The sequence below is a fragment of the Kitasatospora sp. Ki12 genome (assembly GCF_054601375.1).
This window is the reverse complement of record NZ_BAAIHT010000002.1, coordinates 682,944-795,195: the sequence shown is the minus strand read 5'-3', so window position 1 is coordinate 795,195 and position 112,252 is coordinate 682,944. Positions and strand designations below refer to the sequence as shown.

Sequence of the window (112,252 nt, the reverse complement as noted above, 5' to 3'; positions counted from 1 at the left end):
GGGTCGAGGCGGCTGCCCGGGCCGCCGGCCACGCGGCGGTGCTGGACGCCTGGGGCGAGGACCTGCTGTTGATGCGGCCCGACCCGGACTCCCCGGGCGACCAGTCCTCCTGAGCCGGGCCGACCGGCGGATCGGGTGCAGCGGTTCAGGACGTCCTCCGAGAGTTGTGTCAGTGGTGGTTGCTACGGTCCGGACATGAGCAATCGAGTGCCCTTCACGGGTGAGGAGAAGGAAAGCCTTCTCGCGGCGCTGGACCGGCACCGCGACGCGGTGCTGTGGAAGCTGGAGGGCCTGGACGACGAGCAGCTGCGCCGTCCGATGACGCCGTCGGGGACGAACCCGCTGGGGCTGCTGAAGCACCTCGGCGGCGCCGAACTCGGCTGGTTCCGGCAGACGTTCGGGCGCGACACCGGGCCGCTGCCGTTCGACGTCGACGCCGACGACAGCTCCGACATGCGGGTGGAGCCGCACGAGTCGACGGCCGACATCCTGGCGTTCTACGCCCGGGCGCGGGCCGATGCGGACGAGGTGATCGGAGAGCTCGCGCTGGACGACCTCGGCACCTCCTGGTCCGGCAACTCGGTCTCGCTGCGCTGGGTGCTGATCCACATGACGACGGAGACGGCGCGGCACGCCGGGCACCTCGACATCCTGCGGGAGTTGATCGACGGCAGCACCGGGGACCACGACCGGAGCTGAGCCGGGAGGCGTCGGGGCCTGACAGGCCAGCTCCCTGACAGGCCGGCTCCCTGTCAGGGCAGGTTCCGGACAGCCTGCGCCAGGGCCGCCGCCGTGCGCCGGACGTCCGCCTCCGTGGTGCGCCAGTTGCTGAACGCCGCGCGCAGGGCGGGCAGGCCCGCGTAGTGGGTCGGGGTGACGAAGGCCTCCTCGGCCAGTCCGGCGGCGAGCGCGGCGAGGCGCTCGGCGGTGGGGTCCGCCGCCAGGGTGAAGCAGACGACGTTCAGCCGGACCGGGGCGAGCAGCCGGAGGCCGTCGATCCGCTCGACCGCCTCGCCGAGCGCCCGGGCGCCCGCGATGTTGCGCTCCACGATCTCCCGGTGGCCGGAGCGGCCGTACGCGCGCAGCGTGAACCAGGCGGCGAGGGCGCGCAGCCGGTGCGAGTTCTCCGGGGTGAGGTGCACCAGGTCGGGGTGCTCGCCGAGCGGGCCGAGGTAGGCGGCGGAGTTCCGGAACACCCGGGCCTGCAGGTCGGGGCGGCGGGTGAACTGCACGGCGCTGTCGTAGGGCACGTTGAGCCACTTGTGCAGGTCGGCGCAGACCGAGTCGGCGAGGTCCAGGCCGGCCACCAGCTCCGCGTGCTCCGGCGACAGCGCGGCGAAGGCGCCGAAGGCGGCGTCCACGTGCAGCCAGAACCCGTACCGCTCGCGCAGCTCCGCGATCGCCCGCAGGTCGTCGAAGTCGACGGTGTTGACCGTGCCCGCGTTGGCCACCACGACGCACGGCCCGCCGGACTCGGCCAGCGCCCGCTCCAGCGCGGCCACGTCCACCGCCTCCCGGTCGGGCAGCAGGGGTACCGGCCGCAGCGCCGTCCGGCCCAGGCCCAGCACCGACAGGGCCTTGGCGACGGACGAGTGCGCGCCGCCCGACAGCACCCGGACCAGGCCGAGCGCCCCCACCCCGTCCTCGGCGACGTCCACGCCGAGCCGCTCGCCCAGCCACTCGCGGGCGATGGCCAGCCCGACCGTGTTCGACATGGTCGCGCCGCTGACGAAGGTGCCGTGGTGCGCCTCGGACAGCCCGAACAGCTCGCGCAGCCAGCCGACCGTCTCCCGCTCCAGGTGCTGACCGGCCGGATCCAGCGAGGAGTTGGAGTTCTGGTCGACGGCGGCGGTCAGCCAGTCGCCCGCCAGGGCCGCCGGGGTCGCCCCACCGGTCACGAATCCGAAGTACCGCGGCCCGGCACTCGCCGACAGCCGCGGCTCCCAGCGCTCGGCGAACTCCGCCAGCGCCGCCGGCAACCCGCCACCCGCCGGCAACCCGCCATCCGCCGCGGCGAGCCGCGCCGGGCGGCCGGGCCCGGCACCGGACGCCGCCGCCTGCGGGAGTACCGGCCGCCCGTCCAGGCCGCCGAGGAAGGCGAGGGCCCGCTGCCGGGTTTCCTCCAGGAGTTCGGGCAACCGTCCGAGATCGGCCGCGAGTTCGGGGTGCATGAGGGTCTCCGGGGATTCTCCGTCGATCTGCTGTGCGCCCGAGGCTAGTGCGCGGTATCCGGGCCGTCCCGGGCCAATCCGCTACGGGTGGCCTGGCCCGGGCGGGGGCGAGCCCGTCGTGCCCCTGCTGCGGGCGGTCCGCCGGGGCGGCCAGCGGCTCTGCTCGGTCCTGCTCCGTCCTGCTCCGTCCTACTCGGTCCTACTCGGTCCTACTCGGTCCGCAGCGCGGTGGCGGTCCGCGACCGGGCCGCCCAGCCGGCCGGCAGCAGTGCGCCGAGCAGGGCGATCACGATCCCGCCGGCCAGCAGGGGGATGAGCAGCCCGGTGGTGTAGACGTGGGACACGCTCGGCGGCACGTGCCGGCCGATCGCGTTCCCCATCGGGGTCAGCGTCGCCTTCTCCACCGCGACCCCGAGCGGGACGCCGATCAGCCCGGCGATCAGGCCGGTGAGTGTCACCGAGGTCAGGACCATCGCGACGGTCTGCTTGGGCGTCATCCCGAGGGCCTTGAGGATCCCCAGATCGTGGACCCGCTCCCGGGTGTCCTGCACCACCGTGCTCAGCACCCCGAGCGCGGCGACCGCGATCATCATCAGCGTGAGCGTGGCCACCAGGGCGCCCATGGTGATCACGATGATGTTCTTGCCCCCGCCCGAGCTCGGCTGGACCGAGGCGTTCAGCGGGGACAGCGCGGCGGCGGCCGAGGCGGACCAGTCCGATCCGTTGACGTCGTCGGCCAGCTCGACGTTGAACAGGTCGATGTGCGGGGTCAGACCGGCGGCGGTGAAGGTGGCCGCATCCGTCATGACGGTGTAGTCGCCCTGGTTGGTGTCGAAGTTGACGCCGACGACCTTCAGCGACAGCTGCTTGTTCTGCTGCACCACGGTGACGTCGTCACCGACGTGGATCCCCACCGTCGTGGCCAGCTTGTCGCCGACCACGGCCTCGCCGGGCGCCGAGTACCAGCGGCCGGACAGCAGCTCCAGGTGCGTCCAGGAGAAGTCGCCGGTGACCGTGAACACCTTCGGAGGTTCGCCGCCGGGCGGGGCGCCGACCATGGTCGCGCCGCTGTCGCCCCAGCCGAACGCGGTCTTCGTGCCCGGGATCCCGGCGAGCGCGGCGGCCACCTTTGCCGCGTCCAGGTGCGGGTTGCGCGGGTCGTTGGGGCCGTAGAGATCCCAGGGCACGCCCACGTCGGCCGTGGGTATCACGAACTTCGACGCGACGTTGAAGCCTGAGGTGCTGGTGTCCAGGTACCTGTTGAACCCGGACTCCAGCCCCACCGCGAACGTGGCACTCACCACGCCGAACAGCACCGCCGCACCGACCAGTACGGCCCGGGCCGGCCGGGCGAACGGCTGGGCCAGCCCCAGCGACACGGCCCGGGGCAGCGGCAGCCGCGAGGCAAGGCGCTGCGCCGCCCGACCGCCCCCGGCCTCGGGGGCGCGGCCGACCGCCAGGGCCCGCACCGTCGGCATCCGGCCGGCCCGCAGCGCTGGGATCAAAGCCGTGACGCCGACGATCAGCAGGGTGCCCAGCGGCACCACGGCGCTGACCCACAACGGGATCGTGGCACCGGCCGCGCCGAGCTGCTTGGTGGCCCCGTCCAGGATCGGCACTGCCAGGAGGTTGCCGAAAACCGTGCCGAGCAGCAGGCCGAGTGTCGCCGGGATCATGGCCTGCGCGGTGTAGGCGCGGGCCACCTGCGAAGGGGTGAAGCCCAACGACTTCAGGATCCCGATGCGCCGGATTCCCGAGGCCACGGCCCCGCTGACCACGATCGAGATGATCAGCACCGACATGAACAGCCCGAGGATCCCGAAGGCGATCAGGAAGGGCACGTAGGCCTTGGCGTTGCCGGTCGCCTGCTGCTCCGCGGTCAGGTACGACTGTCCGGCCTCGACCGAGCCGGCCGGCGCGGCGGCGGCCACCGCCTGCTTGTCGGTGGCGATGTCGGCGTCGGTCCCGGCCTTGGCGAACCGGTAGAGCATCTGGACGTCGGACGTGGCACCGGCGGCGGTGAGCCGCGCGAAACCGTCGGCGGTGGCGAAGGCGGTCGCGCTGTCGGTCACCGAGCCGCCGAAGCCGACGACCAGATACGACGGCTTGCCCGGCAGGGAGGAGAACACCACCGAACCGCCGAAGCAGTCGGCGGCGAAGTGGTGCCAGGGCAGGGCGATCTCGCCCGGGCCGGTCGGCCAGCGCCCCTGGGTCAGCGCGAGCTGGTCCATCCCGGAGGTGCTGCCCAGGTCGGGCCGGGTGGTGACGGTGATCGGACCGTTGTCGTGACCGGCCCAGTCCTTCGTGGAGCAGTCCGTGCCGATCGTCGTGTCCAGGGCGGCGGCGACCGGGTAGGGCCCGGCCGCCTCGGTGACACCGGCGGCGTGCGCGGTGGCGGCGGCCTGCGCGGCCGTGGTCTTCGAGCCGTCGAACTGGACCGCCAGGTGCGCCCCGTTCCGCGCACCGAAGGCGTGGTCGAACGGGGCCTGCACGACGGCCAGCAGGCCGAGGGAGAGCACTGAGGACGTCACCGCGGCGAACGTCGTCAGCGCCATGACGAGGGACTGGATCCGACGACGGCCCACGCCGGAGCGTACGACCTTGCCCAGGGCGCTCACCGGACCGCTCCCGCCGAGCTGTTGACGGTGGCGCCGCCGACCGTGTTGGCCACGTCCCGGGCCACGGCACCGTCCACCAACTCGATCGTGCGGCGCGCGGTGCTCGCGGCCAACCGCACGTCGTGGGTGACCAGCAGGATGGTCTGGCCGTCGCTGTTCAGGTCCAGCAGCAGCTCGCGCACGTCCTCGGCCGAGCTGGAGTCCAGGGCGCCGGTCGGCTCGTCGGCCAGCAGCAGCGCCGGCTCGTTCATCAGGGCCCTGGCCACCGCCACCCGCTGCCGTTCCCCGCCGGACAGCCGCTGCGGATAGGCCTTGACATGCCGGTCGATGCCCAGCGACTCGAGCAGCTCGACGGCCCGCCGCTTCGCTTCGCGCTTGCCCATCCCGGCCAGCTGCGCCGGAACCATGACGTTGTCCAACACGGTCAGGTCGTCCAGCAGGTTGAAGAACTGGAAGACCATGCCGATGGAGGCCCGGCGGTACCTCGCCGAATCGGCCTCGCCGAGCTGGTCGACGCGGGTGCCGTCGACGGTCACGGTGCCACTGGAAGGCTTGTCCAGACCCGCGATCAGGTTCAGCAGCGTGGACTTGCCACTGCCGGAATGGCCGAGGATCGCCACGCACTCACCAGCCGCCACGGACAAGGTGACGCCGGCCAGTGCGGGCGGGCCGTCGGCGTACTTCTTCGTCGTGTCGCGAAGATCGATCATCGGTGCGTTCGTCATGACCACGAACCTAGGAACGGACCACGATCCACCGCGTCGGCCGACGGATGTCACCTCTTCCCAGGCCGTCGGCCAGGGGGCGTATCCGGCGCATCCGGCGTACATCCCCGGGGCGACGCGCGGAGCCGACGCCGCTGAATACGATCTCCGCATGGAACAGCTTCTCCAGCGTCTGTCGACATCGAAACGCGTGACCTGGCTGACGTCACAGGCCGTGGTACTGGCCACCGCCTGCTTGTACGCGCTGATGCTCCCCTTGACGATGCCGACCCCTGAGAACGGCCTGTTCCGGTTCCCCGACCTCGAGCCCGCCCAGATGGTCGGTCTGTACATCGTCCTCGCCCTGCCGGTTCTGCTGGTGCGCCGCCTGCCGGCGGCGGTCTTCGCGGCGGTCCTGGGCGAAACGGTCCTCGGCGACGCTTTCGGCGCGCGGCCCTCGATCGTGTTCGTCCTGCTCGTCGGCTTGGGCGGGTACCTCGCCGTCCGGCGGCCCAAGGCTGCCGCCGTCGGCTCCGTCGCGGGCGTCGCGGCCGCGCTCGTCAACGACCTCCACACCCGCGAGCAGTCCGTCGGCGACGCGGTCCAGTGGGCCGGGGGTTTCGCGTTGTGGTTCGCGGTCGCGTGGGTCTTCGGCGGGGTGTACCGCAAACGCCGCGAATACCTGGAAGCCCTGCACGAGCAGAGGGCGGCCCGCGTTGTCATGGCCGAGCGGCTGCGGATCGCCCGCGAACTGCACGACAGCGTCGCGCACAGCATCGGGATCATCACGGTGCTGTCGGGAGCGGCGGCGCGGGTCGTGGAGAGCAAGCCCGAGCAGGCGCGGCAGGCGCTGACCGGCATCGAGACCACCAGCCGGGAGACGCTGCTGGAGCTGCAGCGCATGCTCGGGGCGCTCCGCCGCGCCGAGCCGGACGACGCCATGCCGCAGGCCGCTCCGCTGGCGCCGGCCGGCAGCCTGGCCGACGTCCCGCAGCTCGCCGAACGCACGGCCGGCGCCGGGGTGCGGGTCCAGGTGACCTGGCGGGGCGAGCGGCGGCCGCTGCCGCCGGAGATCGAGCTGTCGGCGTTCCGGATCGTCCAGGAGTCGGTGACGAACGTGGTGCGGCATTCCGGTGCGCGGACGTGCCGGGTCGCGGTCGGCTACGAGCCGGAAGGGGTGACGATCGAGGTGGTCGACGACGGGGACGACGGTCTCGGCGGGCCGGGCCGTCCGAGGCTCTCGGCGGCGGTCGGCGGGAGCGGCTTCGGCCTGCTCGGCATGCGCGAGCGGGTGACCTTGCTGTCCGGCCAGTTCAGCGCCGGCCGGCGTCCGGAGGGCGGGTTCCGGGTGGCTGCGAGGCTTCCGGCATGAGCGAGCGAAGCGAGCTCACCGTCAACAGGTGCGCGTGCGCGAAGCGCTCGCCGAGCGTCAGCGAGGTGGGCGCATGAGCGTGCGGGTACTGCTGGTCGACGACCAGCCGCTGATGCTGGTCGGGCTCGGGATCCTGATCGGCGACACCGACGACCTGGAGGTGGTCGGCGAGGCCGGCGACGGCCGCGAGGCGGTGCGCCTGGTGCGTGAACTGCGTCCGGACGTCGTGGTGATGGACATCCGGATGCCGGGCATGGACGGGATCGAGGCGACCCGGCAGGCGACCGCCGAGCCGGACCCGCCCAAGGTCCTGGTGCTGACGACCTTCGACCACGACGAGTACGTCTACGGCGCACTGCGCGCCGGGGCCAGCGGATTCCTGCTCAAGAGCATGGCCCTGGACGCGATCCTGGAAGCGATCCGCGTGGTGGCCGCGGGCGACGCGCTGATCGCACCGAGCGTGACCCGACGGCTGATCGCGGACTTCGCCGGAACTCCCGGCCCCGCGGCCCCCGAACCGGACGCCGGGCCCGCCGTCGACTTGAGTCCGATCGCGGGGATCACCGACCGGGAGCGCGAGGTGCTGGCACTGGTCGGACAGGGACTGTCGAACGCTGAGATAGCCGAGCGGCTGGTGATCAGCGCGGCGACCGCGAAGACCCATGTCGCGCGTCTGTTCGCCAAGCTCGAAGCTCGGGACCGCGTCCACCTGGCGATCATCGCCTTCGAAACCGGACTCGTGCCGCGTAGACGGTAGAGGCCGATGGGAGGGGCGGACGGTAGGGGCAGGATCAGATGAACGATCGCGACCACGGGTCCGCCGCGTTCCGGACGCGCCGTCACACCCCCGGTCGCAGCAGGACCGGGCATCGGGGCGTACCTGTCGCTCGCGCCGCCGCCGCCAGTGCCGCCGGAGGACCGGGCCGGGACACTACCGCGCCGACTGGTCGTCAGGCTTCCGGCGGCCGGGGAGTTCGGCGCGGCGGACGGCGTCGGAGGTGAGGGCGGCGATCGCGCTCAGGCCGGCGAGGGCGCCGCAGGCGAGGAAGACGGGGGCGGCTCCCCAGGCACCGATGGCGGCGCCGACCAGGGGGTAGCTCAGCGGGGCGAGGCCCAGCATGGTCAGCATCACGACGGAGGTGACCCGGCCGAGGTAGGCGGGGTCGGTCGCGGTCTGGATGAGGGCGCTGCCCAGGCCGCCGGAGACGCCCGCGCACAGGCCGACGGCGGCGGCCAGGACGGCGACGGTCCACAGGCTCGGGACCAGGGCCATCGCCGCCGCGCCGGTGCTGGCCCCGAACAGGGTGCCCGCCATGGTCAGGCCCGCCCGGGGCAGGCGGCCGACGACGGTGAGCAGCACGGCGCCGGCGGTGGCCCCGGCGCCGAAGCAGGCGACGATCCAGCCGTAGCCGGACGGGCCCCAGCCGCGTTCGGCGTTGAGGAGCACCATGCCGACGTTGAGGGTGCCGGTGAGGCCGAGTTCGCAGACGGCGCCGACGGCGACCAGCGGGCCGATCAGGCGGTGGCGGCGCAGGTAGCGCAGGCCGTCGAGGAGGTCGGCGCGGGCGCTACCCGGTTGGGGCGTCCCCTCGGCGGCGGGTGTGTCGAGGGGCCGGACCCGGACGGTGAGCAGAAGCGGCAGGGAGAGCGCGAAGAGCAGGCCGGCGACGCCGAACGCGGCCGCCGGGCCGCCCAGGCCCATGGCCAGGCCGCCGAGCGGCGGGCCCGCGATCTGGCCGACGCGCATCGACAGCGAGCGCATACCGGTGACCCGGGTCAGCTGGTCGGGCCCGGTGATCCGGGGCGGGAGGGCGCCGACGGCGGGGACGAACAGCGCGTCCACCGCGCCGAAGACGAGCGCCACCGTGACCAGCAGCCAGAGCGCGGGCGTGCTCAGGGCGATGCCCGCGGCCACCGAGAGGATGAGCAGACAGCGCAGGGCGTCGCTGCCGAGGATCACCCGCCGGGGGTCCAGCCGGTCGGCCAGTACGCCGCCGCCGAGCATCAGCACCGCGCGGGGGAGCGCCCCGGCGGCCATCACCAGGCCGACCTCGGTGGGGCCGGCGGCCCGCTGGGCGGACCAGCCGAGGGCGACGAAGTAGACGCTGTCGCCGATGAGCGAGGCGGTGTAGGCGGCGAGCCAGCGCAGCACGTTGGCGTCGCGGTGGGCGGGCGGTGCGGCGGGTGGTGTGGCGGTCTGGACGGCGCTCTGGACGGTGGGGGTCGCTTCCGCGACGGCCATGAGGGGCTCCGGTCGTCTCTGTGGGGGTGGAGTGGGGGCTTGGGCGCTGGCGGGGCGTCAGGGGCGGAACGGGAACCCGTACAGGTGGACGGAGACGTGCTCGCGGTCCGCCGTGTCGCCGGCCGCCCGGGCGGCCTTGCCGCGCTCTCGCCAGCGCCGGGACAGCTCCTGCAGCTCCTCACCCAGCGCGGCGAGTTCGGCCGGGTTGAGGTCGAGCAGCCATTCGGAGCTGAAGGCCGCGTCGGTCCACTCCTTTCCCCAGGCGGCGCCCTGTCCCAGGTACGCGCGGTACTGGGCGGTGCGGGAGTCGATGAGACCGTGCGTCACCGCGCCCACGACGGCGGCACCCTCCGGCGTCCCGGTGAGGTCGGACTCCCGGAAGCCCCAGCCCTCCTCGGAGGCGACCTGCCACCACCGCTCCCGGCCGTCGGTGCTCCGGCCGCTCGCCTCGGCGACGAAGCCGTGCTCGGCGAGCTTGCGCAGGTGGTAGCTGACCAGCGAGGGCGCCTGGTCGACCTGCTCGGCGAGCTGCGAGGCGGTGGCGGTGCCCGCCGCGTAGAGGAGGCGGTAGAGCTGCATCCGCAGCGGGTTGGTGAACGCCTTCAGGCGGGACAGGTCGGTGATCCGGTCGGTCTCGGGCTGCTGCGGTTGCTGCGGCTGCTGGGGCATGCCACCACGGTAGATCCGAAGGGAAAGTTGCGCAATAAAAATTTTGCATCGGGGGGTGCCGGGCACCGAACTGTGTGAACTACGTGGAACTACTTGGAACTACCGGAGACGGGTCGCAGTCCGGACGAGGTCGGCGACGGCTCTGGACCGGCTGTGCGGCGGCCAGGCGATCACGGTGGTGACCTTCGGCGCGTCCAGCACGGGCACGGCGGCGAGGTCACCGTGCAGTTGGGCTCGGCACGACTCCGGTGAGACCGCGCAAGCACGGCCGAGCGCGACGAGCTGCAACAACTGCGCGTGGTCGCGGACCTGCGGGCCGGGGCCGGGCTGGTAGGTGCCGTCGCGGCAGGGCCAGCGTGGCAGGGGCAGGCCGGGCAGCCCGGTGATGTCGGCCATGTGCACATGGGTCCGGACGGTGAGCGGATGCCCGGCCGGCAGGACCACGACCTGGCCCTCCGTGCCGAGTTCCTCGGTGTGGAACCCGGCCGTCGAGTCGAACGGCCGGTGCAGCAGCGCCACGTCGGCCCGGCCCTCGCGCAGAAGGCGTTCCTGCTCGGCCGGGCCGCACAGGATGACGTCGACGGGGACCGCGCCGGGTTCGGCGGCGTACGCGTCCAGCAGTTCCGCCAGCAGTTCGCGGGACGCGCTGGCCTTCGTGACCAGGACCAGGCCGGGACGGCCGGCCGAGGCAAGGGCGGCGCGGCGGGTCCGGCGTTCGGCCGCCTCGACCGCGTCGAGGGCCGCCCGGCCCTCGGCCAGCAGCACCGAGCCGGCTTCGGTCAGCGTGACGGTGCGGCTGGTCCGGTCCAGCAGCGCTGCCCCGAGCCGGCGCTCGAGCTGCTGGATCGCCCGTGACAGCGGCGGCTGAGCGATCCCGAGCCGCTCCGCGGCGCGCCCGAAGTGCAACTCCTCGGCGACGGCCACGAAGTAGCGCAGTTCCCTGGTCTCCATCCGGCCACCGTACTCCGGATCGATACCCGGACGGTATCGCTGCCCACCCAATCGGTCTTGGACCCCCGCCGGGGTCCGAGAGCAGCATGGTCCCCATGAGCGAACGAACGATTGCGCTGGTCACCGGCGCGAACAAGGGAATCGGCTACGAGATCGCCGCGGGCCTGGGCGCCCTCGGCTGGAGCGTCGGCGTCGGCGCCCGCGACGACCGGCGCCGCGAGACCGCGGTGGAGAAACTGCGCGCGGCCGGCGTCGACGCGTTCGGCGTACCGCTGGACGTGACCGACGACGCGAGCGCGACAGCCGCCGCACGGCTGATCGAGGAACGGGCCGGGCGCCTCGACGTGCTCGTCAACAACGCCGCCATCACCGGCGGCATGCCGCAGGAGCCCACCCGCGTCGACCCCGCCACCATCCGCACGGTCGTGGAGACCAACGTCATCGGCGTCATCCGCGTCACCAACGCGATGCTGCCGCTGCTGCGCCGCTCCGCCTCACCGCGGATCGTGAACATGTCCAGCTCTGTCGGCTCCCTCACCCGGCAGTCAGAGGCCGCCGGTGAGCTGACAGTAGGTCCGGTAGCCGCGGCGTACTCGCCGTCGAAGACGTTCCTGAACGCCGTCACCCTCCAGTACGTCCGGGAGCTGAGCGGCACGAACATCCTGATCAACGTCGCCTGCCCCGGCTATGTCGCGACCGACCTCAACGGCTTCCGGGGCGTGCGCACCCCCGAACAGGGCGCGGCGATCGCCGTCAAACTCGCGACCCTGCCCGACGACGGCCCGACGGGCCAGTTCTTCGAGGACGCCGGCGTCGTGCCCTGGTGACGTGCACGGCGGTCAACACCCGCGCGGCCACCGGGGGTGAGGCCGCTTCGCCCACGCGTCTCGAACAGGTTCGTCGACGCCCCCGGTCTGACACCGTGCCCGGTGTCAGACCGGGGGCGGCGTCGTCAGCCTCGCCCGCCGGGAGCGGCGGCGAGGCGGCCGAGCATCGCCATCACGACGATCCGCGCGTCCTTGTCGTTCGTCACCGTGCAATGGGCGTCGACGCCTCGCTCGTCCGGTGCCTCGTCCGGCTCGGCGAGGCCCAGCCGGATCAGGTCGACGGCGTACTCGTGGTACCGGGAGTGGTCCGCCGCGGCGCTCACGGCTTCGACGTGGTCGATGCGGTCGGGGTCCGCGGCGCGCAGCAGCGCCGGGGTCGGCGGCGGGCCCAGCTCCTGCCCGATCCACTCCGAGACGGCGTCCCGGGGGCAGCCCGGCTCGAGCTCCGAACTGGCCGCCGCCGTGAGTGCCAGGTGGATGAGGAGGGTCCCGAACCAGGTCGCGGCCTCGGCCGGCGGTGTGTCCGTTCCCGCCGGCGGCATCACGGCCCGGTACAGCGCGGCCGCGTCATCGGCGTGCGCGGCGGCGGAGACCGCCTTCACCGCGCGGCCGAGGGCGGCCTGGTCGATGGTCATGTCGACGGTTCTCCCTGCAATCGGCGACCGCCAACGTACCGCTCCGGCGCGGTGAACCGCTGGTGAAGCGCGGATTCGCCCCGATCCGCGCGCGGGTGGTTGACGGCGGTTCCCGAACGCGGGTGCGGCACACCCGCCGACGGGGGCACCGCCTGGGTGCCCCCGCGCAGCTTCCTCCCGCGCCACCTCGTGTCCTCACAGCCCGGGCGGAGCGCGGTGCGGGCGCCGTAACGGCGCTGAATCGATCTTCTCGGCCGGTCGCAACACGCCGTTCCTACGGTGGCTCCCGTCGGGGAGCGGCCCCGGCTGCCGGTGGAACGCGATGCGCGGAGCCGCCCCGGCACCCGTACGGCTGAGGGGGCACTGTGGCGGGGACGGACGCGGGCCGGGTGCGGACGGTCTGTTCGTACTGCGGCGTCGGCTGCGGGGTCGTGCTGGACCTGAAGCAGGACGCGGACGGCCGCCGGACCGTGGCCAAGGTGTCGGGCGACAAGGACCACCCCGCCAACGGCGGTCGGCTGTGCACCAAGGGCGCGACCCACGCCGACCTGCTCGCCGCCCCCGGGCGGCTGGAGACCGCGCTCGTGCGCGGCGCCCGGGGCGAGCCGGCGGTGCCCGTCGACGTGGACGCGGCGGTGGCGGCCGTCGCCGGTCGGCTGCGGGCGGTCCTGGACGAGTACGGTCCGGACGCGCTGTCCCTGTACGTGTCGGGGCAGATGTCGCTGGAGGCGCAGTACCTGGCGAACAAGCTGGCCAAGGGCTTCATCGGGACCAACCAGATCGAGTCCAACTCCCGGCTGTGCATGGCCAGTGCGGGCAGCGGCTACAAGCTGTCGCTCGGCGCGGACGCCCCGCCCGGCTCGTACCAGGACTTCGACCGCGCTAACGCCTTCCTCGTCATCGGCGCCAACATGGCCGACTGCCACCCCATCCTGTTCCTGCGCATGATGGACCGGGTCAAGTCCGCCGGGGCCAGGCTCATCGTCGTCGACCCCCGGCGCAACGCCACCGCCGACAAGGCCGACCTGTTCCTGCAGATCCGGCCCGGCACCGACCTCGCCCTGCTCAACGGGCTGCTGCACCTGCTCGTCGAGAACGGCCACACCGACGAGGAGTTCATCGCCGGCTTCACCGACGGCTGGGAGGAGATGCCCGGCTTCCTCGCCGACTACCCGCCGGCGAAGGTCGCGGAGATCACCGGCCTCGCCGAGGCCGACATCCGGCAGGCCGCGCGGTGGATCGGCGAGGCCGGCGACTGGATGAGCTGCTGGACGATGGGCCTCAACCAGTCCACCCACGGCACCTGGAACACCAACGCCCTGGTCAACCTCCACCTGGCCACCGGCGCCATCTGCCGCCCCGGCGCCGGGCCGCTCTCGCTCACCGGCCAGCCCAACGCCATGGGCGGCCGGGAGATGGGCTACATGGGCCCCGGTCTGCCCGGCCAGCGCTCCGTCCTCGTCGACGCCGACCGCGCCTTCGTCGAAGACCTCTGGGGCATCGAGGCCGGTACGCTGCGCACCGAGGTCGGGCGCGGCACGGTGGAGATGTTCGAGCGGATGGCCGCCGGTGACATCAAGGCGTGCTGGATCATCTGCACCAACCCGGTCGCCTCGGTCGCCAACCGCAAGACCGTCATCGCCGGTCTGGAGGCCGCCGAACTCGTCGTCACCCAGGACGTCTTCGCCGAGACCGAGACCAACGCGTACGCGGACGTGGTCCTCCCGGGCACCCTGTGGGCCGAGTCCGACGGTGTGATGATCAACTCCGAGCGGAACCTCACCCTCGTCCCCGGCGTGGTCACCCCGCCCGGCCAGGCCACCCCGGACTGGCAGCTCATCGCCCGCGTCGCCTGCGCGATGGGGTTCGCGAACGCCTTCACCTACGCGAACTCCGAGGAGGTCTTCGAGGAGATCAAGCGGGCCTGGAACCCCCAAACCGGCTGGGACATCCGCGGCGTCACCTACGAGCGGCTGCGCGGGACACCGGTGCAGTGGCCCGCCGCGCCCGGCGGGCCCGACCGCAACCCCGTCCGCTACCTCAACGACGGCGTCAGCCAGGCCCTCCTGGAACGCGAGGACGGCACCCGGCCGCAGCTGGTCTTCCCGACCGGAAACGGGCGCGCCCGGTTCTTCCCCCGCCCGCACCTGCCGGCCGCCGAACTCCCCGACGACGACTACCCGTTCGTCCTCAACACCGGCCGCCTCCAGCACCAGTGGCACACCCTCACCAAGACCGGGAAGGTCGCCAAGCTCAACAAGCTCAACCCCGGGCCGTTCGTGGAGCTCCACCCCGAGGACGCCCAGCGGCTGGGCATCGCGGAGCGGGACCACGTCGAGATCACCTCCCGACGCGGCCGAGCCGTGCTGCCCGCCGTGGTCACCGACCGGGTTCGCCCCGGCAACTGCTTCGCGCCCTTCCACTGGAACGACCTGTTCGGCGAGTACCTCAGCATCAACGCCGTCACCAACGACGCCGTCGACCCGGTCTCCTTCCAGCCCGAATTCAAGGTCTGCGCCGTCACCCTCGCCAAGGCGGCGGTTCCGGTGCCGGTGGCGCCGGTGCCCGTGGCCCGACCCGAGAGCGAGCCTGCTGCGGACACGGCGGATGGCGCACCCTCCCCTGAGCAGGACGCCGTACCCGCGCTGGCGGCGATGCTCGGCCTTTCCGACCTCGTGCCGCCTCCGCTCGCCGAGCACGAGCGCCGCTACCTCGCCGGCTACCTCTCCGGTGTCATGCTGGCCCCGCCCGGCCAAGGGATTCCGGTTCTGCCGCCCGGCGCCCCGTTCGACCACGAGACGGCCCGGTGGGTCGACGGCGCTCTCGCCGGCCTGTTCTCCCGCGTCGCCGCACCGGGCGGCCCGCAGGTGCCCTTCGGCGGACCTGCCCCGGACGCCGCCCCGGTCGCCGCCCCGGTCACCAGCCCCTCGACCCGGCGCCTGCTCCTGCTGTGGGCATCCCAGACCGGTAACGCCGAGGAGTTCGCCGCCGCCGTCGGCACCCGGATCGCCGAGTCCGGCCGCGTTCCGGACCTGCGCCCCATGGCGGAGGCGACGCCCGCCGATCTCACCGCCGACACCGACCTGCTCGTCGTCACCAGCACGTTCGGCGACGGCGCTGCCCCCGACAACGGCGCCGACTTCTGGCAGGGCCTCAACACGCCCGACACGCGGCGGCTGGACGGCCTGCGCTACGCCGTCCTCGCGTTCGGGGACTCCGCCTACGGTGACTTCTGCGGCCACGGCCGTCGCCTCGACGAACGCCTCGCCGAACTCGGCGCCATCCGCCTGCACCCGCGCACCGACTGCGAACCCGACTACGAGGACGCCGCCGGAGCCTGGCTCGACGCCGTCCTCTCCGCCCTGTCTGCTCTCTCCGCTCTCGACGAGGAGTCGCGCCCCACGGCAGCCACCGCACTCCCGGCGGCCGGAAGCACGTCGCCCGCCCCGCCGTCCGCCCCGCCGTCCGCCCCGTCGCCCGCCCCGCCGTCCGCCCGACCGACCAGGAACGACCCCTACCCGGCTCCCCTCTCCGGGAACGAGCTGCTCAGCCTCCCGGGCGCCGACAAGGAGGTCCGCCGCTTCACCTTCGACATCGGCGACCAGGTCGAGTACCAGGCCGGCGACGCCCTCGGCGTCCGTCCCACCAACCGCCCCGACCTCGTCGCCGAATGGCTCGCCATCACCGGCCTCGATCCCGGCGCCGAAGTCGTCCTCGCCGGCACCAGCACCGCCACCTTTGCCGACGTCCTCCTCCACCACCTCGACATCACCCGCATCACCCCCGAGCTGCTCCGTACGGTCGCCGACCGCACCGGCGACCGCGAACTGAAGCGGCTGCTCCGCCCGGACAACAAGGACGGCCTGGCGAAGTGGAGTTGGGGGCGTCAGGCCGTCGATCTGCTCGCCGAGTTCCCGGTCCGCCTCGGTGCCCAGGAGTGGGCCGACCTCCTCAAGCCCCTCAAGCCCCGGATGTACTCGATCTCCTCCAGCCCCCTCGCCACCCCGGGCAGGGTCAGCCTCACCGTTTCCGTGCTCCGTTACGAGGGCCCGCGCGGCCACGCCCGCAAGGGGGTCGCCTCCACCTTCCTCGCCGATGCCGAACCCGGCACCGAGGTGCCGCTGTTCGTGCAGGGCTCCGCCCACTTCCGGCCGCCCGGCAACCCCGACACCCCGGCCGTCATGGTCGGCCCCGGTACGGGTGTCGCCCCCTTCCTGGGCTTCCTCGACCAGCGGCGCGCCCTCGGCCACCGGGCCGGCAACTGGCTGTTCTTCGGCGAACAGCGCCGCGCCACCGACTTCTACTACCGGGACGAACTGGCCGAACTGCACCGCGACGGGACGCTGTCCCGCGTCGACCTCGCGTTCTCCCGGGACCAGCGCAACAAGGTCTACGTCCAGGACCGGATGCGCGAACACGGCGCCCAGCTCTGGTCCTGGCTCCAGGACGGCGCCCACTTCTACGTCTGCGGCGACGCCTCCCGCATGGCCAAGGACGTCGACCGGGCCCTGCGCGACATCGCCGTCGCCCACGGCGGACTCGACGAGGACGGCGCGGCCGCGTACGTCAAGCAGCTCGCCGCCGACAGGCGCTACGCCCGCGACGTCTACTGAGGCCGTGCGTGCGGCTCAGCCCCGCCGAGGCCGTGACCGGGCGACCGTCACGGCCAGGGCGGCCAGCCCCGCCGCCACTCCGGCAGCGACCACGGCCGGCCAGCCGCCCTGCGCCCAGGCGAGCGAGCCGACCGTCGAGCCGACGGCGATGCCGGCGAAACGCAGGGTGAAGTAGCAGGTGTTCAGCCGGTTGTGCGCCCCCGGCGAGAGGGTGAACAGGGCGCTCTGGCAGGCCACTTGGTTGCCCCAGATGGCCACGTCCAGCACCACCACGCCCGCGGTCAGCCAGCCGAGCGAACCGCCGCCCGGCAGCAGGAGCGCCCACCCCGCGAGCACCGCCACCACCAGCGCGGCCGGCCCGCGCCGCGCGCCGAGCCGGTCCGCGAGCCGTCCCGCCGCCGGGGACAGCAGCGCGCTCGCCGCGGCGACCAGCCCGAACAGGCCGATCACCGTTGAGCCGAAGCGGTAGTGCTGGTCAAGCAGGAGGGTCAGCGCCGTCCAGAAGGCCCCGAAGGAGACCCCGACCAGGGCGCCGGACACGGTCACCCGCCGGACCAGCGGCTCGGCCGTGAACAACCGGGGCAGTGAGGCCAGCGCCGCGCCGTACCGGACCGCCCCGACCGGTGGGAGGGCGGGCAGCGTCCGCCGGAGCACCAGCGTCAGCAGCAGGGTGAGCCCGGCGGAGCACCAGAAGACCGCTCGCCACCCCGCGACCGAGGCCAGCGCACCCGCGTACGTGCGCGCCCCCAGCACCCCGACCAGCAGCCCGGCCTGGACGACGCCGACGGTCCGTCCCACCGGCCGTCCCGCGGCCTGTCCCGTGGCCCGTCCGCCGGCCAGTGCCACCGCGAGCGGCGCGACCAGCTGCGGCACGGGGGAGACCAGGCCGAGGACGAACCCGGCGGCCGCCAGCCAGCCCGGGCCGGGGGCCAGCGCGCAGGCGGCCAGCGCCAGTGCGGCGGCCCCGCTCAGCGCGCAGATCAGCCGACGGCGGTCGACGCAGTCGCCGGCCGGGACCAGCAGCGCGATCCCGACGGCGTAGCCGAACTGGGTGGCGGTCGGGACGGCGCCCAGGAGGGCGGGGCTGCTGTGCAGGGACCGGGCGGCGGCGGCGAGGAGCGGCTGGCTCAGGTAGACGTTCGCGGCTGTGACAGCCGAGGCGGCGGCGAGCAGCACGATCGGCACCCCACGGGTGGGGGCGGCAGGCGAGGGGCGGGAGGGAGCGGCGGTGTCGATCACGTGAGTCCACGCTAGGCAGGTCGGGCCTGGCATGCTGTCGCGCGAACGCCGAGAACTGTCGAGAGTGTGCCAATGCACGGCAAGAGCGAGAACCGCGAGGACTACCAGCACGTGCCCAGGCCGCTGGCCGCGATGGCACGCGACCTCCCCGACGGCCACCACATCCCGCCGCACCGGCACCGCCGGGCGCAGCTGATCTACGGGACCAGCGGGGTCATCACGGTCGTCACCGACCGGGGCAGCTGGGTGGTCCCCGCGACCCGGGGCGTCTGGGTCCCGCCCGAGACCGAACACGCGATGACCTGCGCCGGCCGGGTCCGGATGCGCACCGTCTACGTCGAACCGCGGGCCGCACCCGAGCCGCCCGGCGAACCCACCGTCGTCTCGGTCTCCCCGCTGCTGCGCGAGCTGATCGAGGCCGCCACCAGGATCCCGCTGGAGTACGACCCGCACGGGCGGGACGGGCGGCTGATGGACCTGCTGCTGTACGAACTGGAGCCGCAGCCGGTCCCCGCCCTGCACCTGCCCGTGCCCGCCGACCCCGAACTGGAAAGACTGTGCGCCGCGATCCGGGCCGACCCGGGCGCGGACTGGACGACCGCCACCGCGGCCGCCCACACCCACCTCAGCCCCCGCACCCTGCAACGCCGCTTCCCCCACGCCACCGGCATGACCCTGGCCCACTGGGTGCAGCAGGCCCGCCTGCTGCACGCGGTGATCCTGCTCGCCCGCGCCACCCCGGTCAGCACCGTCGCCGCCGACCTCGGCTACGCCACCCCGAGCGCCTTCAGCGCGATGTTCCGCCGTTCCCTCGGCGTCACACCGACCGGCTACTTCGACTGAGGGCCCCGGGACCCTGGGGCAGGACAACGGATCATCCCGCATTCAGGTTCATCCGAATTCTCGTCGGGCCGGGGTGACGTGAAAAGGCGCCAGGTTTCTCGGTCATGCATATGGATTCCGTCAGGAGCGGCGAGACGGAGGATTTCGAGGTCTACGATCCATCTTTGTCGAGAAGAAAGACGGTTCTGACATGAAACCCTGTCCCGCCTGAAACGAGCCCTGGCCTGCGGGGTCGCCGCAATCGCCATAGCCTCGGGCCTGACCGTGCAGGCCGAGGCCGCGCCTGCGGCCGCCCCCGTCGACAAGACCTGCGGAACCCCGTCCGTACCGGGCGGCGGCAACTGCATGACCTCGCTGATCAGCTCAGCCTTCGAAACGATCAGGCTCATGCGCGGCGCCGCGAACTCCAACAAGCTGGACAACGCGGAGTTCACCCAGAACACCGCGTCGAAACTGAGCCGGCAGTCTGCTCGACGCGATCATGACCGAACGCAGACGCCTGAAGGATCGGTTGGCAGAAACCGAGGTCCCGTACGGGAAGGCCTATGCGGCGGCGGAGGCGGCAGGTTGGACCACGGAGGAACTCGCGAGGCTGGGGGCGGAGATGCCTGCCCGCCGCCCCAAGGGGAGGCCCAGGAAGCAGCCTGGGAGCACCCGAAATCCGACCCCGGGGCCATTGCCCGCCGGTGCGGGGAGCTCGAACACGGGGACGTACGCGCTGGCCGACTGATGGCGGGGATCATCACGGAATGGACGGCCATTCAGGGAATTTCGTGAGGCGGCTGACGGCAGCGAGTTAGTGTTCGTCGTTACATTGACCGCGGAGTGATCGGCCCGGCGGCGGTTGCGAGAGCGTTCGAAGGCCCGATTGCGGTGTTCCGCGAGGGCACCCGGGCCGTCATCCCGAGTCGCACCCGGCAACCGGATTCTGTCCGGGCAGGACGATGGCTGCGAGCGGCTGCGCTTCCTGTGCTCGGTGGAGGAGCTCGGCCAGGCGGCGTGGCCCGTGAGCGGTGAGCGCAGCGACCGCGCTCGTCCGGGGCGCCCCTGCCCACCAGCCGTCGGCCGGAAGCCGGACGGGACGCAGCTCGACACCGGCACGGTCGAAGACGGCGGGCTGGACGTACCTCAACCCGCCTGTGCCGCAGAGGTAAGTGCTGGCTCCGACCGCCAGGCATAAGTCGGTCAGGCGCTGCGACCGGTCGGAGCCGGCGTGCAGATCGCTGCTGGCTACCACTTGGCCCCTCCAACCGACCATCGACAGCAGTAGCAGCGTGGACTCCTGGGCCACCGCCGCGATCCGGTCGGTGCGTCCGAAGACGTCGAGGAAGGCGTCCAGCCCGTCCCTGAACGCCGGCCAGTGAGGAGCGGTCTGGTAGTGCTCCCGGAGGAGAACCGCGCTTCGGCGGCGGCTGCGCATCGGGTCGACGATCCGGGCATCCCGGATCAGCGTCGCCCGACCGGCCGGGAGGTGGGTGGGGATGCTCAACCACCTGGTCGGGCCGGGTGCACCGTTCGCCGGCGCGAGGCGGGCACGGTGCTGGTAGTCGCGCCGGGCGAACTGGACGTCGTCGAGGACGACCCACACATCCGCGGCGAACAACTTGGCAAGGGTGGAGAGGCGAGGGAATACGTTCGGCTGGTGGACGGCGCACACCGGCCCGACGGACGGTGCCGTGTCAGCCGAGCAACTTGCTGTCGAAGCCGTCGGCCAGAAGCCGCTGGTACGCGTCACGGACTGCCTCCGGAACATCCTGGGCGACGGCGAACCCGAGCCCCGGATACTCGATCACCCGCTGGAGATCGCCCACGAGGCTGTCGATCACGAGCTTCTCGTCGCCGATGGTCTTCACGTAGTCGTTCAGGTTCATCTGGGTGGAGGTGCACACCACCTCGACCTCCGGCCACGCCTGGCGGCACGTCGCGTACGCCCGGCGCTCCATGTAGGGCATGCTCACCAGCAGCACCGACCGCACCTCGACGCCGGCGGTCTTCAGGACCTCCCGCGAGAATCGGATGTTCTGCCCGGTATTGCGGGCCTGGGGCTCCAGGTGGATCGCGTGCTCGGGCACCCCGAGGGAGACGGCGTGCTCGGTGAAGTGCACGGCCTCACCGCAGGGGAAGTGGTCGGGCCGGGACGGGTTGAGCCCGCCGGTGAAGACGATCTTCTGAACCAGGCCGTCCAGGTACAGTGCGGCCGTCTCGGCCGCCACGCCGAGATCGTGGCAGCCCAGACCGATCGCCACATCGCACGGCCGCCGCTCGTGGCCCATCTGGTGGTAGCCCCAGATCAGCGCGGCGTCCGCCCACTGCCGGTCGGTGATCTCGCGATGCTGCGCGTCCGCCACGTTCTTCTCCCACTCACTAAAGGCACGGCGCCCGCTGGAATCCGGACCGGATTCCTTGGATGCTCCTCCGTTGGTGGGTCATACCGTACTTGTCCGCAATGTGCTCGGCCCGGTTCAGCAGGGCGAGCCCCTCCTCGACGGTCGCACGGTCGCTCAGCAGAATGTGACCGTGCGCGGTGGTCAGCCGGACGTCCTGCATCGGCGCTGAACCGGTGGTGTTCGTCCGCGCCACCGCGATCAGCCGGACGGCCTCCCCGAGATTCCCGGCGCCGCGGTGCGCGAGCGCGAGCTTCTGATTCGCCGTGGCCCAGTCCTCCACCTCGCCGAGGTTCTCGAACACCCGGATCGCGGATCGGGTGATGCTGATGGCCTGCTCATGTTCGCCCTGCTTGTCGAGGGAGGTGCCGACCCACAGGGCCGCCCGCGTTCGATCCCGCGCGCTGAGGCGGACGTCGCCGGCCAGCTCGGAGTACCGGGCTGCCGCAGCGGAGAGCTGTCCGGACATCTCCGTCACCACTGCCAGCGACAGATCCAGTTGGGCCGTCCGCCGGGGTATGTCGAGCCGGGTGTACAGCTGCCGCGCCTGGGCGTACGACGCAGACGCCGACAGCGGGCCGACCAGTGCCCCCTGATCACGGCGAAGGTCACCCACCAGGGTCGTCGAGCGGGCCAGCAGGTAGAGGCCGCGGTCGTCGAGATCGGCCGTCGGCCAGCGTGAGCGCCAGCGTTCCAGCAGACCTCCCGCCAACGAGAAGTCCTGACGGGCTGCGGCCAGAACCGCCCTCTCGATGTCTTCCGCCCACGACTCGTACTCCCACGCCCGCGGCCCGGCCTGGACCTCCGCGAGGACCGGTGCTCCGGTCTGCTGCATGACGAGGGCTTCGAAGCGAAACCGGGCGCCGGGGTCCGACTGGCGCAGCACCGTGTCGAAGATCGCCTGGGTGTCCGGTCTGGGACGGGTGCTCGCCCCCAGCCTCTCCCAGTTCGACACCGCGCGTACCGACATGCCCAGGATCGCAGCCCAGTCCCGGACGGACTTGCGGCACGCCAGTCGCAGAGCCCTCGCTTCGAGCCCGGTCCACACGATCACTGCCGTCATCGCCACCTCCCGCTCCGGGCAGCCATCGAAGCACTGCGGGCAGTGGCGGTGCGCCGAAACTGCCACGGAACTGCCACGGCACGCGATTCCGTCGCGATCGGGACTCCGGCAGTCTCGAAGCAGACAGCCTGGCCGATCGGAAGGATTCGTGCCGAATGCTCACCGAGCAGCTACCCGTTCCGCTGCCCGTCGTGGTGGGACTCCTCCGCACGGCGGTTGCCACGGCACTGCCGCGCCGACAGGCACTGACCGGTGTCCTCGATTCCTTCTGTGAACAGCGGGAGCTCCACCTCGCTGACGTGATCACCGACGACGGCGCGGAACCCGACGTCCTCCTCGCCGGCATCGAGGAGCGGCGCGACCTGTACGCCGTCGTCCTGCCGACGATCGTCCATCTCGGCAACCAGGTCGACGCCGACCGGCGGCGCCGGCACCTTGAGGCCGCGGGCATACGCCTCCTGGTTGCTCGAGGCCGACCGGTCAGTACCTGCGGACAGGGTCGGCCGGCGTGACCTGTTCAGAGGATGTTCCATCCGAACTGGTCCTGGCCGGACCTCAGGCCTTGGATGCGGCGACGGACCTCCGCGAGCGTCGGGCTTCCGTACGGCGCCCGCTTCGCGTTCGTGGTGATCATCCGTAGCTCCCGGAGTCCGCACAACACGGGGTAGCCCTGCCATGAGGTGACATCGAATCCGTACGCGTCGGCGAACTCCCGGTAGTGGGAACGGCCGTAGCCGAAGCGGCGGCAGTGGATCTCGACGGTGACGAGGTCGAGTTCCGGCGGCCCGAAGCACGCGGTGTCCCAGTCGCACAGCACCGCGGCATCACGGTGGTGGAGGGCGTTCCGGTGCTGGGGATCGCCCTGGAGAAGCCCCGGGGGCAGGACGTAGCGCACCTGGGGGAGAGCACCCTCCAGCTCGGCCAAACGCTGTTCCAGGTAGGTGAGATCGTCCGGCGGCAACGCGGTGATCGCCGTGAGCGACTGCCTGACCGCCCCGGCCGTGTCGACGGGGCGGACGTCGAAGGGAGGAGGTGGAAGTTCGTGAAGCGTGCGGAGGGGAAGCGCGAGGTGGGCCGCCGGGACGGGGTGATCAGGCTGCGGCAGGTAGTGCCAGAACGTCACGGCGTGACCGTCGGCCACGACCGGTTGCCGCACCGGCAGAAGTTCGACGGTCGGGAAGTTCTTGTCGGCGAGCCACTGCACCAGCTGGACCGTACGGCGGACGGTGTTCAGGGATGTTCCCGCTCGGGCGACCTTGGCGACCACCCCGGCGGCCGGCAGCAGGTAGACGGCGTTGGTGTGACCGCGCAACATGACGGCGTCCGACGGGTCGAGTCCGACCTGGTCGCAGACGGCGGTGAGGACTTTGACAACCTCGGATTCGGCGAACCCGCCGATCCGGACAACCGGAGCACTCATATCTGCCAGGCTGACGGGCGACGGGTGCATCTGTCACGTCGCGCCGGTCGGAAGGGCCAGGAGTTCCCCGAGTTCTCGGGCGGCGCGGGGGCGCACGTTCTCCGGCGTTATCTTGATGATGTCCGCGGCCCGGGCACCGAGGATCTGGGTGCGGTGGTCCTCGGGCACCGTCAGGTAGGTGTCGCGGGCCAGCTGGCAGGCTTCGGAGACGCTGCGCTGTCGGACGAGGCACATGGCCTGCTCCAGGCGCAGCAACGCCGGGTCGATGCCGGTGCGGTCGGTGTAGAGACGAAGCGCTGCGTCCTGGGCCTGCCCGGCTCTCACCGTGTCGCCGAGCGCGGTGTAGGTGCCCGACAGGTACAGCTGGAGCCGCCGGTAGGGGAACGCCCAGGCGTCGTCCTCGGTGACCGTCTGTCGACTGCGTTCGAACAGCGCGAGGGCCTGCTCCAGTGCTGCACGGGCGCCCGCTTCGTCGCCTTGGTGCGCCTTGACCCGGGCGTCCGCGGCGGCGGCGAACGCGCCCGTCGTGGTCGGGCGCCCGCGGTTGAGGAGAACGGCCTCGTGGGTGAGTGCCGCTGCCTCGCTCAGCGGCCCGTAGTAGAACGGCAGCATCGCCGCTTGAATCCGCACGCGTGTCCGCAGCTCGCGGTTGCCGCTGTCGTCGGCGGCCGACTTCGCCGTCCCGTACCAGTCCCAGGCCAGCTCCTTGCGTCCGAGCTTCATCAGGGCGTCAGCGATCAGCGTGGACAGCACGGCGATCATCTCGGACAGACGCACCTGCACGAGAGCCGGCTGCCGCTCCTCGGAGTACTGCCGGACCTCCTCCAGGTTCGCCAGCAGTCGTGCGAGCATCACCGTCGGGGCACCGCCCACGTAGTCCCGCCGCAGAGCGAGGAGCTTTCCGTCCAGCGACTCCAGCTCACCGGCGGTGAGCGTCGTACTGGCCAGCGTGCGCTCGACAGCGCGGCGGTGGGAGCTCAGCACGGCGTCGACCGGGTCGGCGAGGCCCAGCCCGACGGGGAGCGATGCGGGGCGGGGCGCCGGGACACGAGGCGTAGCGATCACCGGGAGCGCGGCCAGGGACCGGCAGGCGTCCGTGCGGTAGCCGCCGGAGAGACCGAGCCCCTGCGCGTCGGTCTCGTACAGGCGGCACAACAGGTCGATGGTCTGGGCCCGAGGCATCCGGAGGTTCCGTTCCCACGCGCCCAGCTGCTCAGAGTCCAGGCTCGGACGAGCGAGTCCCAACGTCGCACATCGCGCGATCAGTTCGTCGACCGCGCGGCCACGCGTCCACCCCCGCGCCAGACGATGGGCACGGAGCCGGCTGACGCCGCAGCAATCGACGATCACGGCGACCATCGTGTCGATCGTCCAGCCGTTTGCCTCGGCACTGGCCCTGGTGCGCGCTGCGCAGGACGGCCTGTGAGTCATGGCCCACCTCCCTGTCACCAGCCAGCAGCTTAGCCGTCGAACTCGCTGACTAAGAATCAGAAACAGTAACTGATTACCGGTTTGCCGCAGCACCGGAGTTCAAACCGGTGAGTTCGACCAGGAACAGTAACTTCTGTCGTTTGCCTCTCTGCCATCACGCGGCGAATCTCTGTGGAAGCGCGGTGGCCACCGTTTATCCCCCCGCCAACGGCCCGGGAATACCTGCCGACGTTCAGCCCGGAGGAACAGCCATGCACCACATCCTGACGATCAAGGAACAGCTCACGACGGCGTCCCTCGGCGCCATCCGCAACCGGCTGGTCGACGAGGTCGCGAAGGCCGGCATCGGCCTCGACAAGCTCCGGGCGTACGCGCTTCGCGTGTGCTCCTCGGAGTTCATCGACAACGCGATCAAGCACGCCTGCGGTGCGTGCAACGGCGACGGCGCCGAGCTGCTGATCGAGGGTGACGTCGACCGGGAGCGCGGCCGGCTGCGGATCACCGTAACGGACCCCGGAACCGTCGTACCGGTGATGAGCAGCACCATCGACGACCCGGATGCGACCGGCGGGCGAGGGCTCGTGGTCGCGGCCGGTTACGCGGACGACATCGGATGGCACCAGCGCCTCAACACCCTGGGACAGCCCACCGGTTGGTCGGTGTGGTTCGAGCTCGACGTCGATCTGGAGGTGTTCGGCCAGGCCACCGCCGTTGCGGCGGAAGTGCAGCCGAGCGCCGCCGCACAGCTCTCGGAGCGCCGACTGAAGGTCATCTCCGGGCTCGCCCGACGGGGCCTGGCCAGGCTGCACTGGCCGACCCGGCGTCAGCGGGATTCCACCGCTGCGTAGTCGGCGGCCCCACCAGCGGCCGGGCCCTACCACGAAGCCGGTGGCAGTCACCTTCCCACCTGACGGACAACCGTCCAGCCCAGCAACGATCTGAGGAGAACTGCGGTGACGTTCAACAGCGATGCCTTCGACACTCTGCAGGCATGGGCTGTGCAGAAGCTGTCAGGCGTGCCGTTCGCGGACGGGGTGCCGCTGCTGGCGCTGGATGACGCGCTCGCCCGCATCGCCCGTGAGCTGCCTCGGCTGGGAGGCCCACAGTTGGCCAGTCCCTCGGTGGATCTGCTGGCGGTCGCCGTCACCAACACCGCCACGCGGATCCGTCGCAGCGGCCTGGACGACTCCCGAGCTCTCCTGCTGGGCATCCTGGCCGACGAACTGCGCGACGCGGACGAAGCCTTGGACCGAGGCGATCACCGCGGCGCCGTCGACCGTGTCCGCCGGGTGTGCGCCATGGCCGTGTGCCTCGACGAGCTCACTGGCCACGCGGCGCGAGGACACGAGCCGATGCCCACGGGCCGGCGCGGTCTGCCGGAAGCCAATCCGCGCGAGGGCCTACGGGCGCTGCCGTCGATCGCGGTGAGCTCGTCGCCCACGGCGACGCCTTCGGACGCCGCGGGTGACGTTCCGTGGAACGGGCCGAGTCTCGGCGATGTCGTTCTGGGTGAGCACCTGCGCCACCTGCGGGAGTGCCGAGGTTTCACCCGAACCGATGTCGCGGACCGGCTGCCGGGTGAGGCCCACGCGGATGCCCACGACCTCGCCGAGCTGGAGGCCGGCACCAGCCAGGTGCTGTACGAGGCCGCTCGGCAAGGCCAGCTCACCGCCTACCTGGAGGCCTATGGCGCGGGTGCCGTCGCGGCTGCCGACGTCCGGCGCGTATTGGCCGCCGCGCAGGCGGCCCGGCCCGGCTACTTCCCGGACCAAGGGCCCGGCTGGCCGCACCACTACCGAATCCTGGAAGCTCGGGCCGACACCGTGGTGCTCGTCGGTGCCGTCACCATTCCGGCGGCGCTGCGCACCGCGCAGTACGAGATGGCCATGTCGTTGGAGGCGCCCACGATACGCGTGCCGGGCGGCGTGCCCGAGCCTCCGATGAGCACCGTGCCCGGTGATGGCTGCCAGGCCTGTTCGATCTACCGGTCGGACCTGCTTGCCAAGCCGGGGGTGGCCGGTACCTGGCAGCGGGCGCTGAACGGTGCGCGCGCCGAGGCGTTCGACGCGCGCCTCCGTCGCCTCGGCACGCCGGAGGCGACGCTGCTCCTCAGCGCGGACCTCCTGACGTGCCACGGCACGTCGCCCCGCGTCCACGCCGCGCAGATGGTCCACCTCGCCACCCTGGCCCGCACGACCGCACTGCGGGTATGCGTGCTTCCGCCGGACCGCGGAGTCGTCCTGGGCTGGGACGCGGCGGAACTCCGCGTCGGTGAGCGGACCTTGACCGTGGCCTGGTCGGTGTTCGACGTCACCTACCAGGAAGGCTCTCGCCTGCGGATGAGCCTGGCGCTGGACGCGGCGCTGCCGCCGGAGCCGAGCATCACGCTTCTGGAACGGGCGACGGCCGGAGACTTGCCCAGGCGGAGGCGGTGGTGAGGGGCCCATCGGCCTCCGGCCTCGCAAAGGCCGGGCTGGCCCTGCCGCCCATGCGGCTTGGCGGCGCCGGACCGATGACGGCACCGTCGATCCCGGCCGGTCTCGTCTTCGGGCACCCGTGCCGGGACTGCGGCCACCGTCCGCGGCTCGTCGGCGGCCACGCCGTCGTCCTGGACCTGGTCTCCAGGGGGTGGGACTCCGTGGAGGTCGACCGGGCGTACGGCTGGCGGTGGGGTGCAGCGGCCCTGTACACGCGGGTGGCCGCGCGTTGCCTCCACACGGGCAGCACTGTCCACGCCATCGACGTCGCTGTGCGTGCCGGGCTCCTCCGCCTGCCCGGCCGCCCGGCCGACGACCGCCTGCTGGTCACCGACGTCATGCGGACCACCGGCCAGCTGATCGCCGACGGCCACACCAGGCAAGAGATCGCCGTGATCAGGGGCGTCGGCATCAAGGCGGTGTCCACGTCCGCCGGGCGCCTGCGCGAGAGCCTCCACGTGGGCACCGACGCCGAGGTGGTCCTCGCTCTGCACGCCCTCGGACTGCTCAACACCCGGCACCCGTGCCCGTGCCGCCCTCAAACCGACACCGCCGCCGAGAGCGCTCCGCGTTGTGGGTACGCGTCGCCGGCCTGACGGCGTTCCCAAGACTTCGCCCGGCCACGCCAGCTGGGCGGACCGGTGCCGATCGCAGGCGTCCCCCGCCCGGCGGCCGGCACCAACCCCGATCCCCGATTCCGGGGGCCGGTCCGAACCGAGAATGAGGGAGTGACACCATGTCCGTCCTGACCGACCGACTGCCCACCCTGAACATGGGCATCGACGCCGAGCCGCCCGGCCCGCTCGCCACCCGCCCGTTCGGGCTCGACGCCGTCACCAACCCCGTGACGGTCGTGCCGCTGCCCGTCGTCACCGTCGACCCGCACACGCAGCTGTCCTTGATCGACGGCCGCGTGGCCCTGGACATGCCGACCATGGAGGGGTCGGGTTGCCAGACCGAGAGCGACGGCCAGACCGTGATCAGCGTCGACTACGACCAGAACGACGACTGATGACCAACGGCATCGGGAGCACGCGGGGCGTCTCGCCCCGCGTGCTCGTCATCACCCACGACCTCGACCCCACCGCCGACTACGTCCTGCGCGAGCTCAACGCGCGGGCCGTCCCGTTCTGGCGCACCGATCTCGCGGCCTTCCCGCAGCGCATGACCATGCGGGCCGAGCTGCGGCCCGATGGCGCGTGGGGCGGCTCCCTGGCCGGGCCCCTGCGCGGGATCGACCTGTCCGAGGTCACCTCCGTGTGGTGGCGCAAGCCCACCGCGTTTCGGTTCCCCGACAGCATGTCCGGCCCGGAACAGCGGTTCGCCGCCGGGCAGGCCAAGCGAGGGTTCGCCGGCGTTCTCGGCTCCCTTCCACAGGTGCTGTGGGTCAACCGGCCCGAGCGCAACGCCGACTGCACGAAGCCCGCGCAGCTCACCGCCGCGGTCGAAGCCCGCCTGCGGGTGCCGGCCACCCTGGTGACCAACGACCCCGAGGCCGTGCGGGACTTCGCTGAGCGGTGCCGGGGGCGGATCATCACGAAGGTGCTCGGTGGGATCGTCCACACCGAGAACGGGAAGCGTGGGCAGATCTACACCACCAGGGTGCCCTCCGACCGGTGGGATGACCCGCGTGTGGCCCTCACCGCACACCTGTACCAGCAGGAGATCACCGACAAGGCGTACGAAGTCCGCGTGACCTGCGTGGCCGGGAAGCTGTTCCCCGTCCGGATCGACGCCCCCGACGCCCCCGGACGGCTCGACTGGCGTACCGACTCCAAGCACCTCGACTACTCTCCGATCGGGCTCCCTGAGGCCATCCGGACGGGGATCCTGGACATGCTGTGGCGCCTCGGACTCGTCTACGCCGCCATCGACCTGATCGTCGACCGGGCCGGAACACACTGGCTGGTCGACGTGAACCCCGGCGGGCAGTGGGCGTGGATCGACTGCACCCGCGACGCCGTCACCACCGCACTGGCCGACCTTCTCCAGAAGGGCACCCTGTGACCACCACCGACCTCACCACTGCCGCCGAGCCGACCGCCGACACGCTGCGTGCCGCCCTGGTGGACGCGCTCACCGCCGATGGCTCCCTGACCGAGCCCGGGTGGGAGGCCGCCTTCCGTGACGTTCCCCGCCACCTGTTCGTTCCGTACTTCTACCGGCAGGGCCCCGACGGCCGGCAGCAGTGCATCGTCGGCGACGACCCCGATCACGCCGCCGAGTGGCTGCGGACCGTTTATACGAACCGGCCCTTGGTCACCCACCTGATCGGGGGGAACGCGGCTTCGTCCTCCACGCAGCCATCGCTGATGGCCGCGATGCTGCAGGCCCTCGGCGACGACTTCGACGGCCCGGTGAAGGAGATCGGCACCGGCACCGGTTACAACGCCGCCCTGCTCGCCCACCACTTCGGCTCCGACCGGGTCGTGACCGTCGACGTCGACCAAGACGTGACGGCCGAGGCCCGACGCCGACTCGATGCGACGCCGTACCGGCCGACCGTGGTCACCGCCGACGGCGCCGCCCCCACCGGCACGGACGGCCCGTTCGGGGCGATCATCGCCACCTGCGGGCTCGACCGCATCCCCGCCGCGTGGCTGCCCGAGCTCGCCCCTGGCGGCGTGATCGTCGCCCCGCTCGGCGCCGGAGTGATTTGTGCCGAGAAGACCGGCTCCGACGAGGCCACCGGTCGCTTCCTGCCGACCGGCGCCTACTTCATGCCACTCCGCACTGTCGGGGACAGCGGCATCATCCGCCGCCCGTCCCTGTCCACCGCCGGCGCTCGCCCGTCCGCCCTCGGCGCCGACGTCGTCGTGGACGAGACGTTCCGCTTCCTGGTCAGCGTCGCGCTCGGTCGGCTCGGTTGGGACTACGACTTGGTCGACGCCGGTCGGCCGGTCGGTGCCTGCGTGTGGGACGGCGCCGGGTCGATCGCTGAACTGCGCACCGACGGCACGGTCATCGAGGCCGGGCCGCGCTCCTTGTGGGCCGAGCTCGAGGCCGCCCACCGGGTGTACGAGGCCAACGGGTGCCCGGGCCGCGACCGGTACGGCGTCACCGTCACGGCCGAGCGCCAGGTGGTGTGGCTCGACCAGGCCGACGGTCTGAGTTGGACGCTGAAGGCAGGCTGAGCGGGAACGGCGAGGGCCTCACCGCGCTGGTGGGGCCCTCGCCGATCGTCGGGTCGCGCGCCCGGCAGCAGATGGCCGAAGTCGCCGGGTCTCGCGGCAATCCGATTCCTGATCCGGATGTGCTTCCGGTCCGGCGTCCGTGGCGTCACCGGATGCCGGACCAGGACCACAGGGACGCCACCGTGCCGGCGCCCGTCGGCGGCCCAAACCGGGGTACGGCGAGACCCGGTCAGTGCATGGCCGGCCAGGGGACGGTGGTCTGGGCCGGGGCGGCGTAGTCGGTGCCGGGGACGTGCCAGCCGTAGAGGCGGCCGACCTGGGTGTGGAACCAGTCGGTGTCGGCGAGGTCGGGCAGGGTGTCGGTGGTGGCGGCGGCCCAGCGGGCGTGGATGTCGGCCTGGACCTTGGCGTCCAGCTCCCAGCCGTCCAGGCGGATCCGCTGCTCCTCGTCGAGCTGGAGCGGTGCCGCGCCGGTGAGTTGCTGCCAGAGGGTGGTGGCCTGCTGGGCGGTGCTGCGGAAGTCGTCGCCGAGGGCGGCGCGGAGCAGGCTGGTGTAGAGGGCGATGGACGGGATGGCGGTCGAGGCCTGGGTGACGGCCGCGCCGGCGACCACGGTGTGGGCTTGGCCGCCGAGCGGGGCGAGGCGGTGCTGGAGGTGGCGCGCGGTCTCCTCCAGGTGCTGCTTGGCCGCGCCGATGGTGCCGGCCCGGTAGATCGGCGCGGTGAGGTCGGAGCCCACGTAGGAGAGTGCCACGGTGTGGAAGCCGCTGCGGATGAGGCCGCGGTCCGCCAGGGCGTCGATCCAGAGCTTCCAGTCGTCGCCGCCCATGACCCGTACGGTCGCCTCGCGCTCCGCGTCGTCGGCGGGGTCGAGTTCGAGGGCGCCGACGACCGGGGTGTCCCCGTCGAACTGCAGGGTCTTGGCCCGGTAGGCGGACCCGAGCGGCTTGATCGCCGAGTGGTGGACCTCGCCGGTGGCGGGGTCGGTGCGGCGGGGCGCGGCGACGCTGTAGACGAGGTAGTCGACCCGGCCGTACCGGGTGGCGAGGTGGTCCAGCGCCTGCTCCTTGGCCGCGGTGGCGAAGGCGTCCGCGTTGAGGAAGGTGAAGTCGGCGTCGGGCCCGGCGAGTTCGGCGGTGCGGGCGGTCCGGTACCAGCCGGCGGAGGCGGTCCGGCGCTCGGTCTCGGGGGCCTCGAAGGCGATGCCGACCCCGCGCATGCCGTGGGTGCGCAGCGCGGCGACGGTGGCGGCGAGGCCGTACCCGGCGCTGGAGCCGATGATCAGGGCGACCGGTCCCTCCGCGCCGGCGGGGCCGCTGGGCGCGGGGGTCTGCTGCCACAGGTCGTCGACGACGGCGGCGCAGCCCCCGGGGTGGGAGTTGACGTAGAGGAAGCCGCGGTTGCCGGGCTTGATCTGGCGGAGGGTCATCGCTGTCCGTCCTTCGTGCTGATGGAGTGCCGCGCGCCCACTCCGGGCCCGGCCGCTGCTCCATCTTGGTCCGGCCGGTCCGTGCGGTGATCTGGCGACATGTGCCAGCGTCCGCGCACCGATCTTGTCGGTTCCGCCCTCGTGCTGACGGTGTTTCCGCAGCTCGGCGGTCTAGGCGTCGGTGGAGGGGTGGCCCGGTGTGCGGCGTCGTCGGTACCGGCAGCCGCAGGTCTTCTGCGAAGAGTGAACCCTCGCCACATCCGGCCGCACGACAAACGGAACAGCGGTTCTGTATGGTGAAGCCCACAAGCAGAACAGCGATTCTTTTTGCAGGAGGTGCGATGCCTCGACTCACCGACGCGCGCAAGGAACTCCGACGTGCCCAGATCACCGAGGCCGCCGTCCGCTGCTTCAGCCGCAACGGCCTGGAGCGGACCTCGATCGCCGACATCACGGCCGAGTCCGGCCTGTCGACCGGCTCGATCTACGCCCACTACCGCAACAAGGCCGACCTGGTCCAGGCCTCCGCCCACGCGGTGCTCGCCAAGCGCGCGGAGGCCCTCGGCGAGTACGCCGGGAGCGACACCCCGCCCGACCCCGACGAACTGCTCGACCGGCTGATCGCCGGCATCGACCCGGTCGAAGCCCGGGTCGGCGTGCAGACCTGGGGCGAGGCGACCAACAACCCGGTCATCCACGGCATCGTCGTCGACACGATCGACCGGATGCGCGCGATGGTGCACGACAGTGTCACCGCTTGGCTGGTCAAGGTCGAACACCTCGAACCGGCCGAGGCCCAGGAGCGCGCCACCCCGATCGCCCACCGGGTGCAGAGCCTCTACCTGGCCCAACTGCTGTACACCGCCCTGCAGTCACCGACCGAGGAGACCGCACCATGACCACCCCGACCGCTCCGACCGCTCCGTTCGCCGGCCGCACCGTCTCCCGGGTCGGCTACGGCGCCCTGCAGCTCGAACGCCTGCACCACAGTCGCGACGAGGCCGTCGCCCTGCTGCGACGCGCGGTCGAACTGGGCGTCGACCACGTGGACACCGCTCAGTTCTACGGCTTCGGGTTCGCGAACCGGGTCATCCGCGAGGCGCTGCACCCCGAGGACGGCGTCCTGGTCGTCACGAAGGTGGGGGCCGACCCGGATCCGGGCGGGCCGATGCCGCTGCGGCTCGCGCAGCGCCCCGAACAACTGCGCGCCAGCGTCGAGGAGAACCTGCGCAGCCTGGGCGTCGACCGGCTCCCCGTGGTCAACCTCCGCCGGCTCGACTCCGGCCCCGGCCTGCGCCCCGACGGCGACCAGCTGGTCGACCTCGACGACCAGCTCGACGTGATGACCGCCCTGCGCGACGAGGGCAAGATCGGCGCGATCGGTCTGAGCTGCGTCACCCTCGACGGGCTGCGGCGCGCCCTGCCGGCGGGCATCGCCTGCGTGCAGAACGCGTACAGCCTCGTCTCCCGCGACGACGAGGAGCTGCTGCGGCTGTGCGCGGCGGAGGGCATCGCCTGGGTGCCGTTCTTCCCGCTCGGCGGGTCCTTCCCGGCCCTGCCCAAGGTGACAGACGAGCCCGCGGTGCACGCCGTGGCCGAATCCCTGGGCGTCACACCCTCGCAGGTCGGCCTCGCCTGGCTGCTGCACCGCGCCCCCAACGTGCTGCTCATCCCCGGCACCGCCGACCCCGCCCACCTCGAGGCCAACACGGCGGCCGGCCGGATCACTCTCGACGCCGCCGCCCTGGCCGCCCTCGACGCCATCGAGTCCCGCTCCGCCGACGTTCCCATCGGCTGACCGCCGCGCCCCTGTGAGGACGGATCATGAAAGCCATCGTCTACCGCGAGAACGGCGGCCCGGACGTCCTCCGGCTCGTCGACCGCGACCTGCCCGTGCCCGGCCCCGGCGAGGTCCGCGTCCGGGTCGCCGTGTCCGGGGTCAACCCGACCGACTGGCAGGCCCGTTCCGGCCTCGCCCATGCCAAGCAGTTCCCCGAGGTCACCCCGCACCTGGACGGTGCCGGCGTGATCGACGCCGTCGGCGAGGGGGTCGACCGGAGCCGGGTCGGTCAGCGGGTCTGGTTGTTCATGGCCGCCGCCGGGCGGCCCACCGGCACCGCCGCGGAGTTCACCGTCGTACCCGCCGAGCGGGCCGTGCCGCTGCCCGACGGGGCCGGCTTCGACGCCGGCGCCGCACTCGGAGTCCCCGCGCTGACCGCGCACCGCGCGCTCACCGTCGCCGAGGACGGCCCGCGCCGCCTGCGGCCGGGGGCACTGGACGGCGCGGTCGTGCTCGCCGCCGGCGGGGCCGGGGCGGTCGGGCACGCCGTGATCCAGCTCGCCCGCTGGGCCGGCGCGACCGTGATCAGCACGGTCAGCGGACCGGAGAAGGCCCGGCTGGCCACCGCCGCCGGCGCCCATCACGTGGTCGACTACCGAGCGGGGGATCCGGCCGCCGAGATCCGCGGGATCGCCCCGGACGGCGTCGACATCGTCGCCGAGGTGGCGCTCGGCGCGAACATCGCACTGGACCTGGCGGTGCTGCGGGCGCGCGGCACGATCGCGACCTACGCCAACGACGGCGGCAAGCCGGTCGAACTGGACGTGCTGCACAGCATGGTGCTCAACGCGCGCCTCCAGTTCCTGGTGCTCTACACGGCCGGTCCGCAGGCGCGCACCGCGGCCGCCGAGGACGTCGCCGCCGCGCTCCGCGACGGCGCCCTGCCGGTCGGCGCGGAACACGGCCTGCCGCTGACCCGCTTTCCGCTCCACCGCACCGCCGACGCGCACCGCGCGGTGGAGAGCGGCACGGTCGGCAAGGTTCTGGTGGACATCACGTCCTGACGCCACGCTGTGCCCCACCTCGCCCCACACTGCGCCCCACCTTGCCGCGAGGGTCCCGACCTGGACCGGCGGGGTGGGGCGCGCTCGTGGTCGGATCTCCCTCGTCACGCGCCCGGATGCGGCGCGGATGCGCCGAAGCTAGTTTGTGTACGGGAGATTCGCGCTCGTAATGCTCGCAACGCTTGTGAGGCGGCGAACCCGGCGGGCGCTTCGGTCCTGGTGAAACGGAACCAGCCGGCGACAAGCCCGATGCGAGGCGGCCTCGATCGAGGCGATGCCGCACGACAGTAACGGAACTCCCGCAGAACGACGACCTGAGCATCGCTCGGTCTTTCAAGAAGCGGAAGGGTGTCGCAGATGGCAGGGAGATTGTCACGGGCCTGGACAGCGGACGAGGCTGCCGAACACCGGCGATCACGCGGTCCGGACCGGACGGGCGAGGCCGTCCCGGTGGATCGGACGGAGCAGGTCTCCAGCGGTGAGGACCACCGTCCTGGCGTGGAGAGCGACTACGCCGGCGACGACGGCCGTGGCGACGACCCCACGCCGCAGGGGGGATGACCGTGGGACTCTACTTCCAGAACAGCACGTCGACGACGGTCTGGTTCGCTTACGCCTATGCGAACGGCGACTGCGCCTCGGAGGGCGACCCGTGGTCGAAGACCGGATGGTTCATGGTCACCCCGCACACGGATCTGAAGGTGCGTTCCGGCCCGGTCAACGGGGCGAAGTACTTCTTCTACGCGGAGAACCAGGACAGAAGTCTGAGCTGGGGTGGCGAATTCCTCACCCAAATGCCGGACCGGGCATTCGACTGGTGCTGGACCACGGGGAGCACCGACTCCCGGCTGCTCGGCATGAAAAAGATCATCGTGCCGGTGACCTCGGTCAACCACACGATCAACGTCATCGGGCCCTGAGGGGCCGGGCCGGCCGCGCGGCAGTCGTGAAGGCTGCCGCGCGGCCATGGTCGTTTCAGGGCGGATCGGCTCGGCGTGCAAACAGTCGAAGGGCTCAGCGCCGGTACGCGGCGGTCGCGATCTCGACGAACGATCGGATCAGCGGGTTGCCGTCGCCCTCGTTCCACACCGCGACCACGCGGCTCGGCGCCAGATCCGAGAGCGGCACCACGGTCAGCTCGGGGGCCAGGTCGTGGCCGAGCGGGGCCAGGCCGACGGTGCCGTTCCACAGCACGGCCTGCAGGCACTCGTGGACGGCACGCACCACCGGGCCCCGGCGCGGGCTGCCGCCGTGCCAGTACGACTGCCACACCGGGTCGGTGTCCGGCGGGAACCGGAACCAGCTGCGCCCGTCCAGGTCGGCCAGCCGCAGCCGGTCGCGGCCGGCCAGCGGGTCGTCGGCGCGCAGGACCACGCCGACCGGATCGCTGCGCAGCGTACGGACCGTCAAGGCGGTCTCGTCGAAGGGCGCCCGGGTCAGGGCGACGTCGACCAGTCCGGCGCGCAGCCCGCAGGTCGGGTCCGTCAGGTCGGTGTCGCGGACACGGATCTCGACGCCGGGATGGCTGCGGCGGTACGCGGCGGCCATCCTGGCCGTCCCCGGGTCGGTGCCGTCGCCCAGGATGCCGACCGTGATGCTCGCGGTGCCCGCCGCCGTGCTCACCCGCAGCCGTACGCGGTCGGCGTGGTCGAGCAGCGCCCGCGCCTCCCGGAGCAGCACGGCGCCCACCGGGGTGAGCGTGACCCCGGTGGGGGAGCGGTCGAACAGCGGGGCCGCGACGTCGGACTCCAGACGCCTGATCGCCCGGCTCAGCGGCGGCTGGCTCATGTGCAGTCGGGTGGCGGCCCGGCCGAAGTGGAGTTCCTCGGCGACGGTCACGAAGTAGCGCAGGGTCCGTAGCTCCACGCTGCCACGATACCCAGGAGGTATCGGGATCGCGGAACAGGTCTTGGACAGCCCCGGCCGTCCGGCGGTGGACTCGTGACCATGACCGAAGAAACGCACGGCAGCGAAATGTACGGAAGCCGAACGAGCGGCGGCGAACCGCCGACCCGGCCCACGCTCTCGGTGGTCGGGCCCGGCGAGGGCGAGACCATCGTCCTGGGCACCACCCGCATGCGCGTCCTGGAGGACGGCAGCCACACCGGGCACCGCCTGGCGATCGCCGAGTCCGTCCTCGCCCCGCACACCCAGGGACCGCCCCAGCACCGCCACGCCGGGCACGACGAGGGCTTCTACGTCCTGTCCGGCACGGTGCGGTTCACCGTCGGGGACGAGCACCACGACGCCACGGCGGGCACGCTCGTGGTGGTTCCGCCCGGCACCCCGCACACCTTCGCCAACCCGACCGACCGGCCCGCCGTCATGCTGAGCACCTTCACCCCCGACCTGTACGTGCAGTACTTCCGGGAACTCCGGGACGTGCTCGCCGCCGGCCGGCCGCTCACCCCGGAGGCCAACATCGACGCGATGAGCCGCTACGGGACCGAGCCCGCAGCCGATGCGACCTGAAGCCGCCGCGCCCGAACCGTACCCAGCCGCTCCCAACTGCCACCGACGGCCGCCGGTGGCCCCTGTCCACGAACGGGAATCATGAACCTCGCCTACGGGATCGTCGCAGTGCCGCTCGCCCTCTTCTACCTCTACGCGGGCGCGCTCAAGGTGAGCCGCGGCCGTGACCGGCTCCGGCCGATGATGGACTGGGTCGACCGGGTGTCCCTGCCCGCCGTCCGGGCGCTGGGGACGGTCGAACTGCTCGGCGCGGCAGGGCTGCTCCTGCCACCGCTGACCGGCGTCGCCACCGGGCTGGCGCCGGCGGCGGCGACCGGGTTCGTCCTCCTGCAGGTCGGCGCGGTGGCTGTCCACCTGACCGGTGGGGACCGCCGGATCGCGCTCAACGCGGGGCTCCTCGCCGCGGCGGGAGCGGCCGTCGGGCTGGCCGGCGGTTGGTGAGCGGGGGCGCCGTCCGGGGTGGGCGGTCCCCGCCGGCTCGGGCAAGGGGGGGACGCGACTCAGGCGGGGGTCACTCTCCCCAGTTGCATTTGGTCTGGAGTGCTTTGCCCGCGTCGTAGGGGACCATGTCGTAGTGCCAGGCTTCCAGGTCCCAGGTCGGACCGCCGAAGTGGCTGCTGCCGTCGGGGTAGGAGTACGACGCGTGGCAGTACAACTGCTCGTAGGTCGAGTGCATTTCGCCCTGCGAGGCGTGCGGGAACATGAGCGTGTTGGACCAGACCTGCTTCCAGTTGTCCGCCGGGTCGCTGGAAGCGGTGTCCGAGTGCGAGGTACTCGCGAACGCGGCGTCGGTCGGGGTGACGTGCGTGGAGCGCTTGTTCTGGTCCGCCAGGTTCATGTAGACCTCGGTCTTCTTCACCCACTTCGTGTTGGTGATGCCGCCGTAGCCGATACATGCGGTGTGGCAGCTTTCGAAGGCGTTGGACTGGCCGCCGCTGTACAGGATGTAGCGGCCGGACTGGAAGTTCTGCCGTACGCCCGTGTTGTTGTTCTCGTTGCCTCCGACGTAGTCCTCCTTGTATTCGTCGGACGTCGGGTAGCCGTAGTAGCCCCTCTCGTACCCGTTCTCTCCCCACCACCAGCCGGTGAGGCCGTGGACGGCGTGGGCGCCGGTGTACTGGCTCCAGTAGACGGTGCCGCCCTGGAACTGCTGGCGTACGCCGTAGCCGTCGGGGTTCGTGAGCTCGTCGGTGAGGGGGTAGCCCAGATAGCCGCGCTCCCAGCCCAGGTCGGCCCAGTGCTGGCGGATCAGGCCCCACACGGCGTGCGCGCCGGTGCCGGGGGTCCAGTAGATCGAGCCGTTGTCGAAGACCTGGAAGCGGCCGACGCCGTCGGGGGTGCCGAGTTCGTCGCTGGTGGGGCAGCCCAACGACCGCTGGACGCCGGGGGTCTGGGTGTACTCGGTCCAGATGGCGCCGTCCACGGAGTGGGACCCGCAGAACACTTCGGCGGACGCGGGGGTGGCGCCGATGGTGAAGCCGGCGGTGACCAGGGCGAGGGCGACGGCAGGGGCTGCCAGGAGTGCTCCGATACGGCCGAGTGAAGGATGCATGTCATCTTTCTGCCCCGGCCGCGGGTACACGAACCCACGGCCGGCCGGATGCGCCATGTCCCTTGCCCTGTCAGCCAGTTGTGGCCGCCTTCGGGAGGATAGCCCAGACCCCGGGCCGTCCTCAGCGGGTGAGGGTAGGGACTCCACCGCCCTCGACGTGCTTGAGGTGGACGCCGGGGAGGTGGCGGCACCAGGTGGCGGAGATCGGGGCGAGCGTGGCTGCGGTGAGCGGGGTGGGGCCGAGGCCGATGGGCAGGTGGGTGAGGCCGTCGGAGGTCCGGTACGGGTGCGGCCAGGCGTGGAGGCGGGTGGCGCCGGCGTCCTCCAGGGCGGCGAGCAGGGCGCGGAGGCGGCCGCGGACCAGGCCGAGGGAGGCGTCCCCGGTGGTGACCACGGCCCAGGCGGCGTGGCGGCGGTGGAGCGGGGGCCGGGTGAGCAGGGCGGGCCAGGGGTCGGGGTGTTCCGTGGTGAGCTCCCAGGCGCGGTAGAGCTCCTCGGTGAGCAGGTCGCGGGTGTCCGCGCTGACCTGGGTGGTGCAGCTGCGGACGGGGGAGGAGGGGGTGAGGACGGTGACCGGTTCCGTCGACTGACTGCTCGTCAGATTGCCGGCAAGGGAGACTGGTTGGCGCCAGTCCCAGCTCGCCCAGGTCTCGGTGAACTGCCGGAACAGGTCGCAGTCCGTGTCGTCGTCGTCCAGGACGGTGCGGGCGGCGAGCACCGACCAGGCGAGCGAGGGGAGTTGGCCGAACGGGGCCGAGTCGAGTCCGCGCGCCCGGGCCCAGGCCTTGACCTGACAGGCGAGCCGGACGAAGCGGTCGTGCTGGTCGCCGATCGCCGCGCGGATCGCCTCGGCGTCGGTGACCGCGCTCAGTGCCACGGCTTCCGCCTCGCCCAACTCGCCTCGGCCCTCGACGGCTTGGGCCGGGTCGAGGGAGCCGGTGAAGACGACGACGAGGTCGACGGACAGGCCGTCCGCCGTCATCCGCAGTCCCGGTACCCGGGCGCCGCGTACCTCGCGCAGCTGTCGGGCCTCCGGCAGGGCGCCCGCCACCCGGGTGCGGACGCCGGGCAGGTCGGCGGTGCCGGGCAGGGCCGCCACCAGGTCCAGGTCGGCGCCGTCCAGGTGGCAGCCCAGCCGGCGCGAGCCGACCACGTGGACCACGCCGTCCGGCAGCGCCTTCGCGATCCGCTCGGCCAACGCCCATGCCGTGGCGGTTCGTTCGGGAGACTCCGGCTGTGGTGCGGCGCCCGCCTCCTCCGGCACCGGCCGCACCTCGCCCGTCCCCAGCGTGATCACCGCGCGCGGCCGCATCGGCTCGGAGCCCCGGCGGGAGAGCACCACCAGCTCGCCGACCCGGGCCGAGACCCCGGGGAGCCCGGCCGCGCACTCGGCGGCCACCCGCTGCGGGTCGGTGCTACGCCCGAGCGTCAGGTGCGGGGTGAAGCCCTCGGCGCGGCCGCGGCAGCGGGGGAAGCGGCGTTCCAGCGCGTGCCGCAGGGCAGCCCAGGGCTCGGCGGAGGCGGCGGCCGGGTCCAGCCAGACGGTGGCGTCCTCGCGGTGGCCGAAGGTGTGCACGCCCTCCAGCCGCGCGGTGAACGGGGCCGTCTCGGCGGCGGCCGCGCCCAGCAGCGGCAGGGCGCGGTCGAAGTCGGACTCCGGGACGAAGCCGAACAGCAGGTTGACGTGCGGCGGCCAGCGGCGCAGCTGTGGGTCGTGCGCGGCGCGCAGCCGCTGGATCGGCGGCCACAGCTCCTCGGGCGGCAGCCAGGCGACGGCGGTGCGGGCGGTCGGCGCGGTGTCGAGTCCGTCCGGCGCGGCGTGTGCGTCGCCTGCGCCGTCCGTGCCGTCGGTGCCGTCGAGGGTGAGGTCCACGGCGAGGCCGTAGTGGTCGGAGGGGTGCAGTCCGTCGGCGCTCGGGCGGTCGCCGAGCAGGGTGGCGGCGGTGACGCGGGTGCGGTCGGCGCGGTGCAGGACGCGGTCGATCCGGCCCGGGCGGCCGGTCAGTGAGGAGACGGCGGCGAGCGGATTGGCCGTCGGATCGAAGGTGGGGGTGTCGTCGGCCGGGCCGTGCACCTGCGTCCAGGCGTCGCGGAGGCCGAGCGCGGCGGCCGGGCCCGCGCTGCCGGAGCGGGCGTCGTTGAAGTCCCCGAGCAGCAGCAGTTCACCCTCCAACCCGGCGAAACCCTCGGCCAGCAGGGCGAGTTCGGCCTCGCGGCGGGAGGCGCCGTCGGTCGAGTGGTCGCTGCTGAGGTGGACGGCGGCCACGGTCAGTGGTTCGGCCCCGGCCTGTACGGTGATCGCGGTGACGGCCTTGTGCGGGCCGAGCGTGTGGAGCCCGGCCTCCAGGACGGGCAGTCGGCTGAGCAGCAGCAAGCCGTGCTCGTCGACGTCCCGCCCGAGCGGGTCGGTGCCCAGGGTGTACCGGGCGCGGACCCAGGGCGCGGCCAGCAGCAGGGCGACCAGGGCGGGCTCGACCTCCTGCAGGGCGATGACGTCGGCGTCGGCGGCCTCCAGCGCGGCGAGCAGCAGCGGGCGGCGACGGGCGGTGGCGATCCGCTCGGCGTCGTAGCGGTCCCAGAGGGTGTTCCAGGTGACCACACGCAGGCCGGTGACCACGCGCAGGTCCCTGACCGTCGGAGCCACGGTTCGGACCGCCTCCGGCTCGGCACCGGCCCATCCGGTCTCCGCCCGCCAGGCGTACGGCGTCGTCGCCGTGAAGAAGGGCGAGCGCAGGCGGCGCGGCTCGGTGCGGCGCCCGGCCTCGGTGGTGTCGAGCAGGTCCACGCCGGACGCGCGGTCCCAGACGACGACGCCGTCGGCCTCGACGTGCTGCACCCGGTGCCAGGGGATGTCCCCGGCGGCCGTGAAGGCCTCCAGCGGGACGCGCTTGACGCGGTCGTCGCGCTGGCGCACGCCCAGGGTGAACCGGGCCGGGTCGAAGCGGGCGTCCCAGCGGATGCGCTGGCAGATCTGTTCGATGGGACGCATCAGTCCTCCTCGGCGTCGAGCGTGCCCGCCGTGTCTTCCACGGTGCCACCTGCGCCGACGTACCAGGTGCGGTGCGCCTGGCCGGGGTAGGGCGGGCTGAAACGGTACAGCTGTGCGGTGAGCACCTCGGCGGGCACCGGGTGCGGCCGTACGGCGTTGCGGCGCAGCAGCTCCTCCTCGTCGACCACCAGGACCACCTGGGTGACCAGGGCGTCACGGCGCCGGGCGACGGCGTGGACGTGGGAGCGCTGCTGGCGGTTGAGCGAGGTGGCGTCCCAGACCACGGTGGGGCCCGCCGACGGGACGCCCGCGCGGTCGTCGGCCCCCGGGCGGTCGGCGTCCGTACGGTCGGCGCCCGGACCGGCGAGGGCGGTGTCCAGCCTGGCCAGGCCCTCGCGCAGCACCACGGCGTTGTCGCGCTGGTCGGCCCGCGAGCCCCGGGCGGCGCGCAGGTCGTCCAGGCTGATCCGGGCGTCGACGCCGGTGAGCGCGGCGGCGAAGGCGCTCTTGCCGCTGCCGGAGGGGCCGCAGAGGTGGAGCAGCCGGGGGAAGCGGCCGTCGCGCCAGCGCCATGCGGCCGCCACCGCCTCCTCGGCGGTCTCGACGGTGGTGATCCGGCCGAGCGCGTACGCCTCGCGGGTCTGCGCCCAGCAGCGGTCGGCCGCGTCCCGGTCGAGGCCGGCGAGCGCCTCGCGCAGACCGGCGCGCAGCCGGGTGAGCGGCGCCTGCGGCGAGGAGTCGAGCAGCCCGGCGTCCTCGGCGTACAGGGCGGACCAGGCGACCTGCTCGCGTTCCGCCTCCCCGGGGGCGGCGGCCGCGGCGACGGCGTGCAGCACCCCGAGGTCGGCGGCGCCGGAGAGCCGGACCAGCCCGGCGCGGCGGTCCTCGTCCGGGTACGGCTGGTGCAGCCCGGGGTGCAGTCCGACCAGGTCGGCGACCCGGCGGGCCAGCGGCAGCCCGAGCGGCCCGGCCAGCCGCGGGGCGAGCGACGAGCGGCGTTCGGTGCGCAGCGCGGTGGCGAGCACCCCGGCCAGCCGGGCGTCCCCGCTGCGGCCGAGCTCGTCCAGCCGGGCCGAGGCCTCCGCCAACTCCTCGGGTGGGCAGGTGAGTTCGGGAATCCCCAAAGCGGCTGCCAGGGCGGGAAGTTCGGGCAGCGCACCGGAGCGTACGGACCAGAGCGCGGCAGCCGGGCCGAGCCCGTTCTCCACCACGGCGGCGTGCATCCAGTGGGTGTCGGTGCGCACATGGTGCGGGCGGACCCACTTGGCGACCCGCTCGCCGAACTCCGCCCGGGGGAAGCCCCGTACGGTCCGTACGACGTAGCCCTCCTGTCGGTCCGGATCCGTCTTCAGAGCGCGCAGGGCCCGCTCGTCGAAACGGCCGCGCCACAGCACCCGGGGCGCCGGGACGCCGAGCCGGCGCAGGAAGCGGACGGTGTCGTCCCAGTCCAGGCAGTGGTCGCGGTCCGTCCAGACCGAGAAGCCGTAGAACCAGCTCTCCAGGTCGGTGTACGGGATCGAGTGGCGGGCGAACAGGTTCTCGCCGCAGATCCGCCAGCCGTCCGGGATCCGCCCGCCGATCCGGCCCTGGAGGCCCTTCACCCAAGCGCGGGAGGGGTGGTGGGCGGAGTCCAGCGAGCGGGCGTGCAGGCCGTCGGCGTACAGGGTGGTGTTCTCGCCGTCGAGCTTCTCGGTGACGACGACCTCCGCGCCGGCGAGTGCGCTGAGGTCCCCGGTCCGTACGTCGTCCGCAGCCGCCCCGGGTGACCAGGGCAGATGCGGAGTCCGGGGGTAGTGCACGCGCATGTCCGGGCTCCCGTGAACGTCAGTGATCCGGCGGACACTGTAGGAGCGGCGGTTCGGCGCGGGCCACCGATTAACGGTGCGGCTGGCGGCGGGGCGGGCGGTGCGGCGGGCGGCGCGGCGAGGGTGGGTGTGACGGGGCCACCCTCCGGTGCCTTCCGGCGCCCGTACCCCCGCGACGTGCGGCGATACTGGCACGCATGGCCGACTCGATCATGACTCCGAACAGCCTCGGCGACTACCTGCGGGCCCGGCGGGCGCTGGTGTCGCCCGAGGACGTCGGCCTGCCCCCGACCGGGCGCCGGCGGGTGCCCGGGCTGCGCCGCGAGGAGGTCGCCGAACTCGTCGGGCTGAGCACCGACTACTACGTACGCCTGGAGCAGGGGCGCGCCGACCGCCCGTCCGACGAGGTGCTCGACGCACTCGGCCGCGCCCTACTGCTCGGCCCCGCCGAACGCACCCATCTGCGCGACCTGGCCCGCCCGCCCCGGCGGAGCGCGGCAGGGGCATCGGCACGGGCGCGGTCGCGGAAGGAGCCGGCAGACCAGGTGATTCGGCCGGCCCTGCGGCTGGTCGTCGAGGCGATGCCGCTCACCCCGGCCGTCCTGATGAACGACCGCAACGACGTCCTGGCCTGGAACGGGCCGGCCGCCGCACTGCTCGCCGACTTCGCCGAACTCCCGTCGAGGGAACGGAACATGGCCCGCCTGATCTTCCTCGACCCGCGCGCCCGGGAGATCCACCCCGACTGGGACGAGGCCGCCCGCAGCACGGTCGGCATCCTGCGGATGGCCGCCGGACGCCGGCCGCACGACCCGGAGCTGGTCCGGCTGGTCGGCGAACTCACCCTGGGCAGCGCGGAGTTCCGCACCCTGTGGGCGAGCCGCTATGTGCACGAGAAGTCCCACGGCCCCAAGCGGCTGCGCCATCCGGTCTTCGGCGAGCTGGAGTTGGCCTACGAGACCTTCCGGGCGCCCGGCGACAGCCACCACCTGCTGGTGGTCTACACGGCCGAGCCCGGCAGCCCGGCGGAGCGGGCGCTGCGACGGCTCGCCGGTGCGGCCGAGGCGGTCACGGAGCCGAACTCGGCCTGAGCGGAGCCGAACTCGGCCTGAGCGCACGCCAGGTGAGCAGCGCGCCGATCGCGGACAGCGCGGCGAGCAGCAGCCCGGCGGTGTGGAAGGCGCCGGTGAAGGCCTCCGCCACCGCGGCCCGCTGCCCCGGCGCCACCTGCCCCTGGACGACGGCCCGCCCGGCGAGGTCGGCCGCCGTGCCACGAGCCATCGTGCCGCTGGCCGCCGTTCCGCCGTCGGTCACAAGGCCGTCGGGGAGCCCGCCCGCCCGAAGCCGGGCCGCGGTGAGCGAGGAGAGCAGGGCGGCCGCGCCCGCCACGGCGACCGACTCCCCGGTGATCCGCAGGGTGTTGAAGACACCGGCCGCGGCCCCGGCGCGCTCCACCGGGACGGTCGAGACGGCCGCGTTGTCCATCACCCCGAAGGCCAGGCCGACGCCCACGCCGAACGGCAGCAGCGGCAGGGCGAGCGCCGCCCACGAGCCGCCGCCGTCCAGCGTGGTCAGCAGCAGGGCGCCCGCCGCGATCAGCATCGAGGCAGCGGTGAGGACCGCCCGCACCGACGTACGGTCCGCCAGCCGTCCGGCGACCAGCGGGAGCAGCAGAACCGGCGCGGTCATCGGCAGCAGGAGCAGCCCGCTGTCCAGGGTGCCGAGGCCCGCCGTGCCCTGGAGGTAGGTGGGCAGGTACACCAGCAGCACGACGAAGCCGAGGGTGACCGTGAACGGCTGGCAGACCACAGCAAGGAACTCCGGCCGGCCGAAGAGACGGACGTCGAACAGGGCGCGGTCGGCGCGGCGCAGCTCCACCACGGCGAACAGCAGGAGCAGCAGGCCGGCGGCCGCGAACAGTCCCAGCGGAGCGGGCGCCGCCCAGCCGTCGGTGGTCGCCCGGGCGAAGCCGAAGGCGAGCGCGGCGAGCCCGGAGGTGAACAGGGCGAGCCCGGCGAGGTCCAGCGGCGGCCGGCCGGGGCCGTCGGCGGGGACGGCGGGGACGGTGGCGATGGCGGGGACGGTGGCGACGCCGGGGGAGCGGGACTCCGGGACGCGGGTCGCGCAGAGCCCGGCGGGCACCGACAGCCCCGCGACCAGCAGGAACACCGACCGCCAGCCCAGCCCCTCCACCAGGGCCCCGGCCACCGGCGGCCCGATCGCCAGCCCCGTACCGAAGGAGGTGCCCAGGATCCCGAACGCCAGCCGCCGGCGCGGCCCCGAGGTGCCGTGGGCCAGCACCGCCGCACCCGAGGCCAGCACCGCCGCCGCCCCGCCGCCCTGGACGGCCCGGGCGGCGTCCACCAGCGCCATCGACGGCGCCAGCGCGACCAGCAGCGACATCGCCCCGACCAGCCCGATCCCGGCCAGCAGCACCCGCCGCCGCCCGTACCGGTCGGCGAGGCCGCCCGCCGCGAGCGGCAGCGCGGCGAAGCCGATGTTGAAGGCGTTGAGCAGCCACTGCGCGCCGCCGACCGACGAGCCCAGGTCGGCGGCCATGCGCGGCAGGGCGACGGCGGCGCCGATCACCGAGAAGGGCAGCATCAGGGAGGCGGAGGCGACGGCGGTGACGGTCGGCCAGAAGCGCCGCCCGTCGGGCTGTGGGCGTGAGCGCGCAGGGGTGGTGGGATCCGGAGTCGTGCTGTTCATGGGACCGATCGTTCGCCGGCGCCGCGCCCCCGGGAAGGGAACGCCGTTCCCTGGGAACCGCAGTCCTCCCTTCACCGCCCCCGCCCCTCCTCGTCGATCTCCCCTTCGACCCTCGCGACACGCGGGCAGGAACGTCCCTGCACCCGACCGGCCGTACGCCGGGGTGCAATGGGCGCGCCCCGTACGACGTCAGAGGAACCCGAGGGAGGCCACACGGTGGACACCAGGACGAAGGACGCCGACCCGGTCCGCGTACTCGACGTGTCGAGCGCCGACTACCGCCGGGTGTTCGAGCTCTTCCTCGCCGGGACGGACGAGAAGCCCGTCACCCACGCCCGGCTGGGCGAGCTCGTCGCCACCCTGCCGCACCGCCGCGTCCTGCTGGACCTCGGCGCCGGCGACGGCCGCACCACCGCCTACCTGGCCCGCTCCTTCGACCGTACGGTGGCCGTCGAGCCCAGCGCGGCGATGCGGGAGAAGCTCGCCGTCACCTGCCCCGAGGCCGTCATCCTCCCGGACCGGCTCGACCGCGCCCAGCCGCCCGAGCCGGCCGACCTCGTCCACCTCTCGCACGTGCTCTACTACGTCCCGGAGGCGGACTGGTTCGACACCGTCAGCCGTGCCCTCGACTGGACGGCCCCCGGCGGCACCCTGCTGGTCGTCCTGCAGAACCCGGAGAGCCCCTGCATGCGGATGGCCGCCCACTTCTCCGGCGTCCGCTACGACCTGGCCCCGCTCGCCGCCCGGCTGCGCGCACAGCACCCGGAGGACGACATCGCCCTGGAGGCCCTGGACCTCCACTACCGCTCGCCGCACCTCGCCGAGGCCGTGGACGTCGCCGAGTTCATGGTCAACGTCGCCGACCTCGCCACCCTCGACCCCCGCCCCTCCCGCGCGGCCCTCACCGCCTACGTCCAGGACCACTTCGCCCGCCCCGACGGCGGCTACGCCATCGGCCACACCCAGGACATGCTCATCGTCCGCCGCCCCTTGCCGTCCTGACCGACCGGCCCCCCGACCGGCTCAGCCCCGTGTGCGCCCGCGGAGCCGCCCTGGTGAGCTGTCCGGGGAGCCCGTCACCCGACCAGCCCCCCGATCCGCCCCCGACCAGCCCCCGACCGCCGCCCGACGGAGGACCCCGTGCCGGACCCGACGACGTCGTACGCCGACCTGCGCGCCCTGGTGATCAACTGCACCCTCAAACGCTCCCCGGAACGCAGCCACACCCAGGGCCTGATCGACGTCTCCACCGGCATCCTGAAACGCCAGGGCGTCACCGTCGACGTCCTCCGCGCCGTGGACCTCGACATCGCGACCGGCGTCTGGCCGGACATGACCGAGCACGGCTGGGAGACCGACGAGTGGCCGGTCATCTACTCACAGGTCATGGCCGCCGACATCCTCACCCTCGCCGGGCCCGTCTGGCTGGGCGACAACTCCTCCGTGATGAAGAAGGTCGTCGAGCGGCTCTACGCCTGCTCGTCGATCCTCAACTCCGAAGGCCAGTACGCCTACTACGGCCGGGTCGGCGGCTGCCTGATCACCGGCAACGAGGACGGCGCCAAGCACTGCGCGATGAACGTCCTCTACAGCCTCCAGCACCTCGGCTACACCATCCCCCCGCAGGCCGACGCCGGCTGGGTCGGCGAGGCCGGACCCGGCCCGTCCTACCTCGACCCCGGCTCCGGCGGGCCGGAGAACGACTTCACCAACCGCAACACCACCTTCATGACTTGGAACCAGCTCCACCTCGCCCGCATGCTGAAGGACGCCGGCGGCATCCCGGCCCACGGTAACCAGCGCTCGGAGTGGGACGCCGGCTGCCGCTTCGACTTCGAGAACCCCGAACACCGTTGAGGGCACGGCCCGAGTGAGTTGACGAGCCGGCCGAGGCGAGCGGACCGTCGCGGGATACCGGGATACCGGGGACAGCACGACCGAGGAGACCGTCCATGGCCGACGACCAGCCCACCGAGACCACCGCAGACGAGCCCGAAGCCGCCGAGACCACCGCCCGGCCGACGACCGTCAAGGCCACCCAGCCGGTCGGCCGTCAGAGGCTCGAGACCAAGACCATCCAGGGGCAGATCATCACCCACACGATCGTCAAGCCCCTGCCGGAGTAGCAGTCCGAGGGGTGACCGCCCCGGTGACGGGCGCGGCTCGTGCCGAGCCCGGATCGCCGCCACGGGACTGCCACACCACGAGGGCTTCGAGGCGCTGCACGCTGATGGTCCGGGAGCACCGGGCGTTCGGACAGCCCCTGGGAGCGGGTCACTCGGTTGACCTCGTGGGACGGCGGCCGACGGCGTCAGGTGCGAGGTTGGGGGCACCTGTCGGATGTCCTGTGTGGGAGAGGTGGTCGGAGCATGGGCTGGTCGCTGTCCGTTCGTCGTCCGGCGGCGTTGGCCGCCGTTCTTGTGGTGTCCGTGATGGGTGGGGCGGCGCCGGCCCGGGCGGCGGGGGTCGTCGAGCACTTCGACATGACGCACACGGAGACCTACAGCGCGCCGCTGGAGGGCTGCCTGCCGCCGGATCTCATCGGGACGGTCACGCTCACGGAGCACTCCACGGGGCAGGTCGTGTCGAACGGGGCGACGGTCGTGATCACCGGGACGAACGAGGTCGACTTCCACATGGATCTACCCGACGGACGGTACGTGCAGAGCGGCCTCAATCGGGACGACTTCCAGGTGGTGCTGCGGCTGCCGTACACCACGGTGGCCAACGTCAGCACCCAGGACGAGCGCACGATCCACGCCGCGGACGGGACGGTCATCGGGACCCTGACGATCCACGAGGACCACCAGGTCGTCTACCGGGACCTGAACACCAACGGGGAACCGGACCCGGGTGAGGTGACCGTCGAGCGACACGAGTTCCGGCTGACCTGCGGCACGCCGCAGGCCTTCGGTGCCGAGAAGGCCCGAGAAGGCCCGGGACGGCCCGGAAAGGCCGCCACAGGTCCACGGCGAGCGCGGGTTCCTCGCGGGTGAGCCGGCCGGTGGCGGCGGGGCCGCTGCTTCGGCTCGAACAGGCTCGAACGGGAGCGAACGGACCTCGGCGCTTCCGGTGTTGTGCGTGGAGTGGTCCACGGCCGGGAACCACATCGTGCCGTCGTGGCGCGGAACCAGCGCCCCCCAGAAGCGAGTTACGGGCGGTCGCCCCCTGCGGCTGGTTCCGGCAGCACGTGGGCCGGGCCGATCGCGCTCACGTACGTCTCGCTGCCGGGCGGCCACGACCGGTCCGAGGTCGCGATCAGGACGTCGGGCAGTCCGGCGACCCCGGGGCGGAGCTCGACGCGGTGGTCGTGGCCGCGGAAGTCGCTGCCGAGGACCTTCGCCGGGACGGAGCCCGCCACCGGCTGGGCGGTGAGCCGGAGTCGGCCCGGGCGGAGCAGGGCGAGGCCGCTGCGGACCGTCGGGGCGGGCCCGGCCAGCGGCAGGGTGCCGAGCGGGGTGCGGGCCTCGGCCGCGGTGATCTCGGCGGGGATCAGGTTCGCCTCGCCCAGCACCCGGGCGACGGCGGCGTCCGCCGGGCGGTGGTACAGCTCGTCGGGGCTGCCGGACTGGGCGATCCGGCCGTCGCGCAGGACGGCGACGGTGTCGGCGAAGGAGAGCGCCTCGTCCTGGTCGTGGGTGACCAGGACCGCCGTGGTCCCGGACTGCCGGAGCGTGGCCGCGACCTCGCGGCGCAGTTCGGCGCGCAGCGTGGCGTCCAGCGCGGCGAACGGCTCGTCCAGCAGCAGCAGGCGCGGCCGGGGCGCCAACGCCCGGGCCAGGGCGACGCGTTGCTGCTGGCCGCCGGAGAGCTGGTGCGGGCGGCGCTCGCCCAGCCCGGGCAGGCCGACCAGGTCCAGCAGTTCGCCGACCCGGGCGCGGCGCTGCGAGCGCGGCAGGCCGAAGCCGATGTTGGCGGCGACGCTCAGGTGCGGGAAGAGCGCGCCGTCCTGCGGGACCAGACCGACACCCCGGCGCTCGGCGGCGAGCGGGCTGCGGCCGTCGTCCAGCATCCGCCCGTGCAGCACGACCTGCCCGGCGGCGGCCGGGTGGAAGCCGGCGAGCACCCGCAGCAGGGTGGACTTGCCGCAGCCGGAGGGGCCGAGGACGCAGGCGAGGGCGCCGTCCGGCACGGTGAGGTCGATGCCGTGCAGGACCGGGCTGCGCCCGTGCGCGGCGTGCAGGTCGACGACGGACAGTCCGGTCATGAACCACTCCGGAGGGTGCGGTGGGTCAGCAGGAGGACGGACGGGACGGAGAGCGCGACCATGAGGGCCGCGTACGGCGCCGCGGCCCCGTAGGCGAGGCCGCTGGTGTAGACCCAGAACTGGGTGGCCAGGGTCTGGGTACCGGTGGGGCGCAGCAGCAGGGTGGCGGTCAGCTCGGTGGAGGCGGTGAGGCCGACCATGGCGACGGCGGCGCCGAGGCCGGGCAGGACCAGCGGCAGGGTGACCCGGCCGAGGACGGCGAGCGGCCGGGTGCCGAGGGAGCGGGCGGCCTCCTCGACGCCGGGCGGGACCTGGGCGAGGGCGGCCCGGACCGCGGTGAGCGCGAGCGGGAAGAACAGCACGACGTACCCGGCGACGAGCATCGGCGGCTGCTGGTACAGGGGTTGGGCCCAGTGGACCGCGAAGTACACCACCGAGAGCGCCACCGCGATGCCGGGCAGCGCCCGGGTGAGGTAGGCGACCCGCTCGACGGCGCGGGCCGGCCGGGTGCCGCGCCGCCAGCCGTACAGGGCGACCGGGACAGCGGCGGCGGTGGCGACGACGGCCGCGCCGAGCGCGTACCCGAGGGTGGCCGCGGTGGCGCCGAGGACGGAGGCCGAGGGCAGCGTGGTGGAGCTGCCCTTGAGCAGCCAGTACCCCAGCGCGTACAGCGGCACGCCGAGTGAGACGCCGACCAGCGCGGCCAGGGCGACGAGCGCCGGGGCCGTCCAGCCGCCGAGGCGTACGGGCGGCGCGGTGCGGGCGAGGGCGCCGTGCCGGGTGACCCGGGCCCGGCGGCCGGCCCAGGCCTCCAGGCCGACCAGCAGCAGGGCCAGTGCGACCAGGACCAGGGTGAGCAGGGAGGCCGAGGCGGCGTCGAAGCCGAGCTTGTACTGGGTGAACACGGCGGTGGCGAAGGTGGTGTAGCGCAGCATCGCGAAGGCGCCGTACTCGCCGAGCAGGTAGAGCGAGACGAGCAGGACGCCGCCGGCCAGCGCCGGCCGGGTGAGCGGGAGGGTGACCCGCCACAGGGTGGCCAGGCGGCCGCGGCCGAGCGAGCGGGAGACCTCCTCGGCGGCGGCGTCGCCGTGCCGCAGGGCCGCCGCGACCGGCAGGAACACGAGCGGGTAGAGCGAGCAGGTCATCACGAGCACCGCGCCCCAGTAGCCGTGGACGGAGCGGAACAGCGAGACCCAGGAGTAGCCGCGGACGAACTCCGGTACGGCCAGCGGCAGGGCGAGCGCGACGGTCCAGGCGCGGCGCCCGGGCAGCGCGGTGCGTTCGACCAGGTAGGCGGCGCCGAAGCCGAGGACGGCGGTGGCGAGGGTGACAGCGGCGGTCAGGCCCAGGGTGTGCCCGAGCAGGGTGGCGATCAGCGGGCGGCCGAGGAGACGCCGGGTCTGGTCCCAACCGGCCTGCGCGGCCTGGGCGACGACGAAGCCGAGCGGCGAGGCGACCAGGGCGACGACGGCGACGGCGGCGGGCGCGAGCAGGCCGGTGGCCCGCCACCGCCGCAGCGGGGGCGGGCCTTCGGGTCGGAGCGGGAAGGTCACTGGAGCAGACCGGCGTCCTGCAGCAGCGACAGGGCCTGCTTGCCGTCGCCCAGCTGGGCCGGGTCGGCAACGGTGCCGATGCCGTCCAGGGCGGGCAGTTCGGGCTTGCCCTTCACGCCGTCGACCAGCGGGTACTCGTGGCTCGCGGAGTCGGCGATGACGGTCTGGGCGGGGGCGGAGGCGAGGTAGCCGAGGAAGGCCTGGGCGGCCGCCTGGTGCTTGCCGTGCTTGAGGACGGCGGCGCCGGAGACGTCGACGAGGGCGCCCGGGTCGCCCTTGGCGAAGTAGTGCAGGGTCGCGTGGGTCTCGGCGGCGCCCTTCTCGTCGCGCATCCGGTAGAAGTAGTAGTGGTCGATGACCCCGCCCTCGACCTCGCCGCTGTTGATCGCGACGGAGAGGTCCTCGTTGCTGTCGTAGACCTTGGCGTTGTCCTTGAGGCCCTTGAGCCACTGCTTGGCCGCGTCCTCGCCCTTGGCCTTGAGGACCTGGGTGACGACCGGGGCGAAGTCGGTCTCACCGGGGGCGATGCCCAGGCGGCCCTTCCACTCGGGCTTGGCCAGGTCGAGCACGGAGGCGGGCGGTGCGGTGTCGGCGCCCTTGCCGGTGGCGGCGAGGAAGGCGGAGGTGCGGGCGGAGATGCCGACCCAGTCGCCCTTGCCCGAACTGTCGGCGGCCGGAACGGCCTTGAGGGTGTCGGGGGCGACCTTGGCGAGCAGGCCCTTGTCACCGAGGACGGTCAGCGCGGGCGGGTTCTCGGCGTAGAAGACGTCGGCCGGGGAGGCGTCGCCCTCCTGCAGGATCTGGTTGGCCAGCTCGGACTCGTCGCCGGAGCGCAGTTCGACCTTGATGCCGGTGCGCTTGGTGAAGTCCTCGGTCAGGGCCTTGACGGTCTGTTCGTGCTGGCCGCTGTAGACGGTGATGCTCTGGCCGGCCAGGGCGGTGCCGGAGGCGGTGGGGGAGGCGCTGCCCCCGCCGGAGCTGCCGCAGGCGGTGAGCGCGAGGGCGCAGGCGGCGACCAGGGACAGGCCCACGAGGGGGCGGACGGTTCCGGGCATGGTGAGGGTCCTCCGAAAGGGCGCGGATCGACCGTCGGCCCTTGCGGATTGCGAGGGGGGACGGCCTGACGGCACGAGAACCTAAGGCAGGAAAGGCTTGCCTAACAAGTGTCGGAGCGTCACATCTCGGCCCGGTCGCGGCAGGGTAGAACTTCGGTGAGCGAACCCCCAAGCCCACGCAAAATGCCCTTCAAGTACAGGTCAGAGCAACGGTGTACGACCGGTTGTCGGGGGCTTCGCGAGACTGGTGACTGACTACGCTGAGTAGTGGCTCTCGGGTGTGAGTGAACCGCCGGCAGATCGGGCCGGGCCACTCGGGCGAGGCAGGCGTGAACCACGGTCGGCGGTGTCGTCCTGACCGTCGCCGCCGACGAGATCAGGGGTTGGGCGATGCGGGCCGAGGCCGTCGGTCGCGGGCCAGGCGCACCGCACCGCGGCCGGCCGCTCCCGCGGGGCCGTGTCGGTATCACTGCTTCGCAGCGCAGCCAAGTTGCCGCTTCGCATGAAGCTGAACTCAGCCGAGAAGCGCGAGCTGTTACCGAAGGAAGCACATGCCTGAGCAGCTCATGAGTGTCAAGCAGACTGCGGAGTACCTGAACATGTCCGCCGCCTGGATCTGCCGGGAGGCTCCGCGCGTTGGACTCGTCCCGTGCAAGTTTCGGACAAGGACCGAACGCGAAGCTGCAGTTCAACGTGTCGGAGGTGCAGGCACGGGTGAAGCAGCAGCGGATCTCGGGGGTGTGAGACCGGCCAGAACGCGACGAGGCCCTGCCCTGGTGAGGGGCAGGGCCTCCTGGCATTCAGGCAGCGCGGCCGAGGTCGAGGACCTGGGCGGCGCGGCCGATGGAGCCGGGCATGAGGTGGCGGTAGATCTTGAAGGTGACGTCGATGCTCCTGTGGCCCATCCAGCACGGCTACGACGGTGCCAGGCTCCCTGCTCCCGAGCTGCCGGACCTTCCGCTTGTCCGTCAACCGGGTGATCCGGCTGGCCGGCCCGATCGACGTCCGGGTACTGCCGCCGCCCGGGCCGGATCTGCTGGCCCTGGTGGTCGAACGGGCGGCGGACGTCGCCGTCCTGGTGGTGTTCCTGGCGGTCGCCGGGATCATCAGCCACCTCATCGACGGACTCGCCCGCCGCTCCCAGCAGGCCGCCCGCGCCTGCGCGGAGGCGCAGGTGCTCGCCCGGCTCGCCGGGGAGTGGCGGGTGGGCTTCGGCGGGTACCTCGGCGACGAACTGCGCAACATCACCTTCGCCGGTGAACAGGACGCGGCGGAGCGGGTGTTGGCCGCCTTCCAGCAGTACCAGCGCGACGACCGGAAGATCCGCGAGCTGAACGCCCAGGGCAAGCTCAAGGAGGCCGTCACCTTCAACACCGGCCTCAACCCGGGCCAGTCCAATGCCGACTTCGGTGTGCTCAGCGCCGCCCTCGAGGACAACCAGGCGATCAACCAGCGAGCCTTCGAGGCCGCGGTCGCCACCGCCGACGGCGACCTCGACGCCACCTCCGCCGCCCTCGGCGCGGCGGCCCTCGCGGCGGTGCTCGCCCTGACCGCGCTGGGAGTCCGGCCCCGTCTGCGTGAGTTCGCCTGACAGCGAGGGCACAGGGGCCGCCGACATCCGGTTCGTCGTTCGTGTCGACTGTCCTCCGGTGCCCGGGCGACTCGGCCCCGCCGTTCCCCGCCAATGCACCGATAAGATGGCTGCAGGTGTGCCGGGAAGACTGGTCGGCGCGGGGGATGACTGCGGCGATCGGCGGCGGTGACCCCGGTTCTCGTGATGGAGTCCTTTCCGCCGATGCACGTTGTGGCGATCGTTCTCGTCCTGGTGGTCCTGGCCACGGCCGTGGCCACCTTCGCCGGGCGGCTGCGCGTTCCCGCGCCGTCGCTGCTGGTCCTGGCGGGCATCGGAGTGGCGCTGGTACCCGGCGTCCCCGCCCTGCACGTACCGCCGCAGGTGATCGGCATGGTGGTCCTGCCGCCGCTGCTGTACGCCTCGGCCGAGGAGCTGTCGCTGCGCGACCTGCGCGCGGTCTGGCGCCCGGTGACCGTCCTCTCCTTCGGCCTGGTCTTCGCCTCCGCCGCCGCCGTCGGCTTCACGGCCGTCGCCGTCGCCGGGCTGCCGCCCGCGATGGCCTTCGTCCTCGGCGCCGTCCTCTCCAGCACCGACCCGGTGGCCGTCACCGCGCTCGGCCGGCGCCTCGCCCTCCCGGGGCGGCTCCAGGTGCTGGTGCAGGCCGAGAGCCTGTTCAACGACGCCACCTCGCTCGTCCTGTTCAAGGTGGCCGCCGGGATCGCGGTGGCCGTCGGCGCCTCGGTGAGCCTGCCGGCGGCGGGCGGGGAGTTCCTGCTCCTCGGCGGGGGCGGCAGCCTGGTCGGCGCCGCCGTCGCCGGCCTGGTGTGGCTGGTGCGCCGCCGCACCACCGACCCGGTACTGGAGACGGTGATCGCCCTGGTCACCCCGTACGCGGCGTACGTGCTGGCGGAATCCGCGCACACCTCCGGCGTCACCTCCGTCGTGGTCGCCGGCGTGCTCCTCGGCCGCTCCGGCCACCGGCTCACCGACGCCCGCATCCGGCTGCAGCTCAACGCCGTGTACGCGGTCGTGGTGTTCCTGCTGGAGAGCGTCGTCTTCTCCATCATCGGCCTGGAACTGCCCACCCTCGTACGGGACCTGCCCGCCGGCACCGGCTGGTGGCCGCTGCAGGCACTCGCGCTCGCCGTCGTCCTGATCGCGGTGCGCGTTCTCTCCACCCTGCCGCTGACCCGCGCCGTCAAGCCCAGCCGCGGGCGGCTCTCCTGGCGGGTCGCCGGGGTCGTCACCTGGGCCGGCACCCGCGGCGTCATGCCGCTCGCCGCCGCCCTCTCCATTCCGCTGCTCGCCGACGACGGCACCGGGCTCACCGGACGGCCTCTCGTCCTGGTGCTGACCACCGCCGTCGTCGTGTTCACCCTCGTCGTCCAGGGCCTCACCCTCGCCGCCGTCGTCAACCGCTCCGGCCTGGCCCTCGAACCCGAACACACCGCCCGGGAGGAGGACGACGCCCGCGACACCCTCAACCGCGCCGCCCTCGACCACATCGACCACCTCACCGAACTCGAAGCCGTACCCGACACCGCCCTGGACCGGGTCCGCCGCGCCCTCACCGCCCGCCTCGACCGCACCCCCGAAACCCCCGACGGCACCACCGCCGACACCGCCTACCGCCAACTGCGCCGTGAGGTCATCGCCGTCCAGAGCGCCGCACTGCACCGCCTCTACGACGAACACCGCATCAGCGACACCACCCGCCGCAGCCTCCAGCACGACCTCGACCGGGAGGAGGCCGCCCTCGGCACCCCCTGACGGCCGGCCCGACGCCCTCACCGTCCTCAAGTCCCTCCCGCACGAGTCCGTGAGCGCCGTCATCACCGACCCGCCGTACAACAGCGGCGGGCGAACCAGCTCCGAACGCTCCAGCCGCCCTTCCCCGCCCATCAGGACTCCTCGACCGCCCGTCGGATCAACGCCCCCGCCTTCTCCAGGTCCGCGGACGAGGCGATCCGCACCTCCAGGTCACCCGTCCCCAGGTGCCCGGTGCCGCGTACGTCCCGTGTGAAGCCGGGCTCCAGCTCCACCGTGTCCGGGTCCAGCCGCAGGTACGTCAGCAGGACCTGGTGCCCTGGGCGGAACACGACGGACGCCACGTTCAACATCCGCCGGTAGGCGACGTGGTGGTTGAGCGCCATCACCTCCAGGTCGCCCGCTGCGGTCAGTACCTCGTCCAGCTCGCCGTACAGCTCCCGCAGACACTCCGGCACCTCCACCTGCGAGGCCTGCGCCGGCGCCCGTGCGGCTGACGACCCGTCGTCCGCATCGCCGACCGGACAGGTCGGCATCGGCCAGACGGAAGCGGTGACGCCCGGGACCGTCTCGACCAGCTGAAGTGTCAGCAGGTCCGGACCGAACACCCGGTAACGCACGAGGTCCACCCGGTGGTCCCGCCGGTGAAGCGAAACAGCGGCCCGGTCGTGGCGCGAGAACTCGGCCGCGACGCAGATCGCCCGAGGCCGCCGCCAGTCGACCGCCTCCGACACCTCGGCCCCCAGGCGTCTGCGCACCAGCACCTCCAGGAGTGTCGCCGTCCGAAGGTTCGCAGGTGAGGAGTCCCAGGCGGACCGTCGGCAGCGGTCATCGGAGCGCCCTTGCGGAGGAACCCGACAGATCGACCGGACAACTCCGGCGACAAGTCATCCGGACAGGCAGTCACCGCCGCAGGTCGCGGAGACGCCGGGCGAGAAAGTACCCCCATAGGGTATGCAGGTGCCTGGACCGGATCTGCCGGGCGATGTCCGGGCAGCACGGCGATACTGGAGCTTGAGCGCCGTGCGCCCGCGCGGCGGCGAGAGGGGCCTCGGCCATGGCTGCTGCTCCCAGGAAACCGACCGATGCCCGGCGCGCCAGGATCGAGGCGCTGCGCCGGGAGGAGCGGCGGCGCACGCGCCGCCGGAAGATCGTGTACTCGACGGCAGCGGGTCTCATCCTGGCCGGGCTGGTGGCGGGCGGCATCTGGGCCGTCACCTCCGCCGAGGACAGCGCGTCGACGAGCAAGGCGAGTCCGGTCGCGGGCGTGCAGACCTTCGGGACGCCGGGGCGTGCGCACGTCCAGACGCCGGTGACGTATCCGCAGACCCCGCCCGTCGGCGGTGACCACAGCCCGGTCTGGCTCAACTGCAACGGCGAGGTCTACACCAAGCCAGTCCCGAACGAGAACGCCGTCCATTCGCTGGAGCACGGCGCCGTGTGGATCACCTACAACGACAAGATCACCTCGGCTGATGTCGCCGCCCTCGCGGCCAAGGTCCAGGGCAAGCCGTACACCTTCCTGAGCCCATACCCCACCGAGCCGGGGAAGATCACTCTCACTGCCTGGAGTACCCAGCTGGTGGTGGACAGCCCGGGCGACCCCCGCGTCGACGCCTTCCTCGCCCGGTACGTCCAGGGGCCGCAGACACCGGAGCCCGGTGCCCCGTGCATGGGCGGGCTCACGCCGTAGTGCCTGAGAGCGGTGCGGGTCACGCGGCCGGAGGCGCTGCCGTCGAGCTGTCAATGCGCCGACGGATCGTTTCCCGGAAGTGCTCGCACTCGGTCAGGTCGTCGTGGTCGCAGGCCGGCGCGCACTCGACCAGGGTGACTGCGGACCGCGCTCGCGCGATCTGCTCGCTGCTGCCGCTGCTGCCGCTGCTGCCGCTGCTCGGCGACCTGGCAGGGGCAGCACTCGCCGCGGGGACGGTCGAGGGCGCGCAGGCCGAGAACTGGCTCGCTCGGCAGGAGCGACGCGCGGACGGCGACCGGCTGTTCCTCGCGATCCCGTTGTTCCTGGCCGCCGCCCGGCGGCCGTGGTGAGTTGTCGCTGAACGTGAGTTGTCGCTGAACGCCACCCGTGTCACCGGTCGTAGACGGGCGGCTCAACGATGGTCGGGTCCTTCGAGGTCTTGGCGACCGGCGGGTCGGCGGGGTCTTCCCCGGTGGACCAGGGACGGACGTTGCTGTCGGGGCCGCCGGACCAGGGCTGGAGGAGGGCGTTGACCGAGTCGGTCGGGTGGGTCCCGGCGACGCCGTAGATCTGGTTCGGGTCGAGCCGTTCGGGGTGGCCGGGCGCGTTCTGCCAACAGGCCCAGAGGCGGTCGACGTTGGAGTGGAGCAGGAACACGAACGGGTCGTGGAAGGAGAAATGCGGGTTGGCGATGGTGCCGCGGATGTAGCCGCTGTGGATGTAGTTGTGCGAGCCCTGCAGGACCTGGTCCATCGCGGTGTACTGCATTGGCTGCGGCAGGTGGTCGCCGCTGGTGGTGATCGTCGCGTCGAGGGCGATGCCGAAGCCGAACAGCACCGTGATCAGGTCGGCGACGACCGGCGGGCCGGGTGCGACGTCGCGGTGGACCAGGTGATGGCCGGGCTCGGTGGACTCGAAATCGGGGAAGGGCTCGCCGATGTCGCTGGAGGCGCTGCCCATGAAGTGGGTGGTGAAGAGCGCGACGCGGTCGTCGGTGGCGACACGGGGGTCAGTGGTCCAGTCCCAGTAGTGCAGGGACAGCTCGGGGTCGACGATGCGCAGCAGGCGTTCCAGCCGGTTGCACAGCTCGCGGTGCCAGGGCAGGAAGGCTCTGCCGCCGTGGACGTCCTGTCCGGCCACATGGGCGCCCTTGTGGACCTCTTCCTGCTTGTCCCAGAAGGTCACTCCGTCGGGGTAGGTGAACTTTCCGGAGTCGAGCTGCTGGAAGGCCTCCTTCAGCCGCCGGCGCTCGTCGTCGGTGATCGTGGCGACGTCTCGGCGGGTTCCGTCTCCCAAGGTCATGACACCCACCTCTCCCGTGGATGGTGGTTGTGATCTCCCCTTCTACTCTCCTCTCTTCCACGGGCTGCTGCAGCAGCCGGGCGCCTGCTGTGTGGCGGATGGCAACGGCGGATGCGTCCGGCAGCGACGGGCTGCCGGACGCATCCGGTGACGGTGGGTGAGGTTCAGCGGAAGCGGCGCAGCCGGAGGCTGTTGCCGACCACGAAGAGCGAGGAGAAGGTCATCGCGGCCCCGGCGATCATCGGGTTGAGCAGTCCGGCGGCGGCCAGCGGCAGGGCGGCGCCGGGCACCATGCCCCTGACCGTAGCCGGTCAACACGGCCGCGGCCCGCCCAGGGCATGACCTGAGCGGGCCGCGGACGGTAGGCCGGTGGCGTTCGCACTGCTGCGATCACCGCGTGGCGGCCTGTCCCCGCTCCGCCGGTGCGTCTGCGGCGGCCGCCGAGGCGTTTCCGGTGCGGATGGTGACGGCCGACGCCAGGGCCCCCACCAGGGCGATGGCGGCGGCTCCGAGGAAGGCGGCCGAGAAGCCGTTGGTCAACGCGATCGCGTCGCCGACCTCGCGGGAGCCGTGTGCGGCGGCGACGGCGGTCATCGCGGCGAGGCCGAGCGCGGAGCCGACCTGGTAGCCGGTGTTGACGATGCCGGAGGCGAGGCCGCCCTCCTCGGGGCGGGCACTGGAGAGCGCGGTGCCGAGCGAGGGGATGAAGGCCAGCGACATGCCGACCGCGGCGAGCAGCGAGGCGGGCAGGACGTCGACGAGGAAGTTGCCGTCGGGGCGGGCGAAGGAGAGCCAGAGCATGCCGGCGGCCAGCGCGGCCAGTCCGGCGACGATCAGCGGCTTGGGGCCGAAGCGGGCGATCAGCCGGGGCGCCAGCACGATCATCATCACCATGATGGCGGCGGTCATCGGCAGCAGCGCGGCGCCGGAGGCGAAGGCCTTCAGACCGAGCACCTGCTGGAGGTAGAGGTTGAGGAAGAACCACATCGGGATCCACGCGGCGGCCATCAGGAACTGGGCGAGGTTGGCGCCGGCCAGGTTGGGGCTGCGCCAGATGCCGAGGCGCATCAACGGTTCGCGCCGCTTGGCCTGGATCGCGACGAACGTGCCGATCAGCAGCACGCCCACGGCGAGGACCAGCCAGGTGCTCGCCGAGCCCCAACCCGTCTCCGGGGCGCGGACGATGGCGTAGACGGAGGTGGCCAGGCCGGCCGTGACGGTGATGGCGCCGAGCCAGTCCACCGAACCCCGCTGGGCGGACGCCGCGGGCATCACGCCCGGGGCCGTCACGAGCACGGCGATCGCGACCGGAATGTTGATGAAGAAGACCCACTCCCAGCTCAGGTACTGGGTGATGACGCCACCGAGGAACACACCCGCCGTACCGCCGGCGGGCGCGGCGGCACCGTAGAGTGCGAGCGCCTTGCCGAGCTCGTGCGGACGGCCGCCGAAGAGCATCATCAGCAGGGTCAGTGCGGACGGTGCGATGAGCGCGGATCCGGCGCCCTGGAGGGCGCGGCCGGCGAGTTCGACCCAGGCCGTCCCGGCCAGCCCCGCCACCAGCGAGCCGGCCGCGAGGACCACCCACCCGGCGGCGAACAGCCGCTTGGCGCCGAGCAGATCGGACAGGCGGCCGCCGAGCAGCAGCAATCCACCGAAGGCGACGACGTAAGCGTTGAAGACCCAGGACAGGTTCTCCTGCGAGAACCCGAGCGCGGTCTGCATCTTGGGCAGCGCGACGCCGATGATCGAGGTGTCCATGATCACCATGAACTGGGCGAGCGCGATCAGGCCGAGCGCCGTCCAGCGGCGCGGGGAGGGTGGTGCACTGAGGTCCGACACGGCCAGACTCCTATACCAGGGAGGGGTATATCTCCGAACGTGGAGGAACATACCCCCTATGGGTATCTGGTGCCAAGGGTGGTGTCCGAGGTGAGGCCGGCGCCGATGACGACACGGCCGGGGCCGTACGGCAGGTGCTTGACCGATCTCGCTTGTGTGGCGCGGTGCTTCCAGCACCGGTTTGCGGCGCCGCCAAATCGCCGGCTCTCATGAAGCTTGACCTTGCTGGAACACCCGGCCAAGAAGCATCAGTTGTCGCAAGGGAGAGTCGCCCATGTCGGAGCAGTTCATGAGTGTCCGGGAGACTGCGGAGTACTTGAGCATGTCCGTCGCGTGGGTCTACCGGGAGGCTCCTGCATCGGGGGCGCGAGTGCGCTCGGCGTCGCGGTCGTCGGCGTCATCGACGGGAGCACGAACTTCGTTCGTGATACGTCGCGTTGAACGCGGCGGCCCGGCAGTACCTGGCCGCCCTCACCGACCAGGTGCATGCGCTGGGCCGCGAAACGGACCTTCCGGCGGCCCGGCAGCGGCTCGCCGAGGCGCGCGACCATTACCGCGAGGTGTACGCCGAGGCGCAGTTGCGGGTGCCCGAGCAAGTCCTGGACCTCGCGGGCCCGTTCAGCCGAGGCCTAGGCGAGATCTGCGGCATGGTCCGTCGCCTCGACGTCGGCGCGCCCCGGGCCGGCGACTCGCCGGTCGCCGTGCGGCAGGGCATCGACGCCCGGTGGGCCGGGCTGCGCCGGGTGCGGGACGAGATGCGGGCCCAACTGGGCGTGTCCCGGGCGGATTCCGGGCCTTGAGCAGGCCGGTCGTGGCATTCGGCCACCGCCGGGCCGAGCGCCCGGCATGGTGGCGGATGGTCACGGGGGAAGTCATGGATCCGGAGAGGCGGGGAGCCGGTGGGCGACGTGGGGGACGGCGGCGTACAGGGGCTGCAAGCCTGGGTCGCGGACGCGGGGGAGCGGGTCAAGCGGTTGGTTCCCGCCTTCCGGGGCGGCGTGGAGCCGTCACAGCGGGAGTGTGACGCGTCCATCGGCGAACTCGAGCAGCTGGCCCCGCTGTTGGACCACGATCCCGCGCCGCGGCGCGGCGGGCATGTGGTTGGGCGCCGCGCTGACCCTGCGATGGAACGCCGGCGGGGCGCGGGCCGACCGGGAACGCGCGGAGTCCCTGCTGCGGGAGGCACGGGACCCCGCCACGGTGCTGGGCGCGGCGGTGAGCGTCGAGCACCGCACGTGGGCGGCGTTCTTCCTGGTGGGCCTGCTCTCGCCCCTGCAGCCGCAGCCCGGGCTGGGGTCGGTGCCCGACATGTCGGCCTACGTGGAGTGGATGCAGCGGGTGGGCCCGGCAGGGATGATGAGTGCCGCCCGGGAGCTGCATGAACTTCTCGAGGAGACCGCGGGCCTTCCGCTGCCGCCGGAACACCGCGAACTGCTGGGCCGGATGCGGCAGGGGAGCGCGGCTCCGAGCGCGGCTCCGAGCGCGGCGGGGATGCACGACCTCCTGGCGAGCATGGTTCCGGACGGAGATCCCTTCTCGGACCGGCTGCGTCAGCTGCTGGACAGGATGTTCGGAACGGCGGCCGCCCCCGCCCCGAACAGGGATCCGGACTCGGATCCGCATCCAGGAGCCGTCCCGGACCCGGCGACCGCCCTCGATCCCGACGCCGTTCGCCGCATCGCCGCCGGCCTGGACGCCGTCCACGCCACCACCTACGGCCTCCAGGAGGCGCTGAACAGCACCGACCCCCACCGGGCGCTCAACGATCTGCTCGGCCGGTTGGGTGACGTCCAGGAGGTCCATGCGGCGGCACGACGGCGAGCAGGTAGTTTGCAGCCGAACCAGTGAATCGGGGTCGAGCCCATCAAGGGGCAGCCCGCCGATGCCGACATTCGTAGGACAAGTGGACGGGTCGGCTCGCCCTGTGCGACAGGCTCCGCCCATGACTCCACCAGATGGGAGAACTACTTGCGCACGAAGCATGTACTGACCGGGGCTGTTGCGATAGCTCTCGTGGCCATCGGGGGCCCGGCGAGCGCCGCGGGCTCGGGGGACACCACCGTGACGTTCACCGTGACGGTCGGCGCGATCTCGATCACGGTCCCCAGCTCGGCCGGTCTCCCGGCCGGGGTCCCCGGTGGCACGATCAATGGGCAGCTCGGGGCGGTTACGGTCACCGACAGCCGAGCCCTGCTCAATGCGTCGTGGACGTCGACGGTCTCGTCGACGGACTACACCACGGGTGCGGGAACGGGTGCGGAGACGATCACGAAGAACAACGTGTCGTACTGGTCGGGACCCGCCACCGCCACAACCGGCAACGGGACCTTCACCCCGGGGCAGGCCACGTTCGCCCAGAAGCAGCCCCTGACTGTGGCGATCACCGCGTTCAGCATGACCAGCGGTAACGGGAACAACTCCGCGACGTGGAATCCGACCCTGGTGGTCGCGGTGCCTTCCTCAGCCGTAGGCGGTCTCTACGCGGGGACGGTGACACATTCGGTCGCATAGTCCGGCGCTTCGCCTGACCCTGCTGACTCTGCTGCTGGCCGTGCTGTGCATCAGCGCGGCCAGCACGGTCGGCGCGACGACCAGGACGGGCCGGGCCGCGAGCGCGGATCCCGGCCCGGACGGCAGCGTCGGCATCCGTCTGCTCGAAGCCCCGCTCAATCGGCACGACGATCCTCGTGCGCTCACCTCCATCGTCGACCACCTCGCCCCCGGCGCCGTGATCACCCGGCGGCTGGAGATCTCCAGCACGTCGTCTGCGCCCCTGCACGTCGAGGTCTACCCCGGCGCCGCGACCATCGAGCACGGCAGCATGGTCTTCGCCCCTGATCGCACGGCGAACGAGCTGACAGACTGGGTCAAGCTCGACCACACCAGTCTCGACCTTCCCCCTCACGGCACAGCAGAGGTGAAGGCGACAATCGACGTGCGGCCCGCGGCATCCTCCGGAGAGCGATACGCCGTCATCTGGGCCCAGGTCGCGTCCCGGGCTGACGCTTCGCACACCGTGACCACCGTCAACCGCGTCGGGCTTCGCCTCTATATCGATGTCGGGCCCGGTGGTGAACCGCCGTCAGACTTCCAGATCGGTGAACTGACTGCCGCGCGGACCAAGGACGGGCAACCCGAGGTCCTGGCCCAGGTGCACAACACCGGCCGGCGCGCCCTGGATCTCGGCGGAACACTGTCGCTGACGGACGGCCCCGGTTCCATGAGCGCCGGACCGTTCCAAGTCACGCACGGCACCACCCTGGCACCCGGAGACACCGCACCGGTCACTGTGCTGCTGGACCCAAGACTTCCCGACGGCCCCTGGACGGCACACCTGACGCTGGTCAGCGGCCTCGTCAAGCGGACCGCGACCGCCACCCTCACATTCCCGGTCTCGCCCGGGAGTTCCAGCCAGGGCATACTGCCCCGGATGGGATGGCCCATCCTGGGCCCAGCCGCCGTGATCGTGACTCTCGGATGCCTGGGCCTCCTGTTCCTCGCCGCGCGACGCCGTGGCGGGTTCCGATGAAGAGATCCCGTACCCGTCTCCGCGATGCGGCACGCCCGCAGCGGCAAGAGCCGGAACCGGTGTGGGTGACCACGCATGCCGCCGGGCCGGACCGGCGGCATGCGGGACTGGCTGACGGAGTATCGGACGACCCCACCGACTGAGACGAACCGCGATCGTGTCGCGTCGCGATGCCGTCGCTGGAGGAAGAACCAGTGAACGAACCGGCGGTCGTTCTCGCTGCCCGAACAGGAGCGGCGCTGTCCTGCGCGATCGCGCTCGTGCTGCCCACGGCCCGGCCGGCGTGGTCGGAACCCCGGAGTAAGCCCCGGCTGCTCGGTCTGTCGATCACGGTACCGACGTCGGTGAACCTCGGGAGCTCGGCACCTGGCGGAACGATCACCGGACACCTCGGCGCAGTGACAGTCGACGACAACGGTGTCGTGGCCAACTGGACGGTCACCGTCGCCGCGACGAACTTCACCACGGGCGCCGGCGCACCCGCCCAGACCATCGCGAAGGGCAGCGTCTCCTACTGGTCGGGACCGGCCACCGCGAAGACCGGCACTGGTACCGTCACCCCGGGACAGGCCACCGCGGCGCAGGCGCAGGCCCTCAGCGCCTCCCGCACAGCCTTCAGCCTGACGGGAGGCCTCGTGGTCACCTCCGTGACCTGGAATCCGACACTGATCGTCTCGGTGCCGGCCTCTGCTGTAGGGGGCGCCTACACCGGAACCGTGACACACTCGGTTGCCTAGCCGGCGACAAGACCGCGCGGCAGCGCACCGCGGACAAGCGAACGCAAGGCCCGCCCCGCCGCCGCACATCAGCCCGTCGTGGATCCGCGACCGCCACGCTTTAATCTCCTGCCGCGAGCTCGGCCGGCTGCGCCCTATTGGGCACTTCCGCCCCCCTGGGAAGGCGGTGAGGCGGGGCGAGCCTACGCACTGCGAAAACATAGCCGCAGAGCACTCCGCCCCGGCACGGGCTCTGAGAGGTCCGTACCGGGCGGTAGGGGCTACCTGGTCATCCGCCACACTGGCAGGAGCCACCGGACTGGCAGCCACATGAGCAGCCGGGGCCGCACGTGCAAGCCTCTGCCAGCGGACCTTCGATGTTCAGTACTGCCGAATCGCCCTGAGCGCGGTCCTGCGCCACACCGCACCGTCCTTCCAACTCGGGTGGGCCCAGTGCCAACCGAGGCGATCGTTCCGTGACAGGTCGTCAGGCGTCCATCGGCCTTGACAGATCGAAGGCGCCACCGCTCGTCGCCGGTAGGCGGCTGGGCGGATGCGGCGGCATCGGTCATGGCGGGCAGTCTCCCGCATTGTCATCAACCACCCGCCAGACCCTGCCCGACGGCGCCCACACCTCCCAACCGCCACACCGAACTCATGTGGATCACTTGGCTGCGAGCGGTCCGAGGTAGGTGCCCCCGGAGACGTCGATGGTCTGGCCGGTCACCCAGCGCCCCTGCGGGCCCGCCAGGAAGCCCACCACGTCCGCGACATCCTCCGGCTCGCCGATCCGTCCGAGCGCCGTGATCGACTCAAGTGCGGCCACCGCCTCGGGAACCGCAGCGTAGGGAGCGATCATGTCGGTCAGCACCACTCCGGGTTCGACCGTGTTCACGGTGATACCACGCCGGCCCAGCTCGTTGGCGAGCGACGGGCCGAGGGCTGCCAGCGCTGCCTTGGTGACGGTGTAGCCGATCTGGCCGGGTTCCGCGATCCGGGTGGCCGCCGAGCCCATGTTGACGATCCGTCCGCCGTCCCGCAGCAGCGGCAGCGCCCGTTGGACCACGAAGATCGGCGTGCTCACGTTGACCGCCAGCAGCCGCTCGAACTCCTCCTCGGTGAGCTGCCCGATCGAACTGACCGAGTGGATGCCCGCGTTGTTGACCAGGATGTCCAGGCCGTCCGCGCCGCGGTCCGCCAGCCCGGCGGTGAGCCCCTCGAACAACCGGTCCACCGCACCGCTCTCGCCGAACCGGGCCTGGACCGCGAACGCCCGGCCGCCGGCTTCGGCGATCCGCGCCACGGTCTCCGCGGCGGCCGCGTCGTTGCCGCCGTAGTGGACCGCGACCAGCGCCCCCTCAGCGGCGAGCCGCAGGGCGACCGCGCGCCCGATTCCACGTGAGCCGCCCGTCACCAGCGCGGTCCTGCCGTCCAGTTCCCCCATGATCGCTTCTCCCCTCGTGATGCCCCGGTCGAATCCGGGAACGACTCAGGCTAACTGAGCGGTTGGGAATGAGGCTGTGGATCGGCTTGTGGTTGACAGTGCCTCTGACAGGGTCTGCGGATGCCCACTGATCTTGTTCCTGACGACCTCTGGGAGCGCGGTGCGCCGTTGCTGCGGCTCGACCTGTCCGGCATCGTCGTCATGCCGGGCGGTTGCCGGTTCCGGATCGGGTTGCTCTGGTGGGAATCGTCTATGTGGTGCGCAAAGGAGTGGCTTGGCGCGATGTCCCGGCGAAACCGTCATGTCCGGTTCGGTGGGAGGTCGCGCGGAAAGGACCTGCCACGAGCCGGCACCTCGCCGCGCGGCCGACCCAACCGCGTGGCTCATCGGCTTCCGTCGGCCCTACCGCCGCTACGAGCGCAAGGCCGACCACCTCGCTGCGTTCGCCAGCATCGCGGCCGCCCTCATCTGTCACCGCCGACTCTCCACATGAGATGTCCTCTACAGCCTCCAGCACCTCGGCTACACCATCCCGCCGCAGGCCGACGCCGGCTGGGTCGGCGAGGCGCCGGGCCCGGCCCGTCCTACCTCGACCCCGGTTCCGGCGGTCCGGAGAACGACTTCACCAACCGCAACACCACCTTCATGACCTGGAACCGGCTCCACCTGGCCCGCCTGCTCAAGGACGCCGGCGGCATCCCGGCCCACGGCAACCAGCGCTCCGAGTGGGACGCGGGCTGCCGCTTCGACTTCGAGAACTCCGAGCACCGTTGAACCGGCATCAGTTCGAAGGGAACGGGGAAGACGGGCTCATCCGGCGGCGCACCTCCGGCGACTTCGTCACCGGAGTCGGTTACTCGTCGGTGCGCTTGTGGGGTGGCAGCTCGTACAGTCCGGTGCCGGCGTGTGCTCCGTTGGTGATGTTGACCACGCCGACGTTGGCTTCCAGGGGGGTGGCGCGGGCCATGATGCCGGCGAAGCCGCGCGCCATGGTGAACACGCCCCAGACCGGCAGCCATGGCTGCAACTGGCCGTTCTCGTCCGGGAACAGTTCGGTGACCGGGCAGATCCGGCGCTGCACTATGTAGGGCTTGCCGAGCGCGGCGTCGAGGTGCGCGGCCCAGCTCTCCTCGGTCACGTCCCCGCCGAGGACCACACCGCTGCCACCGTGCAGTACCGTCGGTTTGAGTACGAGGTCGTTTCGGTTGGCCCGGGCGTAGTCGAGTAGTTCCACCGTTTGTCCGCTCTCCAGCGTCACTGTGCCGGGCCGGACGGTTCGGGTCCAGGGCAGGATGCGGTCGAACGCCGCCAGCTCCTCGGTGCTGAACAGGTGCCGGTTGTTCTCGTCCGAGAGCATCGCGAGTGTGGTCTTGCTGGCGTAGAGCTCTGCGTCCAGCGGGACGAACAGCTTCACCTGGCCGGCTGCGGCGGCGCGGACGACCTGGTCCATCAGCGCCGGGGCTTCGGCGGATTCGAGCAGGTCCTCGGCGAGGAAGATCCGGTGGATGATGTCGACGGCCCGGTCGCCGAGCCAGACCCGGCCGTCGCGGTAGTCGAGCTGGCCGATGTGGCAGGGGTGTGCGTCCGCGCCCAGTGCCTGAAGATGGGCGCAGAACTCCTCCAGGAAGGCGGCCCAGCCGCTCAGGTAGCTGCTCGGCCAGTCGGCGACCGCGATGACCGGCCGGGATTGCGGGTCGAACCCGGTGGTGGCGTACATGGTGTGCAGCAGTTCCCTGGCGGTGTCGGCGAAGCCGAGGCCGTGCCGGGCGGCGAAGCCGGCGAGGAGCGGGTGTTCCAGCAGGGCCTGGGCCATCACGCCGTTGCCCATGCCGCCGAGCGAGCTGGTCATGTTGACTTCCATGACCTTGAATCCGCTGTCGTCGACGCACAGATCCGTACGGGCCATGCGGGTCGCGCTGGCGCCCTGGCTGCGCAGGATCACCTCGATCTGGGTCTCGGTCATGCCGACGGCCCGGGCGAACGCGCCGAGGTCGCCGTCGAAGAGCCTGTCGGGCAGGCTGAACAGCGCGGTGTGGAGCGTTTCCAGATCTTCCATCAGCTGCTCTCGCTCTTCGTGGCCGAGGAAGAGCGGGCGGGGCAGGAAGCGGTTCTCGTAGTCGATGGCGAGCAGGGTGTCGTGCTGCGCACGACCGAGCAGTTCGGCTGCGGTGGCTGTGCTTTCGCTCAGTTCGGCCAGGTACTGCTCGGTCAGCGTGGGGCGGTCCACGGAAGGTCCTCTCAGGGGGCGGGTGGGCAGTGGTGGCGGGAGTGTTCAGCTGCGTGCCGACGCCGCGCGGCGGGTGCCGACCAGGGCGGCCAGGGCTGCCAGGTCGGGCTGGCGCATGACCTCTGCGGCCTTGACCCGGATCGGGTAGGTGCTCTCGATCAGCGCGATCAAGCGCGCGACGGCCAGCGAAGTCCCGCCCGATTCGGCGAAGTTGTCGGCGGGCGTGAGGTCGGGCTGGTCGAGCAGCCGGCGGCAGGCCGCGAGGAGGAACGCTTCGGTGTCCTCTGCCGGCGGGGTCTGCCGGGTCGGCGCCGCCCCAGGTGCGGTGGACACCCCAGGTCCGGTGGACGGTGCGGGGGCGGCCTGCCGGGCGAGCAGTGTGCGGTCGACTTTGCCGTTGGCGTTCAGCGGGAAGGCGTCGACGAAGCGGACCGTGGCGGGCACCGCTTGCTTCAGTACCCGGGCGCGGGCGGCGGCCAGCACGGCGTCCTCGTCGGCCTGCGCCCCTTCGGCGAGCAGGAGGAAGGCGGCCAGCCGTAGACCGCCGCCGGTGCCCTGGTACGGGACCACGACGGCGCGCCGGACCGAGTCGTGGGTTTCCAGGGCGGCCTCGACCTCGGCCGGTTCGATCCGCGCGCCGCTGATCTTCACCTGGTCGTCCATGCGGCCGAGGAATTCCAGCGGGCCGTCGGCGCGCATCACCGCCTTGTCGCCGGTCCGGTAGACACGGTCCACGTACGGTTGGCCTGCGGGGGCCGGCACGAAGCGTTCGGCGGTCCGCTGCGGGTCCACGTAGCCGAGCGCCAGGCCCGCACCGCCGATCCGGACCTCTCCGGCATGTCCCCTGGGCAGGATCCGGCCGTCCTCGTCGGTGATGAAGACGGCGTAACCGGTCAGCGGCCGTCCGATCGGCACGACGGCGGTCGGGTCGTCGCTGTGGGGTTGCAGGCGGTGGGTGGTGGTGAGCACGGTGGCCTCGGCGGGACCGTACACGTTGTGCACGACCGCCGCGCACTGCGCGGGCGGCCGCACCCGCATCCGGTCGCCGCCCACCAGGATGTGGCGCATGGCCAGGCCGGCGGGCCACTGCTGGGTGAAGGCGAGGTCGGCGAGCGGGGTCGGCAGCAGGCAGTGGGTGAGGCCGGACTCCTGCCACCAGTGGAACAGTTCGGCCGTCGAGCCGCGGGCGTCCTCGGGCGCGACGTGCAAGGTGGCTCCCGACGACAGTGCCTCCCACAACTCCTTGAGGTGCGCGTCGAAGGTGGTGCCGACGAAGAGACCCACCCGGGACTCGGGACCGATCTCGAGCCGGTCGCAGGTCCAGCGGACCAGGTTGGCCATCGCCCCCTGCGGCAGCAGTGCGATCTTGGGTTTGCCGGTGCTGCCCGAGGTGGTGACGGCGCAGAAGGCATCGCTGGGCGCACCGTTCGCCCGTCCGCCGCGCAGAGCGATCATGAGCCCGTCCACCGCGTCGGCCGGCGCAACGGTCCAGCCGGGTGGCGGGGTGGTGGTGCCGTCGGTGAGCAGGCAGTTGATGCCGGCGTCCTCGGTGATCGATTCCACCCGCGCGGCCCCCGGCTGCGCGCCGAGGGAGAGATAGACCGCGCCGATCCTGGCCAACGCGACCGCCGCGGCCACCAGCAGCGCGGAACGTTCCAGGCAGACTCCCACCAACTCGCCGCGGGTGACCCGGCCGCCGAGGGCCCGCACGATCCGGGCGGAGGCCTGGTCGAGCTCGCGGTAGCTCCAGGTGATGGTGCCGTCCACGACCGCCGGGGCGTCGGGCTGCTCGGCCAGCCAGCTGTCGAACCACTCGAGTGGTCCCGCCCCCGGTGCGGGAGCGGGCGCGGGCTCACCTCCCCAGGCGATGCTGGGCGGCTGGTGGCCGGTCGGTTCGTGGGAAGTCATCTCGTCTCCTCGGGGCATGGTTCGGGGTGGTGGGATCAGCCGTCGGCTGCTGCGGTGAGTGCTGCGAGGCCGGTTGTGGTGAGCGCTGCGAGGCCGGTCGCGGTGTCGGCGAGGTAGGCCTCCAGCAGCGCGGTGAACTGCCGCTGCATGTCGGCGATCCGGGGGCTGTCGTACTGGTCGGTGGCGTAGTCCCAGATCAGCAGCATGCCGCCGCGGCCCGAGCGGGTGTTGACGGTCCGGCGGGAGTCGGGGATCAGTACCACGTCGAGGGCGAAACGGGAGGTGCCGGTGTTGAACGCCTCGTGGATCGACACCTCGAGGTTCAGACCCTCGACGTGCGGGATCGGCGCGTCGTGCGCGCTGAACATGACGTGGAACAGTGGGTTGTCCAGGCCGGTGCCGGAGTGTTCTCCGAGTTCGCGGGCCAGGTCCTGGACCGGGACGCCCTGGTGCGGCAGCGAGCGGATCAGGACCTCGGTGACCTCGTCGACCGCGTTCAGCGCACTGTCGTCGGGGTGGAGGCGGATGCGCAGTGGGATGGTGTTGACGAACATTCCGACGCTCTCCTCGAAGCCGGGCGGGCGGTTGCCCACCGCGCTGCCGATCACCAGGTCGGACCGGCCGCTCTGCCTGCGTAGCAGCTCCGCGAAGAGGGTGAGCAGAACCGAGAACGGGGTGTGTCCGTCCCGGCGGGCGGTCGTCCGCAGGCGCTCGGCCAGCTCGGGCTCCAGCAGTTGGCGCAGTTGGTCGCCGTGCGGGATGTCGCGGACCCGTCCCGGGGCGGCCAGGCCGGGCAGTGGCAGGTCGAAGGCGGCGCCGTCCAGGGCGCCCCGCCAGTACGCCAGGGCTTCGTCCTGGTGGCCCGGTTGTTCCTCGGCGGCCACCGACCGGCGGACGTGCTCGACGTAGGAGCGGGGCTCGGGCAGGTCGGCCGGGATGCCCTGGGCCAGCGCGCGGTACGTGGTGAACAGGTCGCGCAGGACCAGGCCGAAGGACCAGCCGTCGTGCACCAGGTGGTGCTCGGTGTGAAGCAGCCGGTGGTGGTCCTCGGCCAGCCTGATCAGACTCCACCGCACCATGGGCGCCTCGGCGGTGTCGAAGGGCTCGTCGTGCTGCTCGCGCCACAGGGCCTCGAAGGCCGCCTCATGGTCTTCGTCACCGGTCAGGTCCACGGTGCGGTAGCGCGGTGCGCAGGTGCCGTTCACCCGCTGCTTCGGTGGAAAGTCCTCGGGATCGAGTTCGAGGCGGAAGGCCTCGTGGCGGGCGAGCACGATCGCCAGGCTCTGCCGCAGGGCCGGCTCGTCCAGCGGGCCGCGCAGGTCGAGCGAGGCGGTGAAGTTGTAGGCGCGGCTCTCGGGGAAGAGTTCCTCGTGCAGCCAGACGATCTCCTGGGAGCGGGAGAGGTTGAACATCGGCGCGGCCCTTTCCGGGTCGGTGGTCGTTCGGTGTGCGGGGCTGGGGACGGGGGGCTGGGGGCGGCCTCGGACACCACCTGCTCAGCGGGCGGGTGGGGTGGCGGTGACGGTGTCGCGGAGCAGGAACTCCAGGCCGTCGCCGTGAAGCCACTGCGCACAGGCGCCGGCGTGGTCGGGTCCGTCGGTGTCGGCCAGGCGCCGCTGGGCGTCCGCCATACGGTGGCGTGCTTCGGCGCAGAACACGTCGGCGAGGTCCTGGGCCGGTCCGGTGCCCTCGCCGTGCAGTCGGGCGGCGTTGGCCAGCACCGCGGACATGCTGAACAGCTCGGCGGAGAGCCGGTTGAGCAGGATCAGCGTGCGTTCCTCGGCGAACAGCTCTTCGGGGTCGGGGTGTCGGTCCACCAGGTCGCGGCTGAGGCGGGCGAACCACACGGCCTGTTCGGCCACGAAGCGCAGGTGGTCCCGGTTGCGAGGGGACAGGCAGGCGTCCGCCGCGGTGAGGTCGGTCGCGGCCTCGGCGATGGCCTGCGGCTTCGGGTAGTGGCGCGAGAGCAGGTGCCGGGCGGCCCAGTGGTCCACGAGGAAGTCCACCCCGCCGGCCACCCGCAGGGCACGCGCGTCGCGGAAGAACCGCTCCACCGGCAGCGGCTGTGCGCCGCGCCGGGCCTTGCTCGTCGCCGTCTCGAAGCCCTCGGCGGCCAGCAGGGACAGGGTGCGGTCGACGATGCGCCAGCTGGTCATCGAGGTGATGTTCTTGGCTGCCGTCTGCTCCGGGTCCAGGTCGATCCCCGGGTGGCGCTCCTCGGCCAGCAGGCACCACTCCACCACGCTCTCCACGGCGAAGGTCTCGGCGAGGTTGGCGGCGACGATGCGCTGGATCTCGTCGTACTGCTCCAGGCCGAGCCCGCCGACCGAACGCCGCCGGACGAACTCCCGGGACCAGTGCAGGCAGAGCCGGCCGATCGCCAGGGCGGGCGCCGAGATGGGGTACATCCGGCCGCGGACGCTGATGGTGTGCAGTTCGGGGGCCAGACGCCACTCGTCCTCGGCGGTCAGGCCGTCGAGGGTGAAGACCCGGCTGTTCGGGACGAAGACCCGGTCGAAGGTGAGGGCCGCGTTGGGCAGGCCCTTGAGACCCAGGTACTCGTGCCAGGACCTGACCGTGAAGCCGGGGTCGGTCGTGTCGACGAAGAACAGCCGGATGTACTCCCGGCCGTTGTCGCGCACGGTGGCCGAGACCCTCAGGAGGCCCGCGATCGGCCCGTTCTGGATGAACACCTTCTCGCCGCTGATCCGGAATCCGGTGCCGTCCTCGGTCGGCACCGCGGTGGTGGCCCGGGTCCGGTTGATCGCACCGGTGGGCTCGGTGTCGGCGTCGCCGGAGATCGCGCCCGCCGCGAGCAGCCGTTCGAGTTCGGACTTCAGCTCGCCGTCGGCCAGGATCGGCAGATAGGCGCCGGCGCCCAGTCCGAGGTGGACGGACATGGCGTAGCAGGCGGTCACCGACCAGCTTGCGGCAGCCTGGATCATCCGGAAGGCGTTGTGGGCGGACAGGCCCAGACCGCCGCGCTCAAGCGGGTCCTGAAGCTTGAAGTAGCCGCGGGCGGCGCAGGCTTCGTGAAAGCCGTCGGGCAGCTTCGCGGTGCGGTCCACCTCGGTCGGGTCGACGGTCTCCTGGAGGAAGCGCGTCAGCTCGGCGACGGCGGCGTCGCCGCGGGCGCGGTCCTCGTCGGACGGGGCGGGGAAGGGGCTGATCAGGTCCCAGCGCACGCGCCCCAGGTGGAGCTCGGCGAGGAAGCCGGCCGGAGTGATGGTGTCGTGAGTCATGTCTGCTTTCACAGGTCGTGGGAGAGGGAGCCGACAGGCGACCCGGCGCGCCGGCGGTCGGTGAGTGCGGCCTGGACCAGTGCGAGCAGGGCGGCGCGGTGCTCGCGGAGGTAGAAGTGACCGCCTGGCAGCAGGTTCAGGGCGAACGGTCCGCGGCTGTGGCCCTGCCATTGGGCGAGTTCCTCGGCGGGGAGCCGGTCCTCGGTGCCGCCGAAGACGTGCAGCGGCAGGTCAAGGGGCTCGCCGGGGGTGTGGCGGTAGCTGTCGACCAGTTCGAAGTCGGAGCGGTGCGAGGCCATCATGATCGCGAGCAGGTCCGGGTCCTCGGCCACCTCGTCGGGGAGTGAGCCGTACTGCCCCTGGATGGCGGTGAACAGCTCCCGATCGCCGAGGTGGTGGATCGGCGGCAGGCCGCGGGGCCGGTGCGGGGCCGGGCAGGCGGACAGCAGCAGGCGCTCGGGGCCGGGCAGGCCGTGCTCGCGCAGGGCGCGCGCGGTCTCGTAGGCCAGCAGGGCGCCGAGGCTGTGTCCGAAGAAGGCGAACGGTGCGCGGAACGCGGCCTGTTGCACCAGATCGTGAACCAGCGGGCCGACCCGGGTGTACTGCGGGTCGTCGAGCCGCGAGCCGCGGCCGGGCAGTTGCACGCCCCACACCTCGATGCCGGGCACGTCGTCGCCCCAGCGGACGTACTCGGCGGCCGAGCCGCCGCTGTGGGCGAAGCAGTACAGCCGCATCGTGGCGTCGGGGCGCTTGCGACGGTTGACCAGCCAGCGTGGGACGGTGTGCCCCGGAACCTCAGGCATGAAGGGTCTCCTGGCTCATCGATCGGGCAGTCGGTGCGGCGTCGGGCATGGCCCGCAGTGAGTGCACGGCGGAGAACAGCAGCGGCAGCCCGGCGAGGACGCTGCCCGCACCGGCGAGCCAGAGGGCGCCGCGCAGTCCGAGCGGGCCGACCAGTGCGCCTCCGAGGAAAGTCCCGACGGGGATGACGCCCCAGACCACGAACCGCAGCGTCGCCGTCATGCGCCCGCGCATCGGGGCGGGGGTGACGGATTGCCGCAAGCTGATCTGGTTGATGTTGAAGACGGAGGCGCACAGCCCGGCCAGGGCCATCGCGACCGCCAGGACGGGCATCGCGGTGCCAGGGGTGGCCAGCGGCAGCAGCAGGATGGTGCCGCCCAGCCCGAAGGCGGCCCAGGTGAGCGACGGCCCGACGCCGAGGCGCCGCACCACCCGGCCGTTGGCGAGCGAGCCGAGCAGTACGCCCGCGTTCGCGATCGCGAGCGTGGTGCCCAGCCCGGCCGGCGAGAGCCGCAGGTCACGGACCGCGTAGAGCACCAGGATCGCCTGGACCATGCCGAACAGGCCGAAGAGGTTGGCGATCCCCGCGCTCAGCGCTACCGGGCGCAGCAGCCGGTGCCGGAACACGTACCCGAGGCCGTCCTTGACCTCCGCCACCAGTCCGGGCCGGACCGCGTCGCGGACCGGGCGCTCCTCCACCCGCACCAGCAGGAGCAGGGCCGCCGACCCGGCGTAGCTGAGCGCGTTGGCGAGTACGGCGAGTGGCGCGGTCAGCAGCTGGACCAGGAATCCGCCGGCGCCGGGGCCGGCCAGCTGACCGGAGGTCTCGGACAGCTGCAGTTTGGTGTTGGCCTCGACGAGCTGCTCCTCGCCGACCAGGGTCGGCAGGAAGGACTGTGCTGCCAGGTCGAAGAAGACCGTCATGACCCCGACCGCGAAGGCGACCGGATACAGCAGCCACAGGTGCAGAACCCCGCAGAGCGCGGCCGCCGGCACGGTCAGCAGGACCGCGCAGCGGACCAGGTCCGCTGCGATCATGACGGGCCGTCGGCGCGTCCGGTCCACCCATGCCCCGGCCGGCAGGCCGACCAGCAGGAACGGCAGGTACTGCACGGCGGCCAGCAGGCCCACCTGGAACGGGGTGGCCTTCAATACCGTCACGGCCGCGAGGGGCAGCGCGAGTTCGGAGATCTGGGCGCCGAGCACGCTGACCGTCTGGGCAGCCCACAGCCGTCGGAAGCCCTGGTGGCGCGACAGTCCCGGCGGAGGGGCCGGTCGCGTCATCGGGCGGCCGCCCGTTCACGTGCGCTCTTCGGCCGGAGGTCGCTCCACAGGCCGTCGATCAGGGTGAGGCAGTCCGCTTTGCTGCCCCGTCCGCCCGTCCTCTCCCACCCGGCGGGTAGCGCCCGGCCGGCCGGCCAGACGGAGTACTGCTCCTCGGTGTTGCGGACCACCTCGTAGGTCCGGTCGTCGTTGTCCTCGAACATGGCTGTCCTTCGGGTCGGTGTGTCGGATGACGGTTCAGGCCGGTTGCCGGGCGGCGTCGGTCACCCGGGCGGCGTCGATCACCCGGGCCAGTCGGCGCGGTGCGGGGGCGGTGAAGACCTGCTTGACGGTGATGCGTACGCCGAAGGCCGCACGGACGGCAGAGGCGAGTTGAACGGCGATCAGCGAGTCCCCACCCAGGTCGAAGAAGTCGTCCTGCGCCGCTACGTGCTCCAGTCCGAGCAGTTGACCGAAGATCCGGGCGAGCTGTGTCTCGGTGTCGCCGTCCTGGGCGGGCTTCGGGACGGTCGGCGCGGGCTGGGCGGTGACGGTTGGCGCGGGGTCGTCGGCAGGGAGCGGTGAGTACCGCTGCGGGCTGAACGGGTAGGTCGGCAGCGGAGTCCGGCCCGGCCGGTGGCCTTCGTGCAGCCGCGGCCAGTCGAGCTCGACGCCGGCCGCCCACAGCTGTCCGGCGGCGGCCAGCGAGGTCCGCAGGGCGGACTGCTCGCCGGCCGGGTGCGGCAGGCTGGGCAGCGCCAGGTGGCCCTCGGTGCGGGCCGGGTGCCGGCGGGCCAGTGTCGTCAGGGCCAGGCCGGGGCCGACTTCGAGCAGGATCCGGTCAGGCTCGGCGAACAGGGTGGCGAGGGTGTCGCCGAAGCGCACCGCCTGGCGCATGTGGGCGGTCCAGAACTCGACGCCCGGAACACGGTCCATGCGGACCCACTCCCCGCTGGTGTCCCCGACCCAGGGGATCGACGGCGCCTTGAGGTCGAGCTCGGCGACCAGGGCGGCGAACCGGTCGAGGATCGGCTCCACCAGAGCGCTGTGTCCGGCGGCGGCGATGCGCAGCCGGCGCGCGTCGACACCGTCCTCCGTCAGCCGTGCGAAGACCGCGTCGACCGCCCCCCGCGGCCCGGACACAACGCACTGGTTCGGTCCGTTGACGGCCGCGAGCTCCAGGCCGTCGCCGAGAAGTCCGGTGACGTCGCGCTCGGACAGCGGCACGGCCAGCATCGCCCCGACGGGCAGGCTCTGAAGCAGCCTGCCGCGCTCGGCGACCAGCCGGAGCGCGTCGGGCAGGCAGAACACACCGGCCACGCACGCGGCGGCGAAGGCACCGAGGCTGTGCCCGGCGACAGCCGTCGGCCGTACCCCTCGCTGCTCCCACATCCGGGCGAGCGCGTACTCCACCACGAAGACGGCCGGCTGGGCCACGCTCATGTCGCGCAGCAGCTCTTCGGCCGCCGCGGACTGCTGCCCGCCGGCAGGGTACAGAACCGCCCGCAGGTCCAGGCCGAGCGTGGGCGCGAGCTGCGCACAGCACGCGTCGACCTCGGCACGGAAGACCGGGTCGTTCTCGTACAGTTCGCGGCCCATGCCGACGTGCTGTCCGCCCTGCCCGGGGAAGACGAACGCCACCGGCCGCTCGCCGCCCACGGGCGGGTGGCCGAAGGTGCCGGCCCCGGTCAGTGCTTCGATCGCCTCGGCGTGGTCGGCGGCCACGGCGAACCGGCGGTGCGTGAAGGCGCGGCGGCCGGTCTGCAGCGTCCAGGCGGTGTCGGCCAGTTCCCGGCCGGGGTCGGCGGCGTCGGCGGCCTGCCGTTGCAGGTGCTCGGCGAGCCTGGCGGCGGCGCGGTCCAGCTCGGGGGCGGTCCGGGCGGACAGCACCAGCAGATGGCTTGCGGGCGCGGCGGGCGGGTGAGGTGGCGCGGGCGGGCGAGGTCGCGCGGGCGGCTCCTCCAGGATCGCGTGCGCGTTGGTGCCTCCGATCCCGAACGAGCTGACCCCGGCCCGGCGGGGACCGTCGGGGCGCCACCGGTACAGTCCGGTGTTCACCACGAACGGGCCGTCCGCGAAGGGGATCTCGGGGTTGGGTGAGGTGTAGTGCAGGCTCGGCGGGATCAGGCCGTGCTGGACGGCCAGCACCGCCTTGATGAAGCCCGCCACCCCGGCGGCCGCGTCGGTGTGGCCGATGTTGGTCTTCACCGACCCGATCCGGCAGAACCCGCGCCGGTCGGTGCCGCGCCGGAAGGCCTGGGTCAGCGCGGCCAGTTCGATCGGGTCACCCAGCGGCGTCCCGGTCCCGTGCGCCTCGACGTAGCCGATGCTGTCCGGCTCGACATCGGCCACCAGGTGGGCCGCGCGGATGACCTCGGCCTGGCCGGCCACTCCCGGAGCGGTGAAGCCCACCTTGTCCATGCCGTCGTTGTTCACCGCGCTGCCGCGCAGGACGGCACGGATGTGGTCGCCGTCCTGAAATGCGTCGGCGAGCCGTTTGAGGACGACGATGCCGACACCGTTGCCCGCAACGGTCCCACGGGCCCGGGCGTCGAAGGCCCGGCAGCGGCCGTCGGGCGAGATGACACCGCCCTCGGAGTACTCGGGCAGGCGCGCCGGGACGTTGACACTGGCCCCGCCGGCCAGAGCCAGGTCGCACTCGCCGGACAGCAGCGCCTGCGCGGCGAGGTGAACGGCGACCAGCGAGGTGGAGCAGGCGGTCTGCACCGTCACCGCCGGCCCGGTGAGACCGAGCCGGTGGGCCGCCCGCGACGTGAGGAAGTCGATGCCGGTCGCCAGCCGCAGCTGCCACTCGCTGACCGGGCCGAGCCGGTCGCGGTGGGCCGTCAGCGTGTCCAGGTAGCCGGTCTGGCTACTGCCCGCATACACGCCGACCGGCCCGGCACAGGACCGGGCGTCGTACCCGGCGTCCTCCAGCGCCTCCCAGGCGCAGGTCAGGAACAGCCGCTGCTGCGGGTCGAGGATCAGCGCCTCCCGCGGCGAGTAGCCGAAGAACGCCGCGTCGAACCCGTCCGCGTCCTCCAGTACTCCGAGCGCGGGGACGTACTCGGGAGTGGACGGGTCGCCGGGGAAGCGAGTGACCGACTCCGCGCCCTTGACCAGGTTGTCCCAGAACTCCCCGAGGTCACGCGCTCCCGGATACCGCCCGGCCATCCCGACGACGGCGAGGAAGGGGCTGTCCGGACCCACCGGCTGTGCCGCCTGCGTCATCGGGCACCCCCGGCGCTCTGGCGGGCGCGGCGCTGCTGGAGCCGGGCGTACCCGCTGCGGCGCTCGTCGGCACGCTCGTCACCGAGCGCGCCGACGGCCGGCCCGGAGCCGTCGCGCAGATGGGCGGCGAGCCTGCGGACGGTCGGATGGGCGAAGAGCGCCACGCCGGGAACCTGGCGTCCCAGCGCCCCGCTGAGCTTGCGCTGCACCTGAACGAGCAGCAGCGAGTGACCGCCGATCTCGAAGAAGCTGTCGTCCAGCCCGACCTGGCCGACCCGCAGCACCTCACGCCACACGGCCGCTATCCGCTCCTCCAGGCCGGTCAGCGCCACCGCCTGCGGCGCGCCGGACGTGGCGTCGGCGGCGGCCGGCACCGGGAGCGCCCTGTGGTCGATCTTGCCGTTCGCGGTCAGCGGCAGCTCGTCGAGCAGCACGTAGGAGGCCGGGACCATCGCGGCAGGCAGACTCTTGGCCAGATGGGCGCGCAGCTGCGACGACTCGACTTCGGCAGCGACCACGTAGGCGACCAGCCGCTTGCCGTCCGCCTCGTCGTCCACCGCCCGCACGTGCGCCTGACGCACCGCGGGGTGCGTGCACAGGGCCGCACCGATCTCCGCCGGTTCGACCCGCTGGCCGCGGATCTTCACCTGGTCGTCGGCCCGCCCGGCGAAGGCCAGGGCACCGTCGGCGCGCAGCACCGCGAGGTCGCCGGTGCGGTAGAGCCGCCCACCCGGCGTCTCGCCGAACGGGTCCGGCACGAAACGGTCGGCGGTGAGCCCCGGCTGCCCCAGGTACCCGCGAGCCAGCACCGCCCCACCCAGGTACAGCTCGCCCCGGGTGCCCGCCGCAACCGGCTCCAGATCGGCGTCCAGCACATACGCCCGCGCCCCGGCCAGCGGCCGCCCGATCGGCAGCGTCTCCCCCTCGGGCATCACCTCCCCGGTGAACGCCTGGAGCGTGGCGGTGATGGTGGTCTCCGTCAGACCGTAGGCGTTGACCACGGGCACCGAGGTATGCCCTCGCCAGCCGGCCAACGTACGGGTGTGCCCGGTGTCGCTGCCCACGACCAGGAGCCGCAGGGCCTCGGGCACCTCCCGCGGTTCGGCGTCGAGATCGCGGACCCACTGGTCCCAGTACGGCGTCGGCACGTTGGCCACCGTGACCCGCTCACGGCACAGATGCTCCTCCAGTTCCGCGGGCGACGGCACCGAATCGGGAGCCACCACCACCCGGGCGCCGGCCAGCAAGGTCGGGAACACCTCCTCGCCGAACACATCGAACCCCGGACCGGCGAACTGCAGCACCCGATCGGCTGCGGTCAAGTCGAAGGCCGCACCGACGGCAACCGCGTGGTTGGCCAGCGACCCGTGGGTGACGGCCACCGGCTTGGGGCGCCCGGTCGAACCCGAAGTGAAGATCACATAGGCAAGGTCGCCGGGGGCAACCGCCACCGCCGGGTTCCGCGCGGAGCGCCCGGCCGGCTCGCCGACAGCCAGGTCGACCACCTCGACCACCTCGATTACCTCGACCCCCTCGACCCCCTCACAGCCCTCGGGCCCGATCAGCAGGGCGGCACCGGCGGCCTCCAGCTGGTACCCGCGGCGCTCGGCCGGCAGCGCCGGGTCGAGCGGCAGGTAGGCGGCACCGGACTTCAGCACGGCCAGCACCGCCGTCACCAGTCCACGCCCGCGCGGCAGGTTCACCGCGACCACGCTCTCGGCGCCCACACCATGCTCCACCAGCACTCCGGCCAGCCGGTTCGCGGCAGCGTCAAGCCCCGCATACGTCACGCACCCGTCGCGGTCGACGACAGCCACAGCACCAGGGCTGGCCCGTACCCGCTCCTCGAACAGCTGCGGTACGCAGACCGCGGCACGCGGACCGGCCGATGAGAGCGCGGTAGCGGCTCGGCTCTCATCCTCTTGACTCAGTTCGGGCCTCACGAGGCCAACTCCTCTCCAAAACGGCACGTTCAGCAGCCCGCCGGACAACGGACGGGCGCAGGCCCCGGCCGTGCCGTCCGTCCGAAGCGAACCCGACCCGGCCGGGCGGGGATTCAGGAAGCTCATGGGAAGCCGGGCGGGGTCATCGCGGGTCGTCGACGTCACGGCAGCTGTAGAGACAGCTGCTGTTGAGCTTTCAAACGATCAGCGAGCTTGCTGCCGAGGAGTGTGGGAGGCGCCGGTAGACATCCGATGAACGAGCACGCCCAACGCTCCCCGGAAACCCCCGAGAGCCCCCTCACGCGGGCATACCGGGTTGGTTGGCGACGCCTTGGATTCGGGTCCTCGTCGGGATGCACGGTTGCTGCGCGCTCGCCGTCACGTGTGCCCGGCGTGTCGGCGGCGCCCGGGTCGGCCGGGCGCCCGGCGGGCCGCGAGATCGGCACGTTGTCTTCTTGTTGTTTCTGCAGGTCAGCTAGGGTGCCAAAGGGTTCCGCCGATCTGGCTGGGCGACAACTCCTCCGTGATGAAGAAGGTCGTCGAGCGGCTCTACGCCTGCTCCTCGATCCTCGACTCCGAAGGCCAGTACGCCCTCTACGGCCGGGTAGGCGGCTGTTCGCGCCATCCTGTTCGTGTAGCGACCGTCACAAAGGGTGCGTCAGGGCCGCAGGCCTTGCGGCGCGGCGGCCGTTCTGGCGAAGGATCTTCGGTTTCCGCGTGCGGGATTCGCCGCGAACCGAAGGTCTGACGTCTGTAGAAGATGCAACAACTTTCACGCGACCGGCTTGAAACGGTCACTCAAGCTCCTCGGATCGATCACACATACGGAGTGTTCGCTCACGACTGGTAGGAATGATTCCGAGCGGGCCGATCGCCACCGGATCGTCCTGACCAGCGCCGACGGGGGCTGGCACGCGACGTTGCCGACCGGTCCGCGAAGAACGGGGGCACTGAAAGTTCTTCACATTTTCCATCTGGGGGGCACTGCCATGTCCGAATCCACCACCACCACCACCGAAATCACCCGCCGGCGGATGCTGCAAGGCACCGTCGTCGCGACGGCCGTCGCCGCGGGCACGGTCGTCCTGGGCCTCACCGGCCCCACCGTGACACCCGCCAGCGGCGCCGACACCGAGAGCGGCGACAGCTTCGACGAGGTCTTCCGCAACCGCCGCATCCAGGGCATGCCGATGTCCGGCGAGGGCCACCACGCGATGAGCGGCTACATGGTGCTGATCGACGGCCGGGAACTGCACATGATGCGCAATGCGGACGGCACCTGGATCAGCGTCATCAACCACTACCAGACCTTCGCCACGCCGCGCGCGTTGGCCCGGGCCGCCGTCAACTCCCTGGACGGCGCCGACCTGGCCCCGCTCGCCGCCTGACTCCGGACCGCACTCCGGCCTACGCACAAACCACCCTCGAAGGAAGAACCATGGCAGTCCGCAAGAACCAGGCGACCCTGACGGCCGCGGAGAAGCGCGCTTTCGTCAACGCGGTCCTGGAACTCAAGCGCCGCGGTACCTATGACGCGTTCGTCAGCACGCACAACGACTTCATCATGAGCGACACCGACACCACCGAGCGCACCGGCCACCGTGCGCCGTCCTTCCTGCCCTGGCACCGCAGCTTCCTGCTGCGCTTCGAGCGGGCGCTGCAGGCGATCGACGCCACCGTCACGCTGCCGTACTGGGACTGGACCACCGACCGCACCCCGAACTCCTCGCTCTGGGGCCCGGACTTCCTCGGTGGTGACGGCACCGGCACCGGCGGCCGGGTCGCCACCGGCCCGTTCGCGCAGAGCGGCGGCAACTGGACGCTCACCGTCAGGCCCGACACCCGCAACTACCTGACCCGCGAGCTGGGCCAGGGCGGGGAGTCCCTGCCGACCAGGGCCGACGTGGACGCCGTGCTGGCGATCGCCACGTACGACGCCGCGCCGTTCAACAGCTCCAGCTCGGGCTTCCGCAACAACCTGGAGGGCTGGACGGGCATCAACCTGCACAACCGGGTGCACGTCTGGGTCGGCGGCAACATGAGCACCGGAATGTCGCCCAACGACCCGGTGTTCTGGATGCACCACTGCATGATCGACCGCCTCTGGGCCGGCTGGCAGAGCCGCCACCCGGGCCAGGGCTACCAGCCGGTCCGCCGCACCAGGAACGTGGTCGCCCTGAACGACACCATGAAGCCGTGGAACGACGTCACCCCGGCCGACCTGCTCGACCACACCAAGTTCTACACGTACGACAGCGCGTACTGATCCGGCCGGTGCGGGCCGGGGGGGCCGGAGCAGTGGCCGATGCTCCGGCCCCCGCTCCCGGCGCCGCCAGACCGGACGAGTCTTCCTGGCGTCCGTCGATCTCATATCCGTGGACGACGTGATGCCCCTCCGGGAAGGCGAGTCCCAGCTGGTCCGCCCGGCCGCCCGGCCTACCTGCTCATCTGCCACGACCTGGCCCTGGTACGGCACGTCGCGCACCGGATCGCGGTGATGCGCTCCGGCCGGATCGTGGAGAGCGGCCCGGCGTGCAGGCTGTGCGAGGCTCCTGCCGACCCGTGCACCCGGGAACTGCTGGCGTACGCGCGGACGGGAACGGGCCGGGCCCCCGCTCCCGCGGAGACCCGGCCCGTGGGGGCGTGAGCGGTGACGCCCGCCTCACCGTGCCGGTGGCCGACGGCGGCGCGCCCGACCGACGTGACCTGCCGGGCGGAGCGGGGAGAAGAGCCGAAGATCGGACGTGGTGTCGGGACCGCGTGAGGAGTCGCAGCATGGAGGAGAGGCCGCCGGGCAACGGCGACGCGCACCACGACGAACCGTCGGTGGGCGCGGTGGTCCACACGCACGCCCACGGCCCCGCCACGCCGGTCTCGGCCCACCTGCGCAGAATCATCGCCGCCGTGCTGATCCCGTTCGGCGTGGCGGTCGTCGTCGGGCTCGTCGTCCTGTGGCCCGGCGGGGTGCCCGCGCACGAGCGCACCGGCGTCGGCTTCGACCAGCAGACCCAGCGCGGCAAGGTCACCCGGGTGGTGGAGATTCCCTGCTCCGAGGTCAACCCCGCGGACACCGGCACCTGCCAGCAGGACACCGTCGAGGTGACGACGGGCAAGGACAAGGGCCGCACGTTCACCGTGAGCGTCCACCCGAACGAGCTGCGCCGCTACAGCGTGGGGGAGGAGGTGATCCTGACCTACGCGCCCGACGCGCCGCCGGACATCCAGTACACCGTGGTCGACGTCGACCGGGACACCCCGATCGCGCTGCTGGCGGGACTGTTCGCGGTGGCCGTCCTGGTGGTGGGGCGCTGGCGCGGCCTGACCGCACTGATCGCCCTGGCGATCAGCTTCGCCGTCCTGTCGCTGTTCATCCTCCCGGCGATCCTGCACGGCTCCGATCCGCTGCTGGTGGCGGTGGTCGGTGCCAGCGCCATCATGCTGATCGCGCTGTACCTGTGCCACGGACTCTCCGCCCGTACCTCGGTGGCCGTCGTCGGCACGCTGATCTCGCTGGTGCTGATCGGTGTCCTCGGCCTGGTCTTCACCGGCTGGGCCCACCTCACCGGGAACACCTCCGAGGAGACCGGCCTCATCCACGACCTCTACCCGAACATCGAGATCCGCGGCCTGCTGCTGGCCGGCTTCATCATCGGCTCCCTCGGCGTGCTCGACGACGTGACGGTCACCCAGACCTCGGCGGTCTGGGAGCTCAAACAGGCCGACCCCACGATGAGCGCCCGCCAGCTCTACCGTGCGGGCGTGCGCATCGGCCGCGACCACATCGCCTCCACTGTCAACACCCTGGTGCTCGCCTACGCGGGCGCGGCCCTCCCGCTCCTGCTGCTCTTCTCCATCGCCCAGCGGGACTTCGTGTCGGTGGCGACCAGCGAGCTCGTCTCCGAGGAGATCGCCCGGACCCTGGTCGGCAGCATCGGACTGGTCGCCTCGGTACCGGTCACCACCGTCCTCGCCGCCCTGATCGCCGCGGCCGACCACCCCGACTCCGCGCCCCGGGCGGCCGCAGGGCCCCGGCGGCACGGCCGTCGGCACCGCCGACGGAACGGCGGTGCCGACCGGACCTGAGCCGGGTGCTCGGTCCACCGTCCGTCGGTCGTGCGGCGTCCGACGGGTCAGCCGCCCGGGTGCGGGTCCTGGCCGGGGTGGCCGAGGATCGGGTCGGGCAGGTGACGCCAACCGTCCTGCCCGAGGGAGAGCTCGCCGTCGTCGAGCAGGGCCGCGTCGAGCAGGCGGCGCAGCCGCTGACGGTCGAGCGCTCCGCCGATGAAGACGAGCTCGTTGCGGCGCTCGCCGTAGTAGCCGTCCCAGTGCCAGGCGGCGAGCGTACGGCGTGCGGGTGAGGCCGAGGACCAGTCCCCGGCCGAGCGCCAGGTGACCACGGCGCCGGGCCGGCTGGCCAGCCACAGGTGCCCCCGGCTGCGGGTGATCGCGCGCAGGACGGCCGGCAGCGGCCGGGAGAGCGTTCGTCCGGAGGCGGGGCCGCCGGCCGACGTGATCCGGTACGGGCCCGCCGGCTGCTGCGGCGGGCCCCCGTCCGGTCAGTGGCAGTGGCGGTCGGTCAGCGGTTCACCGCCCGCATCCCGTCCTCGTCGTAGCGCTCGCCCGCGACCTCGGGCAACTCGGCGTCGATGCGGGCCAGGTCCTCGTCGGTCAGCTCGACGTCGACCGCGCCCGCGTTCTGCTCCAGGTAGGTGCGGCGCTTGGTGCCGGGGATGGGCACGAGGTGCTCGCCGCGGGCCAGTACCCAGGCGATCGCCAGCTGGGCCGGGGTGACGTCCTTCTCGGCGGCGATCTGCTTGACCTTGTCCGCGAGCCGGAGGTTGGCCGCGAGATTGGCCTCGGTGAAGCGCGGGTTGGTGCGGCGGAAGTCGTCCTTGTCGAGTTCGTCCGGGGAGCTGAAGCGGCCGGCGAGGAAGCCGCGGCCGAGCGGGGAGTACGGCACGAAGCCGATCCCGAGCTCCCGGCAGGTGGGGAGCACCTCGGCTTCCACGTCGCGGGTCCAGAGCGAGTACTCGCTCTGGACGGCGGTGACCGGGTGGACGGCGTCGGCCCGGCGGATGGTCTCCGCGCTCGCCTCGCTCAGGCCGATGTAGCGGACCTTGCCCTCGGCGACCAGTTCGCCGAGCGCGCCGACGGTCTCCTCGATGGGCACGGTCGGGTCGACCCGGTGCTGGTAGTACAGGTCGATGCGGTCGGTGCGGAGCCGGGCGAGCGAGCCGTGGACGGAGGCGCGCACGTGCTCGGCCGAGCCGTCCTGGCGGCCCACCGTCGACATGTCGCCCGGAACGGCGTCGTCCATGCGGTAGTTGAACTTGGTGGCGATCACGTACTCGTCACGGTGCCCCTGGACGGCCTCGCCGACCAGGGACTCGTTGGTGAGCGGTCCGTAGACCTGCGCCGTGTCGAGGAAGGTGATGCCGAGGTCCAGGGCGCGGCGGATGGTCGCGACGCCCTCGTCCTGGTCGGCCGTGCCGTAGAAGGCGGACATCCCCATGCAGCCGAGGCCGATGGCCGACACCTGGAGGTCCCGCAGACTGCGCTGGTGCATGTGGCGTGCCAGCCCCTCGTCTCGTTGCGGCCCAGGATCGCCGAACCGTCCTCGCCGGGCTGGTTCAGTGCGACCGTGAGCGCGCTGTTCCTGTTCGCCGAGTGCCTGCGTCACGGCGAGACCGATCCCCTTGCCGGCCCCGGTCAGGACCCCTCGATCGCGGCCTTGATCCGGCGGCCGAAGTCGGGCGCGTCCTTGCGAGCCGCGTGAAGCGCCGGGCCGACCAGGACCCTGCCGAGTCCGTGGCCGTCGAGCGTGTTGAAGATCCGGACGCGGGTACGGCCGTCCGGCAGGGCTTCCAGATCGTAGCCGCCCTCGGCGGTGATCAGGTTCTTGCTCTCCTCGCTCCAGCGGACCGTGCGCGGAGCCTCCAGGCCGGTGATGCGGAACTGGCGGGAGGTCTTCATCCCGGCGTCCTTCACGGTGCTGCGGAAGACCGTCCCGACGGCAGTCGGGCCGTCCGGAGTCTTCGCGATCTCCAGGACCCGGGGACTGAACTCGGGGTCGTGGCGACCGTCGGCGAGATAGGCGAAGACCTCCTCCACAGGACGGTCCACCTCTGTACTCGTCTCGAACAGTCCCGACATGTCGGCTCCTCGCTGTGTACCGGCAAGCGCCTCACTGCCAGGATTCCAGAGAGTCCTGGCCCGCGCCTCCCGGCCGCGGGGGGTACGGCGCCGGTCACCCTGGGTCGCGACGCCGGTTTCGTCGTCGCACCGGCGGCACTCGCGTGCCTCCCGCTCGGCTCGCTCGCCGGTCGAGCATGGGGCGGGGGCTGCTGTCCTCGCGCGCGTCAGTCCGGCAGCCAGTGCAGCTCGTGCGCCAGGGTTCTGGCGACGGCGCGGATGCGGCGGTGCAGTGGCGACTGCTCGCGTGGGAGGACCAGGTGGATCGTCAGGCTGGGCGCGCCCCGCAGCGGTCGCCAGGTGAGACCGGCCGGTTGTGCCGTGGCCGCGGCTTCTCCGGCCGGGGCGAGGGTGACTCCGTCGCGCAGGTCGCGCTGGGACATGTCGAAGGAGACCGGGAGCGTGTGGAATCGGGGGTGCGGTCGGGTGTCCCGGAACACCGCGGACAGCTGATCGTGGATCACGGGGTTGGCCGCACGGTCCGGGAGGCGCAGCGGATACGCGGCCGCGTCGGCGATCTCGATCTCCGGGTGTCCGGCCAGCGGATGGTGCTGCGCCAGCTGGACCCCGATGCGCGCACGCCGCAGCAGGAACCGGCGCACGTCACGGCCCGGTTGTTCGCCGCGGGTGATCCCGGCATCGATGCGGCCGTCGGCGACCGCGGGGGAGATCTCCGGTGTCGCCATCGGGACCGCGCTGACCTCGAGTCCGCTGGTGCCGCGAATCAGCCTGTCCACCAGGGCCGGTGCGGTCTCGGCTCCGGCGCTGAGGCTGTATCCGATGCGCAGCGTGCCCAGTGCACCGGCCGCCGCGCTCCGGGCGGTGTCCCATGCCCGGTCCAGCGCCGCCAGCGCGGGCGGCGCGGACTCCGCCAAAGCCGCACCGGCCGTGGTCAGTTCGACGCTACGGGTGTCGCGGACCAGCAGGGGCGTACCGAGTTCCGCCTCTAACCGGCGCATCCGGGCGCTGAGCGCGGGCTGTGCGATACCGATCCGTGCGGCCGCGCGGGTGAAGTTCAACTCCCGTGCCAGCACCAGGAAGTACCGCAGGCTCACCGTATCCGGCGCCACGTGCTTCTCCCTGCCGATTGATAACGATCCGTTCTGACTCTATCCCGTACCTGTCTTTCCCCCGACCGCACATCGAGCCCTAGCCTGCACATGCCGGGATCGATCGATCCGAGCGTCAATTCGGCGTCGGACGTGTCCGGCCCACCACAGGAGGTTTTCCATGGCCAAGGGCTACTGGGTCAGTGTCTACCCCGCAGATTCCGGCCCTGAGAGGCTGGCTGCCTACGACGAGCTGGCCCGTTCGGCTGTCCGGGCCGCGGGCGGGCGGCTCCTGTCCCGTGGCAGTCGAGTCGTCGCCCACGAGGCCGGAATCACGCAACGCGTCGTTCTGGTCGAGTTCGACAGCTTTGAACAGGCCGTCGCGGCATACGAGAGCGAGGCGTACCAGAAGGCGCTGGTGGCCCTCCCCGACGGCTTCGAGCGCGACTTCCGCATCACCGAGGGCATCGACTGACCGGCGGGCGTCGAGCTCAACGGCCGCTCACGCAGAACGCTCGGCCGGGAAACCCCAGCCGAGCGCCTGCACAGGCAACTCGGGGCCGGATCAAACCGACCACGTGGTGCGACCAGCCCTGGAAACCGCTAGAAGCCGCCGGGACCGGTCAGAAGAACACCCCGCACCGCAGCAGCACGTTCGCGTACGGCCGGGCTTCCCCGGTGCGCACCACCAGGCGGGCGCCCGCGCTCAGTTCCTTCAGGGTTTCGTGCGGCACGTACGCCAGTTCGGCGAAGGAGTCGGTCAGCAGCCGGTCCGCGGCGGGGTTCGCCTCCCGTACCTCCTGTGCGGCGATGGCCCCCTCGATCACCAACTCGTCGAGGAGCCCGACCAGTACGGACTCGAACGACGGAATCCCCGCCCGGAAGGCGAGGTCGACCACCCGGGGCCCGTCCGGGATCGGCATCCCCGCGTCACATACGAGCACCCGGTCTCCGTGCCCCAACTCGGCCAGGGCTCCGGTGAGATGGCGATTCAGAATCCCGCCCTTCCTCACAGCGCCTCGACCTCCTCGGCGGTGGGGAACGACTCCTGGGCTCCCCGCCGCGTCACGGCGACGGCGCCCACCCGGGCGGCGTAGGCGGCGGCCTCCGCGAGCGAGGCGCCGGCGCCCAACTTCCAGGCCAGTGCGGCCGTGAAGGAGTCACCGGCACCCGTCGTGTCGACGGCGTCGACCTTCACCGACGCGACCCGGACGACCTCCTCCTCGGCTTCCTCGGCGGACGCGACCAGCGCGCCCTCCGAACCGAGCGTCACCACGACCGACTTGGGCCCGCTCGCGAGCAACGTCCGTACCCATGCGGCGGGATCGTCGCCGATGGTCTCGCCGCCCAGGATCACCCGGGCCTCGTGCTCGTTGACGATCAGCGGGTCGCAGGCCGCCAGGACCTCGGCCGGCAGCGCCTGCGGGGGAGAGGGGTTCAGCACGAACCGCGTGCCGGACGGCAGTTGCCGCACGACCTCGACGACGGACTCCAAGGGGATCTCCAACTGCGCCGAGACCACCCGCGAGGCGTGGAACAGGGGCCCGGCGGCCCGGACGTCCTCCGGCGTGAGCCGCCCGTTCGCGCCGGGTGACACCACGATGCTGTTGTCCCCCGACGGGTCGACGGTGATCAGCGCGACGCCGGTCGGGGCCCCGCCCACCAGGACGCCTGCCGTGTCGACCCCCGCGTTCCGCTGCGACTCCAGCAGCAGCCGGCCGTTCGCGTCGTCCCCGACCCGCGCGAGCAGCGCCGTGCTCGCCCCGAGCCGCGCGGCGGCGACCGCCTGGTTGGCCCCCTTGCCGCCGGGGTGGACGGCGAGGTCCGACCCGAGCACCGTCTCCCCGGCGCCGGGCCTGCGCTCGACACCGATCACGAGATCGACGTTGGCCGACCCGACGACCAACACGTCGTAGTCGTACATGAAACTCCCCAATCAGAAAATCCGAAACAGGGCAGCCGGAGCGCCGCTTCAGCGGGCACTCCGGCCACCCATTCCCCGTGTCAGCCGCTGAACCCGGCCACGGTCTCCTTCGTGACCACCTTCACCGGCACCTTGACGGTCTCCTCGACCTTCTCACCCTTGATCGCCTTGACCGCGTTGTCCACGGCGATCTTCCCGAGCTGCGACGGCTGCTGGGCCACGGACGCGTACAGCGTCCCCTGCTCGACCGCCGTGAGCCCGTCCGGGGTTCCGTCGAAGCCGACGACCTGCACGGACTCGCCGGCCTTGGACCCGAGGGCCTTCACCGCGCCGAGCGCCATCTCGTCGTTCGCGGCGATGACGCCCTGGACGTCCGGGTGCGCCTGGAGCAGGTTCGACATGACGTCGAGCCCCTTGGTCCGGTCGAAGTCGGCCGGCTGCTGCGCGACGACCTCGATCCCCGGGTACGCCTGGAGTCCCTTGGCGAAGCCCTCGGCCCGCTCGCGCGCGGCGGAGGTACCGGCCAGCCCCTGGAGGATCACGATCTTCCCGCTGCCGCCGAGCTTGTCGGCGATGGCCTTGGCCGCCTGCTCACCGCCGGCGACGTTGTCGGAGGCGACCAGCGCGTTCACGTCGGCCTTGTTGACGCCGCGGTCGACGGCGATGACCGGGATCTTCGCCTTGCCCGCGGCCGCCACGGGGTTGCTCGCCGCGTCGGAGTCCACCGGGTTGACGACGATCGCCCCGAGCCCCGAACTGGTGAAGTTCTGCAGCTGGTTGGCCTGCTGCGAGGCGTCGTTCTGCGCGTCGGTGACCGTCAGGTCGACCCCGAGCTTCTTCGCCTCGGCCTGCGCACCCGACCGGATCTGGACGAAGAACGGGTTGTTGAGCGTGGAGAGCGAGAGGCCGATCTTCTGGGTGCCGGACTTCGGGTCGTTGTGCAGGAAGGACGTCGCACCGACGATTGCGACCGCGACGACGGCCGCGAGCCCGTACGTGGCGAACTGCTTGCCCTTTCCGCCGCCGGGTGACCCGATCGGCGTGGGAGCGGCCCCGGCCTTGCGCCGCACGGTGTCGAGCAGCACCGCGAGTGCGATGACCACACCGATGACGACCTGCTGCCAGAACGCGGAGACGTTCAGCAGGTTCAGCCCGTTGCGCAGCACCGCGAGGATGAGCGCGCCGATCAGCGTCCCCGAGGCCTTGCCGGTGCCCCCGGCGAGGGAGGCGCCGCCGATGACGACGGAGGCGATGGCGTCCAGCTCGTACCCGGTGGCGGCCTGCGGCTGCGCGGAGGAGAGCCGGGAGGCCAGGACGACACCGGCGACCGCGGCGAACACACCGGACAGCGCGTAGATCGCCAGCTTCTGCCTGGGCACCCGCAGACCCGAGAGCCGGGCCGCCTCCTCGTTGCCGCCGATGGCGTACATCGAGCGGCCGATGTACGTACGGCCGAGGACGAACGCCGCGATGAGGCCCATGGCCACCATGACGAGCACCGGCACCGGCAGCCACCCGCCGAGCGTGTCACCCAGGTGGGAGATCGAGGCCGGGAACGCGATCGGCGATCCGTCCGAGATCACCAGCGCCAGACCGCGCCCCACCGACAGCATCGCGAGCGTCGCGATGAACGGCGGCAGCTTGCCGTACGAGATCAGGAAGCCGTTCACCAGGCCGGCGGCCACACCCGTCGCCAGCGCCAGCAGCACCGCGAGGACCACCGGCACCCCGTGCGCCGTGGCGCTCCACGCCAGCACGGTCGCCGACAGCGCGGCCACCGAGCCGACGGACAGGTCGATGCCCGCCGAGACGATCACGAAGGTGACGCCGAAGGCGAGGACGGCGGTCACGGCCGCCTGGACGCCGACGTTGAGCAGGTTGTCGGTGGTGAGGAAGTCGCCCGACAGCGCCGACATGGCGATGACGAGGGCGATCAGCGCGGTCAGCGCGCCGTTGTCGAGCAGCAGACGGCGCAACGCCGCGGCGCCACCGGCGCCCGTACCGCTCTTGAGCGTTTCAGCGGCCACGGGGGGCCTCCAGTTCGGTAGTGGGAATGCTCACGGCCAGCGACATGACCGCGTCCTGCGTGGCCTCGTCCGCGGACAACTCGCCCGCGATCCGGCCCTGGGCCATCACCAGCACCCGGTCGCTCATGCCGAGCACCTCGGGCAGATCGCTGGAGATCATGAGTACGGCGGCCCCGGCCGCCGTCAGTTCGTTGATGAGCTGGTAGATCTCGACCTTGGCGCCGACGTCGATGCCGCGGGTGGGCTCGTCGAGGATCAGCACCTTGGTGTCGGCCAGGAGCCACTTGCCGATGACGACCTTCTGCTGGTTGCCACCGGACAGCGTGCGCACCTGCTGGCCGAGGCCGGCCATCCGTACGCCGAGTTGCCCGGCGATCCGCGCGGCGGCGTCGCGCTGGCCCCTGAGGTCGACGATTCCGGCCTTGGTGGCGGACTTGAGCGTGACGAGTCCGAGGTTCTCCTCGACCGACTGGTCGAGCACGAGCCCCTGACCCTTGCGGTCCTCGGGCACCAGCCCGATGCCCGCGGTCATGGCGGCGCCGATGTCGTGCCGCTTCAGGGAAGTCCCGGAGACGCGGACCGTACCGCGGTCGTACGGGTCGGCCCCGAAGACGGCCCGGACCACCTCGGTACGACCCGCCCCGACCAGCCCCGCGACGCCGACGACCTCGCCGGCCCGCACCTCGAAGCTGACGTCGTGGAAGACACCGTCCCGGGACAGTCCCTCCACGGACAGCAGCGCGTCGCCCGCGGCAGCCCGCTCGCGCGGGTACTGCTGGTCGATGGACCGGCCCACCATCAGCCGGACGAGCTCCTCCTCCGGCGTGGAGGCGGGCACCTGGCCGACCGACCTGCCGTCCCGGATGACCGTGACCCGGTCCCCGAGGGCGGCGATCTCCTCCAGGTGGTGCGTGATGAAGACGATCCCGACGCCGTCCTCGCGCAGCTTGCGCACGATCACGAAGAGCTTCTCGACCTCCTCGGAGGTCAGCACGGCCGTCGGCTCGTCCATGATCAGAACCCGGGTGTCCAGGCTCAGCGCCTTCGCGATCTCTACCATCTGCAGGCGCGCGATGCCCAGTTCGCGCACCCGCGCGCGGGGCGACACGCTGAGGCCGACGCGCTCCAGCAGCTCCGAGGCGTCCGCCTCCATCCGCTTCCGGTCGATCATCCCGAACCGGCGCGGCTGGCGCCCCAGGAAGATGTTCTCGGCGACCGTCAGGTCGGGGACGAGGTTGAACTCCTGGTAGATGGTGGCGATCCCGAGCCGCTCGGAGTCCTGCGCACCATGGATGCGGACCTCCTCACCACCGACCAGGATGCGGCCCTCGTCGGGGGAGTGGGCACCGGAGAGCGTCTTGATCAGGGTGCTCTTCCCCGCGCCGTTCTCACCGAGCAGCACATGGACCTCGCCCCGCCGCAGGTCGAAGTCGACGCCGTCCAGCGCGACCACCCCGGGGAAGGACTTCCGTATGCCCTCGATGCGCAGCAACTCGTCCGGGTCGCTCACGACTGGCTCCTGTTCGTTACGGGGTTCTCGTTCGTCGAGGGGGTCTCGCTCGTCGCCGGGGTCTCGTTCGTCGCGGGGGGCTCGCCGCACGAGCGGCGGACGACGAGACGGGCGGGGAGCGTCACGGATCGCGGCGCCCGCCCCTCGATGCGGTCCACGAGCGCGCGCACGGCGGCCCGGCCCAGCTCGCCCGTGGGCTGGGCGATCGCGGTGATCGGCGGGTCCGTGTGCACGAACCAGCGGATGTCGTCGAACGCGGCGAGCGCGATGTCGTCCGGCACCCGCAGACCACGGGCGCGAACGGCGTCCAGGGCTCCCAGCGCCATCAGGTTGTCCGCCGCGAACACGACCTGCGGGGGCTCGGCGAGGTCGAGGAACCGCTCGGTCGCCCGCCGGCCGCTGTCGGCCTGGAAGTCGCCTTGGCCGATGTACTGGTCCGGCAGGTCGAGGCCGTACTCCTCCAGCGCCTCGCGGAACGCCTCCACACGCTCCTGCCCGGTCGTGGTGGCCGCCGGCCCGGCGATGATCGCCAGCCGCCGGTGCCCCAGCCGGTGCAGGTGCGCGACGAGGTCCCGTACGGCACTCCGCCCGTCCGCCCGCACCACCGGCACGTCGACGCCGGGGATCCACCGGTCCACGAACACCATCGGCGTCCCGGCCCGGGCGGCGTCCAGCATGAGCGGCGACCCGCCGTCGGTGGGGGAGACCAGCAGCCCGTCGATCCGGCGGTCCAGCAGCGTCCGTACGTGGTGGTCCTGCAGTTCCGGCCGCTCGTCGGCGTTCCCGATGATCACGCTGTACCCCAGCGCCCGCGCCTCTTCCTCCACGGAGCGTGCGAGCTCGGTGAAGTACGGATTCAGCACGTCGCTGATCACGAGGCCCAGGGTGTGGGTCTGATCGGTGCGCAGCGACCGCGCCACGGCGTTGGGCCGGTACCTGAGCGACGCGACGGCGGCCAGCACCCGCGCCCGCGCGTCCTCGCTCACCGAAGGGTGCTCATTCAGGACACGCGAGACAGTGGCGACGGACACACCTGCCTCCGCGGCGACGTCCTTGATGCTCGTCACAGCCGCCCCACCTCCTCGTGGAATCGATTACATCGACGTGTGAACACGATTGGAATCGATTACATGCCCGCACGGCAAGACCCGAGCCGATGGCTGAAACCTGATCGTGATGAACCCCGCGCCGATGGACTAGCCGTCACCGTGCGTGACGGTCCGGCCGGTCCCGTTCCGGCGTGCGCGGGGGAGCCGGACCCGCTGGTCGGCCGACCGCTGCGGGAACCGGGCACGCACAAGGCCAGCCCCAGGCCTCTGGCCTGGGGCTTCGCCTGTCATCTGCCGGCGTCCGCCTTGACGCCGTGGACCGGTCTAACAGGTGGCAGGAGGGGGCTCCGGGGCGGAAGCGCATGCCGCCTCCTGGGCCGCCATGACCTCGTCGCCGTGCTCGAAGGCCCATGCGCCCAGGGCGTCGATGGGCGCCAGCAGGGTCCGGCCCAGAGCGGTGAGCCGGTACTCGACCCGTGATGGTGCGCCAGGGTGTGCCTGCCGATCGACCAGCCCGTTGGACTGCAGCCGGCGCAGGGTCTCGGTGAGGACCTTGGAGCTGATGCCCCCGATCCGCTCCCGTAGTTCGGCGGGGCGCCTGGGGCCGTCGCGCAGCGCCCAGAGCACCACGGCGTTCCAGGTGTTGGAGAGCAGGTCGAAGGCGAGGCGGGCGCGGCAGTCGGCGAGGAAGGCGTCGGTCGTCACGTACCACATGGTGCCCGACGGGCCTTCTAGCGTCGGTGTGAACGGTCGAAGCAGGCACGGAGAGAGGATGCATGATGAGAATCGGTGTACTGGGTACGGGCAACATGGCCGACGCCCTCGCCACCCACTGGGTGCGGGCCGGGCACGAGGTGATCATCGGGGGACGGGACCCGCACAGGGCAGAGCTGCTCGCGACGCGCACGGGCGGCGCGAAGCATGCCGGTCTGCGAGCGGCGGCCGAGTCCGCTCAGGAGGTGGTGTTGGCCGCGCTGCCCTTCGGGGCGGGAGTGGAGGTGGTACGGGACCTTCGCGCGGCCCTGGAGGGCAAGGTGCTGCTCGACTGCTCCAACCCGGTCGGGCAGGGCTTCCGGCTGCTGACGGAGGGAGGCCCCTCGGCCGCGCTGCAGCTGGCCGCGGCGGCGCCGGGAGCCCACGTGGTCAAGGCCTTCAACCTCTGCCACGAGGACGTGTGGCGCATGCGGCCGCCCGTCTTCGACGGGCGGCCACTGGCTGTTCCGGTGTGCGGGGACGACGGGACGGCCCTCGCGCGCGTGCGTGAGCTGGTGCGGGACGTGGGGTGCGAACCCGTGGCCGGCGGCGGACTCGACCGTGCGGCTCTCCTGGAGGCGACGGCCGCGCTGTTCATCGGCCTGTGGGTCGGTGAGGGAGTGGACGCCCAGGCCATCGCACCTCCGCTGGCGTACGCGGCCGGACCGGGCCACCAGGACGCGGAAGGCAGCACGGGGGCATTCCCCGCCTGAATTCGAGGACTCCGCATGCCTTTCCGCCGGACCCTGTCGTTCGAGGCCCGGCGGAAGGGTGTGCGTCGGGGGAACGCTCCGGCGTTCGCCCCCTGTACGCGGACGGAGTGCACCGTCGGGTCGCGCGTCGTGCGGCTACCCGCGAAGTACGGGGCTAGATGCTCGATCCGCCGCCGGAGGTGTTGTTCCACCAGGCGCTGTAGGCGTTCAGTGAGTAGCGCTTCTGAGTGCCGCTGGTCGAGGTGATCTCGATGCCGAACTGCATCGTGTCGAAGTTGGTGTTGCGCAGGAGGTGCTGCGACGCGGCCCATCGCCAGACCGCCGAGGCGTCGATGGTGCCGGTGTTGCTCTGCTGGGCGGGGATGAGCTGCAGGACGTTCCAGCCGGGATCGGCCTGCCAGACCGACGCGTACAGGATGCCGCCGATGGTCACGTTGGACGCGATCTGCCTTCCCCAGCCGCCTGCCGTCCCGGACCAGCTGGTGAAGACCATGATCTCGTCCTGGCTGCCGGTCGACCAGAAGTCGCTCGTCCAGTTCCACCAGTCACCGCCGGCGACGGGCGCCGACGACGTGTTGTACCAGAAGCCCGCAGAGTTCAACTGCGACAGCGGCGTCTGGGGTCGGACCGAGGTGTTCGGGTAGGACTTGACCCCGCCGCCGGAGTGGTCGGCGTCGACGTACCAGGACTTGATGCTGTTGACGGTCTGGCACTGCCAACCGGCGTTCTGGCCCCAGATGTTGTTGTAGATCGTCCAACTGCCCTGGGTGTACTGACCCCCCTTGTCGCAGGTGGAGTCCACCTGGGCCTGCGCCGGAACCGTGAGGCTCAGGAACCCGGCGATCACGGCGGTGACCAGGGCCAGCCGGCCGAACCCGGCCGACCTTCCGCTGATGGATTTACGGGTGTGCCATCTCATGTGTCCCTCCAAGGACGGCGATGGGTGGTACCGGACCCCGGTCTGGTGGCGGGATCCGGCGCGGCGAGGTGTCGCTACGAGGTCTCGCTGGCCGGCGAGTTCGGGCTCGGGACGGCGCGGCTCGGCCCCGTCCGAGGTGGCGCGCTCAGGAACTGCGGGAACGGTGCTCGGTCCCCTCTGCTCGCAAGCACCGGGCTCGCCGGACCCAGGTGCGAAGCGTCGAAGCCCTTGCGTCTGGGGACAGTAGTAATGATCGGACCTCTGCGCGGCAAGACTCTGTGCGGGAGGGCACATTTCTTTCACCTGCCGAGTGTCGAACCGCCCTCGAAGAACCGTCGAATCGCTTTCGAACGGCACCGGCCGCGCCCGCCACCTGGCCTTCGCGGCACCGCTATCGGCCCTGGTGGATGTGGCGGAAGGTGCCGGGGCGGGTGCCGATGTGACGGGTGAGGAGATTCCCGAAGCCGGTGGGGAAAGATCGGACGGCGGGCGGCGATCGTCACCGGCTCATCCGCGTGCGTCGGCAACCGCGGTACCGACGCGCCGGACGAAGGCGCCTCGCGCACGCCGCCGTCCGACCGCCTCCGAGCGGAGCGGAGCGGGAGCGCCCGGGGTGGGGGCGGCCTTGTCGGCGCTGCCGTCGAAAGCATTGACACGCCAATTGTGAGCGTTAACACTCTTGTAACCAGGCGGGCGCCCCACCAAGATCCCCGGGTGACGACGCACGCCCACGCGAAGGACTGCGGCTTCACCGTCGGCAGCCGCTCCGGCGGCGGGACCGGCGTCCGGAGGTCCACCGGCCACGTCGGACTCGGCACGCTGTAGCGCCCTGCCCGCGCGGTAGCCGGTCGGAGCCGAACAGCCTTTGTGTGCGGACCCCTTGGCCGCTGCACGCCCCGTTCTCTCCTTCTTACGTACCGTGGAGTTCGCCATGCCGGCTCACCCCTTCAGCCGCCGTGTCATGTTCAAGGCGACCGGCGTCGCGGCCGTGGCCGCAGCCGCCGGCCCTGCACTCGGTCCCGTCTCCGCCGCGGCGGAGACGGGACCGGCCAGGCCCGACGTCGGAGTGTCGACGGTCCCGTTCGAGCTGGGCCAGGTCCGGCTCACCAGCAGCCGGTGGCTCGACAACCAGAACCGCACCCTGGCGTACCTCCGCTTCGTCGACGTCGACCGCCTGCTGTACAACTTCCGCGCCAACCACCGGCTCTCCACCAACGCCGCTGCCACGAACGGGGGTTGGGACGACCCGGGATTCCCCTTCCGCACCCACGTGCAGGGCCACTTCCTCACGGCGTGGGCCCAGGCCGCCGCCGCGCTCGGGGACACCGTCTGCCGCGACAAGGCCAACCGGATGGTGGCCGAACTCGCCAAGTGCCAGGCCAACAACGCCGCCGCGGGCTTCTCGGCCGGCTACCTGTCGGGCTTCCCCGAGTCCGACTTCGCCAGCCTCGAAGCGGGCAGGCTGAGCAACGGCAACGTCCCGTACTACTGCGTCCACAAGACCATGGCCGGACTGCTCGACGTGTGGCGCCTCCTGGGCAGCACCCAGGCCCGCGACGTGCTCCTCGCACTCGCCGGCTGGGTCGACCGCCGCACCGCCGCGCTCAGTTACGGCACGATGCAGTCGATGCTGGGCACCGAGTTCGGCGGCATGAACGAGGTGCTGGCCGATCTCTACCAACAGAGCGGCGACGCACGCTGGCTGACCACCGCTCAGCGGTTCGACCACGCCGCGGTCTTCGACCCGCTCGCCGCCAACCTGGACCAGCTCAACGGCTTGCACGCCAACACGCAGGTGCCCAAGTGGATCGGAGCCGTCCGCGAGTACAAGGCCACCGGGACGACCCGCTACCGCGACATCGCCGCCAACGCCTGGGCGATCACCACCGGCTCGCACACCTACGCCATCGGCGGCAACAGCCAGGCGGAGCACTTCCGGCCCGCGAACGCCATCTCCGGCTACCTCACCGACGACACCTGCGAGCTCTGCAACTCCTACAACATGCTCAAGCTCACCCGGGAACTGTGGCAGCTGAGCCCGGACCGGGCCTCGTACTTCGACTTCTACGAGAAGGCACTGCTCAACCACGTCGTCGGCGCCCAGAACCCGGCCGACCCGCACGGCCACATCACGTACTTCACCTCCCTCAACCCGGGCAGCCGCCGGGGCAAGGGCCCGGCCTGGGGCGGCGGCACCTGGAGCACCGACTACGGCACGTTCTGGTGCTGCCAGGGAACGGGCATCGAGTCCAACACCAAGCTAATGGACTCCATCTACTTCCACGACGGCACCACCCTCACGGTGAACCTGTTCCTCCCGTCCGTCCTGGACTGGACCGAGCGGGGCATCACGGTCACCCAGACCACCGCGTACCCGGCCGAGGACACCACGACGCTCAAGGTCACCGGCAGCGCCGGCGGGACATGGTCCATGCGCGTCCGCATCCCCGGGTGGACCTCGGGTGCCAGCGTCAGCGTCAACGGCGTCGCGCAGAGCGTCGCGACCACCCCGGGCACGTACGCCACCCTCACCCGGTCCTGGGCCTCCGGCGACACCGTCACCGTGAAGCTCCCCATGCGGGTGGCCCTCCAGGCCGCCAACGACAGCCCCGGTGTCGCGGCGATCACCTACGGCCCCGCCGTCCTGGCCGGCAACTACGGCAGCACCACGCTGTCCGCCCTCCCGGCCCTGGACGCCAGCACGATCACCCGGACCAGCAGCACCGCCCTCGCCTTCACGGCCACCGCCAACGGGGCGACGGTCGGCCTCGGACCGTTCCACGACGCCCAGGGCTTCAACTACACCGTCTACTGGCGGACCGACGGCGCGAGCTTCCGGCTGGTCAACGCGGCCAGCGGGCTCGTCCTCGGCATCCAGAACATGTCCACCGCCGACGGCGGCCTCGCCCTGCAGTGGGCCGACACCGGCACCGCCGACCACAACTGGGCCCTCGTCGTCGACGGCACCGCACTGCGGCTGCGCAACCTCAACAGCGGCAAGGTCCTCGGCGTGAAGGACATGTCCACCGCCGACAACGCCCCGATCCTCCAGTGGGCCGACTCGGGCACCGCCGACCACCGGTGGACCGTCGTCGACGCCGGCAACGGCTACCACAAGCTCCAGAACGTCCACACCGGCAAGCTGCTCGGCATCGCCGGCGGCTCCACCGCCCAGGGCACCGCGGCGGTACAACTGCCCGACAGCGGTGCCGCCGCCGGCCAGTGGCAGTTCGCCCCCGTCGGCGCCAGGCGGATCCAGAACGTCGCCAGCGGACTCGTCCTCGGCGTCCAGAACATGTCCACCGCCGACGGCGGCCTCGCCCTCCAGTGGGACGACAACGGCACCGCCGACCACCTCTGGACGGCCGCCCTCGACACCGGCGGCTACCTGCGCCTGCGCAACTCCAACAGCGGCAAGGTCCTCGCCACGGAGAACGGCGGCACCGCCAACGGCACCCGGATCGTCCAGTGGGCCGACAACGGCGCCGCCGACCACCGGTGGCGCCTGCGCCACGGCGGTGGCGACACCTTCAGGATCCAGTGCGCCAACGGCGGCCGCGTCCTCGGCATCTCCGGCGCCTCCACCACCGCGGGGGCGCAGGCCGTGCTCTGGGACGACAACGGCACCAGCGACCACCTGTGGCGGTTCATCTGATCCGGCGCCGGGCCCCGCGGCCGCCGCAGGGCGACCGCGGCGGCCCGGGGCGGGGGCAGGTCCTGGGGCCCGTCTTCAAACCCCCGCCCGCCCTGGCGGGCGGACGACGGGGGTTCGAAGACGGGCCCTAGGATCTGCGCTTATGGCAACACGACTTGTGCAGATCAACATGAAGGCCCAGGACGACTCCGCGCTCGGCCGGTTCTGGGCGGAGGCACTCGGCTGGGGGGTCGACAGCGAGGGGCCCGGTGTGACCAACCTCGAACCCGTGGGCTTCGCCTACCCCGACCCGGTGGCCGTCTGCATCGACATCGTCGCCCGCCCGGAACCCAAGACGGTGAAGAACCGGGTGCACGTCGACCTGGCCACCACCTCGACCGCCCATCAGGCGGAGTTGGTCGCGCGCCTGAAGGATCTCGGCGCGACGCTCGCCGACGTGGGTCAGGGCGACGTCCCCTGGACGGTCATGGCCGACCCGGAGGGCAACGAGTTCTGCGTCCTGGAGCCCCGCCCGATCCACCAGGACACCGGGCCGATCGCCGCGGTGGTGGTCGACTGCACCGACCCGCGAGCGATGGCCGAGTTCTGGGACGAGGCGATGGACTGGACGCTGCACGAGGTCACCGACGACCACGCGACCATGCGCTCCGCCCAAGGCGTCGGCCCCTACCTGCAGTTCCGCCGGACCCCCGACACCAAGACCGGGTGGAACCGCGTCCACCTCGACGTCCGCCCCTACTCCGGTGACGACGTGGCAGCGGAGGCGGCCCGACTGCGCGCCCTGGGCGCCACCGACCCTGATTTCGACCGGTCCGCGATCTCCTGGACGATTCTGACCGACCCGGAAGGCAACGAGTTCTGCCTCCTCAGCCCCGGCTGACCCTGAGCAACGGCTTCGCCCGGCTCCGGGCCGGCGGCGCGGACGAGGTGGCGTCAGCGCATGCCGCCGGCGGCGCGGATGGCGTCCTGGGTGATCCGGCGCGCGTCAGCGGACGCAAGACGGGCGGCCCCGGACAGCCCGCCTCGGCCCCGGAACTCGCTGACCTGCGGTCGGCCGCCCTTGTGGCGCCCGGCCGCAGGTGGCCGATGGCTGGGGAGATCCCATCGAGCAGCTGCGGGATGACTCCCGACCAAGGGGTGGCCGTCTCCACAGAGCGCGTTGCCAACACCGCAGGCACCGGCGACGATCGGGCTCGGCTGCTCGATGGCTCCTCGCGCATGACCCGGCTCGCCCACTGGACTCACCGCCCGCCGACACGACGGCGTGCACCCACGGCCAGTGGACGGCGGGCGGGCCTGCGAGAACGGGAACCGAACCCGGCTTCATGATCGTCTCCGGGGCCGGTACGAACGGACGACCGAGTGGGGGACGGCCATGGCGAGGACGGCGGGCGTAGTGCTCTGCCTACTGGCGGCGGGTGTGGTGTGGCTGCTCGGCATGATGTCCGGCTTCGAGACCCGGCCGACCCGGGCCTGTGTCACCGAGCTCTACGGGTGGGACCCGGTGGCGTACCGGGAACCAGAGCACAAGGACATCCGGATCGAGGAGTCGCTCTTCCCGCCCTCGCACGTCTGCCGGTGGCCGGACGGCCGTTCCGTCGATCTGGTGCCCTGGTGGAACGCCCCGGTCCTGTTCGGCGCGCTGGGTGGCGCAGTCGCGCTGCCGGCGCACCCGCTGCTCCGGCGCATGGTCGCCCGGCGGCGGGGCCACAACGCTCCGTCGCGGGCCGTCCACACCGAGGGTTGAGCCGACAGGTCGGCGACCGGCAGCGGTTGCCTGCCGCCAGCTACAGCGCACCACCCCGGACTGGCGAACAACCACGCCGAGCCCGGTGTAACCACACGCCGGCCATTGCACCCCCCCATGAAGCGGTGTGTCTTTCCCCGGTTGCCTACCCGATGAGGGCCTCGGTGATCTGACGGGTGGTCTGCGCGGCGACCCGGGGGTTGACGGCGGCGTAGTGGGTGTAGGCGTTGAGGGCCGTGGCAAGCGCCCAGCCGCGGCCTCGGGTCCAGGTGGCGTCGTCCACGCCGAGCGCGGTGCGGAAAGCGGCGCGGCTCCCGGCCGACATCAGGGTGAAGGCGATCATCAGGTCGCAGGCAGGGTCGCCGATGCCGAGCCCGCCGAAGTCGATGACCGCGCTGAGGCGGCCGTCGACGGTCAGCAGGTTGCCGGTGTGGAAGTCGCCGTGGAACCAGAGCGGAGGACCATCCCATCCGGGGGTGCTGATCGCCGCGTCCCACAACTCGGTCATGGCCGCGCCGTCGAACACGCCGTCGACCTCGGCGATGGCGGCCCGCGTCGCCCGATCCCGTGCGACCAGCGGCCGGACGGTCAGATCCTCGCGAGCGCCCCGAGCCGGGATCCCCTCGGGCTCGAACCGCTGAAGGGCCTCCAGGAACCCCGCCAGTTCGACGGCGGCCTCGGACGAATCGGCCAGTGCCTCGACGGTCGCCACCTCGCCGTCCAGCCAGCGGGACACCGCCCACGGCCACGGATAGCCGAAGTCGGGTTCCCCCAACCCCACCGGTACCGGTACTGCCAGGGGCAGGTGCGGGGCGAGCCGGGGCAGCCACTCGGACTCCTTCCTGGCCTGCCCGATGGCGCCGCTGTGGCGGGGCAGGCGGACGGACAACTCCTCGCCCAACCGGTAGATCACATGGTCCGATCCGGCCGGATCGAGCAGTGCCAGGGGCAGACCGGCCCACTGCGGGAACTGCGAATCGACCATGCGCCTGACCAGTACGGCGTCGATCGCAGGGCGGGTGACCGCGATTCTCTCGGTCGCCAAGAACAACTCCTCGAGTCGGCCCGCCCCACGCGGCGAGCAGTTGAGGCCATCACAGTGCGTCACAGGATGGCCTGTCGGTGTCCGGGACGGCCTGTGTGGCCCTCCTCCGGTCAGGGCTCGACCGGGACGGCCGTCGTGTCCGCCGAGGCGGTGGGGTGCCCGGTCTCAATCGCCTCCGCCGGGACCTCGAAGACGATGACGAGCCCGTCACGTTCGTTTCCCTGCTCGCCGACGCGCGTGAATCCGAAGCCCGCGACGGTGGCCAGGGAAGCGGTGTTGTCGGCACTGACCCTGGCCCGTACGGTCCTGACACCGGGCTCGGCGGCGGCCCTGACGAGCAGCGCCCGCAGCATGGCGCGGGCGTAGCCCTGGCGGCGGTACCCGGGCACCACGGTGAAGCCGACCTCGACCATGCCGTCCTCGTCCGGCGGGCCGTGGAACCCGGCGTCGCCGACCACGGCCCCGTCCGGTTCGGACACCGCGGCTCGCGTGATCCAGGGCGCGGCCGACGGGTCCCCGGCGAGCTGGTCGGCGCGGTAGCCGAAGATCCAGCGGGCCCGGTCGCCGACGAAGTGCGGGTCGAGGGCCACGCCCGCCTCGGCGCTGCCGCCGGCGAGGTCACCGTCGGCGAGCGCCCGCAGCGCCTTCGCACTGAGCTCGACGAAACGGACGCGCTTGGGGTTGGTGGGGTGAGGTTCGCTGTTCATCGCGGAGATGCTCGCCGAGCGGCAGGAAGACTGTCCACCCCTTTACCGCCCCGCCGGGCACCGCGATCGTCTCGGTTGATGAGGTTCTCCGACACCTGGCCCTGGCCGGAGTTCCGTGAAGGTCGTGGCCGGGTGAGGACGGGGATCCGGAGAAGGGGTCGGAACCGAGGCTCGGCCGGACATGGCGCCGTTTGAGTGCTTTGGCCCGGTGGCGGGGCCGTCGGCACACCGGCTGAGCCCGCCCGAGGCGGTCGGATCCGCCACCTGTTCGGCCACCAGGGCCGCGAAGCCCACAGACTCTGACCGCACGACGACCACGGGCACCCCCGCGGGGTGGTGCCCGACGGCGTCTCCTACGGCACCGTCGGGTCCTACGGCACCGTCGGGACGGTGCCGGCCGTCCAGTCCTGGCTGATCGGCGTCGGCTCCACCGTTTACGGCGGCGCGCTGGTCGGGAGCGCCGTGGTCCGTAGGACCGGTCAGGCCGGATGACCCGCCTCGATGTCCGCCACGTCCCGGAAGGACGACACCGGGACCGCCCCCGGCGGGGTGTGGACCACGACCGGCGCGAGCAGCAGCCCGGTGTGGTCCCCCCAGTCGGCGCGGTCCAGGACCCGGCCGACGAACCAGGCCGGTGCCTCGGCGAGGATCGGCGCGCCGTGCGGGCCGCGGTACCACTCGACCCGGGCGAACTTGTCGGTGTCGTCGCCGGTCCGGCCCCCGAACAGCTCTGCCAGCCGGTGGTCGTGCGGAAGCAGGTGGACGGCGAGAACCTCCGCCGCCAGGGCGACGGCATGGGTGTGGTTCGCCTTCGACACCCACACCACGAACCGCGCCGGACGGATCGAGCACTGTCCGGCGAACCCGACCAGGCAGCCGGCCGGCTCGCGCCCGGCGGCGGTCACCACGTACACGGGGTAGTCCAGCAGGGCGGCGAAGTCGCCGAAGTCGTTCTCGGCCGGTGCCCCACGTCCGGGCCCGTACGACGGCCCCTCAACGGTGCGGCCGTCCGGGTCTCCCCGCCGGTCGGTTGACGTCACTGGATCGGCCATGACGGGCCTCCTACGCTCGCCGTACGTGGGTCGCCCCGCGCGCGTACCCACTTCTCCCGCGACCAGACCGGGCCCTCGTTCTCGCGCACGGTGCAGCGTGACGCCCCCGGTCCGTCCGTCACGTCCCGGGGCCGGAGGGCCGGTCGTCGTCGCCCTCCGCCCCGGCCACGCCTTCGCCTCCGTCCTCGTCGTGGAAGGAGACGTCGACGTGCTGTTCGGGGCGGCGTTCCTCCTGCCGGGCGACGGACGACAGCACCTCCTCGTCCGCGTCGGTGAGCGGGGGCTGCAGGATGCTGCGCGGCCACAGCCGGCGGGCGAGCACGACGTTCGTATCGGCCGCGTAGACGGTGATCTGGGCGGCCAGGTAGAGCCAGGAGAGCAGGCCGATCACGGTGGCGAAGAAGCCGTAGACCTGGCCGGCGTGGCGCAGTTCGTGGGTGACCAGCAGGGCGCCGAACGCCTGGAGGAGCGTGAACAGCGGGCCGGCCAGCGCGCACCCCGGCCACAGCGCCCTGACGGGAACCTCCTTGGGCGTGAGCACCCGGAAGCAGGCCAGGCACACGGTGGCGTTCAGCAGCGCCGAGATCAGCAGCAGCGGGATCAGCGCGACGAAGCCGTAGTACGTGATGAGGGCGGCGAGCAGCCCGCCACGGTCGTCGCCGTACTTCTTGACGACACCGACGACCAGACCGGGAACGCGGTGGCGCTGCTGGAAGCGGTCCAGGGCGCGCAGGGTTCGTTCGATCGGGTTCACGCCGACGCGTCTGCCCGCGATGCGCCGGCCGACACCCCGGCGCCCCCCGCGACGGCCCGCACCCGCGACATCCGGACGTTAGACGCGACCGAAGCAGGGCAGCCGCTCAGTGCCAGGGGCGACGACTGCGTGGAGGCGGGCACGATGGACCGGCGGGAACAGACGGCACTGGTCGGGAACGGGAGCGAACCGCGCCGTGACCACGAGGCGGCAGCACTGCTGCGCGGGTTCGGCCTCGGCCCCATGGCCGACCCGGGCACCGCCGTCGCGGTGCTGTGTGCCTGCACCGAGGGTCGCGGGAGCGGGCGGTGAGCCGGCTCCCGGACCCGCGCGGGCCGCTGTCCGAGGCGGTGCTGGGCCTGCTGACCGCCGGACCGTCCGGCGCGGCCCGGTTCCCGGCACCGCCCGAGCCCGCCACGGACCCCTGGGGCGAGGACCACCAGCTCGCCCTCCACCTCTGCTACGAGCTCCACGACCGCGGTCTGCCCGGGGTCCACCCGGGCTGGGAGTGGGAGCCCGAACTGCTCTCCTACCGGCGGGGGCTCGAACGGCCGTTCCTCGCCGCGGTGCGCACCGAGGCGGAGCCCGTCCGGCCGCTGCGCCAGGCCCTGGAACGGCTCCTGGCGGAGCCTCCGGACGGCACCGGCCCGTCCCACTACCTGCTGGCCGAGGGCGCACGGTGGCAGGCCCGCGAGTACCTGGTGCACCGCTCGGTCTACCACCTCAAGGAAGCGGACCCGCAGCTGTGGATGCTGCCACGGCTCCACGGCCCCGCCCAGGCGGTGCTGATGACGGTGGCCTACGACGAGTACGGCGCCGGCCGCCCCGACCGCGCCCACCACCTGCTGTTCGCCCGGATGATGGCCGACTTCGGCCTCGATCCGGAGTACCGGCACTACCTCGACCTCGTCCCCGCGCCCGCGCTCGCGGTGGTCAACCTGATGACACTGTTCGGCCTGCACCGTGCGCTGCGCGGCGCCGCCGTCGGACACTTCGCCACCGTCGAGATCACCTCCTCGCCCGGATCCGCCCGCCTGGCCGCAGCCTTGCAGCGCCTAGGCGCGGGACCGGACGGCACGCTGTTCTACCGCGAGCACATCGAAGCCGACGCCGTCCACGAGCAACTGGTCCGACGCGGTGTGATCGAAGAACTGATCGCCACCGAACCCGAGTTGGAGGCCGACATCGCGTTCGGCATCGCGGCCGCCGAGGTCGTCGACGGCCGGTTCGCCGACCACCTGCTCGGCCGGTGGCGGGCCGGCCGCACCTCGCTGCGCTCACCCTTGCCCGACGACCGGCTCTGCCTGCCCGACGACCGGCTCTGAAGCCCGCTCCGGCCGCGCGCGGCGCCGGTGGCTGGTGTCGCAGAACGGATAGCGACGGCTGCGCCGGCATGCGCACAACGCCACCACCGGGCGGTCGCAGAAGCGGACCGTCCCGTCCGGCAGGACCACCTCCACCGGACCCTCGACCAGCAGCGGCCCGCCCGGCACGACGACCACCCGGGTCGCGGCCCGGTCAGCGCTCCCGGACACCGCGCACCACCACCAGCTCCTCCTCGCGCTCGCCGGGCCGGATCAGTCCCCGGCGTTCGAACAGTTCGGCGCGCGCCGTCATCACCGGCCCGAAGGCCTGCCTGCGCCGGGCCACCACGGCCACCCGCAGCCCGGCCGACCGCAGCGCGGCCAGCGTCGCCGGGACACCGGCCAGCGCGGACTGCACCAGCAGCAGTCGCCCGCCCCCTGCCAGCAGCCGCGGCGCCTCCCGGCAGATCCGGTCCAGCAGCAGCCGTCCGTCCGCACCGGCGTCCCAGGCCAGCGCGGCCCCTCGGCCGGGCCGTGCCACGGCGTCGCCGGTGGGGACGTACGGCGGGTTGGCGGTGATCAGGTCGAAGCGCTGGCCGGCGACCGGGGCCGCCAGATCGCCCCGGCGCAGTCGCACCCTGCGGCGGTTCAGCCTCGCGTTCACCCAGGTGGTCGCCACCGCCCGGGCCGAGAGGTCCACGGCGGTGACCCGCGCGCCCGCCCCGGCCGCGGCGAGGGCCACCGCACCGGTCCCCGTGCCGAGGTCCAGCACCCGGCTGGCGGTGTCCAGCACCTCGCTGCGGAGGCAGGAGAGCAGGAGCTCGGTGTCGCCCTGGGGCGCGTAGACGCCCGGCGCTCTGATCAACAGCATGCCGGGCGGCTGCCCGGATCGGCGGCGCCCACACCTCGGACGCCGGCCGGAACCGCCCGGTGCCCGCCGAAGCCGCACACGGCCGACTGCGGACGCACGCATACCGTCTCCGGTCCGGCTGGTGCGACGGGCGGGCGTGTCGGGCGGGACAGCGACCCGGTGGGACCCGGTCAGGTCGGCCGGGTCAGCCGAATCTCCAGGTGTCCGGAGAGGACCCGGGTCTCGAACACCGGCTGTGGGGCGGTGGCCGGTCCACGCACCACCTCGCCGTTCCGCAGCCGGAACTCGCTGCCGTGCCACGGACAGCGCAGGCAGCCGTCCACCAGCGTGCCTTCCGAGAGCGGCCCGGAGAGGTGGGCGCAGCGGTCCGCGAGCACATGGCAGTCGTCCCCGTCGCGGACCACCACCACGGCCAGTTCGCCGACCGTGCGGCGGACGGGTTCGGCGGGCGGGAAGTCGTCGACCGCGCCCAGCCCGACCCAGTCCGACGGCGCCAGCAGGGGCACCGCCGCCGCGCGGTTCGGACCGGCGGCCTGCCGGTAGGACAGGTGCCCGCCGAGCGCGGCGCCCGCCGAGACGGCGGCCAGCCCGGCCAGCCCCAGCAGTCGGCCGTGCATCCGCCGGCCACGGCAGCGGGCCGCCAGCGAGGCGCCGTACAGCAGTACGCCGGTCGTGTTGGCGCGGCGTGGACCAGCCCGGTGCGTCGGCGCGGCGGGTCGGGCCGGGCCCAGTCGACCCAGCCCGCGAGCGCGGTGGGGCCGGCGTCCGCCAAACCTGCCTTCCGGACGGGTGCGCTGCCCCATGCCACCACCGGCGGGGCCTCGTGGGACGACGTGTCGGTGGTTAGGGCGCGGCGCACCGGGAAGGCGCGCGGGCGGGCCGGGAAGGCCCCGGCCGCCACATCCGCGAGGAGGCCCCAGATGAGCATGGTGAAGGAGACCGTCGACGTCGACGTGCCGCTGCACACCGCGTACAACCAGTGGACGCTGTTCGAGGAGTTCCCGCGCTTCATGGAAGGCGTCGAGGCGGTGACCCAGTTGGACGACCGCCACAACCACTGGCGGACCAGCATCGGCGGTGTCACCCGCGAGTTCGACACCGAGATCGTCGACCAGCTGCCCGACGAGCGGATCGCCTGGCGGACGACGGACGGCGATGTGCGCCAGAAGGGCGTCGTGACCTTTCAGCGGCTGGACGAACGGCACACCCGGGTCAACCTGGCCATCGACTTCCAGCCCGAGGGCATGGCCGAGAAGGCCGGCGACATGCTGGGCATGGTCGACCGCAGGGTCAAGGGAGACCTGCGGCGCTTCAAGGACTTCATCGAGCACGAAGGCCGGGAGGAGGGCGGCTGGCGCGGCCGGATCACCCCTGGCTGAACCTCCGTCGTCGACCGCACCCCTTGGCCGCGGCCCCGGTCCGAAAGACCGGGGCCGCCGCACGGCACGCGCCGAAGGCCAACTGCCGGGAGCTGGGTGTGCACGAGGGGCCGAGAACTCGCCGAAGCCCTCCGTGCACCGTCACGTCCTCTCTGCGCGTTTCGCGGCGAGGGGATGCGAGGCCGGGGCCCCGGCAGCGCCGGGGCCCCGCTCCTCGCCGCGACCGGGCTCGTCCGGGCGGCTGTCGGCATCCGCGTCGTGGCCGGGGCGGGCTCGGACGAGCACATCGAGTGGTCTCGGCGGCCGGTCTCCAGGTCGAGCGACTGCTCGCGATCACCGAAACGACCGGCCTCTTCACCCTCGAAGACACTGCCGAACGCCCTTCAGACCCCCCCCGCACAACGACAACGCGGACCCATGACCACAGCGGGTCCACACAACCGCAAGCCGAGAACCATGAACCCCGTCCGACGCTACGCCATCGCCCTCCCAGGCGTGCCGGGCGCCCACGCCGCAGCGCGCACCGTCATCGTGCACCTCACCGACCAGCTGGGCCCCGCACGCGAGCCCGTCTTCGAGGACGCCACCGGCACGTTCCGTGTTCAGATCAGCGGCACCACCGCGGAGATCCTCACCGCGCCGGCCGAGTACGCGACGATCCATCCCTGCCTGGAGGCCGTACCCATGCCCTGACCGGGCTCCGGGCCACGTGACTGGCCGTCTACGGGATCCACCAGGTGGCCAAGGACCGACCGGGTCACGCCGGCCCTCGACGGCGGCCTCACGGCGCGTCCCCCGGCCGGCCCAGAGCAGCGTGGGCAACCCGGCGCGGCACCACCGGTGCGGGCGCCCGTGCAGGGACGGCGATGTCAGGAAGCGCCATTGCCCAGCGAACGCCCGTCGGACGGGGAGCCCGGCTGCGCGGACGCGCCCGGTGTGGGAGTAAGGACGAGGGGCGGGTTGCCCCGTGCCTCCTCTGCTCGGGAGGAGGCGATCGGCGAGAGGACGGCATCATGAACACGCCCAACGACGGCTCGGCGAACACCCCCGAAGAGGAGACGGCACGGCGCGGCGAGAAGGCGCGGGAGCGGTCGGCGGAGGAACGGTCGATCGTGGCGCCTACCCCGGCGGACGTCCGTGCCAAGGCCGAAGGCTCGCAGGACGAGGAGGACGAGGAGGACGAGGACAAGGGGACTGAGGAGCCTCAGGTGGATGCCCAAGCTCCGTGAACGGGAGCGAAGCCGGCGACGGCCTGTGCCTTCGGTGTTCGACAGCCCTGCGAGCCGGTACCGGCGCAGGGCTGCGATGCCGTCGGCCCGGGTGCGGTCCTGGGCTGTGGGGTCGTCCTGGTGGCATCCGGCCCCGAGCCGGGCGAGCCGGTCTGAGCCGCGCAGCTTCCGGATGATGCAGGGCTTCGGCGTGCACACCTTCCGCCTCGTGACCGCCGACAAGGCGCGCCACCTTCGCCACGTTCCACGGGAAGCCGAAACTCGGCGTCGCCTGCCAGGTCTGGGACGAGGCGCAGATCACCCGCCGGACGCGACCCGACTGAACCGAGCCCGAATCCTGCTCGACCCGGCCAGGAGGAGGCCCAGCCCGCTGTGCGGGCGGGCCCGGACGCACGAGGCCGGCCGGCCGGATTCGGCGGCGCGCGGCTGTTTGCCGCGCCGATTCGGGGAAACCCGCAGCAGCACGGAACCTGTGGAAGCGGCA

The 112,252-nt window shown here is 72.3% G+C and carries 102 protein-coding genes and 2 pseudogenes (1 of these 104 running past the window's edge); 50 read left to right on the top strand and 54 right to left on the bottom strand.

Going from position 1 to position 112,252, the window contains the following annotated elements:
- Both ACYP53_RS21070 and ACYP53_RS21065 read left to right on the top strand, forming a co-directional pair.
- Positions 1-113, top strand: partial view of a hypothetical protein gene (locus ACYP53_RS21070; RefSeq protein WP_459648508.1) — the 3' portion only. It extends 682 nt beyond the left edge of the window; 113 of the gene's 795 nt are visible here — the last part of the coding sequence; its start codon lies beyond the left edge, outside the window; the stop codon is at positions 111-113.
- Positions 114-195: 82 nt separating this feature from the next.
- Entirely contained in the window at positions 196-699 is a 504-nt protein-coding gene (locus ACYP53_RS21065; protein ID WP_459648507.1) for a DinB family protein, read from the top strand.
- Between the two features lie 53 nt (positions 700-752).
- Here the strand turns inward: ACYP53_RS21065 and ACYP53_RS21060 are convergent, their stop codons facing one another.
- The 3 genes from ACYP53_RS21060 to ACYP53_RS21050 form a co-directional block, all read right to left on the bottom strand.
- Positions 753-2,171 carry a pyridoxal phosphate-dependent decarboxylase family protein gene (locus ACYP53_RS21060; RefSeq protein ID WP_459648506.1) on the bottom strand — a complete coding sequence of 473 codons (1,419 nt, stop codon included), beginning with the start codon at positions 2,169-2,171 and terminating at the stop codon, positions 753-755.
- Between the two features lie 209 nt (positions 2,172-2,380).
- Positions 2,381-4,789 (bottom strand): ABC transporter permease, encoded by a 2,409-nt coding sequence (locus ACYP53_RS21055; protein ID WP_459648505.1) that lies wholly within the window; start codon positions 4,787-4,789, stop codon positions 2,381-2,383.
- Positions 4,786-5,514, bottom strand: coding sequence for an ABC transporter ATP-binding protein (locus tag ACYP53_RS21050; protein ID WP_459648504.1), 729 nt, complete (start codon positions 5,512-5,514; stop codon positions 4,786-4,788). The genes ACYP53_RS21055 and ACYP53_RS21050 overlap by 4 nt, the downstream gene beginning before the upstream one ends.
- Before the next feature lie 151 nt (positions 5,515-5,665).
- On the opposite strand from ACYP53_RS21050, the gene ACYP53_RS21045 reads away from it, so the two are divergent.
- Complete coding sequence (locus ACYP53_RS21045) at positions 5,666-6,865, top strand: sensor histidine kinase (protein ID WP_459648503.1); 1,200 nt, start codon at positions 5,666-5,668, stop codon at positions 6,863-6,865.
- Positions 6,866-6,938: 73 nt separating this feature from the next.
- Positions 6,939-7,622 (top strand): response regulator, encoded by a 684-nt coding sequence (locus ACYP53_RS21040; RefSeq protein WP_189914457.1) that lies wholly within the window; start codon positions 6,939-6,941, stop codon positions 7,620-7,622.
- Between the two features lie 174 nt (positions 7,623-7,796).
- Here ACYP53_RS21040 and ACYP53_RS21035 read toward each other — a convergent pair whose 3' ends face one another.
- The 3 genes from ACYP53_RS21035 to ACYP53_RS21025 all read right to left on the bottom strand — a co-directional run bounded on the left by ACYP53_RS21035 (position 7,797) and on the right by ACYP53_RS21025 (position 10,727).
- Positions 7,797-9,107 carry an MFS transporter gene (locus ACYP53_RS21035; protein WP_459648502.1) on the bottom strand — a complete coding sequence of 437 codons (1,311 nt, stop codon included), beginning with the start codon at positions 9,105-9,107 and terminating at the stop codon, positions 7,797-7,799.
- A 57-nt stretch (positions 9,108-9,164) separates the two neighbouring features.
- Entirely contained in the window at positions 9,165-9,776 is a 612-nt protein-coding gene (locus ACYP53_RS21030) for an ArsR/SmtB family transcription factor (RefSeq protein WP_459648501.1), read from the bottom strand.
- A 99-nt stretch (positions 9,777-9,875) separates the two neighbouring features.
- Positions 9,876-10,727 (bottom strand): LysR family transcriptional regulator, encoded by an 852-nt coding sequence (locus ACYP53_RS21025; RefSeq protein ID WP_459648500.1) that lies wholly within the window; start codon positions 10,725-10,727, stop codon positions 9,876-9,878.
- 95 nt (positions 10,728-10,822) lie between these two features.
- On the opposite strand from ACYP53_RS21025, the gene ACYP53_RS21020 reads away from it, so the two are divergent.
- Positions 10,823-11,554: an SDR family NAD(P)-dependent oxidoreductase gene (locus ACYP53_RS21020; RefSeq protein ID WP_459648499.1), complete on the top strand. Its 732-nt coding sequence runs from the start codon at positions 10,823-10,825 to the stop codon at positions 11,552-11,554.
- Positions 11,555-11,679: 125 nt separating this feature from the next.
- Here ACYP53_RS21020 and ACYP53_RS21015 read toward each other — a convergent pair whose 3' ends face one another.
- Entirely contained in the window at positions 11,680-12,189 is a 510-nt protein-coding gene (locus ACYP53_RS21015) for a hypothetical protein (RefSeq protein ID WP_459648498.1), read from the bottom strand.
- 365 nt (positions 12,190-12,554) lie between these two features.
- Here ACYP53_RS21015 and ACYP53_RS21010 point away from each other — a divergent pair, with 365 nt between their 5' ends.
- Positions 12,555-16,802, top strand: coding sequence for a molybdopterin-dependent oxidoreductase (locus ACYP53_RS21010; protein ID WP_459648497.1), 4,248 nt, complete (start codon positions 12,555-12,557; stop codon positions 16,800-16,802).
- 15 nt (positions 16,803-16,817) lie between these two features.
- Here ACYP53_RS21010 and ACYP53_RS21005 read toward each other — a convergent pair whose 3' ends face one another.
- Complete coding sequence (locus ACYP53_RS21005; RefSeq protein ID WP_459648496.1) at positions 16,818-18,041, bottom strand: MFS transporter; 1,224 nt, start codon at positions 18,039-18,041, stop codon at positions 16,818-16,820.
- 72 nt (positions 18,042-18,113) lie between these two features.
- On the opposite strand from ACYP53_RS21005, the gene ACYP53_RS21000 reads away from it, so the two are divergent.
- Positions 18,114-18,884 carry an AraC family transcriptional regulator gene (locus tag ACYP53_RS21000; RefSeq protein WP_459648495.1) on the top strand — a complete coding sequence of 257 codons (771 nt, stop codon included), beginning with the start codon at positions 18,114-18,116 and terminating at the stop codon, positions 18,882-18,884.
- 898 nt (positions 18,885-19,782) lie between these two features.
- Here ACYP53_RS21000 and ACYP53_RS20995 read toward each other — a convergent pair.
- The 3 genes from ACYP53_RS20995 to ACYP53_RS20985 are packed head-to-tail and all read right to left on the bottom strand — an operon-like array spanning position 19,783 to position 22,331.
- A complete protein-coding gene (locus ACYP53_RS20995) occupies positions 19,783-20,619 on the bottom strand; it encodes a WbqC family protein (protein ID WP_459648494.1) in 837 nt (278 codons plus the stop codon).
- Positions 20,564-21,232 (bottom strand): YdcF family protein, encoded by a 669-nt coding sequence (locus tag ACYP53_RS20990; protein WP_459648493.1) that lies wholly within the window; start codon positions 21,230-21,232, stop codon positions 20,564-20,566. The genes ACYP53_RS20995 and ACYP53_RS20990 overlap by 56 nt, the downstream gene beginning before the upstream one ends.
- A 16-nt stretch (positions 21,233-21,248) precedes the next feature.
- Complete coding sequence (locus tag ACYP53_RS20985; RefSeq protein WP_459648492.1) at positions 21,249-22,331, bottom strand: hypothetical protein; 1,083 nt, start codon at positions 22,329-22,331, stop codon at positions 21,249-21,251.
- Between the two features lie 155 nt (positions 22,332-22,486).
- On the opposite strand from ACYP53_RS20985, the gene ACYP53_RS20980 reads away from it, so the two are divergent.
- Positions 22,487-22,843, top strand: a complete 357-nt coding sequence (locus ACYP53_RS20980; protein WP_459648491.1) for a hypothetical protein — start codon at positions 22,487-22,489, stop codon at positions 22,841-22,843.
- 5 nt (positions 22,844-22,848) lie between these two features.
- Here the strand turns inward: ACYP53_RS20980 and ACYP53_RS20975 are convergent, their stop codons facing one another.
- Entirely contained in the window at positions 22,849-23,751 is a 903-nt protein-coding gene (locus ACYP53_RS20975; protein WP_459648490.1) for a phosphotransferase family protein, read from the bottom strand.
- 33 nt (positions 23,752-23,784) lie between these two features.
- Entirely contained in the window at positions 23,785-24,933 is a 1,149-nt protein-coding gene (locus ACYP53_RS20970) for an XRE family transcriptional regulator (protein WP_459648489.1), read from the bottom strand.
- A 500-nt stretch (positions 24,934-25,433) separates the two neighbouring features.
- On the opposite strand from ACYP53_RS20970, the gene ACYP53_RS20965 reads away from it, so the two are divergent.
- The 6 genes from ACYP53_RS20965 (at position 25,434) to ACYP53_RS20940 (ending at position 30,793) form a co-directional block, all read left to right on the top strand.
- Positions 25,434-26,030, top strand: coding sequence for an ATP-binding protein (locus ACYP53_RS20965; RefSeq protein WP_459648488.1), 597 nt, complete (start codon positions 25,434-25,436; stop codon positions 26,028-26,030).
- Between the two features lie 105 nt (positions 26,031-26,135).
- Positions 26,136-27,620, top strand: a complete 1,485-nt coding sequence (locus ACYP53_RS20960) for a Scr1 family TA system antitoxin-like transcriptional regulator (RefSeq protein ID WP_459648487.1) — start codon at positions 26,136-26,138, stop codon at positions 27,618-27,620.
- A 74-nt stretch (positions 27,621-27,694) separates the two neighbouring features.
- Positions 27,695-28,255, top strand: a complete 561-nt coding sequence (locus ACYP53_RS20955) for a hypothetical protein (protein WP_459648486.1) — start codon at positions 27,695-27,697, stop codon at positions 28,253-28,255.
- A 140-nt stretch (positions 28,256-28,395) separates the two neighbouring features.
- A complete protein-coding gene (tgmA, locus tag ACYP53_RS20950; protein ID WP_459648485.1) occupies positions 28,396-28,671 on the top strand; it encodes a putative ATP-grasp-modified RiPP in 276 nt (91 codons plus the stop codon).
- Entirely contained in the window at positions 28,671-29,666 is a 996-nt protein-coding gene (locus ACYP53_RS20945) for an MvdC/MvdD family ATP grasp protein (protein WP_459648484.1), read from the top strand. The genes tgmA and ACYP53_RS20945 overlap by 1 nt, the downstream gene beginning before the upstream one ends.
- Positions 29,663-30,793 (top strand): methyltransferase domain-containing protein, encoded by a 1,131-nt coding sequence (locus ACYP53_RS20940; protein WP_459648483.1) that lies wholly within the window; start codon positions 29,663-29,665, stop codon positions 30,791-30,793. Before ACYP53_RS20945 ends, ACYP53_RS20940 begins: the two co-directional genes overlap by 4 nt.
- A gap of 229 nt (positions 30,794-31,022) precedes the next feature.
- On the opposite strand, the gene ACYP53_RS20935 is transcribed toward ACYP53_RS20940, so the two are convergent.
- On the bottom strand, positions 31,023-32,222 hold the full coding sequence (locus tag ACYP53_RS20935) for an enoyl-[acyl-carrier-protein] reductase FabV (protein WP_459648482.1): 1,200 nt from the start codon (positions 32,220-32,222) through the stop codon (positions 31,023-31,025).
- 341 nt (positions 32,223-32,563) lie between these two features.
- On the opposite strand from ACYP53_RS20935, the gene ACYP53_RS20930 reads away from it, so the two are divergent.
- From ACYP53_RS20930 to ACYP53_RS20915, 4 genes are all read left to right on the top strand, one after another.
- Positions 32,564-33,121 (top strand): TetR/AcrR family transcriptional regulator, encoded by a 558-nt coding sequence (locus ACYP53_RS20930; RefSeq protein ID WP_189914443.1) that lies wholly within the window; start codon positions 32,564-32,566, stop codon positions 33,119-33,121.
- On the top strand, positions 33,118-34,020 hold the full coding sequence (locus tag ACYP53_RS20925; RefSeq protein ID WP_459648481.1) for an aldo/keto reductase: 903 nt from the start codon (positions 33,118-33,120) through the stop codon (positions 34,018-34,020). The genes ACYP53_RS20930 and ACYP53_RS20925 overlap by 4 nt, the downstream gene beginning before the upstream one ends.
- Positions 34,021-34,046: 26 nt before the next feature.
- Positions 34,047-35,066: an NADPH:quinone reductase gene (locus ACYP53_RS20920; RefSeq protein WP_459648480.1), complete on the top strand. Its 1,020-nt coding sequence runs from the start codon at positions 34,047-34,049 to the stop codon at positions 35,064-35,066.
- A 563-nt stretch (positions 35,067-35,629) separates the two neighbouring features.
- Positions 35,630-35,986 (top strand): DUF1036 domain-containing protein, encoded by a 357-nt coding sequence (locus tag ACYP53_RS20915; RefSeq protein WP_189914439.1) that lies wholly within the window; start codon positions 35,630-35,632, stop codon positions 35,984-35,986.
- Positions 35,987-36,080: 94 nt separating this feature from the next.
- Here the strand turns inward: ACYP53_RS20915 and ACYP53_RS20910 are convergent, their stop codons facing one another.
- Positions 36,081-36,932, bottom strand: a complete 852-nt coding sequence (locus ACYP53_RS20910; protein WP_459648479.1) for a LysR family transcriptional regulator — start codon at positions 36,930-36,932, stop codon at positions 36,081-36,083.
- A 108-nt stretch (positions 36,933-37,040) separates the two neighbouring features.
- Here ACYP53_RS20910 and ACYP53_RS20905 point away from each other — a divergent pair, with 108 nt between their 5' ends.
- Both ACYP53_RS20905 and ACYP53_RS20900 read left to right on the top strand, forming a co-directional pair.
- On the top strand, positions 37,041-37,538 hold the full coding sequence (locus tag ACYP53_RS20905) for a cupin domain-containing protein (RefSeq protein ID WP_459649801.1): 498 nt from the start codon (positions 37,041-37,043) through the stop codon (positions 37,536-37,538).
- Between the two features lie 81 nt (positions 37,539-37,619).
- On the top strand, positions 37,620-37,979 hold the full coding sequence (locus ACYP53_RS20900) for a DoxX family protein (protein WP_459648478.1): 360 nt from the start codon (positions 37,620-37,622) through the stop codon (positions 37,977-37,979).
- Positions 37,980-38,049: 70 nt separating this feature from the next.
- Here the strand turns inward: ACYP53_RS20900 and ACYP53_RS20895 are convergent, their stop codons facing one another.
- The 3 genes from ACYP53_RS20895 to ACYP53_RS20885 form a co-directional block, all read right to left on the bottom strand.
- Entirely contained in the window at positions 38,050-39,090 is a 1,041-nt protein-coding gene (locus tag ACYP53_RS20895) for an LGFP repeat-containing protein (RefSeq protein WP_459648477.1), read from the bottom strand.
- Positions 39,091-39,211: 121 nt separating this feature from the next.
- Positions 39,212-42,079 (bottom strand): RNA repair domain-containing protein, encoded by a 2,868-nt coding sequence (locus tag ACYP53_RS20890; RefSeq protein WP_459648476.1) that lies wholly within the window; start codon positions 42,077-42,079, stop codon positions 39,212-39,214.
- Positions 42,079-43,884 (bottom strand): RNA ligase family protein, encoded by a 1,806-nt coding sequence (locus ACYP53_RS20885; protein WP_459648475.1) that lies wholly within the window; start codon positions 43,882-43,884, stop codon positions 42,079-42,081. The genes ACYP53_RS20890 and ACYP53_RS20885 overlap by 1 nt, the downstream gene beginning before the upstream one ends.
- Positions 43,885-44,081: 197 nt before the next feature.
- Here ACYP53_RS20885 and ACYP53_RS20880 point away from each other — a divergent pair, with 197 nt between their 5' ends.
- On the top strand, positions 44,082-44,975 hold the full coding sequence (locus ACYP53_RS20880) for a helix-turn-helix transcriptional regulator (RefSeq protein WP_459648474.1): 894 nt from the start codon (positions 44,082-44,084) through the stop codon (positions 44,973-44,975).
- Here ACYP53_RS20880 and ACYP53_RS20875 read toward each other — a convergent pair.
- Complete coding sequence (locus ACYP53_RS20875) at positions 44,953-46,593, bottom strand: MFS transporter (RefSeq protein ID WP_459648473.1); 1,641 nt, start codon at positions 46,591-46,593, stop codon at positions 44,953-44,955. The two genes, ACYP53_RS20880 and ACYP53_RS20875, sit on opposite strands and share 23 nt — an antisense overlap.
- 216 nt (positions 46,594-46,809) lie before the next feature.
- Here ACYP53_RS20875 and ACYP53_RS20870 point away from each other — a divergent pair, with 216 nt between their 5' ends.
- The 4 genes from ACYP53_RS20870 to ACYP53_RS20855 all read left to right on the top strand — a co-directional run bounded on the left by ACYP53_RS20870 (position 46,810) and on the right by ACYP53_RS20855 (position 49,589).
- Positions 46,810-47,595 carry a class I SAM-dependent methyltransferase gene (locus ACYP53_RS20870; protein ID WP_459648472.1) on the top strand — a complete coding sequence of 262 codons (786 nt, stop codon included), beginning with the start codon at positions 46,810-46,812 and terminating at the stop codon, positions 47,593-47,595.
- Between the two features lie 138 nt (positions 47,596-47,733).
- Complete coding sequence (locus tag ACYP53_RS20865) at positions 47,734-48,450, top strand: flavodoxin family protein (protein WP_459648471.1); 717 nt, start codon at positions 47,734-47,736, stop codon at positions 48,448-48,450.
- Positions 48,451-48,545: 95 nt separating this feature from the next.
- Positions 48,546-48,719, top strand: a complete 174-nt coding sequence (locus ACYP53_RS20860; RefSeq protein WP_189914427.1) for a hypothetical protein — start codon at positions 48,546-48,548, stop codon at positions 48,717-48,719.
- 357 nt (positions 48,720-49,076) lie between these two features.
- Positions 49,077-49,589, top strand: coding sequence for a hypothetical protein (locus ACYP53_RS20855; protein ID WP_459648470.1), 513 nt, complete (start codon positions 49,077-49,079; stop codon positions 49,587-49,589).
- A 155-nt stretch (positions 49,590-49,744) separates the two neighbouring features.
- Here ACYP53_RS20855 and ACYP53_RS20850 read toward each other — a convergent pair whose 3' ends face one another.
- Genes ACYP53_RS20850 through ACYP53_RS20840 form a run of 3 tightly spaced genes read right to left on the bottom strand, consistent with a single transcriptional unit; the run spans position 49,745 to position 53,408 of the window.
- Positions 49,745-50,800, bottom strand: a complete 1,056-nt coding sequence (locus tag ACYP53_RS20850; RefSeq protein ID WP_459648469.1) for an ABC transporter ATP-binding protein — start codon at positions 50,798-50,800, stop codon at positions 49,745-49,747.
- Positions 50,797-52,353: an ABC transporter permease gene (locus tag ACYP53_RS20845; protein ID WP_229928413.1), complete on the bottom strand. Its 1,557-nt coding sequence runs from the start codon at positions 52,351-52,353 to the stop codon at positions 50,797-50,799. Before ACYP53_RS20845 ends, ACYP53_RS20850 begins: the two co-directional genes overlap by 4 nt.
- Positions 52,350-53,408 carry an iron ABC transporter substrate-binding protein gene (locus ACYP53_RS20840; protein ID WP_459648468.1) on the bottom strand — a complete coding sequence of 353 codons (1,059 nt, stop codon included), beginning with the start codon at positions 53,406-53,408 and terminating at the stop codon, positions 52,350-52,352. The genes ACYP53_RS20845 and ACYP53_RS20840 overlap by 4 nt, the downstream gene beginning before the upstream one ends.
- A 961-nt stretch (positions 53,409-54,369) precedes the next feature.
- Here ACYP53_RS20840 and ACYP53_RS20835 point away from each other — a divergent pair.
- Both ACYP53_RS20835 and ACYP53_RS20830 read left to right on the top strand, forming a co-directional pair.
- Entirely contained in the window at positions 54,370-54,999 is a 630-nt protein-coding gene (locus tag ACYP53_RS20835) for a hypothetical protein (protein ID WP_459648467.1), read from the top strand.
- A 204-nt stretch (positions 55,000-55,203) separates the two neighbouring features.
- A complete protein-coding gene (locus ACYP53_RS20830) occupies positions 55,204-56,751 on the top strand; it encodes a Na+/H+ antiporter (protein WP_459648466.1) in 1,548 nt (515 codons plus the stop codon).
- A gap of 131 nt (positions 56,752-56,882) precedes the next feature.
- Here the strand turns inward: ACYP53_RS20830 and ACYP53_RS20825 are convergent, their stop codons facing one another.
- Complete coding sequence (locus ACYP53_RS20825; RefSeq protein ID WP_459648465.1) at positions 56,883-57,506, bottom strand: DUF5655 domain-containing protein; 624 nt, start codon at positions 57,504-57,506, stop codon at positions 56,883-56,885.
- Positions 57,507-57,805: 299 nt separating this feature from the next.
- Here ACYP53_RS20825 and ACYP53_RS20820 point away from each other — a divergent pair, with 299 nt between their 5' ends.
- The gene (locus tag ACYP53_RS20820; protein ID WP_459648464.1) at positions 57,806-58,441 is read left to right on the top strand and encodes a DUF3105 domain-containing protein; all 636 of its coding nucleotides are present in this window, start codon (positions 57,806-57,808) and stop codon (positions 58,439-58,441) included.
- 134 nt (positions 58,442-58,575) lie between these two features.
- Positions 58,576-58,791 carry a hypothetical protein gene (locus ACYP53_RS20815; RefSeq protein ID WP_459648463.1) on the top strand — a complete coding sequence of 72 codons (216 nt, stop codon included), beginning with the start codon at positions 58,576-58,578 and terminating at the stop codon, positions 58,789-58,791.
- Between the two features lie 40 nt (positions 58,792-58,831).
- Here the strand turns inward: ACYP53_RS20815 and ACYP53_RS20810 are convergent, their stop codons facing one another.
- From ACYP53_RS20810 to ACYP53_RS20800, 3 genes are all read right to left on the bottom strand, one after another.
- A complete protein-coding gene (locus ACYP53_RS20810; RefSeq protein ID WP_459648462.1) occupies positions 58,832-59,743 on the bottom strand; it encodes a tyrosinase family protein in 912 nt (303 codons plus the stop codon).
- 164 nt (positions 59,744-59,907) lie between these two features.
- Entirely contained in the window at positions 59,908-60,036 is a 129-nt protein-coding gene (locus ACYP53_RS20805) for a hypothetical protein (protein ID WP_459649858.1), read from the bottom strand.
- A 97-nt stretch (positions 60,037-60,133) separates the two neighbouring features.
- On the bottom strand, positions 60,134-61,585 hold the full coding sequence (locus ACYP53_RS20800; RefSeq protein ID WP_459648461.1) for an MFS transporter: 1,452 nt from the start codon (positions 61,583-61,585) through the stop codon (positions 60,134-60,136).
- Positions 61,586-62,022: 437 nt separating this feature from the next.
- Here ACYP53_RS20800 and ACYP53_RS20795 point away from each other — a divergent pair, with 437 nt between their 5' ends.
- The 5 genes from ACYP53_RS20795 to ACYP53_RS20775 all read left to right on the top strand — a co-directional run bounded on the left by ACYP53_RS20795 (position 62,023) and on the right by ACYP53_RS20775 (position 65,851).
- Positions 62,023-62,385, top strand: coding sequence for a hypothetical protein (locus tag ACYP53_RS20795; RefSeq protein WP_459648460.1), 363 nt, complete (start codon positions 62,023-62,025; stop codon positions 62,383-62,385).
- A 295-nt stretch (positions 62,386-62,680) separates the two neighbouring features.
- Positions 62,681-63,433, top strand: coding sequence for a hypothetical protein (locus ACYP53_RS20790; protein ID WP_459648459.1), 753 nt, complete (start codon positions 62,681-62,683; stop codon positions 63,431-63,433).
- A 213-nt stretch (positions 63,434-63,646) separates the two neighbouring features.
- A complete protein-coding gene (locus tag ACYP53_RS20785; protein WP_459648458.1) occupies positions 63,647-64,096 on the top strand; it encodes a hypothetical protein in 450 nt (149 codons plus the stop codon).
- Positions 64,097-64,136: 40 nt separating this feature from the next.
- Positions 64,137-65,114, top strand: a complete 978-nt coding sequence (locus ACYP53_RS20780; protein ID WP_459648457.1) for a peptidase — start codon at positions 64,137-64,139, stop codon at positions 65,112-65,114.
- A gap of 194 nt (positions 65,115-65,308) precedes the next feature.
- The gene (locus tag ACYP53_RS20775; RefSeq protein ID WP_459648456.1) at positions 65,309-65,851 is read left to right on the top strand and encodes a hypothetical protein; all 543 of its coding nucleotides are present in this window, start codon (positions 65,309-65,311) and stop codon (positions 65,849-65,851) included.
- Between the two features lie 643 nt (positions 65,852-66,494).
- On the opposite strand, the gene ACYP53_RS20770 is transcribed toward ACYP53_RS20775, so the two are convergent.
- Positions 66,495-67,274, bottom strand: coding sequence for an SDR family NAD(P)-dependent oxidoreductase (locus ACYP53_RS20770; RefSeq protein ID WP_459648455.1), 780 nt, complete (start codon positions 67,272-67,274; stop codon positions 66,495-66,497).
- 493 nt (positions 67,275-67,767) lie between these two features.
- Between ACYP53_RS20770 and ACYP53_RS20765 the strand changes: the two are divergent.
- Positions 67,768-68,048 (top strand): annotated as a pseudogene (locus ACYP53_RS20765) (flavodoxin family protein); the annotation flags it as partial.
- A 79-nt stretch (positions 68,049-68,127) separates the two neighbouring features.
- On the opposite strand, the gene ACYP53_RS20760 reads toward ACYP53_RS20765, so the two are convergent.
- The 9 genes from ACYP53_RS20760 to ACYP53_RS20720 form a co-directional block, all read right to left on the bottom strand.
- Positions 68,128-69,501: an ATP-grasp domain-containing protein gene (locus ACYP53_RS20760; protein WP_459648454.1), complete on the bottom strand. Its 1,374-nt coding sequence runs from the start codon at positions 69,499-69,501 to the stop codon at positions 68,128-68,130.
- 45 nt (positions 69,502-69,546) lie between these two features.
- The gene (locus ACYP53_RS20755; RefSeq protein ID WP_459648453.1) at positions 69,547-71,409 is read right to left on the bottom strand and encodes a non-ribosomal peptide synthetase; all 1,863 of its coding nucleotides are present in this window, start codon (positions 71,407-71,409) and stop codon (positions 69,547-69,549) included.
- Between the two features lie 35 nt (positions 71,410-71,444).
- On the bottom strand, positions 71,445-72,821 hold the full coding sequence (locus tag ACYP53_RS20750) for a condensation domain-containing protein (RefSeq protein ID WP_459648452.1): 1,377 nt from the start codon (positions 72,819-72,821) through the stop codon (positions 71,445-71,447).
- A gap of 84 nt (positions 72,822-72,905) precedes the next feature.
- Complete coding sequence (locus ACYP53_RS20745; protein ID WP_459648451.1) at positions 72,906-74,651, bottom strand: acyl-CoA dehydrogenase family protein; 1,746 nt, start codon at positions 74,649-74,651, stop codon at positions 72,906-72,908.
- Between the two features lie 8 nt (positions 74,652-74,659).
- Positions 74,660-75,454, bottom strand: coding sequence for a thioesterase II family protein (locus ACYP53_RS20740; RefSeq protein WP_459648450.1), 795 nt, complete (start codon positions 75,452-75,454; stop codon positions 74,660-74,662).
- A complete protein-coding gene (locus ACYP53_RS20735) occupies positions 75,447-76,736 on the bottom strand; it encodes an MFS transporter (protein WP_189914415.1) in 1,290 nt (429 codons plus the stop codon). Before ACYP53_RS20735 ends, ACYP53_RS20740 begins: the two co-directional genes overlap by 8 nt.
- A complete protein-coding gene (locus tag ACYP53_RS20730) occupies positions 76,733-76,939 on the bottom strand; it encodes an MbtH family protein (RefSeq protein ID WP_459648449.1) in 207 nt (68 codons plus the stop codon). The genes ACYP53_RS20735 and ACYP53_RS20730 overlap by 4 nt, the downstream gene beginning before the upstream one ends.
- Before the next feature lie 34 nt (positions 76,940-76,973).
- Entirely contained in the window at positions 76,974-79,946 is a 2,973-nt protein-coding gene (locus ACYP53_RS20725; protein ID WP_459648448.1) for a type I polyketide synthase, read from the bottom strand.
- Positions 79,943-82,015, bottom strand: coding sequence for a non-ribosomal peptide synthetase (locus ACYP53_RS20720; protein ID WP_459648447.1), 2,073 nt, complete (start codon positions 82,013-82,015; stop codon positions 79,943-79,945). Before ACYP53_RS20720 ends, ACYP53_RS20725 begins: the two co-directional genes overlap by 4 nt.
- Before the next feature lie 370 nt (positions 82,016-82,385).
- Here ACYP53_RS20720 and ACYP53_RS20715 point away from each other — a divergent pair.
- The 4 genes and pseudogenes from ACYP53_RS20715 to ACYP53_RS20700 all read left to right on the top strand — a co-directional run.
- Positions 82,386-82,505, top strand: a pseudogene (locus ACYP53_RS20715) (flavodoxin family protein); the annotation flags it as partial.
- A 373-nt stretch (positions 82,506-82,878) separates the two neighbouring features.
- A complete protein-coding gene (gene melC1, locus ACYP53_RS20710; protein ID WP_459648446.1) occupies positions 82,879-83,277 on the top strand; it encodes an apotyrosinase chaperone MelC1 in 399 nt (132 codons plus the stop codon).
- Between the two features lie 50 nt (positions 83,278-83,327).
- Positions 83,328-84,155, top strand: a complete 828-nt coding sequence (gene melC2 / locus ACYP53_RS20705; protein ID WP_189914405.1) for a tyrosinase MelC2 — start codon at positions 83,328-83,330, stop codon at positions 84,153-84,155.
- 509 nt (positions 84,156-84,664) lie between these two features.
- Positions 84,665-85,972: a YibE/F family protein gene (locus ACYP53_RS20700; RefSeq protein WP_459648445.1), complete on the top strand. Its 1,308-nt coding sequence runs from the start codon at positions 84,665-84,667 to the stop codon at positions 85,970-85,972.
- Between the two features lie 47 nt (positions 85,973-86,019).
- Here the strand turns inward: ACYP53_RS20700 and ACYP53_RS20695 are convergent, their stop codons facing one another.
- From ACYP53_RS20695 to ACYP53_RS20680, 4 genes are all read right to left on the bottom strand, one after another.
- Positions 86,020-86,334, bottom strand: a complete 315-nt coding sequence (locus ACYP53_RS20695; RefSeq protein WP_459649800.1) for a GTP-binding protein — start codon at positions 86,332-86,334, stop codon at positions 86,020-86,022.
- 131 nt (positions 86,335-86,465) lie between these two features.
- A complete protein-coding gene (locus tag ACYP53_RS20690; protein ID WP_189914402.1) occupies positions 86,466-87,455 on the bottom strand; it encodes an aldo/keto reductase in 990 nt (329 codons plus the stop codon).
- A 143-nt stretch (positions 87,456-87,598) separates the two neighbouring features.
- The gene (locus tag ACYP53_RS20685; RefSeq protein WP_459648444.1) at positions 87,599-88,042 is read right to left on the bottom strand and encodes an SRPBCC family protein; all 444 of its coding nucleotides are present in this window, start codon (positions 88,040-88,042) and stop codon (positions 87,599-87,601) included.
- 206 nt (positions 88,043-88,248) lie between these two features.
- Complete coding sequence (locus tag ACYP53_RS20680) at positions 88,249-89,151, bottom strand: LysR family transcriptional regulator (protein ID WP_459648443.1); 903 nt, start codon at positions 89,149-89,151, stop codon at positions 88,249-88,251.
- A gap of 160 nt (positions 89,152-89,311) precedes the next feature.
- Here ACYP53_RS20680 and ACYP53_RS20675 point away from each other — a divergent pair, with 160 nt between their 5' ends.
- Positions 89,312-89,605 carry a DUF1330 domain-containing protein gene (locus ACYP53_RS20675; RefSeq protein WP_189914399.1) on the top strand — a complete coding sequence of 98 codons (294 nt, stop codon included), beginning with the start codon at positions 89,312-89,314 and terminating at the stop codon, positions 89,603-89,605.
- Positions 89,606-89,753: 148 nt separating this feature from the next.
- Here the strand turns inward: ACYP53_RS20675 and rbsD are convergent, their stop codons facing one another.
- From rbsD to ACYP53_RS20645, 6 genes are all read right to left on the bottom strand, one after another.
- On the bottom strand, positions 89,754-90,143 hold the full coding sequence (gene rbsD / locus ACYP53_RS20670; protein ID WP_459648442.1) for a D-ribose pyranase: 390 nt from the start codon (positions 90,141-90,143) through the stop codon (positions 89,754-89,756).
- Entirely contained in the window at positions 90,140-91,054 is a 915-nt protein-coding gene (locus ACYP53_RS20665) for a ribokinase (protein WP_459648441.1), read from the bottom strand. The genes rbsD and ACYP53_RS20665 overlap by 4 nt, the downstream gene beginning before the upstream one ends.
- An 80-nt stretch (positions 91,055-91,134) precedes the next feature.
- Positions 91,135-93,081 (bottom strand): ABC transporter permease/substrate-binding protein, encoded by a 1,947-nt coding sequence (locus ACYP53_RS20660; protein WP_459648440.1) that lies wholly within the window; start codon positions 93,079-93,081, stop codon positions 91,135-91,137.
- Positions 93,071-94,591 (bottom strand): sugar ABC transporter ATP-binding protein, encoded by a 1,521-nt coding sequence (locus ACYP53_RS20655; RefSeq protein ID WP_189914395.1) that lies wholly within the window; start codon positions 94,589-94,591, stop codon positions 93,071-93,073. The genes ACYP53_RS20660 and ACYP53_RS20655 overlap by 11 nt, the downstream gene beginning before the upstream one ends.
- On the bottom strand, positions 94,588-95,658 hold the full coding sequence (locus ACYP53_RS20650; RefSeq protein ID WP_459648439.1) for a LacI family DNA-binding transcriptional regulator: 1,071 nt from the start codon (positions 95,656-95,658) through the stop codon (positions 94,588-94,590). Before ACYP53_RS20650 ends, ACYP53_RS20655 begins: the two co-directional genes overlap by 4 nt.
- A gap of 306 nt (positions 95,659-95,964) precedes the next feature.
- Positions 95,965-96,345, bottom strand: a complete 381-nt coding sequence (locus ACYP53_RS20645) for a winged helix-turn-helix transcriptional regulator (protein WP_189914393.1) — start codon at positions 96,343-96,345, stop codon at positions 95,965-95,967.
- A 74-nt stretch (positions 96,346-96,419) separates the two neighbouring features.
- On the opposite strand from ACYP53_RS20645, the gene ACYP53_RS20640 reads away from it, so the two are divergent.
- Positions 96,420-97,106: an NADPH-dependent F420 reductase gene (locus ACYP53_RS20640; protein ID WP_459649799.1), complete on the top strand. Its 687-nt coding sequence runs from the start codon at positions 96,420-96,422 to the stop codon at positions 97,104-97,106.
- Positions 97,107-97,260: 154 nt separating this feature from the next.
- On the opposite strand, the gene ACYP53_RS20635 is transcribed toward ACYP53_RS20640, so the two are convergent.
- Positions 97,261-98,025, bottom strand: a complete 765-nt coding sequence (locus tag ACYP53_RS20635) for a glycoside hydrolase family 12 protein (RefSeq protein WP_459648438.1) — start codon at positions 98,023-98,025, stop codon at positions 97,261-97,263.
- 931 nt (positions 98,026-98,956) lie between these two features.
- Here ACYP53_RS20635 and ACYP53_RS20630 point away from each other — a divergent pair.
- From ACYP53_RS20630 to ACYP53_RS20620, 3 genes are all read left to right on the top strand, one after another.
- Positions 98,957-101,680 (top strand): beta-L-arabinofuranosidase domain-containing protein, encoded by a 2,724-nt coding sequence (locus ACYP53_RS20630; RefSeq protein WP_459648437.1) that lies wholly within the window; start codon positions 98,957-98,959, stop codon positions 101,678-101,680.
- Positions 101,681-101,822: 142 nt separating this feature from the next.
- Positions 101,823-102,560 carry a VOC family protein gene (locus ACYP53_RS20625; RefSeq protein WP_459648436.1) on the top strand — a complete coding sequence of 246 codons (738 nt, stop codon included), beginning with the start codon at positions 101,823-101,825 and terminating at the stop codon, positions 102,558-102,560.
- Between the two features lie 495 nt (positions 102,561-103,055).
- Complete coding sequence (locus ACYP53_RS20620) at positions 103,056-103,427, top strand: hypothetical protein (RefSeq protein ID WP_459648435.1); 372 nt, start codon at positions 103,056-103,058, stop codon at positions 103,425-103,427.
- Positions 103,428-103,572: 145 nt separating this feature from the next.
- Here the strand turns inward: ACYP53_RS20620 and ACYP53_RS20615 are convergent, their stop codons facing one another.
- Both ACYP53_RS20615 and ACYP53_RS20610 read right to left on the bottom strand, forming a co-directional pair.
- Positions 103,573-104,472 (bottom strand): aminoglycoside phosphotransferase family protein, encoded by a 900-nt coding sequence (locus tag ACYP53_RS20615; protein ID WP_459648434.1) that lies wholly within the window; start codon positions 104,470-104,472, stop codon positions 103,573-103,575.
- A 110-nt stretch (positions 104,473-104,582) separates the two neighbouring features.
- Positions 104,583-105,179 carry a GNAT family N-acetyltransferase gene (locus ACYP53_RS20610; protein WP_189914387.1) on the bottom strand — a complete coding sequence of 199 codons (597 nt, stop codon included), beginning with the start codon at positions 105,177-105,179 and terminating at the stop codon, positions 104,583-104,585.
- 333 nt (positions 105,180-105,512) lie between these two features.
- On the opposite strand from ACYP53_RS20610, the gene ACYP53_RS20605 reads away from it, so the two are divergent.
- Positions 105,513-105,671, top strand: coding sequence for a hypothetical protein (locus ACYP53_RS20605; protein WP_459648433.1), 159 nt, complete (start codon positions 105,513-105,515; stop codon positions 105,669-105,671).
- Here the strand turns inward: ACYP53_RS20605 and ACYP53_RS20600 are convergent.
- A complete protein-coding gene (locus ACYP53_RS20600) occupies positions 105,659-106,231 on the bottom strand; it encodes a flavin reductase family protein (RefSeq protein WP_189914384.1) in 573 nt (190 codons plus the stop codon). The two genes, ACYP53_RS20605 and ACYP53_RS20600, sit on opposite strands and share 13 nt — an antisense overlap.
- Before the next feature lie 118 nt (positions 106,232-106,349).
- Positions 106,350-106,985 (bottom strand): YhjD/YihY/BrkB family envelope integrity protein, encoded by a 636-nt coding sequence (locus ACYP53_RS20595; RefSeq protein WP_459648432.1) that lies wholly within the window; start codon positions 106,983-106,985, stop codon positions 106,350-106,352.
- Positions 106,986-107,129: 144 nt separating this feature from the next.
- Between ACYP53_RS20595 and ACYP53_RS20590 the strand changes: the two genes are divergently transcribed.
- Both ACYP53_RS20590 and ACYP53_RS20585 read left to right on the top strand, forming a co-directional pair.
- Positions 107,130-107,297: a hypothetical protein gene (locus tag ACYP53_RS20590; RefSeq protein WP_189914637.1), complete on the top strand. Its 168-nt coding sequence runs from the start codon at positions 107,130-107,132 to the stop codon at positions 107,295-107,297.
- On the top strand, positions 107,294-108,310 hold the full coding sequence (locus ACYP53_RS20585; RefSeq protein WP_459648431.1) for an iron-containing redox enzyme family protein: 1,017 nt from the start codon (positions 107,294-107,296) through the stop codon (positions 108,308-108,310). Before ACYP53_RS20590 ends, ACYP53_RS20585 begins: the two co-directional genes overlap by 4 nt.
- Here ACYP53_RS20585 and ACYP53_RS20580 read toward each other — a convergent pair.
- From ACYP53_RS20580 to ACYP53_RS20570, 3 genes are all read right to left on the bottom strand, one after another.
- Positions 108,263-108,478 (bottom strand): CDGSH iron-sulfur domain-containing protein, encoded by a 216-nt coding sequence (locus tag ACYP53_RS20580; RefSeq protein WP_268256543.1) that lies wholly within the window; start codon positions 108,476-108,478, stop codon positions 108,263-108,265. The genes ACYP53_RS20585 and ACYP53_RS20580 overlap by 48 nt on opposite strands.
- A 25-nt stretch (positions 108,479-108,503) precedes the next feature.
- On the bottom strand, positions 108,504-109,160 hold the full coding sequence (locus ACYP53_RS20575; RefSeq protein ID WP_189914381.1) for a HemK2/MTQ2 family protein methyltransferase: 657 nt from the start codon (positions 109,158-109,160) through the stop codon (positions 108,504-108,506).
- Between the two features lie 170 nt (positions 109,161-109,330).
- The gene (locus ACYP53_RS20570; protein ID WP_229928406.1) at positions 109,331-109,777 is read right to left on the bottom strand and encodes a Rieske (2Fe-2S) protein; all 447 of its coding nucleotides are present in this window, start codon (positions 109,775-109,777) and stop codon (positions 109,331-109,333) included.
- A gap of 303 nt (positions 109,778-110,080) precedes the next feature.
- Here ACYP53_RS20570 and ACYP53_RS20565 point away from each other — a divergent pair, with 303 nt between their 5' ends.
- The 3 genes from ACYP53_RS20565 (at position 110,081) to ACYP53_RS20555 (ending at position 111,768) form a co-directional block, all read left to right on the top strand.
- The gene (locus ACYP53_RS20565) at positions 110,081-110,539 is read left to right on the top strand and encodes an SRPBCC family protein (protein ID WP_189914380.1); all 459 of its coding nucleotides are present in this window, start codon (positions 110,081-110,083) and stop codon (positions 110,537-110,539) included.
- Positions 110,540-110,995: 456 nt separating this feature from the next.
- On the top strand, positions 110,996-111,232 hold the full coding sequence (locus ACYP53_RS20560; RefSeq protein WP_189914379.1) for a DUF6296 family protein: 237 nt from the start codon (positions 110,996-110,998) through the stop codon (positions 111,230-111,232).
- A gap of 320 nt (positions 111,233-111,552) precedes the next feature.
- A complete protein-coding gene (locus ACYP53_RS20555; protein WP_459648430.1) occupies positions 111,553-111,768 on the top strand; it encodes a hypothetical protein in 216 nt (71 codons plus the stop codon).
- Positions 111,769-112,252 lie beyond the last annotated feature (484 nt).

Excerpts from the sequence above, each read along its gene's own strand:
- ACYP53_RS21065 (WP_459648507.1), top strand. The coding sequence starts at position 196 with ATGAGCAATCGAGTGCCCTTCACGGGTGAGGAGAAGGAAAGCCTTCTC.
- ACYP53_RS21060 (WP_459648506.1), bottom strand. The coding sequence starts at position 2,171 with ATGCACCCCGAACTCGCGGCCGATCTCGGACGGTTGCCCGAACTCCTG.
- ACYP53_RS21050 (WP_459648504.1), bottom strand. The coding sequence starts at position 5,514 with ATGACGAACGCACCGATGATCGATCTTCGCGACACGACGAAGAAGTAC.
- ACYP53_RS21045 (WP_459648503.1), top strand. The coding sequence starts at position 5,666 with ATGGAACAGCTTCTCCAGCGTCTGTCGACATCGAAACGCGTGACCTGG.
- ACYP53_RS21040 (WP_189914457.1), top strand. The coding sequence starts at position 6,939 with ATGAGCGTGCGGGTACTGCTGGTCGACGACCAGCCGCTGATGCTGGTC.
- ACYP53_RS21035 (WP_459648502.1), bottom strand. The coding sequence starts at position 9,107 with ATGGCCGTCGCGGAAGCGACCCCCACCGTCCAGAGCGCCGTCCAGACC.
- ACYP53_RS21030 (WP_459648501.1), bottom strand. The coding sequence starts at position 9,776 with ATGCCCCAGCAGCCGCAGCAACCGCAGCAGCCCGAGACCGACCGGATC.
- ACYP53_RS21025 (WP_459648500.1), bottom strand. The coding sequence starts at position 10,727 with ATGGAGACCAGGGAACTGCGCTACTTCGTGGCCGTCGCCGAGGAGTTG.
- ACYP53_RS21020 (WP_459648499.1), top strand. The coding sequence starts at position 10,823 with ATGAGCGAACGAACGATTGCGCTGGTCACCGGCGCGAACAAGGGAATC.
- ACYP53_RS21015 (WP_459648498.1), bottom strand. The coding sequence starts at position 12,189 with ATGACCATCGACCAGGCCGCCCTCGGCCGCGCGGTGAAGGCGGTCTCC.
- ACYP53_RS21000 (WP_459648495.1), top strand. The coding sequence starts at position 18,114 with ATGCACGGCAAGAGCGAGAACCGCGAGGACTACCAGCACGTGCCCAGG.
- ACYP53_RS20985 (WP_459648492.1), bottom strand. The coding sequence starts at position 22,331 with ATGACGGCAGTGATCGTGTGGACCGGGCTCGAAGCGAGGGCTCTGCGA.
- ACYP53_RS20980 (WP_459648491.1), top strand. The coding sequence starts at position 22,487 with ATGCTCACCGAGCAGCTACCCGTTCCGCTGCCCGTCGTGGTGGGACTC.
- ACYP53_RS20975 (WP_459648490.1), bottom strand. The coding sequence starts at position 23,751 with ATGAGTGCTCCGGTTGTCCGGATCGGCGGGTTCGCCGAATCCGAGGTT.
- ACYP53_RS20970 (WP_459648489.1), bottom strand. The coding sequence starts at position 24,933 with ATGCCTCGGGCCCAGACCATCGACCTGTTGTGCCGCCTGTACGAGACC.
- ACYP53_RS20965 (WP_459648488.1), top strand. The coding sequence starts at position 25,434 with ATGCACCACATCCTGACGATCAAGGAACAGCTCACGACGGCGTCCCTC.
- ACYP53_RS20955 (WP_459648486.1), top strand. The coding sequence starts at position 27,695 with ATGACGGCACCGTCGATCCCGGCCGGTCTCGTCTTCGGGCACCCGTGC.
- tgmA (WP_459648485.1), top strand. The coding sequence starts at position 28,396 with ATGTCCGTCCTGACCGACCGACTGCCCACCCTGAACATGGGCATCGAC.
- ACYP53_RS20945 (WP_459648484.1), top strand. The coding sequence starts at position 28,671 with ATGACCAACGGCATCGGGAGCACGCGGGGCGTCTCGCCCCGCGTGCTC.
- ACYP53_RS20935 (WP_459648482.1), bottom strand. The coding sequence starts at position 32,222 with ATGACCCTCCGCCAGATCAAGCCCGGCAACCGCGGCTTCCTCTACGTC.
- ACYP53_RS20930 (WP_189914443.1), top strand. The coding sequence starts at position 32,564 with ATGCCTCGACTCACCGACGCGCGCAAGGAACTCCGACGTGCCCAGATC.
- ACYP53_RS20925 (WP_459648481.1), top strand. The coding sequence starts at position 33,118 with ATGACCACCCCGACCGCTCCGACCGCTCCGTTCGCCGGCCGCACCGTC.
- ACYP53_RS20920 (WP_459648480.1), top strand. The coding sequence starts at position 34,047 with ATGAAAGCCATCGTCTACCGCGAGAACGGCGGCCCGGACGTCCTCCGG.
- ACYP53_RS20905 (WP_459649801.1), top strand. The coding sequence starts at position 37,041 with ATGTACGGAAGCCGAACGAGCGGCGGCGAACCGCCGACCCGGCCCACG.
- ACYP53_RS20900 (WP_459648478.1), top strand. The coding sequence starts at position 37,620 with ATGAACCTCGCCTACGGGATCGTCGCAGTGCCGCTCGCCCTCTTCTAC.
- ACYP53_RS20895 (WP_459648477.1), bottom strand. The coding sequence starts at position 39,090 with ATGCATCCTTCACTCGGCCGTATCGGAGCACTCCTGGCAGCCCCTGCC.
- ACYP53_RS20890 (WP_459648476.1), bottom strand. The coding sequence starts at position 42,079 with ATGCGTCCCATCGAACAGATCTGCCAGCGCATCCGCTGGGACGCCCGC.
- ACYP53_RS20885 (WP_459648475.1), bottom strand. The coding sequence starts at position 43,884 with ATGCGCGTGCACTACCCCCGGACTCCGCATCTGCCCTGGTCACCCGGG.
- ACYP53_RS20880 (WP_459648474.1), top strand. The coding sequence starts at position 44,082 with ATGGCCGACTCGATCATGACTCCGAACAGCCTCGGCGACTACCTGCGG.
- ACYP53_RS20875 (WP_459648473.1), bottom strand. The coding sequence starts at position 46,593 with ATGAACAGCACGACTCCGGATCCCACCACCCCTGCGCGCTCACGCCCA.
- ACYP53_RS20860 (WP_189914427.1), top strand. The coding sequence starts at position 48,546 with ATGGCCGACGACCAGCCCACCGAGACCACCGCAGACGAGCCCGAAGCC.
- ACYP53_RS20855 (WP_459648470.1), top strand. The coding sequence starts at position 49,077 with ATGACGCACACGGAGACCTACAGCGCGCCGCTGGAGGGCTGCCTGCCG.
- ACYP53_RS20850 (WP_459648469.1), bottom strand. The coding sequence starts at position 50,800 with ATGACCGGACTGTCCGTCGTCGACCTGCACGCCGCGCACGGGCGCAGC.
- ACYP53_RS20840 (WP_459648468.1), bottom strand. The coding sequence starts at position 53,408 with ATGCCCGGAACCGTCCGCCCCCTCGTGGGCCTGTCCCTGGTCGCCGCC.
- ACYP53_RS20830 (WP_459648466.1), top strand. The coding sequence starts at position 55,204 with ATGCACGTTGTGGCGATCGTTCTCGTCCTGGTGGTCCTGGCCACGGCC.
- ACYP53_RS20820 (WP_459648464.1), top strand. The coding sequence starts at position 57,806 with ATGGCTGCTGCTCCCAGGAAACCGACCGATGCCCGGCGCGCCAGGATC.
- ACYP53_RS20810 (WP_459648462.1), bottom strand. The coding sequence starts at position 59,743 with ATGACCTTGGGAGACGGAACCCGCCGAGACGTCGCCACGATCACCGAC.
- ACYP53_RS20805 (WP_459649858.1), bottom strand. The coding sequence starts at position 60,036 with ATGGTGCCCGGCGCCGCCCTGCCGCTGGCCGCCGCCGGACTGCTCAAC.
- ACYP53_RS20790 (WP_459648459.1), top strand. The coding sequence starts at position 62,681 with ATGTGGTTGGGCGCCGCGCTGACCCTGCGATGGAACGCCGGCGGGGCG.
- ACYP53_RS20770 (WP_459648455.1), bottom strand. The coding sequence starts at position 67,274 with ATGGGGGAACTGGACGGCAGGACCGCGCTGGTGACGGGCGGCTCACGT.
- ACYP53_RS20755 (WP_459648453.1), bottom strand. The coding sequence starts at position 71,409 with ATGACTTCCCACGAACCGACCGGCCACCAGCCGCCCAGCATCGCCTGG.
- ACYP53_RS20750 (WP_459648452.1), bottom strand. The coding sequence starts at position 72,821 with ATGTTCAACCTCTCCCGCTCCCAGGAGATCGTCTGGCTGCACGAGGAA.
- ACYP53_RS20745 (WP_459648451.1), bottom strand. The coding sequence starts at position 74,651 with ATGACTCACGACACCATCACTCCGGCCGGCTTCCTCGCCGAGCTCCAC.
- ACYP53_RS20740 (WP_459648450.1), bottom strand. The coding sequence starts at position 75,454 with ATGCCTGAGGTTCCGGGGCACACCGTCCCACGCTGGCTGGTCAACCGT.
- ACYP53_RS20735 (WP_189914415.1), bottom strand. The coding sequence starts at position 76,736 with ATGACGCGACCGGCCCCTCCGCCGGGACTGTCGCGCCACCAGGGCTTC.
- ACYP53_RS20730 (WP_459648449.1), bottom strand. The coding sequence starts at position 76,939 with ATGTTCGAGGACAACGACGACCGGACCTACGAGGTGGTCCGCAACACC.
- ACYP53_RS20725 (WP_459648448.1), bottom strand. The coding sequence starts at position 79,946 with ATGACGCAGGCGGCACAGCCGGTGGGTCCGGACAGCCCCTTCCTCGCC.
- ACYP53_RS20720 (WP_459648447.1), bottom strand. The coding sequence starts at position 82,015 with ATGAGCTTCCTGAATCCCCGCCCGGCCGGGTCGGGTTCGCTTCGGACG.
- melC1 (WP_459648446.1), top strand. The coding sequence starts at position 82,879 with ATGTCCGAATCCACCACCACCACCACCGAAATCACCCGCCGGCGGATG.
- melC2 (WP_189914405.1), top strand. The coding sequence starts at position 83,328 with ATGGCAGTCCGCAAGAACCAGGCGACCCTGACGGCCGCGGAGAAGCGC.
- ACYP53_RS20700 (WP_459648445.1), top strand. The coding sequence starts at position 84,665 with ATGGAGGAGAGGCCGCCGGGCAACGGCGACGCGCACCACGACGAACCG.
- ACYP53_RS20690 (WP_189914402.1), bottom strand. The coding sequence starts at position 87,455 with ATGCACCAGCGCAGTCTGCGGGACCTCCAGGTGTCGGCCATCGGCCTC.
- ACYP53_RS20685 (WP_459648444.1), bottom strand. The coding sequence starts at position 88,042 with ATGTCGGGACTGTTCGAGACGAGTACAGAGGTGGACCGTCCTGTGGAG.
- ACYP53_RS20675 (WP_189914399.1), top strand. The coding sequence starts at position 89,312 with ATGGCCAAGGGCTACTGGGTCAGTGTCTACCCCGCAGATTCCGGCCCT.
- ACYP53_RS20665 (WP_459648441.1), bottom strand. The coding sequence starts at position 91,054 with ATGTACGACTACGACGTGTTGGTCGTCGGGTCGGCCAACGTCGATCTC.
- ACYP53_RS20640 (WP_459649799.1), top strand. The coding sequence starts at position 96,420 with ATGAGAATCGGTGTACTGGGTACGGGCAACATGGCCGACGCCCTCGCC.
- ACYP53_RS20635 (WP_459648438.1), bottom strand. The coding sequence starts at position 98,025 with ATGAGATGGCACACCCGTAAATCCATCAGCGGAAGGTCGGCCGGGTTC.
- ACYP53_RS20630 (WP_459648437.1), top strand. The coding sequence starts at position 98,957 with ATGCCGGCTCACCCCTTCAGCCGCCGTGTCATGTTCAAGGCGACCGGC.
- ACYP53_RS20625 (WP_459648436.1), top strand. The coding sequence starts at position 101,823 with ATGGCAACACGACTTGTGCAGATCAACATGAAGGCCCAGGACGACTCC.
- ACYP53_RS20620 (WP_459648435.1), top strand. The coding sequence starts at position 103,056 with ATGGCGAGGACGGCGGGCGTAGTGCTCTGCCTACTGGCGGCGGGTGTG.
- ACYP53_RS20610 (WP_189914387.1), bottom strand. The coding sequence starts at position 105,179 with ATGAACAGCGAACCTCACCCCACCAACCCCAAGCGCGTCCGTTTCGTC.
- ACYP53_RS20600 (WP_189914384.1), bottom strand. The coding sequence starts at position 106,231 with ATGGCCGATCCAGTGACGTCAACCGACCGGCGGGGAGACCCGGACGGC.
- ACYP53_RS20590 (WP_189914637.1), top strand. The coding sequence starts at position 107,130 with ATGGACCGGCGGGAACAGACGGCACTGGTCGGGAACGGGAGCGAACCG.
- ACYP53_RS20575 (WP_189914381.1), bottom strand. The coding sequence starts at position 109,160 with ATGCTGTTGATCAGAGCGCCGGGCGTCTACGCGCCCCAGGGCGACACC.
- ACYP53_RS20570 (WP_229928406.1), bottom strand. The coding sequence starts at position 109,777 with ATGCACGGCCGACTGCTGGGGCTGGCCGGGCTGGCCGCCGTCTCGGCG.
- ACYP53_RS20565 (WP_189914380.1), top strand. The coding sequence starts at position 110,081 with ATGAGCATGGTGAAGGAGACCGTCGACGTCGACGTGCCGCTGCACACC.
- ACYP53_RS20560 (WP_189914379.1), top strand. The coding sequence starts at position 110,996 with ATGAACCCCGTCCGACGCTACGCCATCGCCCTCCCAGGCGTGCCGGGC.
- ACYP53_RS20555 (WP_459648430.1), top strand. The coding sequence starts at position 111,553 with ATGAACACGCCCAACGACGGCTCGGCGAACACCCCCGAAGAGGAGACG.